We start from the raw sequence: 111,744 nt of genomic DNA, 5'->3' as shown, positions 1-111,744 counted from the left end.
CGGCGGCGAACGCGGCGCCGGGGAAGACCCGGTCCTCCTCGCCGGGCAGCGCGGCGGTGGTCGAGCCGACAAGGCGTTTTCCGCCGTGCTCGCGGAGCAGCCGCACGCCGTGCTCGTGCAGCACGCGGCCGATGCCGCGCCGCCGGTACGCCGGGTCGACTGTCAGTTCGACGGTCGCGTTCTCGGTGTTGTCGATCGTGTGCAGGTAGAGCCGCAGCCAGCCGACCGGCGACCCGCCGAGGCGGGCCACCAGCCAGCGCGTGTCGATGCCGGGCATCGGATGCGACAGCGGCGCCTCGAACCGCCGCCTGCAGGGGTCGGGCAGGTCCGGCTCGTCGACGGCCTGCGCGGCGCACGCGATCCGGTAGACCGCGTCGAGCGTCTGCCGGTCGGCCGGGTCCAGGGGCGTCACGGTGAGCGTCATGCCACCAAGGGTGTGCCGGACACAGCGAAGGGGCCAGCGATTTTCCGCCGGCCCCTTCGGACGTTGGTCGGGAGGGACGTCCGCACAACGCCTCCGGCGTTGGGTCGCAAGAACTTGAAAAGTCTCCGGCGGATGCCCTCCCGCACGAAGCATCTTGCGCCGTCCGGTTCCTGCCGTCAAGTCCTTGAGGGCGGTTTTCTGGCACTCACCGCACATCACCGGTTACCCACCGGTCTCACCCGATCCCCCACCCGGGCGAGCCCCACCTCCCCCACCCGGCCAGCCCACCCGGCCCGCCCGCCGCCACAGCGGTGATCAAGGAGTTTGCGTCCCGAGACGGCCCGGCCGGTGACACTTTCTCCTTGATCACCGCACCGGCGGCGGCGGGAGAGCGGGGCGGTCAGGCCAGGAGGCCGGCGTCGCGGGCGGCGCGGAGGCTGGGCTTGATGCGGTGGGTGGGACCGACCTGGGCGGCCACCGCGTCGAGCGTCTTCAGACCCTCGCCGGTGTTGAACACCACGGTCTCGGCGGCCGGGTCGAGCCGGCCCGACTCGACCAGCTTGCGCAGCACCGCGACCGTCACGCCGCCCGCCGTCTCGGCGAACACCCCGGTGGTACGGGCGAGCAGCCGGATGCCCGCCCGGATCTCGTCGTCGTCGGCGTAGTCCATCCAGCCGCCGGTACGGCGCACCGCCTCCAGCGCGTACAGCCCGGCCGCCGGGTCGCCGATGTTCAGCGACTTGGCGATGCCGGCCGGCTTGACCGGCACGATCGTGTCGGTGTCGCCGTGCAGCGCGGTGGCGATCGGGTTGCAGCCGGCCGACTGCGCGCCGAACACCTTCCAGCCGCCGGCCGGCGCCTCGACCAGCCCGATCTCGACCAGCTCGGCGAACGCCTTGTCGATCTTGGTGAGCAGCTCGCCGCTGGCCATCGGGATGACCACCTGGGCCGGGATCCGCCAGCCGAGCTGCTCGGCCACCTCGTAGCCGAGCGTCTTGGAGCCCTCCGCGTAGTAGGGCCGCACGTTCACGTTGACGAACGCGGTGTCCTCGAACTCGTCGGTCTCCACCAGCTCGCCGCAGAGCCGGTTCACGTCGTCGTACGAGCCGTCGATGGCGACCAGGTCGCCGCCGTAGACCGCGGTGGTGACGACCTTGCCCTGCTCCAGGTCGCCGGGGATGAAGACGATCGACGGCACGCCGGCCCGGGCCGCGTGCGCGGCGACGGAGTTGGCGAGGTTGCCGGTGGAGGCGCAGGCGTACCGGGCGAAGCCGAGCGCCCGGGCCGCGGTGAGCGCCACCGAGACGACCCGGTCCTTGAAGGAGTGGGTGGGGTTCGCGCTGTCGTCCTTGACCCAGAGCGGCGCGGTGAGCCCCAGCTCGGCCGCGAGGTGCGGGGCGGCGACGAGCGGGGTCAGCCCCGGGTCGAGCGTGACCCGGGTCGCCGGATCCTGGCCGGCCGGCAGCAGCGCCGCGTACCGCCAGATGTTGTCCGGACCGGCCTCGATCTGCTCGCGGGTGACGGTGGCCAGCGCAGCGGTGTCGTAGTCGACCTCCAGCGGCCCGAAACACTCGTAACAGGCGTGCTGCGCGGCGAGCGGGTACCGCGCCGAACAGGCACGGCAGACCAGGGCGCGGGCCGGGCTGAGGGTGGTGTCGATACCGGTGGCGACGGGAAGCGTCGACGTCATGTCGAGGATTTCCTCTCATCTTTCCCCGCATCGCCGGGTGCGGCGGGGACGGAATTGGCACCTGCCCGCTGTCGCTCGTCATCGAGCGTGCGGGTGGTTGCCGGGGCGTCGTCGGGCCGTATCCCTCAGCCCCTCTGGATGAGGTATTCAGTTGTGCCGCCGAGTCTAGGCGCTGCTCACGGCCACGCCACCTCGGGATCCCACGCTGTGGGCCGGATCAGCGTCCGACCACCGCGCGGCGGAGTGGCATGATCGCCGGATGCGGAGACCGGCGCGCCTGATCGGCGCCCTCACCGGCGTGACGCTGATGGCCGCCTGCGCCCCGGCGCAGGGGCCCGCGGACGGGAGGCTGCCCGACCGGCCACCCACGGGCATCGACCCGCTGACCACGGTTCCGCCGCGGCCCGGTGCCCCCACGGCCGACCCGGCACCCGCCGCCACCTGCTCCCCGGAGGGCATCGCGATCACCGAGCTGGGGGTGAGCGCCGCGATGGGGCTGCGGGCCATGGGCCTGGACCTGGTCAACTGCGGCGACCGGCCGTACGAGCTGCGCGGCTATCCGGCGGTCACGCTCCGGGACGCCGACGGCGACCCGATCGAGGTGCGGATCATCCCGGGCGCCGCGCCGATCACCTCCGGCTTCGACCACCCGCCCACCCGGATCGTGCTGGCCCCCGGCGAGCGGGCGGGCGCGGCGCTGATCTGGCGGAACCTGGTCACCGACGCGACAGTGGTGGCCACCGACGGCACAGAACTCGACGTCGCGCCGGTGGCCGGCCGGCCGGCGTACCCGGTCGCCCTGGACGGGCCGATCGACCTCGGCAACACCGGCCGGCTGGGCGTCAGTGCGTGGGAGCGCCGGAAGCCCGGCCCGGCCGGCACGCCCACGCCGGCCGCCCCACCGCCGCCCACGACTCCGCCGGTCAATCCGCTGTAGGACCAGAGCCCGGCACGGGAGCGCCCGACCGGGATCTGGTTCGGCGGCGAACGCTCAGACCGGGACGGAAGCCGGCGCGACGGCGGGCTCGGTCACGGTGGACCGGCGGCGGGACAGCAGCGCGTCGAGCGCCCAGTTTCCCGGGCCTAGCACCGCGACCAGCAGGAACGACCAGCAGAAGAGCGCGGCCAGTTCGCCGCCGTTCTGCAGCGGCATCAGGTGGTCCGGCTGGTGCACCACGAAGTACGCGTACGCCATCGAGCCGGAGGCGAGCAGCGCGGCCGGCCGGGTGAACAGGCCGACGAGCACCAGCGCGCCGCACACGAGCTGGATCAGCGCCGCCCACCAGCCGGGCCAGGTGGCGAACGGCACGGCCCCGCCGGTGACCGGATTGCCGCCGAAGACGCCGAAGATCGAGGCGGCACCATGGCAGAGGAAGAGCACGCCGGTGACGATGCGGAACAGGGACAGCACAGGGTCTTTCAGCTGAGCCGGGATCATAGGGAACCTCCTGGTACGGGTGCCGGACGCCGTCCAGGATGGGGGGACTATCGATCGATGTTAATCGATTTCTTTGCAGGCGGGACAATCCTGTGGGAACGCTCCCATGATATGGGCCGGACCACTCGCGTGGCGACCCCGTCCGGTCACCTCAGCTCGTGACGTCCTTGCGGGTGAAGCGCCAGAAGGCCAGACCCCAGAACAGCGTGGCGTAGACGACCGCCGAGAAGGCGCCCTTGACCACGTCGTCGGTCTGCATCGGTGTCGACAGCAACCCCAGCCAGGCGCTGCTGTAGTGGGTCGGCAGCAGGTTCCGCAGCCCGCCCAGCGCGGTGATCTGGTCCAGGATGCTGGACAGGATCCACAGCAGCACCGCCCCGCCGACCGCGCCGAGCGCGGCATCGGTGGTCACCGACAGCAGGAACGCCAGCCCGGCCACCACCAGCAGCACGACCGCGAGATAGCCGAGCACGCCGAGCAGCCGCAGCAACCCGTCGGCCGGGGCCAGTTCGGCCGAGACCTGGCTGCTCAGCGGCTTCCAGCCGTACCGGAGCGTGCCGGCGAGCAGCGCGGTGCCGGCCAGCAACAGCAGGGCCAGCCCGGAGTACGCGAGCGCGACGACCAGCTTCACCGCGAGCAGCCGGGCCCGGGGCACCGGCACGGCGAGCAGGTAGCGCAGGCTGCCCCAGCTCGCCTCGCTCGCCACCGTGTCGCCGCAGAACAGCGCCACCACCACGACCAGCAGGAACGACGCGGACACCAGGATCGAGAACAGGGTGAAGTTGAGCCCGCCCGAGGTGGCCAGGTCGGCCAGGCTGGAGAACTCGCCCCGCCCGCCGTCGTCGTCGTCCCCGGCGTCGAACTGGAACGCCACCAGGATGATCAGCGGCAGCAGCACCATGAACCCCAGCGCGAGCTGGGTACGCCTCCGCGACGCCTGCCGCCGGACCTCCGCGGCGAACGGGAGCGTGGCCGAGGGCCGGTAACCGGCCGCCGCCCCGCCCGCGCCCGGCGCCGCCGTGCCGGACGTGCCGCCACCAGGCGACGATGCCACCGACGAACCCGCCATCACCGGTCCCCGCTTCCCCGAGAGTTCTCGCCCACCAGGGCGAGGAACGCGTCCTCCAGGCGGCGCCGGGGCACCACCCGGTCCACCCCGATACCGGCGCGGACCAGTTCGGCCACCACCTCGCTGCGGGCGGTGCCGTTGGTGTCGACCACCAGCCCGCCGTCGCCGTCGGGCAGCACCCGTACGCCGCCGAGCCGGCCGAGCACCGTACGCGCCGCGTCCGGGTCGCTCACGTCGAACAGCACGCTCGGCGACTCGCCGACGATCTCCTCCACCGGGCCGGACGCCACGATCCGGCCCTTGTTCACCACCACCGCGTGCGTGCAGGTCTGCTCCACCTCGGCCAGCAGGTGGCTGGAGACCAGCACCGCCCGGCCGTCGGTGGCGTAGCGCTGGAGCACCCGGCGCATCTCGGCGATCTGCGGCGGGTCCAGCCCGTCCGTCGGCTCGTCCAGCACCAGCAGCTCGGGCAGGCCGAGCATGGCCTGGGCGATGGCCAGCCGCTGCCGCATGCCGTGGCTGTACTTCTTCGTCCGGCGGTGCACCGAGTCGCCCAGGCCGGCGATCTCCAGCGCCTCGTCGAAGTGCGCGTCCTCCCACGGCCGGCCGGTGGCACGCCAGTACGCCTTGAGGTTGTCCAGACCGGACAGGTGCGGCAGGAAGCCCGGCCCCTCGACCAGCGCGCCGATCCGGGACAGCACCGGCGAGCCCGGCACCAGCCGGTGACCGAAGACGTAGATCTCACCGGCGGTGGGCTGGGTCAGCCCCATCAGCACCCGCAGCGTGGTGGTCTTGCCCGCACCGTTCGGCCCGAGCAGGCCGACCACCTGACCGGGGTGCACCTCGAAGTCCACGTCGGAGACCGCGACGAAGCCGTCCGCGTACTCCTTGCGCAGGTTGCGCACGGCGAGCGGGACGCCCGCGTACTCCGGGTGCACGGAGTCGTCCTGGCGACGGTGCCGGCGGCGGGTGAGCAGCACGACCACGACGAGCCCGGCCACGATCGCGGCGAGCAGGCCGGCCAGCGCCCAGCGCCAGATCGTGGCGGTGGTCGGGATCGGCGTGGCATCGACGGTGGGCAGCGTCAGCGGCCCGTCCGCGAGCGCCACGGTGTGCACGGCCGGTTCCGCGGGCGAGGCGTACGCCTGGTCCGACGTCGCCACCACGAGCCGCAGCCGGTGCCCGGCCTCGACCCGCCGGACGATCCCCGGCAGCGTCACGGTGACCGGCGTCGCCGCGTCGACGGTGGCCGGCAGGCCGGTCAGGCGCACCGGCGCGACCAGGCCGGACGGCAGCGTGGCCGCACCCTGCGGGTCGACGTCGTAGAGCTTCACGAACAGCACCGCCTCGCCGGTCGGTGAGGCGGCCCGGATCCGCACGGTGGGCGCGCCCACCACGTCGACCGGCTCGTCCAGCGGCGCCGACTCGAAGCGGGCGTGCTGGCCGGGGATGTCACCGGCGACGCCGTCCAGCAGCGAGCCGAGCGCGCCCGCGAACGGCACCGAGGAGATCGCCGCCGGGTTGCCGTTCGGCGGTACGGCGACCGGCTGGGGCGGACCGGCGAGCTTCACCTCGCGGCGGTCCTGCCCGGTCAGCCCCGGATAGTCGGCGGTACGGAAGCCGGTCGCCACCAGGCCACGGTCGAGCGCGTCGAACCCGGCGATCCGGGAGAACGTGAACGTGTCGCCGGGGGCCGCCCCGTCCCCCTTGACGTAGTGGTCGAGCCACTGAGCGGTCAGGAACTTCACCCGGTCGGAGTCGGAGGTGGGTCCGGAGCCGCCGTCGTGGCCGCCGGTGAACCAGGCGACCCGTACCGGCGTGCCGGCCGCGGCGATACCGCGGGCGTTGGCGTCCGCCTCGGCCAGCGGGAAGAGCGTGTCCGCCTCGCCCTGCACCAGCAGCGTCGGCGACTTGATCCGGTCCAGCACGCCGGCCGGCGACGACCGGCGCAGCAGCTCGACCGCCGCCGCGTCGGCCCGGCCGGTGGTGGCGATGCGCAGGTACGCAGCGCAGACGTCGGCCGCGAAGCGCCCGCAGGACGGGTCGGCGGCGCCGGCCGGTGCGCGACCGGAACCGGTGCCCGGCCCGGCGCCCGGCTGCGGGCTCGGCGGGCCGGCGGACTCGGGTGCGCCCTCCGGCGCGGCGGCGGTGGCCCCGGAGAGACCGGCCGGACCGGATCCGGCGTTCCCGCCGCCACCGAAGAAGATGCCGGCCCAGCCCTTCTTGAACACGCCGTCGGCAGGCTGCCGGCCGCTGCTCTCCGGCAGGAAGGCCCGGGACAGGTCGTTCCAGGTGATCATCGGGACGATCGCGTCGATCCGCTGGTCCTGCGCGGCCAGCAGCAGGGCCAGGCCGCCGCCGTACGAGCCGCCGACCACACCGACCCGGGGATCACCGGCCGCGTCGAGGCGGATGTCCGGCCGCTGCGCGAGCCGGTCGAGCAGCCGCTGCGCGTCCCGCACCTCGTAGTCGGGGTCGTCCAGGTGGATCTGACCGCCGCTGCGCCCGAACCCGCGGGCGGTCCAGGTGAGCACCGCGTACCCGCGGGCGACCAGGTCCTCGGCGTCGGAGCGGACCGACTCCTTGGTCCCGCCGAAGCCGTGCGCCAGCAGCACCGCCGGCACCCGGTTGGACGAGGATGCGTCCTCCGGCAGGTAGAGCGTGGTGTCCAGGTCGACCGGCTCGTCGCCGGAGGGCCCGGAGCGCACCGTCACCAACGCCGGCTCGGTCCGGAAGCCCGCGCCCTGCGGCCGGGCCACCCAGACCAGCGCGGCGGCGACGAGGACGACCACCACCACTGCGGCGACGGTGCGGCGCGGACGGCCGGCCAGGGCGCGCCGGAGCCGCGCGGCGGTTGATCTCATGCGCCACACGGTACGGGCCGACGGCTGAGCATTCGCTGAGATCCGCCGTACGTCTGTCCGGTTGCACCGATCGTCGCGTAGCGTCCGTCATCCGCCAAAGGTCCAGAGCATCCCAGCGGGACGTATTCGGATCATGTGAATTCACATCTACGGGCGCAAACCATCGTCGATGTCATTTCTCGGCAACACGATCACACGCTACGTACCATTCGCCCTGACGCACGGTCACCCAAAATGGACTGACGTGAAGCCGACTCATCGGCCGAGGTCCCACCCGCGTCCGGTTCGGCTACTTTTCCGGTCCGGTGCACGGGACTGCGTACGGCGACCTCCCGGGGCACCGATCGCCCCGCCGTCGCCGGAGGAGACACACCATGACAGTCCCCGCGTCGCGGGTTCGCCGGCGGCCCGCCGTACCGGGCCGCACGCTCGCCCTGGTGCTGGCGCTGGCGCTGCTGGCCCCGCTCGGGCTGATCTTCGTCCAGGCCGAACGCGACTTCGCCGACGACCACGACCTGGCGAGCCGGGAACGGCTCGGCGTCCGCTACCTGCGCGCCCTCGGGCCGGTCACCGACGCGCTGGTGGAGGCCCAGGCCATCGCCGTCGCCGAAGGGGCCGTCTCCCGGGCCTCGCTCGCCGCCGCCATCGAGGGCGTCGCGGAGGTGGACAGCGCCGTCGGCGACGAGCTGCGCACCCACGAACGCTGGGCCGGGCTGCGGGCCAAGCTGGAGTCGCTGCCGGACCGCGCGATCGGTGACCCCGAGGCGGCGTACCGGGCCTACGGCGAGGCGTCCGACCTGCTCCTGGCCCTCTACCGCAAGGTACGGGAGAGCTCCGGGCTGATCCGCGACCCCCGCTCCGACTCGTTCTTCCTCCAGGACGGCATCGGCGGGGACCTGCCCACCGCGACGGTGCTGGCCGGGCGGCTCGTCGACCTGGCCCGGTTGTCCGCCAAGCGCCCCGCCGCCGAGCGCGCGCGGGCGGGCGCGGAGCTGGCCGAGCTGCGCGTCTCCGCGCTCGGTCCCGCCACCGACCTGGTCGCCGACCTGCGCTCGGCGGTCGACAGCTCGGAGAGCACCGACCTGGGCGCCAACGTGCTCACGCCGCTGGACACCTACCAGCGCTCACTGGAGACGTTCGCTGTCTACTCGGCGCCCGGCGGTGGCCGGTCCGCCCCGAGCACCGACCAGCTCACCCGCTCCGGGATCAGCGCGCAGAACGCCGCCAAGCAGCTCCGCACCGTCATCCTCGACCAGCTCGACGCGCTGCTGCGGGAACGGCTCGACGCCCTGGAGCGGGACCGGCTGCTGGGCCGGATCGCCGCCGGGGCGGCGGTGGCGCTGATCGCCGGCATCGTCGCGCTGCACGTCGCAGCGCTGCGCCGGGACCGGTCCCGGGCCACCCCGGCACGCCGGGAACCGGCCGAGGCCGCACCGGCGCCGGCTGTCCACCCGGACCCACCGCTCACCGCGCCCGGGGCCGACCGCCAGCCGGTCGCGGTGGGGCACGGTGACGACGCCGACCGGTGGAGGCCGTTCGATGCTGCTCGGTAGGTTACGTATCCGGGGCAAGCTCGCCCTGCTGGTGATCATTCCGCTGCTCAGCATGGTCGGGCTCGCCGTACCGGTCGTCATCGACCGGGTGACCGCCGCCCGGCAGGCCGCCGGCACCGCCGAGACCGTGCGCGTGGCCAGCCGGGTCGGCAGCCTGGTCCAGGATCTCCAGCAGGAACGCCTGCTCTCGGTCGGGCTGCTGCTCGGGCGGGTGAGCCGTACCGAGCTGATCCAGAAGTCGGCCACCGTCGACGACCGGGTCGCCGACCTGCGCGCCGAGCGGCTGCCGACGGCGGTCCGCGACAGCCTCGACGGGGTACGCCGGCTGGAGGACGTCCGCAACGCCACGCTCGCCGGCCGGGCCACTCCGCAGCAGATCCTGACCGTGTTCGGCGAGGTCGACACCGCCCTGATCGACGCGTTGCGGCTGCCCTTCCGGGTGGACACCGACACCGCCGCCGGACGGCAGGTGCTCGCCCTGGACGCGCTGCTGCGCGTCGACGAGGCCCTGAGCTCGTGCACCACCCAGATCGTGCTGGTCAAGGCGACGGGCGATCCGCAGGTGTCCCGGGCGTTCGTGGCGTGCATGGCGGCGCTCAACGTCGACAACCGGCGGTTCCGCAAGCTGATCACGCCCGAGCAGCTGAAGGTGGCCCAGCTGGACGACGCGGCGGTGGCCGCCCGGACCAGCCCGACGTTCCTGGTGGACAGCCTCCGCGACCCGGACGCGGCGATCGCGCCGGTGCCGCTGGACGTGCTGTTCCCCTCGGCCCGGTCGATGATCACGCTGGGCCAGTTCGTGGAGAAGAAGGTCGTCGCGGACGTCATCGCGGAGACCCGCGCCCGGGAACGGGAGGCCCTGACCGCGGCCTGGCTGGTCAGCCTGGCGGCGGCGGCGATCCTGCTCGTCGTGGTGCTGCTGAGCATGACGGTGGCGCGTACGGTGGCCCGGCCGCTGAGCCGGCTCACCCGCTCGGCCGAACGGGTCGCCCGGGTCACCGAGGCCGAGCTGACCCGCGTCGCCGACGACGAGTCCGAGACCGTCCCCCCGGTACGCCTCGACCCGGTGGAGATCAGTGCCCGGGACGAGATCGGCGATCTGGCCCGCGCGTTCGACCGGGTGCAGCACACCGCCGCCCGGCTCGTCGAGCGGCAGGTCGCCGGGCGGCGCAACGTGGCGCAGATGTTCGGCCACGTCGGCCGCCGTACGCAGAACCTCGTCGGCCGCCAGATCGCGCTCATCGACCGGCTGGAACGGCAGGAGACCGACCCGGGCCGCCTGGAGCACCTCTACCGGCTGGACCACATCTCCAGCCGGTTGCGCCGCAACGCGGGCAGCCTGGTGGTGCTCTCCGGCGCCACCGGCTCGGACGGTCACGTGGCGCCGGTCCCGCTGGCCGACGTGGTCCGGCTCGCGCTCGGTGAGATCGAGGACTACACCCGCGTCGACGTGGAGGTTCCGCCCGGCGTGGCGGCGTCCCCCGCCATCGCCGGCGACCTGGTGCTGACGCTCGCCGAGCTGATGGAGAACGCCACCTCGTTCTCGCCGCCGCACACCCGGGTGGTGGTGACCGGTGAGCTGACCGACGGCGGAGCCCGGCTGGTCGTGGTCGACCACGGCATCGGCCTGACCGAGGACCGGATGGTCGAGGAGAACGCCCGGTTCACCCGGCGGGAACGCCTCGACCTCGCCCCGACCGAGGTGCTCGGCCTGTTCGTGGTCGGCCGGCTGGCCCGCCGGCACGGCTGGAGCGTCCGGCTGAGCCACACCCCCGGTGGCGGCGTCACCGCCGCCCTGGAGATCCCGGGCGCCTCGCTCGTGATCCGCCGTCCCGAGCCGGTCGGCGTCAGCGCCGGCCGGGCCGCGGTGCCCGGCGCCCGTGAGCCGGAGCCACCGGCCGTCGAGGCGCCGGCCGGCTTCGACGCGGAGTTGCTGACCCGGGCCACGCGCAGCATGTCCAGCGGCGACCCGTGGAACGCCTTCGGCAGCCAGGCCGACACCACGGAGGCGGACGAGGACGCTGGTCCGGCCACCGGCGGTCCGCCGCCGGTCTGGCCGCCGTCGGCCGTACCGCCGGCGCGTCCCGGGCACGTCTCCCCGCCGACACCGGTCGTCGGCCCGGCCCCGGCCGCTCCCCCGGCCGCCGGGCCGGCGACCGGCCCGACCCTGACGCCGCCGACCACCCGCCCGGCCCCGGCGCCGCCGCCCGCCGGTCCGGCCACCGCCCCGCAGCACCGCCCGGCAGTGAAGCCACAACACAGTCCGGGGCTCACGCCGCAGCACGGGCCGGGGCTCGTGCCGCCGCCCGGTGGCACTCGCCCGCCGGCGCCGGCCGGGCCGCCCCCGGCCGTGCCCGCGCCGACCGGGCCGAACCCGGTCGGGCCGCCCGCCGGGCGGCCCGGTAGCCGGTCGCCGATCCGGCAGCGGGTGCCCGGCGCCAACCTGCCGGCCGCCCCACCGGCCGGCCCGGCCGGGCCGGCCACCGGCGGGCCGCTGATCGGCGTTCCGGCGGACCCGTCGAGCGTCCGGGCCCTGGTCGAGGCGTTCCAGGACGGGGTACGGCGGGCCGAGGGCGACGTCGACCACGCGCCCCCGGCTGCGGATCGGCCCCGGCTCAACCGCCGGGTGCCCGGCGCGAACCTGTCCGTCTCCCCGGCGCCGTCCGTGCCCCCCACCAGTTCCGACCCCGGCGACCCCGTCGAGGTCCGCAACCGGATCAGCGAGTTCGAGGCGGGCGTCGCCCGTGCTCTGCGCGAAGTCAGTACCGACCGCCGCTACGAAGAGGACCCATCACGGTGACCAGCCCCTTCCTCCACGAGAACGTCGAACAGAGCACCACCGGCGACCTCAGTGCCGAGGCACGCACCTTCAACTGGCTGCTCGACTCCTTCACCTCCAGCACCGCCGGGGTGATGGAGGCGATCGCGGTCTCCTCGGACGGGCTGCTGATGGCCATGTCCGCGATCAAGGACCGGTCCAACGCGGAACGGCTGGCCGCCGTGGTCTCCGGCATGACCAGTCTCGCCGGGGGCGCGGCGAGCTGGTACGCGCTCGGCGCGCTCAACCGGGTGATCGTCGACATGGCCGAGGGCTACCTGCTGATCAGCGCGATCAGCAGCGGCTCGGTGCTCGGCGTCGTCGCCGACCGCACGGCCAACCTGGGCACCGTGGCGTACGAGATGACGCTGTTCGCCGGACGAGCCGGCGGCGCCCTGAGCCCGCGCCTGATCGCCGAGCTGAAGAACGCCGTACAGCAATGATCCCAGGGGCCGCCGGCGCGGACCCGGAGCCGGAACCCGGCGTCCGGATCCGCCCCTTCCTGCACGCGTCCGCTCCGGTGCCGGAGCCGGACGCGGGCGACGGGGAGCCGACCGGCCCACGCCCCTTCGTGCTGACCTCCGGACGGGTGGACGGCGACCCGGCGATCGGCCTGGAGACCCAGGTCACCGCTCGTCCGGGCAGCACCTCGTGGGCGGTGACCGCCCGGTTGGCCCCGGAGCTGGCGGCGATCGTCGCGATCTGCGCCGAGCCCGTCTCGGTGGCCGAGATCTCCGCCCGGACCCGGATGCACTTCGGGGTGACCCGGGTGCTGGTCGGCGACCTCTGCGCCGCCGGCCATCTCGACGTGCACGTCGCGGACGTCGACGACGCCCTCGATCCCGACATCATCCTGCGAGTGATTGATGGACTTCGTGCGATCTCCTGAATGGCCGGCGGCCGCCACGGGCGGGCCGGCCGCCAACAGCGCCCCGAGCCGCTACGGCGGCCCGGCGCCACTGATCGGCCGGGCCACGCCGCCCCCGCCCACGCCGCCGCTGCCGTACCTGCCGCCGGGTGTGCCGCCGGCCGAACCGGCACCGATCGTCAGCCGGGTGCCGGCGCCCCGGCCGCCGATCCCGGTGAAGATCCTCATCGCCGGTGGGTTCGGTGTCGGCAAGACCACCACTGTCGGCGCGATCTCCGAGATCGCGCCGCTGACCACCGAGGCGGAGATGACCACCGCCGGCATCGGCATCGACGACCCGGGCGGGGTCGCCGGCAAGACCACCACCACTGTCGCCATGGACTTCGGCTGCGTGACAATCGACCGCAGCCTGAAGCTCTACCTCTTCGGTACGCCCGGACAGGCGCGCTTCGGGTTCATGTGGGACGACCTGGCCCGGGGCGCGCTCGGCGCGCTCGTGGTGGTGGACAGCGCCCGGCTCGACGACTGCTACCCGGCGATCGACTTCTTCGAGCGGTCCGGGCTGCCGTTCGCGGTGGGCGTCAACGCCTTCGACGGCCGGCTGGCCCTGGACCTGCCGTCGATCCGCTGGGCGCTGGCGATCGGGGAGCACGTGCCGCTGGTGCAGTTCGACGCCCGGGACCGCCTCTCGGTACGGGACGCCCTGCTCGTCGTCCTGGACCGCGCGCTGGACCGGGCCACCCGATTCCGGGCAGGCTGAACTGGCAGTCGTTTCGATCCGTTGTCTGGCGAAGGGGGTGGACGCCATGAGAGGTGATCTGGACGAGACACTGGCCCGGATGGCGCGGCGCGAGGAGGCGCTGCGCCGCCGGGCGCCGATGCCCGGCGAACCGGCCGGGACGCCCGAGCGGGACGTACCCGTGGAGACCGCGGGCGAGCCGGGCGACGGGCGGGCGGGGCACGGCGCGTACCGGCTGCGCGGTGGCGAGGCGCCGGTGCGGCGTGACCCGGTCGAGGAGGTCGCCGAGGCGGTCCGGCGGGTGGTGGCCGAGCACCCCGGGCTGGCCGTCACGCTGCGCGTGGAACTGGGCGAGCAGGCGTACCCGCTGCGGGTCTCCTGGTCCGGCACGGCGGTGACGGTGGGCCCGGCGACGCCGCCCGCGCCGCCGCCGGCGTGGCCCATGTCGGTGAAGACGGTGCCCGCGCCCGGCCACGACCCGCTGGAGTCCGACCCGGCGGCCCGGCTGGCCGAGATGATCCGGCGCGACCCCTCGCTGCTGGACGACCCGGGCCCGCGCTGACCCGGCACCCGATGATCGGTGCGGCTACTGTCGGCGAGTGGCCGAACCCGACCTGACCCTGACCGCGACGCTGCGGCCGGCCGCGCTCGACGCCCGCCGCGGCGTGGTGCGCCTGCATCCCGAGGTGCTCACCGCGCTGGCGCTGCGCCCCGGCGACCCGGTACGCCTGACCGGCCGCCGGGTCACCGCCGGCATCGCGGCCGCCGCCGAGCCGAGCACCAGCGGCGCCCTGCTGCACGCCGACGACCTGCTGCTGGGCAACCTCGGCCTGCGGGCCGGCGGCCAGGTCACGGTGAGCCCGCTGCCCGCGACCCCGGCACGCCGGCTCACCCTCTCCGGCCCGGCCGCGGTGGTCGCCGCGGTCCCTCCGGAGATGCTGCGGCTGGCGCTGCTGGGCAAGGTGGTCACCGCCGGGGACGACGTCTCGCTGCTGCCGCAGGACGTGTTGCCGGACGCCGCCGTGCGCGGCCTGATCGAGGCCGCGCGGCGCAGTCTGGCCAGTTCCGTCGGGTACGCCTGGACGAGCACGCTGCTCACCGTCGTGTCGGCCGAACCGGCGGTCGGCGCGCTCGTCACCATGGACACGGTCGTGGGCTGGGAGCACGGCGCCGCCACCCGCGGCTCCGGCCCGGCGTCCTCGGCCCCCACCGCGCGGGTCTCCGCCCCCGCCACCCCGGTCGGGACGGAAGCCGACGGGGACCTGCTCGGCCCGGAGGACGCGCCCGACGTGGACGAGCTGCCCGGTCTGCGCGCCCAGGCCGAGGAGCTGACCGAACTGCTGGACCTGGGTTTCCACCACCGCGAGGTGCTGGGCCGGCTCGGCACCACCGTCTCGCTCGGTGTGCTGGTGGAGGGTCCGGCCGGCTCGGGCAAGTCCGCGCTGGTACGTGCCGTCGCCGCCCGGGTCGGCGCGGGCGTCCGGCCGCTGTGGGCGCCCGAGCTGGCCGCGCTCAGCAATGACGCGGCGGCCCGCCGGCTGCGCGAGGCGGCCTCGGCGGTACGCGCCGGTGGTCCCGCCGTGCTGCTGGTCACCGACGTGGAGTCGATCGCCCCGGCCGACGAGCCGGGCCCGCTGGCTACCGTGTTCCGGCAGGTGGTGGCCGAGACGCTACGGGCCGGCGCCGCTGTGGTGTGCACCAGCGGACGCCCCGAGGCGGTCGACCCGGCGCTGCGCGGTCCGGATCTGCTCGCGCTGCGGATCACCGTGCCGCTGCCCGACGCGGCGCTGCGCCGGGAGCAGTTGACGGTGCTGACCCGTGAGGTGCCGCTGGCCGGTGACGTCCGGCTGGACGAGGTGGCCGCCCGTACCCCCGGATTCGTCGCGGCGGACCTGGCGGCGCTGGTACGCGAGGCCGGGGTACGCGCGGCGCTGCGGCAGAAGAAGGCGGAGACGCCGACCGTGGCGATGGCCGACTTCACCGCCGCGCTGGAGGTGGTCCGGCCGACCACGATGTCCGCGTCCACGCTGGAGCTGGCGTCGGTGACGCTCGACGACGTGGGCGGGCTGCACGAGGTCAAGCAGACGCTCACCGAGTCGGTGCTCTGGCCGCTCACCTATCCGGACACGTTCGCCCGGCTGGGCGTGACACCGCCGCGCGGGGTGCTGCTCTACGGTCCGCCCGGCTGCGGCAAGACCTATCTGGTGACCGCGCTGGCCGGTTCCGGGCGGGCGAACGTGCTGTCGGTGAAGGGCGCGGAGCTGCTCTCGAAGTGGGTGGGTGAGAGCGAGCGGGCGGTCCGGGAGCTGTTCCGCCGCGCCCGCCAGGCCGCGCCCACGCTCGTGTTCCTGGACGAGGTGGACGCGCTGGCCCCGGTACGCGGACAGGCCACCGACGGCGGTACCACCGACCGAGTGGTGGCGGCGCTGCTGACCGAACTGGACGGGGTGGAGGCGCTGCGCAACGTGGTGGTGGTCGGCGCGACCAACCGGCCCGAACTGGTCGACCCGGCGCTGCTGCGTCCCGGCCGGCTGGAACGGCTGGTCTACGTGCCGCCGCCGGACGGCCCGGCCCGTACGGAGATCCTCCGCGCGTCCGCCCGGGACGTCCCGCTCGCGCCGGACGTGGACCTCGACGCGCTCGGCGCCGAGCTGGACGGCTTCTCCGCCGCCGACTGCGCCGCGCTGATCCGGGAGGCGGCGCTCGCAGCCATGCGGGAGTCGCTGAACGCGAGCACCGTGACCGCCGCGCACGTCGAGGCGGCCCGGACCCGCGTCCGCCCCTCCCTGGACCCGGTGCAGCTCGCGCACCTGGAGTCGTACGCCGCCGGCCGGTCCTGACCGCTCAGCTCTCGCCGCGGCGGCCAGCCGGCGCCCAACCCGGCGGCCGGCCGGCGCTCGACCCGCCGGCCGCCGGTCCGGTCAGCTCTCGTCGCGGCGGCGGGCGGCCGGTCGGCGGGGACGCTCCGGCGCCGGCGCGACCGGCTCGTCGGCGTACTCGTCGTCGTCGAAGTCGTTGCCCTCGTCGTAGGCGGCGTACTCGTCATCGGCCGGCCCGGCGTCTCCCCGCTCCTCCCGGAGCGCGGTCTCGTGGTCCTTGACGACCTGGGAGTCCTCGATCTCGCCGCGCCAGCCCTCGACCGCGTCCGGGTCGAGCACGGTCCGGGTCATCACGTGCCGCACGAAGTGCTTCAGCTCCAGCCGGACCCGGCGGCCCTGGGCGCGCCACAGGTTGCCGGTGTGCTCGAAGAAGCCCTGCGGGTGGTACTCCAGCACGACCAGGATCCGGGTCAGCTCCGGGGCGACCTCGTGGAAGCTGACGGTGCCGTCGACCGAGCCCTTCTCGCCCTTCGACCGCCAGTGGATGAGCCGGTCCGGGATCTGCCGGACGATCGTCGACTCCCAGGTCCGGTGCGACCAGAGCACCTGTGCCTTCCAGGTCATCTTCTCGTCGGCGTCGCAGTCGGCCTGCTCGACCTTCTTCATGAAGCTGGGGAAGTCGCCGAACGTCGTCCACTGGTTGTAGGCGACCCGGACCGGCACGCCGACCTCGATGGTCTCGACGATGTTGGTGACCTTGAGCGTCTTGCCGCCGTCCCGGCCACCCTTGCGACCGAACGCCGCCATCAGCTTCTCCTTACCGCCGGCCACGCCGGCATGGAACATGGCCTTCACCGGGGAGGCTCCGCCGGCGAGCCGTTGCGCGCCGGTGGCGGCGGCGACCAGGCCCGGGCCGCCGCCCTGCTTCGCGTACTCGCTCAGCCGCCCGGTGGCGTCGGTGACCCGGTCGGTGACCACCTGCACGGCCCGCTCACCGAGCGCGGCGGCGAGGTTGCGCAGCTCGCCGCCGATCTGGTCGCGGGCCCGGTCGGCCAGGCTGCTCGTCGCCACGGCTCACCGCCCCCGATCGGCTCGGGCCGGCACCGGCGCGCCGGGCTGGTCGTCCAGCTCCTGCTCCTCGTCGGGCGCGGAACGTTCGGCGTCGGGCGCGGAACGCTCGGCGTCCGGCCGGCCCGCGCCGCTCTTGCGGCGCAACGCGCCGGCGCCCTCACGCAGCCGTCCGCCGATCGCGTCGATGCCGTTGCCGGCGGCGGCGGTCGCCGCCGCCCGCCCGGCCGCCACCAGCGGCGGGCCCAGCCCACCGAGGTTGCGCAGCTGCGGGTTCACGGCCATCAGGTCCGTGCCGAGCTGCTTCAGGCCGCCCGGGCGCCGGCTGGCCCGCCCGGCGGCGACCGCCGCGGCGAGCGTCAGCGCAATACGCAACTTCTTCCGGCGACCCAGCAGATAGCCGAAACCGACTGCCAACGCCACCCGTGATCCGTTCTTCAGCCGCTCCCCTTCGCGCTCCCCGGGAGGCGGACATCGCGTCCCCGGAGAGGCGGGCAGTACCCGTCACCCCATCGGCAAAACATTTCCGCAGGAGCGCGAAACCACCCACGAAGGCGGCATTGAGCAGGAGAAACGTAAATGGGGAGCGAGGCAGCTCAGCGGATCGGCAGGGCGGAATCCAGGCACATCCGGGCGTGCAGTATTCCGTCTTCCTCACGCAATTCCGCGCCGCACTTGCGCAGCACCGAGATCGCCCCCGCGTTGTCCGGCGTGGTGTTCGCGACCACCGTGTGCATTCCGGCCGCGGCGGCGGCGTTCAGCAACTGCCGCAGCGCCGCGGCGCCCAGGCCCCGGCCCCGCGCCGACCGGCCGAGCCACATGCCGGTCTCCACCGTTCCCGGCTCGTCCCGGCGGGTCATCCGCACCATGCCGACCACCTCACCGCCGGAGACGATCGCGTACATGGCCGTGCCGGTCGGGCCGTTCAGCCCGCCGAGGCTGGCGCGGTGGAACTCGCGGAACGCGTCGCGGCGGGCCAGCGACCAGCCCGCCGGGGCGTCCACCGGAGGCATGACGTCCTCCGGCTCCGCCTCAGCCGCCGCTACGGAGAGCAACGGTTCCAGGTTCCGTTCGTCCACCGGCTCCAGCCGTACAGCACCCGTCACGTCGCGCAGTCTGCCGCGCGTGGTCCGGGTCGTCCACCCCTTTGGGGAGGGATTGCCGCTATGGCCGACCGCCTCGTCCGGTCGTACCCCCGGGGTGTTCCCGCCTCACGCTGCGTTGTCATCCGACCGGTCCTTCCGGCGTGAGCGTGGTCACGCCGACGGGTCGAACTCGCAGAGGATCGCCGAGGCGTCGTCGGTGCGCTTGTGCCGCCGCAGCCGGTCCGGGTGGTCCCGCTCGGCCGCGCGGACCCGGTCGATCAGCCCCTCCGGGCCCTCCACCGCCAGCACCTCCAGCAGCCCGGCCCAGTCGAGCAGGCCGAACTGGTCGACCGCGCAGGAGGCGCCGTCGCTGAGCAGCGCGGCCCGGCGCAGCGCCCCCGGACCGCGCAGCGGAAGCGTCCCGGTCAGCGCGTGGTACGCCGCGTCCGGGTCGCTCGCCGCCGCCCAATAGCCGTGGGTACGGTTCATCCGGGCCCGCTGCACTGTCGTCGCGCGCCGGAACCGGGTCACCGGGTCGGTCTCGCCGTCCGGCAGCGCCGCGGCGCTGCGGCGCAGGTCCGCCACCGCGTCGGCCAGCCGGTCGTCGGTGACCACCTCGATCCCGCGGTCGGTGTCGAGCACCAGCGGGCTGTCGCAGAGCACCAGGTAGTCCACCCGGTCGCCGCTGTGCCGCAGCAGGCAGACGGTGGACGACGGGGTGCCGGGATGGTCGAGGTCGCACGTCCCGCCGTGGTCGGCCCGCACGGCGAGGATCGCCGCCGCGAGGCTGCTCATCAGCGTGGCGGCGGGGCGGGCCGCGATCGCCAGGCCGATCCGGGCGGCCAGGTGCCGGACGTACCAGGCGGGACCGTGCGCGCAGCCGGTGTCGAAGCCCTCGGGCACCGTCGCGCCGTCGAGGACGCCCACGAGCGGGCCGAACCGGAAGACCACGTCCTCGTTCTCCAGCCGCCCGGGCGCCGGGTCGGAGGCGGAGCGCACCCGCATCACCGGCGCCTCCGCGGCCGGGCGGGCCGGCCTGCTGCCGATCGCGTACCGGCGGTCTGGTGCCCCCATCGTCGGCCTCCGTTCGTCGTCGCCGGCCGCCTACCCGGACCGCGCCCGGTCATCCGCCGCCGGCCCGATCCAGGTAACCGTGCGTCATCCCCTCCGGGCTTTCGGTAGCGTCGGACGCGACCAGGTCGGTCCCGGTGACAGGGGGTTCGAGATGTTGGAGCGGTTGCACGAAAGCGGCATCCGGGCGGAGCACGCCTACCTCGCCGGGTTCGTCAGCATCGGCCTCTCGGCCACCAGCTGGTTCCTCTCCAAGCACATGGAGCGCGCCGGGGTGGCGCGTGCGGACCGCTGGGGCATCTTCATCGGCGAGTGGGCGCCGACGTTCTTCGCCATCGGCAACGGGCTGCGCACGTACGAGAAGTGACGCCGGTCAGCGGCGCCGGTTACGGGTACGCGACGAGCGCAGGCGGCGCAGCCGGCCGATCAGCACCGGCTCGGCGGCGAGCGCGGCCGGCTGGTCGAGCAGTGCGTTGAGCAGCTGGTAGTAGCGGGTCGCGGAGAGCCCGAACGTGTCACGGATGGCTTGCTCCTTGGCGCCGGCGTGCTTCCACCACTGCGCCTCGAACGCGAGGATCCGCCGCTCCCGCTCGGTGAGGCCGTCGCCCGCATCGGACGGCGCCGGCGCGGATGCCGTATCACCGGACGGTGCGGCGCCGTCGAGGGACGTGCCGTCGTCGGCGGGCGCGAACCGGTCCGGGGGCGTGGACTCGACCGGGGGCGTGGACTCGACGGGGGGCGCGGTGCGTGGCGGGGGGACGGCACCCGCGTGGCGCGTACCCGCTGTCGGCCCCGACGGGTCGGGCCGGTCGACGGCGGCCCACTGCGAGGCGTCGGCGGACATGGCGCTCCTCTCCGACGGCGGGTGACCGGCGCGCGGAACGCGCCGGCCGGGGGAGCCCCAGCGTAACCAGGGCCGCCCCCGGCCGCATCGGACGCGGGGTCCGCGCCGCCGGCCGGTGCCGGCGGCGCGGACGAGGTCAGGCGATGTCCCGCCGCCGCATCGTCCAGAACGCGGCCACGACCGCGCCCACCAGGGCCACGCCGAACACCACGGCCGACTGCTCCCAGGTGACCAGGTACGTGGCCGGCTCGCAGGCGCCCTGGGAGAACTGGCAGGTGTCGTAGTCGAACAGCTCCGTCTGCTTCAGGAACCACGACTGGGCGTACGTGGAGAGCACGTACCGGTCACCGAACTGGACGCCGAGCACGGCGACCGCGATCCGGATGCCGATCTCGCTCACCGCGAAGATCCCCACCGCCGCGCCCAGGGCCATCGCCGTGTGCCGGCCGAGCGAGGCCAGCGCGAACCCGATCGCCGCCACGAGGAGCGTCATCGCCAGCGCGCGCAGCCCGTCCAGCCCGATCGACTGCCACACTCCGGCGGTCATCTTCGCGGTGCTGCCGCGCCGGCTGGCGATCAGCCAGAACGCCGCCGTCCAGAGGGCGCCGAGCACCACGGTCAGGCCGAACACGGTGGTGAGCAGGGCGGCCAGCTTCGTGCCCAGCACGGTGAGCCGTTTCGGCCGCCAGAGCAGCAGGTTCATCATCCCGCCGGTGTTCCACTCGGCGCCCACGAAGGAGGCGCCGACGATGAAGCCGAACAGCGCCACGGAGGCGGCGAACACGGCGATGAACAGGGGGAACTCGGCCCGGAAGTCGAACTGGTACGGCAGGTACCACTTCGCCTCGAACATGTCGGGCTGCGGCTGGTAGTCCTTGCCGCAGTTCGGGCCGTACCGTTCCTCGGTGTTCTCGCCCCGGGCCGCGGCGGCCTCGCACTCGGAGACGCTGCGCTGCCAGTCCTTGACCGAGTTCTGGTAGTCGTTGTTCGCCTTGGCCTCGGCTGCGGCCACCGTGGCGGGCGACAGCTTCTCGCTGGAGAAGCTGAACGCGGTCGCGACCGTGGCCAGGCCGAGCACCAGCAGCACGAGCATCAGCCGGGTCACCCGGCGCTTGCCGAGCCGGCGCAGCTCGGTGACGAACAGGCTCATGCGCCCCAACCTCCTGCGGTGCCGGTCTGGTCGACCTTGGCGGACTGATCGACCTGACGGTGCTGGCCGGGGACCGGCGCGGTGGCGGTCAGTTCGAGGAAGACGCTCTCCAGGTCGACCGCGACCGGGGTGAGCTCACTGACGTAGAGGCCCTGCTCGGCGAGGAGCCGGCTGACGGTGGCCGGCTTGTCCACACCGGACAGCAGCAGGTGGTCCGGCTCGGTGGCGACGCGGACCCCGGCGCGGGTGAGCGCGTCGGCGGCCTGGGGCAGGTCGCTGACCGCCTCCAGGCGCACCCGCACGGAGCCCTGGGAGTGGGCCGCGAGCACCTGCTCGACCGGCCCGAACGCGACCCGGCGGCCGAGCGAGATGATGGTGACCGAGTCGCAGATGAGCTGGATCTCGCCCAGGATGTGGCTGGAGAGCACCACCGTCATGCCGCTCTCGGACAGCTCCCGCATCAGCCCGCGCATCTCCCGGATGCCGCCCGGGTCGAGGCCGTTCGCGGGCTCGTCGAGGATCAGCAGCTTGGGGTTCTTGAGCAGCGCGGAGGCGACCGCGAGGCGCTGCTTCATGCCGAGCGAGTAGGTCTTCACCCGCTCGCCGGCCCGGTCGCGCAGCCCGACCAACTCCAGCACCTCGTCCACGCGCTGCTTGGGCAGCTCACCGGCCTGGGCGAGCAGGCCCAGCGTGTCGCGGGCGGAGAAGTGGGGGAAGAACTGCGGGCTCTCCACGATGGCGCCGACCTGCCCGGCGACCGCCGGCAGCGCGTGCGGCAGTTCCTGGCCGAGAATGGCCATCCGGCCGCCGTTGGGCCGGATCAGGCCGAGCAGCGTACGCAGCGTGGTGGTCTTGCCCGAGCCGTTCGGGCCGAGGAAGCCGTGCACCTGGCCGGCCTCGACTCGCATGTCGAAGCCGTCGAGCGCGTGGCGGACCCCGCGTTTCCGGCTCCGGTACGTCTTGCGGAGACCTTCGATCTCCAGGACAGCCGACACAGCTGACCTCCCCCGATAAGTAGGCGTCAGCGACACCATACGCGGTATGCACCGGATGGCAATACCCGGTATGCAGTGTCGGCGTGTCGGGTGAGGTCAGGCGCAGACGACGTGCACGCCCGCGTCGCGGAACGCCTGCACGACGGCCGGGGACGCACCGGAGTCGGTCACGAGCGTCTCGATCCGGTCCACCGGGCAGATCCGGGCGAACGCGTGGCCGCCGAGCTTGGAGGAGTCGGCTATCACGACGACCCGCTTGGCCCGCGCGACCATGAGGCTGTTCATCGCCGCCTCGCCCTCGTGGTGCGCGGCGGCGCCGAGCTGCGGGTCGATCGCGTCCACGCCGAGCAGCGCCACATCCAGCGTGACCTCGCGCAGCAGCGCCCCGCCGAGCGGGCCGACCAGCTCGAACGACTTCGGCCGGACCACGCCGCCGGCCACCACCACCTTCATCCGCGAACGCACCAGCAGCTCGTTGGCGATGTTCAGCGCGTTGGTGACCACTGTGAGCTGGGCGCCCTCCGCGCTGGTGTTGAGATCAGGACGGACCGCCAGCGCTCGCGCCACCTCGGTGCTCGTGGTGCCGCCGTTGAGGCCGACGACGGTGCCCGGCGACACGAGCGCGGCTGCGGCCGCGCCGATCCGCTGCTTCTCGGCCGAGTGCTTCGCGGTCTTGTACCGCAGCGGCAGGTCGTAGGAGACACCGTTGGCGACCGCGCCACCCCGGGTCCGGGTGATCATCTGCTGCTGGGCGAGCTGGTCGAAGTCCCGCCGGATGGTGGCCTGGGAGACGTCGAGCCGCTCGGCCGCCTCCTCGACGCTGACCCGGCCGCTGTCGGTCAGCATCTCCAGCAGCGCGTTCCAGCGCGCGTAGCGGTCCACCGCGGGGCCCTCCCCAGACTGTGCGTGAACGGTGATCGGTTGCGTGCACACTAGTGCGCGAAACTGGGTCCGCGCAAAACCCTGCGCTGCGCGAACTGGGAGACGGTTGCCACGGCCGCCCCGCTTCGCGCAGAATGACGCGCGAAAGGCGGCCATATCGCGCCGTATTGCGCAAGGTCTCCCCCGGCGAGGAGTTGTCATGGCGTACGTGCACGCGGAGATCGCGAGCCAGCCCGACTGCTGGCGGGAGGCGGCGCGACTCGCCCCGACCGTCGCCGAGCACCTGCCGCGCCCCGGCGAGCGGGTCGCCGTGGTCGGTTGCGGCACGTCGTGGTTCATGGCCATGGCGTACGCCGGGCTGCGCGAGGCCGCCGGCCAGGGCGAGACCGACGCCTTCCAGGCCAGCGAGTTCCCGGCCGGCCGCCACTACGACCGGCTCATCGCGATCACCCGCTCCGGCACCACCACCGAGGTGCTCGACCTGCTCACCGCGCTGCGCGGGCGGATCCCCGCCACGGTCCTGGTCGGCGACCCGGACTCGGCCGCCGTCACGCTCGCCGGCGCCGCAGTCGCGCTGCCCTTCGCCGACGAGCGGTCGGTGGTGCAGACCCGCTTCGCCACCACCGCGCTCGCGCTGCTGCGTGCCCACCTCGGCGAGGACCTCGGCCGCCTGGCCGCCGACGCCGAGGTGGCCGTACGCGCCCCGCTGCCGATCGACCCGGCCGGGATCGAGCAGGTCACCTTCCTCGGTCGTGGCTGGACCGTCGGGCTGGCCCAGGAGGCCGCGCTGAAGTGCCGCGAGGCGGCCACGTTCTGGGCCGAGGCGTACCCGGCCATGGACTACCGGCACGGCCCGATCTCGGTCGCCGCGCCCGGCCGGCTGGTCTGGGCGCTCGGCGAGATCCCGGACGGCCTGCCCGAGGACGTGGCCGCGACCGGCGGCGCGTTCGTGCACAGCCGCACGCACGGCTGGCGCACGGTGCTGACGAGTTGGTCGGCCGGCCGCAACCCGGTCGACCCGATGGCCGACCTGATCCTGGCCCAGCGCTTCGCGGTCGCGCTCGCCACCAGCCGCGGCCTCGACCCGGACGCGCCCCGCCACCTCACCCGGTCCGTGGTCCTGGCATGAGCGAACGCACCGAGCGCAGCGAGGGCCGTGAGCGCATGCCCAACCGGCACAGCATGAGCGAACGCACCGAGCGCAGCGAGGGCCGTGAGCGCATGCGCGGCTGGCAGACGGCATGAGCGCAGGCGACGAGGTCGTCGTCGCGCTGGACGTGGGCGGCACCGGGATGAAGTGCGCCCTGGTCCGGCCGGACGGCACGACTGTGCACACCGAACGGCACGCCACCGACGCCCAGCGCGGCCCGGAGGCGGTGGTCGGCACGATCCTCGACGTGGCCGAAGGGCTGGCCGGCAAGGCCCGCGCCGACGGCCGTACGCCGGTGGCCTGCGGCATCGCCGTACCCGGTGTGGTCGACGAGGCGCGCGGCGTGGCGGTCTGGTCGGCGAACGTGGGCTTCCGGGACGTACCGTTGCGGGAGCTGGCCGGCACGCGGCTGGGACTGCCCGCGGCGCTCGGCCACGACGTGCGTGCCGGCGGCCTGGCCGAGGCCCGGCTCGGCGCCGGGCGGGACGCCGGCCATGTCCTGTTCGTCGCGATCGGCACCGGCATCGCCGCCGCCCACGTGGTCGACGGGTCGGCCGCCACCGGCGCGCACGGCGCCGCCGGGGAGATCGGCCACATCCTGGTACGCCCCGGCGGCCCGCGCTGCGGATGCGGGCGGGCCGGCTGCCTGGAGGCGGTGTCGTCGGCCTCCGCGATCGGACGCCGGTACGCCGAGCTGTCCGGCGTGCCCACCACCGCCGCTCAGGTGGCCGGCCGCGCGGCCGCCGGTGAACCGCTCGCCGTCGAGGTGTGGCAGGAGGCGGTCGAGGCGCTCGCCGACGGACTCGCCACCGGGCAGGCGCTCTACGATGTGTCGACAGTGGTGCTCGGCGGCGGGCTGGCCCAGGCCGGTCCCCGGCTGTTCGACCCGCTGCGGCTGGCGTTGCGCGAGCGGCTGACGTTCCACCGCGAGCCGCGCCTGGTCGCGGCCGGCCTCGGCGACGAGGCCGGCTGCCTGGGCGCCGCCCTGCTGGCCCTGGACACCCTGGCGAAGGAGAGTCGATGACCCGGCGCGTGACCGGCAAGGTGGTGACCCCGACCGGCGTCATCCGGCAGGGTTGCGTGGAGATCGCGGACGGGCGGATCACCGCTGTCGCCGAGTACCCGTCGGTGCGCGACGGCCACTGGATCGTGCCGGGCTTCGTGGACATGCACACCCATGGCGGCGGCGGGCACACGTTCACCACCGGCGACCCGGAGTCGGCGCGGCGGGCCGCCGCGTTCCACCTCGGGCACGGCACCACCACGCTGCTGGCCAGCCTGGTCAGTTCCCCGTTCGAGCTGATGCGCGACGCCACCGCCGCCTACCGCCCGCTGGTCGAGGCGGGCGTGCTCGCCGGCGTCCACTTCGAGGGCCCGTACCTGTCCGCCGACCGCTGCGGCGCGCAGAACCCGGAGTTCCTGCGCGACCCGTCCACCGCCGAGCTGGCCGAGCTGATCGAGCTGGGCGGAGGCGCCGTACGCATGGTCACGATCGCTCCCGAGCGGGACGGCGCCACCAAGGCGATCGAGCTGCTGGTGTCGCACGGCGTGGTCGCGGCGGTCGGGCACACCGACGCCACCTGGGAGCAGACCCGGGCGGCGGTGGCTGCGGGCGCGAGCGTGGGCACGCACCTGTTCAACGGGATGCGCCCGGTGCACCACCGCGAGCCCGGCCCGGTGGTGGCGCTGCTGGAGGCCCCGAACGTGGTCTGCGAGCTGGTCGCCGACGGCGTGCACCTGCACGACGGCATGCTCGGCTTCGCCACCTCGGTGGCCGGCCCGGAGCGGGCCGCGCTGATCACCGACGCGATGGCCGCCGCCGGCATGCCCGACGGCGAGTACGAGCTGGGCGGCCAGGGGGTCACCGTGGCCGGCGGGGTGGCCCGGCTCGCCCACAACGGCGCGATCGCCGGCAGCACGCTCACCATGGACGCGGCGCTGCGGCACGCGGTCGGCGCGGGCGTGGCCCTGCCCGACGCCTGCCGGATGGTCGCCACCACCCCGGCCCGCGCGATCGGCCTGGGCGACCGGGTGGGCGCGCTGATCGCCGGGCTGCGCGCCGACCTGGTGGTGCTGGACGACGACCTGAACGTGGTACGGGTGATGCGCGGCGGCGACTGGGTGGAGTGATCCGCCCCGGGCGTCAGACGGTGGGCACCTCGACGCCGAGCACCGCCTGCTCGTCCGGGCGGTGCACCAGCACGTCGGCCAGGTACGACTGCACCGCCTGGCGCATCCCGACGTCCCGCCCGGCCTGCTCGGAGAGCAGCCACTTGTGCTCGATGATCTGAGCGAACAGCTCCTGCGGCTCCAGCTTGCGGCGCAGGTGCCCGGGGACCGCCCGGACCACCGGCTCGAAGACCTCGGTCAGCCAGCGGTGCGCCGCCTGCTGCTCGTCGGTCAGGTCGCTCTCCAGCCGGTAGGCGTCCAGGTCGTTGAGGAGCTTGCGGGCCTGGTTCTCCTCCGCGTCCAGGCCGGTCAGGCGCAGCAGCCGCCGGGTGTGGTAGCCGGCGTCGACCACCTTCGGCCGGACCAGGTAGCGCCCGTTGTCGACAGTCGACATGGCCACCTCGGCCACGTCGAAGCCCAGCTCGTTGAGACGGCGGATGCGGCGCTCGATGTCGTGCCGGGCGGTGCGCTCGACCTGCTGCTCGTACGTGATCTCGTGCCAGAGCCGCTCGTAGCGCTGCACGACCTCCTCGCAGACCACCTCCGGGTCGATCGACTCGTGCAGCAGGCCGGCGGCCTGGAGGTCGAGCGCCTCACCGAAGATGTTGACCCGGGCGATCTCCAGGTCCTCGCCGCGCTGGCCGTTGGACAGCGACGGGTGCAGCGCCCCGGTCTCGGCGTCGACCAGGTAGGCGGCGAACGCCCCCGCGTCGCGCCGGAACAGGGTGTTCGACAGCGAGCAGTCGCCCCAGAAGAACCCGGTCAGGTGCATCCGCACGATCAGCGCGGCCAGCGCGTCCAGCAGCCGGTTCATCGTCTCCGGGCGCAGCGTGTTGGAGAACAGCGCCCGGTAGGGCAACGAGAACTGGAGGTGCCGGGTGATCAGCACCGGGTCCAGCGGCTCGCCGTCGTCGGTCTGCCGGTCGGCCACGATCGCGATGGCCTCGACCGACGGGAAGTCGATCCGCTCCAGCGCCCGCAGCAGGTCGTACTCGCGCTCGGCGACCCGCTCGCCGGTCTCCTTCACCGCGTAGACGTACCCGCCGAGCCGGACGAACCGCACGACGTGCCGGGAGATGCCCTGCGGCAGCGCCACCAGGTGCTCGGCAGGCCACTGCTCCAGCGGGGTCGACCAGGGGAGGTCGAGCAGCGCCGGGTCGACGAGAGCCGAGGTGATCCGCACGGCAACCAGTGTGACCGCTGACCCGCGCGCCGCGCTTCCCTTCGTGGCTGGGCACACAGCCGCCGATGCCCGCGCCGCTCGGCGGCCGCCGGCGGCCGGTAGCGTGGTCGCGTGCGTCAGACCTCGGGGGTACGCGGTGACCTGCGGCTGCGGCCGGTCCGGCCGGCCGGGTGGTGGTTCGACGGGCTGCTGCTCGCGGCAGTGGTGGCGCTGACCGTCGCGCTCGCCTCCGGTCACCTGTTCGGCCTCGACCGGGCGGTCGCCGACTGGTCCGGCGAGAACCGCCCGGCCGCCGCCCGCTGGGCGGCGATGACGCTGAACCTGCTCGGCCAGGGCACTCCGCTGACGCTGCTCGCGGCCGGGCTGGGTGTGCTGCTGGCGGTGCGGCTGCGTTCGGTACGGCCGCTGTTGCCGCCGGTGGCCGGGTTCGTGCTCACGTTCTTCACGGTCGGCCCGCTGAAGGTGTGGACGGCCCGCCCGGCACCGAGCGCCTCGGTCAAGGAGCCGTTCCTGGCGCCCGAGCAGACGCTGCCACTGTTCCAGCACGACCTGCCGGTGCGTTTCGCGCAGTCGTACCCGTCCGGGCACGTCGCCAACGCGATCGTCTGGTACGGCGTGCTGGCCCTGCTGCTGGCCCCGTTCGTGCGCACGCTCGGCCGTACCGTGCCGCCCCGGCTGGTCACCGCGGTCCGGGTGGTGCCCCCGGCGGTGGTCTTCTGCACCACCGTCTACCTGGGCTGGCACTGGCTCACCGACTCGGTCGCCGGGCTGCTGCTCGGCCTGCTGCTGGACCGCCTGCTGCGCCGGGTGCCGTGGGGCGACCTGCCGCTGCCCCGCCGGCTCGGTACCGGAGCCCGGCCTGTCGACCAGCTTCACTGATCCCCGTCTCTTGTCCCGGCGCATCGACACCGGTATACATCTAACATCCTTAACAGTTAAGTTTGTTAAATGTAGGAGGTGCACATGCTGGCGAGACGAATCAGCCGCTGGCTGTCGGCGGGCGCCGCCGGTCTGCTGGCCGCGGCCCTGGCCGTGGTCGCTGCCCCGGACGCACGCTCGGCCGTCGTCGACGACGAGGCCTGCCGCCCGGACGGGCTCTACCGCACGGCGGGGGTGGCCGTGCCCTACTGCACCGTCTACGACACGGCCGGCCGGGAGAAGATGGGCGCCGACCACCAGCGCCGCATCATCGGGTACTTCACCAGCTGGCGCACCGGCCGCAACGGCGCCCCTGCCTACCTGGTGAACCAGATCCCGTGGCAGAAGGTCACCCACATCAACTACGCGTTCGCGCACGTCGACGGAAACAACCGGATCTCCACGGGCAGCCCGACCGCCGCGGGCAATCCGGCCACGAACATGACCTGGCCCGGCGTGGCCGGCGCCGAGATGGATCCGAGCCTGCCCTACACCGGCCACTTCAACCTGCTCAACAAGTACAAGAAGCAGCACCCGAACGTCCGCACGCTGATCAGCGTCGGCGGCTGGGCCGAGACCGGTGGATTCATCGACGACAGCGGCAACCGGGTGGACTCCGGCGGTTTCTACCGGATGACCACCACCGGCACCAACACGGTCAACACCGCCGGCATCAACACGTTCGCCGACTCGGTGGTCACGTTCCTGCGCACCTACGGCTTCGACGGCGTGGACATCGACTACGAATACCCCACCTCGAACAACAAGGCCGGCAACCCGCTGGACTTCGCCCAGGCCGACGCCAAGCGGGCCGGGCTCAACGCCTCGTACCAGGAGCTGATGCGCACGCTCCGGGAGAAGCTCGACCGTGCCGCCGCCACCGACGGCAAGCACTACCTGCTCACCGTGGCCGCGCCCGCGTCCGGGTGGCTGCTACGCGGCATGGAGTCGTACCAGGCGTTGCAGTACCTCGACTACGTCAACGTGATGTCCTACGACCTGCACGGCGCGTGGAACCACTTCGTCGGGCCGAACGCCGCCCTCTACGACAACGGCGACGACGCCGAACTGGCCGCCGGTGGCGTCTACGGCGCGTACTCCGGCATCGGCTACCTCAACACCGACTGGGCCTACCACTACTTCCGTGGGGCGATGCCGAGCGGACGGGTGAACATCGGCGTGCCGTACTACACCCGGGGCTGGCAGGGCGTCACCGGCGGCACGAACGGGCTGTGGGGCCGGGCGGCGTTGCCCGACCAGACGAAGTGCCCGGCCGGCACCGGCGGCTCCATCGGCTCCACCACCCCCTGCGGCAACGGCGCGATCGGTATCGACAACCTCTGGCACGACCTCGACAGCGCCGGCAACGAGGTGCCCGGCGGCGCCAACCCCATGTGGCACGCGAAGAACCTCCAGCAGGGCATCACCGGCGACTACCTGGCCGGGTACGGGCTCACCCCGGCCACCGACCCGGCCGACCGGCTCAGCGGCAGCTACGCCCGGAACTACTCGTCCGCGCTTGTCGCGCCCTGGCTGTGGAACGCGGAGAAGAAGGTGTTCCTCTCCACCGAGGACGATCAGTCGATCGCGGCCAAGGCCGACTGGGTGGCCGCCAAGGGCGTCGGCGGCGTGATGATCTGGGAGCTCGCCGGTGACTACGCCTACGACTCCGCCAAGGGCCAGTACGGCATGGGCGACACGCTCACCACGCTGCTCTACGACAAGTTCAAGAACGCGCCCGCGTACGGCGCCCGCAAGGCCGGCATCACCATGCCGGCGAGCACGCTCGACGTGACGGTCGGCATGGGCGGTTTCGCACTCGGCGACAACAACTACCCGATCAACCCGGAGCTGCGGCTGACCAACAACACCGGCGCGCCGATCCCGGCCGGGGCGCAACTGGAGTTCGACTACCCGACCACCACCCCGGCCACGCTCAGCCAGCAGTCCGGCTGGGCGCTCACCACGGTCTCCACCGGTCACACCGGCAGCAACGTGGGCGGCCTCAAGGGCGACCACAACCGGGTACGTCTCACCGTGCCGGCCGCCATCGCGCCCGGCGCGTACGCCGAGGTGACGCTGAACTACCAGCTGCCGATCTCCGGCCCGGCGAACGTCACGCTCGCCTTCGGCGGCCAGACGTACGCGCTGGTCAGCGACTGGGCACGCGGCGGCACAGCGGTCACGCCGTCGCCCACCCCGAGCGGCTCCACCTCGCCCGGCGAGGGCACCTGCACCGCACCCGCGTGGTCGGCGGCCACCGCGTACTCCGGCGGCGCGACCGTCTCGTACAGCGGGCGCACGTGGAGCGCGAAGTGGTGGACCCAGGGCGAGACGCCGGGCAGCGCGGCGGTCTGGGCCGACCAGGGTGCCTGCTCCGGCTCCCCGACGCCGGGCCCGACCGGCTCGCCCACGCCGACGCCCACCGGCTCCCCGGCGCCGACGCCCACCGGCGGGGTCTGCACCGCGCCGGCCTGGGTCGCAGGTACCGCCTACTCCGGCGGCGCGGTGGTCTCCTACGGCGGGCACCGGTGGACCGCGCGGTGGTGGACCCAGGGCGACGTCCCCGGTGCCAACAGCCAGGGTGTCTGGACCGACAACGGGCTCTGCTGACCCGGACGCGGTGCCGCCGGCGCAATGCCGCCGGCGGCACCGCGACCTTCACCCCACGCCTGTCCGGTCACTCCTGCGGGCGGCGCGCGGCGGGCGGGCCGGTGGGCGGCGGCGGTGGCGCGGGCGTGGTCTCCCGGAGCAGCGCGGTCAGCCCGGCGCGCCGGGCCACCACCGTCAGCCGGTCACCGGCCTGGATCACCATGCGCGGATCGGCCGACCAGTCGGCCTTCTGGTTCGGGCGGGTGTGCGCGAGCAGGCGTACCTCGCCGGGCCGGGGCACCGCGCTCAGCGGGCTCCCGTCCAGCGGCGAACCGGCCACCACCGGCACCTCGGTGACCAGCAGCGCGTGCCGGTCGACCGGGATGGTGGCGACCACAGCGCGATCGAGCAGGGCCGCCGCGAACGCCGGCGCGGCCAGATAGGACACGCTGCGCGAGATGCCGATGCCGAACGCCTGCTGGATCCGCTCGGCGAAGTCGCCGTCGAACAGCCGCAGCACCACGCGCAGGTCCGGGTCGAGGGACCGGGCGATCAGCGCGGCCCGCAGGTTCGTCCCGTCGTCGGTGGAGACCACCACGAGTGCCTGGCAGGTGTCCACCGACGCGGACCGGAGCGTCTCCTCCCGGCCCGCGTCGCCCACGATCAGCGGCACGCCCAGCCGGCGCGCCAGCGCGGCGCCACGAGCGTCCGGGTTCTTGTCGATCGCCACCACCTCGACGCCGAAGTCGTGCAACTGCGCCATCACCCGGGTGCCGATGTTGCCCAGCCCGACCATCACCACGTGCCCGGCGCGGTCCGGCTGCACCCGGCCCGCGTGCAGCGCCAGCCGGGCGTTGACGACGCCGTCGACCACCGCGGCCGTGATCAGCGGGATCAGCGCCAGCCCGGCCAGGTTGAGCACCACCTGCATCACCTGGGCCGCGACCGGCTTGTCGACGTCCGGATCCTGGCCGGTGAGCGTGGTGACCAGCGTCAGGTAGACCGCCTCGCTCCAGCTCACGTCGGCGGCCCGGGCGTTGAGCCAGCCCAGCGCCGCGATCACCCCGAGCAGCACCAGCACCGCGATGCCGATCTTGCGGGTGGCGAAGTGGCGGACCGCGCGCAGCAGAACGGCGACCGGCTGCCGGCGCCGCCGCGCCCGCACCAGCCGCCGCGCGGCGACCTCGGTGCCCGCCGGCCGCCCGGTCGCCTCGGCCAGCACCACGTCGGCCGCCGCCTCGTCCGCGGGCAGCACCCGGACCAGGTCCGGATCGGTGGTGACGGCCAGCCCGCAGACCACGTCCTGCGGGCGTACGTCGTCGCGGCGGGCCACGTAGAGCGTGCGCCCGGCGTGCCGGAAGTGGGTCGGCGCCACCTCGCCCAGCGCGGCGGCGACGAAGGCGGGGGCGGCGATCGAGGCGTCGGAGAGCACCGCCGAGTCGGGGAAGAGCTGCCGCAGCCCGTCCGCCAGGTTGGTGTTGAACATCCGCACCACCAGGCGCAGCCGCGACTCGACCTCCTGGGCGCAGAGCGCGGCGTGCATGTTGCCCACGTCGTCCTGGTTCAGCAGGGCCAGCCCGGCCGCGCCGGCCAGCCCGGCCCGGCGGAAAGCGGCCTCGTCGAGCCGCTCCGCCGTGACCACCCGTACCCCCGGCACGTCCCGCCCGTCGGGGCCCTCGGACCGGCGGCGGCCCGGCACCACGAGCGTGACCCGCACCCGGCCGTCGGCGCTGTCGGTGGCGAGCAGCGACCGGACCACCCAGTACGCGAGCGGGTCGGAGCCGCAGATCACGTAGTGGGGGCGTTCGTCACCGTTCATCCGGAGCCGCCAGCCGGTCGCGCGGCGCGCGCGGTCGCGCAGTGGCTCGGCCATGTCCGGATCGTAGTCAGCCGCTCGCGATGTGCGCAGCCCCGGCGATCATGGACGCATGTCGGGGCCGGGTACGGGTAGAGCACCGGCATGCAGACGTTCCTGCCGTATCCGGACTTCCTGGCCAGCGCGCGCACGCTGGACCAGAAGCGGCTGGGCAAGCAGCGCGTGGAGGCGATCCAGGTGCTGCGCGGGCTGACCCGGCCGGACTACGGCTGGCGCAACCACCCCGCGGTGAAGATGTGGGCCGGGTACGAGGAGGCGCTGACCCGGTACGGGCTGGACATGTGCGCGGTCTGGTGCGAGCCGGGCCGGGCCGACACCTGCGCCGGCACGCTCGCCACCGATCTCGCGGCCGCCTGCGGCATCTCGGTGATCCGCACCCAGGACGAGCTGGCCGCGGCCGGTGAGCTGCCGCCCTGGCTGGGCCGCGACGACCTGCACCGCAGCCACCGGTCGTCGCTGCTGCGCAAGGATCCGGTCCACTATGCACAGCTGTTCACCGACGTCTCCCCGGACCTGGAGTACGTCTGGCCGCCGTCGGACCGCCCGCGCCGCTGCCTGCCGTGAAGGAAGGGCCCCTTGTTAACGCCTCCGGTAGAGGAAGGGCCCCTTGTTAACACGTGGCCCCGCCCACCCACGCGGCAGCACCCGGCGCGGGAGCGACGCGGCGTTAAGAAGGGGCCCCGCACATCCGTATGCGTTAAAAGGGGCCCCTTCCTTTCACCTCGGGCAGACTGTGAGCAGCGCCGACTGGAGGATGCCCCGTGGGTCTGTCGCAAGTGGTAGGTCGCCTGATCGGCGTACGCGAGCACGTGGTGGACCCGGGCGGCGGGGGCGCCGACCGCGTGCCGCGACCGGTCCCGGCGCTCGTGGTCGGCGGCGGCATCGCCGGCATGTCGGCGGCTGTGGTGCTGGCCGAGCGCGGCGTGGCGGTGACGGTGCTGGAGGCGGCGCCGCACCTCGGCGGACGGCTCGGCGCCTGGCCGGAGGAGCTGCCCGACGGCGTCCAGCGCAACGAGCACGGCTTCCACGCGTTCTTCCGGCAGTACTGGAACTGGCGGTCGATCCTGCGCCGGGCCGACCCGGCGCTGGGCTTCCTCAAGCCGATCCCGGGCTACCCGATCCTGTCCGGGCAGTGGCCCACCGAGGAGTTCGGCAAGCTGCCGCCCGCGCCGCCGGCCAACCTGCTGGCGCTGCTGCTGCGCAGCCCCAGCCTGCGCCTGGCCGACCTGCGCGCGATGGACCGGGACGCCGCGCTGCCGCTGCTCACCTACGACCCGGTACGCACCTACGAGGAGTTCGACCGGCGGACCGCCGACGAGCTGCTCACCTCGCTGCGGCTGCCGGACCGGGCGCGGGCCATGCTGTTCGAGGTCTTCTCGCACTCGTTCTTCAACCACGAGGCGGAGATGTCGGCCGCCGAGATGATCGCGCAGTTCCACTTCTACCTGCTCGGCAACCCCGAAGGGCTGGCCTTCGACTGCCCGGACCGGGACTACGGCACGGCGATCTGGGAGCCGCTGACCCGGTACGTGGAGAAACACGGCGGCCGGGTGCTGACCGGCGCGGCGGCGGCCCGGCTGGACCGTACTCCGGCGGGGTGGCGGGTGACCGGCGCCGACGGTGACGCCTGGGAGGCGCCGCACGTGGTGCTCGCGGTGGACCCGCCCGCGCTCGCCGCGCTGGTCGACGCCTCCCCCGGCCTGGCCGCGGCGGCGCCCGAGCTGGTGGCGCGGATGCCCGCGTTCGGCCGGCCCGGCCCGCCGTACGCGGTGGCGCGCTACTGGATGGACGGGGACGTCCGGGCCGACCGCGCGGTGTTCAGCGGCGTCTCCCGGCAGCCCACGCTGGACTCGGTGACGCTCTACCACCGGCTGGAGGACGAACCCCGCCGCTGGGCCGGGCGGACCGGCGGCTCGGTGGTGGAGCTGCACGCGTACGCCTGCGAGCCGGACGTGCCGGCCGACGAGCTGGCGGCCCGGATGCTGCGGGAGCTGACCGCGCTCTGGCCGGAGGTGGCCGGCCTGCGGGTACGCGAGCTGCGCGCCCGCGTCGAGGCGCAGGCGCCCGCGTTCACGCCGGGCAGCCACGCCTGGCGTCCCGGGGTACGCACCGACGCGCCGGGCCTCTACCTGGCCGGGGACGGCATCCGCACCGAGTTCCCGAGCGCGCTGATGGAACGGTCGGCGGCCACCGGGATCATCGCCGCGAACCACATCCTGCGTGCCGAGGGGGCGGCGGCCGAGCCGGTCCGCTCGATCCGTCCACGCGGCCTGCTCGCCGGGCGCACCCCTTCGAAGCTCCCTTCCGACTGATCCGGTGACACGGGCCCGCCGACGACGGATCGAAATGCGTTGCCCACGATTCCCGGATCGATCTACCGTGAGCGCGCAAGGTCAACCACCGCTCCGGGAGCCGTCCATGTCGCCACGATCCGCCACCACGACGACGTCGTGGCTGCTCGGTGACGGCTGCCGGGAACACGGTCCCTGGCCCGGAGGGCACGACTGACGCGCGCCGCGCGTCCCCGTCGTCGCCGCCCGGTCCCGTGGACCGGGCGGCTTTTTCGTCGCCGTACCGCCGATCGTGAAGGGAGAACCCGGTGGACGCCGTCCTCGTCGTCAACGCCGACCTCGGCCCGCTGCACCGGGTCACCGTCAAGCACGCGATCCGGATGCTCTGCCGCCGGGTCGCCGAGATCCACGAGGCCGAGCCCGACCGGGTGATCGGCGTCTTCCCGCTGCCGCGGGTGGTCCGCCTCGTCCGGTACGTGGTGACCCGCTGGCGGTTCAGCGCCGGCCCGGCCTGGTCCCGGGCCGGGGTGCTGGCGCGCGACCGGCGGCGGTGCGCCTACTGCGACGGCGCGGCGAGCACGATCGACCACATCCTGCCCCGCTCGCGCGGTGGCCGGAACATCTGGGGGAACACCACCGCCGCCTGCTACGCGTGCAACCAGCGCAAGGGCGACCGGACCCCGGCCGAGGCGGGCATGCCGCTGCGGCGGGAACCGGTGACGCCGCGCTGGCGCGGTGACGGACGGCCGGCGGGCACAGGGGGCGGTGCCGGGGTACGCCCCGGCGCCGCGCCCGCCGGCCCCACCATCTCCTAGGTGTCGAGACGCCGGGCCAGCCCGTCGAGCAGAAGGTCCAGCCCGCCGCCGAACTCGTCCTCCGGTCCGACCGTGCCGGCCTCGCGCGCGGTCTCGGCGAGCAGGGGGAACTCGTCGCGGGGCAGCGCCGCGATGACAGCCGTGCCGGGCCCGGCCAGCGCGCCGAGATGTTCCATCTGGATCGCGCCGACCATGTAGCCGAGCAGGGCGCGGAACGCGACCACCCGCCCGGTTCCGGTGAAGCCGGCCCGGGTCAGCACCGCGAGCACCGCCTCGCCCCAGCGCAGGATCGCCGGTGAGCGGTGCCGGTGCGTGGGCAGCAACGGGACGACGGCCGGGTGGGCGCCGACCGCGCGGCGTACCCGGTCGGCCAGCTCCCGGACGCCGTCCGGCCACGGGACGTCGAGCGGCGGGCGCGTGTCCACCCGGTCGAGGACGCGCTCGACGACGAGCGCCTCCAGTTCGTCGCGGTCGGCGACGTAGCGGTAGAGGCCCATCGTGCTGGTGCCGAGCTGCGCGCCGACCGCGCGCATGGTGAGGCCGGCGAGGCCGTCCCGGTCGAGCACCGCGAGTGCCGCGTCGGCGAGCTGGGCGGGGGTCAGGGAACGAGGACGGGGCATGGCCTTGACAGCGTACAAGATACGCCTACGGTTGTAGGAGTACGTCGTACGCCTACAACGGGAGCACGCATGGACGCCGTCACCCCTCGCCACCTGACCAGCGTGACCGGCACCGGGATCGCCCTGCCGGACCCGGACCGCCTGGTGCACCTCCAGTTCCGTCGCTTCGCCGGCTGCCCGGTCTGCAACCTCCACCTGCGCTCGATCGTCCGCCGGCACGCCGAGATCGAGGCCGCCGGCGTACGCGAGGTGGTGCTCTTCCACTCCCCTGCCGACGAACTGCGCGAGCACGTCGCCGACCTGCCGTTCGCCGTGGTGGCCGATCCGGACCGGCGGCTCTACCGGGAGTTCGGGGTGGAGTCGGCGCGGCGGTCGCTGCTCGACCCGCGCGCCTGGCTGCCGATCCTGCGTGCCGTGGTGACCGGCACCTGGCACGTCCTGCGCGGCCGGGAGCGGCTGCCGTCCCGCACGCCGCACGGCGGCCGGCTCGGGCTGCCGGCCGACTTCCTGATCGCCTCCGACGGGCGGGTGCTCGCCGCGAAGCACGGCGAACACGCCTCCGACCAGTGGTCGGTGGACGAGTTGCTGGCCCACGTCAGCGCGTACCGCGCCGCACGGTGACCGCGAACCGTGCGTTCGCGGCTGTCGGCCGTCCGGTCAGACGGCGGGCGGGGTCCAGCCGAAGCGCGGCGGGCGGCGCTCGTTGATCGCCGCCACCCCCTCGCGGGCCTCGCCGCTGTCCCGCACCTGGGCGTGCCACCAGGCGAGGCGGTCGGCGTCGGCACGCCCGTCGACGATCTCCTTGGCGGCGGTCACTGTGAGCCGGGACCGCTCGGCGATGGTGGCGGTCAGCGCCGACACCCGCCCGGTCAGCTCCCCGGCCGGCAGCACCTCGTCCACCAGGCCGATCCGCAGCGCCCGCTCGGCGTCGACCAGCTCGCTCGTGAACAGCAGGTGCTTCGCCGCGGACGGTCCGACCAGCGCGGCCAGCCGCCGGGTGGTCGGCGCCGGGTAGACCAGGCCGAGCCGGGCCGGGGGTACGCCGAACCGGGCATCAGCCGCGGCCAGGCGCAGGTCGCAGGCGACGGCGAGCTGGCAGCCGCCGCCCACGCAGGCACCCTCGATCGCGGCGACGGTGGGGCGGCCGAACGCGGCGAGCCGCTCCTCGGCGGCCACCGCGATGCTGCCGTCACCGGCTGCCAGCAGCTCGTCCAGGTCGCCCAGGTCGGCGCCGGCGCAGAACGTGCCGCCCGCGCCGGTGAGCACCAGCACCCGTACCGCCGGGTCGGCCTCCAGGCCGTCGAGCAGCACCGGGAGCTGCCGCCACATGGCCGGGGTCATGGCGTTGCGCCGGGCCGGGTTGTGGATGACGACAGTGGCCACCGGGCCGTCCAGGGTGACGGTCAGTTCCGCGTCGGACATGGTGCGACCGTAACGGGCGGGGCCCGGCGGCCACCCGCGGGGGGTGGCCGCCGGGCCCCGGGGTCGGGCGGTCAGGTCAGGAGACGTTGACAGCGGTGTCGTCGAGCACGAACGAGGTCTGCAGCGAGCTGTCCTCGGTGCCGGTGAACTTCAGCGTGACGGTCTGCCCGGCGTACGCCGCCAGGGAGAACGACTTCTGGCTGTAGCCGCTGGCCTTGTTCAGGTTCGAGTAGGTCGCCAGCGTGGCCAGCACCGAGCCGGACGAGTTGAGCAGCTGCACGTTCAGCTTGTCGTACTGGACGCTGCTGGTGGTCTCGGCCGAGTCGATGTGCAGCCAGAACGAGAAGGTGTACGCGGAGCAGCCGGTCGGCAGGCTCACCGACTGCGACAGCGTGTCGGTGCGGGTGGTGCCGTAGCCGTTCAGCCAGGCGTTCCAGGTGCCGGTGCGGGTCGGCTGGCCCTGCGAGCCGTACTGGCCGATCACGCCGGAGGTGGAGGCCCAGACGGTGTTGCCGGACTCGAAGCCCGGGTTGCCGAGCTTCTGGCCCGCGCCGGTGCAGCCGCCGCCGGTGCCGGTCACCGTCAGCGAGTACGTGGCGGACTTCACGCCGGACGCCGCGCTGCCGCTGACCGTCACCGAGTAGGTGCCGGTCGGCGTGCCGGAGCTGGTGGCGATGGTGAGCGTGGACGAGCCGCCCGAGGTCACCGAGGCGGGGCTGAACGACGCGGTGGCGCCGGTCGGCAGGCCGGACGCGGAGAACGTCACGGTCTGCGCGGTGCCGCTGGTGGTGGACGTGGCGACGGTGGCGGAGACCGAACCGCCGGCGGTCACCGACCCGGCGGTCGGCGAGAGCGAGACGGAGAAGTCGTTGCCGGTGGAGCTGCACGGCGCGTCGTTGCCGGCCACGTTCACAGCGGTCCACGCGGCCTGGACGGTCTTGTACTCGGTGGAGCAGTTGCCGTACAGGTCCGTCGCGGCCCGCAGGGTGTACGCGCGGGCGGTGTTGGCCGGGTTGCTGTTGTTGACGTACGAGGTGTTCGAGGTGAAGTACACGTCGAGCGCCCGGTACCAGATCTTCTCCGCCTTGGCGCGGCCGATGCCGGTCACCGCCGGGGCCGAGCCGCAGACCGGGGAGGTGCCGTACGCGGTGGCGCCGGTGCCCTCGGCGAGGTTGAAGAAGAAGTGGTTGCCCACGCCGGAGGAGTAGTGCACGTCCTTGTTCTTCGTGCTGGTGGACCAGCAGGAGTCGGACGAGCCGTCCAGCGACGGGTTGTACATGTAGCGCAGCGGCGTACCGTTGCCGTTGATGTTGATCTTCTCGCCGACCTGGTAGTCACCCGGGTCGCTCGGCGCGGCGGCGTAGAACTCCACCATGTTGCCGAAGATGTCGCTGGTGGCCTCGTTGAGGCCGCCGGACTCACCGGAGTAGACCAGCCCGGCCAGCGCCTCGGTGACGCCGTGGCTCATCTCGTGCCCGGCCACGTCCAGCGAGACCAGCGGGCGGGAGTTGCCCGAGCCGTCGCCGTAGGTCATCTGGGAACCGTCCCAGAACGCGTTGACGTAGTTGTTGCCGTAGTGCACACGGCTCGGCACGCCCTGGCCGTTGCCGAAGATGCCGTTACGGCCGTGCACGTTCTTGAAGTAGTCGAACGTCTTGGCGGCGCCGAAGTGGGCGTCCACCGCGGCCGACTGCCGGTTCGAGGTGGCGCCGTTGCCCCACGCGTTGTCCGCGTCGGTGAACGTGGTGCAGGTGGAGGTCCCGTTGTTCATGTCGCAGGTACGGCCGTTGCCGCGTACCGGGTCGATCATCTGGTACGTGCTGCCGGAGAGCGTGGTGTCGATGGTGACCGAGCCGGTGTAGATGCCCTGGCCGGTGCCGGCCACCGTCTCGATCTCGTCGTACGAGCCGATCACCTTGCCGGTGGTGGCGTCGGTGATGACGTGCAGCTTCGACGGCGTCTGCTTGTCCGCCTTCCAGCCCGTCGCGACGGTCTCCCAGGCGAGCCGGCCGGTGCCGCTGCTGGCGTCGACGAACAGCTCCGGCGCGCCGACCGAGGTGAGCGACCCGGAGAACGTCTTGCGGGCGCTGGCCTTGGCCGCGTCCGCGCCGACCTTCGCGGTGGTGCTCAGGGTCAGCGGGGCGTGGAGGCTGACCGACGCGCTGGTCATGGTGCCGTTCGGGGCGGTGTGGATGACGAAGTCCCCGCCGTACACGCGGAGACCCTGGTAGGTCCGGCTGTACCGGGTGTGCGCCGCCCCGGAGGGGTCGACCTTGGTGCGGACGGCCTGGTAGGCCTCACCACCGGCGCCCTGGACGGCGCCGGGGTTGGCGCGCAGCAGGCTCGCGGCCCGGGCTGCGGCCGAGGTCTCGGGGCTGGGGGCGCTGGGGGCTGCCGCTTGCGCCGAGGTGGTGACGCAGGCCAGCACGCCGCTGGTGAGCAGCGCTGCGCTGACGGCGGCGACGGATCTTTTCACGGGCCCTCCTGGAAGGCGAAGTTGTGACGGGGGTAGTCACTGATGTAGATATAGCGATACATCGAAGAACGTGAAAGAGGCCGGCGAGATCCCGCCGGAGACATTGACCGAACGGATGAGGAGGACCGGTGGGCCGGAACCGGGTGGTCCCGTCGCGCGTCCGAACCGGTATGAGAGCTGCCCCCGCCGTGGCGGCCGTCGCCGCCCTTCTCGTCCCGCTCGCCGGCTGCGCCCGCACCGACGCGCCACCCGCCACGCTCCCCCAGGTCACCGCGCTGCCCGCCACCGAGGTCGTGCTCGTGAAGTCGGGCGGCATCGCCGGGGTGAAGGACACCGTCACAGTGCGGCCGGACGGCCACTGGACGAAGACCGACCGGACCGGCGCCTCCCAGGAGGGCCGGCTCGCCGACGCGGACCTCGCCCGGCTGCGACAGCTCGCCACCGACCCCCGGCTGGCCACCGAGGCCACTGACACCAAGGGCCCGGACACCTGCGCGGACGGGTTCGCCTACCGGCTCACCGTCGGCCCGGCCGAGAGCGGGTACGTGGACTGCGGGCCCGCCGCCCCGCCGCCGGCCGTCACCGCCGAGGTGGTCGAGCTGCTCACCCGCGCCACCGGCTGACCCGGCTTTCAAACCCGCTGCCGCTGTGACGTCCGCCTATGGCCGGCGGACCGGCGAACGCGCCAGCATGGACGGCATGACTCGCGCACTCATCGCCCTGACCAGTCACTCCGAGCTGGGCCGCACCGGCCGCTCGACCGGCTACTACGTCGGCGAGGCCGCCGAGCCGTGGGAGGTGTTCCGGGCCGCCGGGTACGACGTCGACCTGGCGTCGGTGGCCGGCGGTGAACCGCCCGTCGACGGGCGGGACGAGAACGACACCACCCAGAACGACTTCCTCGCCACCGCCGGCGTCACCGACACCCCGAAGGCCGCCGACGTCGACCCGGAGCGGTACGACGTGATCCTCTTCGCCGGCGGCCACGGCACCATGTGGGACTTCCCCGACGACCCCGACCTGGCCCGGATCGCCCGCTCGGTCCACGAGCGCGGCGGCGTGGTGGCCGCCGTCTGCCACGGCCCGTCGGCGCTGGTGAACCTCACCCTCACCGACGGCTCACGGCTGATCACCGGCAAGCGGGTCGCCGGGTTCACCAACAGCGAGGAGGCGGCCGTCGGCCTCACCGACGAGGTGCCGTTCCTGCTCGCCGACAAGCTCACCGAGGCGGGCGCGCAGCACGTACCGGCGCCTGACTTCACCGAGCACGTGGTGGTCGACGGCCGCCTGGTGACCGGCCAGAACCCGCAGTCCGCCCGCGCCGTGGCCGACGCCGTGGTGAAGCTGATCGCCTGAGCGCCGGTCAGAACCGGTAGTCGTCGGGCAGGCCGGTGGCCCGCAGCTCGGGCGGCAGGTGGGCGACGTCGTTGAGCGCGACGAGCGTCGGCGGGCCGCCCGAGCTGTAGCGGATCACTGTGAGCCCGCAGTTCTGGTGGTTGAGCCCGATCCAGCGGTGCGGCGGCGCCTCCAGCGCGTTCAGCACCAGCCAGGCGACCAGGAAGTTGTGGGTGACGACCAGCTCGCGTACGTCACCCTGCGCGGGGACGGTGGCGAACCGGGCCACCGACTCCGCGGTCACGCGCGGCCCGTCGCGCCGCTCGCGCTCGCTGAACCCGGCCAGGAACTCGGCGTACCGCTCGGGCAGGTCGGCCGGGTCGGTGTCGTGCGGCACGTGGTCGCCGGCCCGATCGTCCTCGCGTACCGGGACACCCGGCAGCGACGCCGCGACCAGCGCGGCGGTCTCCGCGGCCCGGCGGGCCGGCCCGTGGTGTACGGCGGTGAGCCCGGCCCCGCGCAGTCGCTCGCCCAGCAGCGTCGCCTGCCGCCGGCCCCGCTCGGACAGTCCGGTGTCCGCCTCCTCCTCCGGCCGGTCCTGCTCGCCGTGACGGACCAGGTAGAGCAGGCGGCTGGGCATCGGCACCTCCAGGGTCGGGGACCGCGAGACTAGCCCGCCGCCGCGCCGTTCACCGGCCCTGGTGCATCTGGCCGATCCGGATGCGGTTGCCGAACGGGTCGCGGATGCCGAAGTCGATCCCGTACGGCCGGTCGGTCGGCTCGTCGGTCACCTCCACGCCCTTCGCGACCAGGTCCGCGTACGTCTTGTGCGCGTCATCGGTGGTGAAGAACAGGAACCCGCCCGCAGCGCCCTTGGTGAGCAGTTCCCGGACCTGCTCGGCCGTCTTCGGGTCCAGCGCCGGCGGTCCCGGCTTCTCCAGCAGGATCTCCCGGCCGGGGTCACCCGGCACGTTCACGGTGAGCCAGCGCATGAAACCGAGATCCTGGTCGAGGCTGACCTCCAGGCCGAGCTTGCCGACGTAGAAGTCGAGTGCCTCGTCCTGGTCGAGCACGTAGATCTGGGAGCGGGAAGTCGAAGTCATCGTCATGCCGACGACGCTAGAACAACGCCCCGACCTGCTGCTTATCCAAAAGTGCTCGGTCTGGTCCAGGACTTGGCGAAGCAGCTCGGCACCTCGGGCGCAGCGGCCCGGTGGCGCCGGTAGGCCGAGGGCGACTCGCCGACGATGCCGTGGAACGTCCGGCTGAACGTGCCGAGGCTGGAGAAGCCGACGGCGAGGCAGATGTCGGTGACGTCCCGGTCGGTCTCCAACAGCAGGGCCATGGCCCGCTCCACCCGGCGGCGCTGCAGGTAGCGGTGCGGCGTCTCGCCGAAGGTGGCCCGGAAGGTACGGATGAAGTGCGCCTCCGAGACGTGCGCGATGCGGGCCAGCGCGGCGATGTCCAGCGGCTGCGCGTACGCCCGGTCCATCGCGTCCCGGGCGCGCAGCATCGCCCGGTTGGACTCCTCGACCGCTCTGCTCACGCCGTCCCCCCGCCGGCCAGCCTACCGAGACGGGATCCGTGCACCGCCCTCGATGCCCGGGCCACCACTGGTGACCTGGGCTTACGCGCCAGTCGGCGTGCGGTTGCGGTGAAGCCGTGTCGGTTACCCGATGGCATCGTGGGACCACGCATTCGGACGGCAGATGCGAGCATCGATCCGTTCGCGGCGGATCGCCTGCCGCGAATCGAAAAACGGGGGTTCTTGATGCGCATCAGAAGACTCACCGCCCTGGCCGGACTGGTCGGCCTGGTCGCGGCACTGCCCGTCGCGGCGGTGCCTGCCTCGGCGGCCGCGCGGCCGTCGACCGCCTCGGTGGCCGACCGGCTCGTGCTGGAGCCGACCGAGCGCGGCTACCGCGGCTCGCTCACTGTCGACCTGACCTATCGGGGCGCCGAGCCCGGCCGGGCCAGGTACGTGATCACCGAGCCGATTCCCGGCTCCTACGAGAACGTGGAGTGGGGCATCAGCTGCTACAGCAGCGGAGACGTCCTCCCCGACGGGCGGACCCGGGTCGAGTGCGACGTGCCCGGAGGTGAACTGTCCCCTGGTGAACGGCGCAGCTTCACCATCGACTTCGTGGTCCTCACCCCGACCCGCCCCTACGCGATGAAGGCCGGGGCGGGCCGCCTCGCCGTCACCGTCGACGGCAGCACCGTTACCGACGAGACCTTCTCGACCCGCTTCCGCTCGACGACCGGCTCACTCGCCGATCCCCGGCCCTACGTGCGGGACCGGCAGCCGGACCTGCGCGTCACCGCCCCCGACGCCGTCACCCTGGTACGGCAGCCCGACGGCATGTTCGAGGGCCGGGTGCCGGTCACCCTGCGATACGTCGGCGACGCACCGCACGACTCCGTCTGGTACGCCGTGGAACGCGTGCCGGACGGCGTCTGGGAGCCGTGGACCGAGAGCTGCGGGATCAACTGCGTCGAGGGTGGCGCCTTCATGACCGGCGAGGAGCGTTCGCTCACACTGATCGTCAGCGCGCCCGCCGACACTCCGGTCGGGGAACTGGGCCCGGTCGACATCCAGTTCCACCTGTCCCGGGCAATCGCTCCGGACGTCGACCCGGCGGACAACCGCATCACGTTCACCGTCACCACGGTTGAGGCGCCCTGACCCGCACCACCCGTATCCGGCCGCCCCGCCCGGTGGGAAACCACCGGCCGCGGGGCGGCCCCGTGTGCGCGTCGCTGTCATCCGGCCAGATCGCCGTTCAGGGGTCACCGACGAAGCCCGCCTCCGTCGTGGCCGACTGGTTGCTGCTCGGTGGCCCGGCTGGTCGTCAGAACCCGGCCGCCTCTATACCCTGAAGGCCGGCAGGCTCAGCCAGGTCGAAGAGGGCAGGGGACGTGCCCAGCGGGGGAGAAGACATCGTGGAACGCGTGACAGGCATCGGCGGCGTCTTCTTCCGCGCCCACGACCCGGACCGGATCAACCGCTGGTACGCCACCCACCTCGGTGTCGACCTGGCACCGGAGTCCTACGACGTGCCCTCCTGGTGGCAGCAGCCCGGTCCTACCGTCCTGGCAGCCATGCCGGCGGACTCCGAACACTTCGGCGGCCCCCAGCACTCCTGGTCGCTCAACTTCCGCGTCAACGACCTGGGCGCGATGGTCGGCCAGCTGCGCGACGCGGGTATCGACGTCGAGGTGGACCCCGAGGAGTACCCGAACGGCAGGTTCGCGAGCCTCAGAGATCCAGAGGGCAACATGGTCCAGCTCTGGGAGCCCGCCGGGGCCGACGCCCGTGGGCCCGCCTGACCCCTCGCGGGGTACCGTCGTGGCGCTGCTGACAGAGCCGCGCGTCCCGCGGCGACATCGGCCCCGGAACGCCCTTGTGGAAATGGAGCCCCCGGCCGGGATCGAACCGGCGACATCTCGCTTACAAGCTCTGTGCGTCGCGTCCGCACGCGTCCGGCGACGGCTGGACGCTCGGAGTCTCTTCCATGCCAGCGCTCGTCAGGATGCCGTCGTTCGGTGGTGTTGCTGTCAGCGTTGCTGTCGACAGCCCTTCCGCCCGCGACCCAGGTCGCTCCCCTGAAAGTGAGGTGGGCGACTACGGTCAACCCGTGTTCGTTCCCGCGACTGTCTCCGACGACTCCGGTCCGCTGGAAGGCCCGCTCACAGACGAGGTTCTGTGGGCGGTGGAGGCGCAACTGGGACACCTGTTGCCCGCCGCGTACGTCAACCTATGCCGTAAACACAACGGCGGCTCACTCGCCCGAGGCGCCCACCCCGCACCAAGCCAACCTCGTAGGCCAAGGACCATGTGATCGGCTTAATTGCCTCCTAGTTGGTGCGCCGGCGTGGTGCCGGGGGGAGTACAAGCCCGGCACTACGCATAGGTGGGTGAAGGGCTACAGCCGGTCCCCGCCGGTACAACTCCGCAGCAGGCCCGCGTGGCCCCTTGCGCCTGGTGCCCGTCCGTTCGACGAATCCCGTCTCTAGCCTCGGTCTTTCGTTAGTCGGTGATCAAGACCGTAGTCAACTGAGTTGATCTTTCTGGGGCTCTCTGGAGTTCGTGGGCATGCTGATGGCCCGGCGCGGTAGCCGGGGTCCTCCAGACTGCTCGTCGGGACGCGGAGCGGGGTTCAGGTGACTGGTTGCGGTAGTGCGGTCAGCCGCGCGAACGCGTTGACCAGGTCGGTGGCCCAGGGCCAGCCCTCGGCGATACGCAGCCGGGTGCGTCGCGCGGTGCGGGTGATGCGGGCGGCGACGTGCAGGAGCCGGTAGCGCAGCTTCTTGGGCTCGGCGGCGGCCAGTTCGCCATCGAGCAGCAGGTGTTGGGTCCAGGCCAGTAGGTCGATGCCGGTCAGCGCGAGTTCGAGCCAGGCCTGGTTGATTGCGAACAGGCGGGAGGGGAAGCGGCCGAAGCCGGTGTCCTTGCCGCAGCGGATGCGGTCCTCCACGCGAGCGTGGGCGCGGTGGCGGGCTTCCAGGTATTGGATCGATCCGCCGCCGATGGGGGTGTCGGTCGCGGTGACCTGGTGGCGCATGCCTTCGAGGGTGTCGAACAGGGTCAGTTGGGCGCCGGGGTGCGGGCGTTCGCGCCGGACGATGAACCTCGTTGCTTCGGGGTAGCCGGCGCGCCAGTCGGCGGCCAGCAGGCCGGTGATCTCGCAGATCTCGGCTCCGTCGCGTGGGTCCCCGTCGGCGTCCAGCGCCGGGATCCAGCCGGTGGCGGCGCGGATCGCCTCGCGGACCGGTTCGGTGATCGCGACGCCGACGGAGAACCGGGTATCGATGCCGTGCTCACGCAGGCTGCGGATGTGGGCGAGGAACCCGTGCGTGCAGCCGGCCGAGTCCGAGCGCACGAGGATCTCGGTGCCGTACCGGTGGGCGTCGGGGATCTGTTCGAGGGCACGGTCGAGCACCGTGATGTGGTCGGCGGTGGTGTTCGACCCGGCCCGGCCCTCGCGCAGCAGCCCGGACAGCGCCTCCCTGCTGCCGTCGAGGAAGCAGAACAGCGGGTGGTAGCCGAACGTCTTCTTCCACGTGCGGGTCGCTGACTCCTTCTCGGAGTGGCAGACCACGATGGAGGCATCCACGTCCAGGACGATCCCTGGCACCGGCATCCCCGCCGCGGTCGAGGCGGGCAGGCATCCGCGGGTCTCGACCGTCTGCGCCCACGCCAGCTCCCGCGCGGCAGCGCGTGCCTGCCGCAGCCGCGCCAACGCAGCGGCGTCCATGCCGGACAGCACCCGCCACGCGGTCGGGTCCGAGGCGACAGCACCGAACAGGGCCGCCTGGTCACGCAGGACGGCCAAGTCGGCGATGGCCTCCCCGCCGTCGGCGAGCATCACCGCCAGATCCACCGCGATCCGGCCGGGGTCATGGCCTGCCTGCCGCTGCCGCAGCACAGCCAGGGCATCGCTGAACCTGCTGGTCAGCCCGGTGACATCAGCGACATCGGCGAGCAGGCGCGCACCGGCGTGCCCGACCACGCCCCGCCCGTCACCGCTGACAACGATCTTCGGGCGCGTTCCGGTAGCCTTCACCCAGCAAGTGCCTTCCGTGACGGGCGATCTGGACCTTAGACAAGTCAGATTCTCCCAGATCAGAAGGCACTTCTTCTTTCATGATCCACGATGCGGACGCCCGTCAGTGAAGGGCCAAGGCTAGCACTTTTCGGCGGAAGTTGCTCATATCTACCTGGGATCCCCAAACCGCTTCGTACACCTGGCATAGCTCCCGCAAAGTAAAAGTGGGGCCGCAAAAGTCAGCGGCGATGGTGGTGTGCTCAAGCAGTGTCCTGGCGCGCTCTAGGCCGTCGAGGAGGATACGTCCGTGGTCGAAGGCAAGCCGGCCGACGAGCGAAGACTCCACCTCCACCCAGTCGGCCCTGCGGGCGTCGGTCGCGGCGGCGGGAACGGGGAGGTTCGGGGCGATGGCCAAGAAGGCGGTTGAGATGACCCGGCGGGGCCGCGGATCACGAGTTGGGTCGGAGTAGGTGCCGAGCTGCTCGAAGGGCAACTTCGCCGCGTCAAACCCGGTTTCCTCTCCTAGCTCCCGCCACGCCGCATCCTCCAGCGCCTCGCCAGCGCGCATAAACCCGCCAGGCAGGGCCAGTTGTCCCTTGAACGGGTCTGTAGCTCGGGTAACTAGCAAGACGTGCAGGCGCTCCTCACGAACGGTCAAAACCACCAGGTCGGCGGTCATCTGCGTGACTAGGCGGGGCCTGCGGTGAAGGAGAGCGCCTTCCCGTATACGTCGCGCGAGCTGCCCGGCGCTTACCACCGCCTCGGCCGGCACGGGCACTGGCAGGTCCCGCGGTGGTGCCGAAAAGTAGACGGGGATGTCACGGTCACGGATGCTGCCGAGTTCATAACTCGTGGTACGTCCGATGTAGCCGTTGGGTGCCACCACATAGACAAAGTCGGACGAGAGAATTTTTTGCATCGTGTCCGACTGGATCTCGTGGTCTGCTGACTCGGGATTGTCCCCTCTGAAGCGAACGAACTCCGCCCCTGGGTTAACGATCGTAGAGACAGCCGGGGACGCGACGGTTATACCGGCCTCGCTGAAAATCGCCGCCGCCTCTAGCACTTCCGGATAATACTGGCGAAAGCTGCCCACGATAGACACGGCGAGAGGTCTCATCGCTGCGTGCTCCGTTCAAGCTTAGATCGCCCAGGCGGTCGAGGAGGGCCCTGCCTCAAGCGGCGCGCCAACTCTGCGGCTGCAAAGCCCGTGCCAGTAACGACCGCGGTTACCACCGCCGGGTCATAGCCCTGCAACAGCATTAGCACTGCAAGGCCGAAGGTGAGGACGATAGCCAGGATGATGACTCGGTCTTGGGGCCGAGTGGGCCCGCCGTGTTCAGTCATGACGCGATACTGGCATCACCGATCGTGCAATCTCACCTCGCCGTATGGTCACGCTGACCGGGTAACAGCCATTCGCGCAGCTCACGGCGTCGCGGCGGTTCATGGTCAAACCGACCCCGTTGAACCGGAGCACCCATGCCCGTTGGTCACACTCGCCCAAGCAACTTTGCTGTCTTGAAGCGTCGCCAACTTACCCAGCGAGGCTGCAGCCAGGCTGTCGGCACAACGACACTTCACACGCTCGAAGCCTCAACCAAAGTTCAGCCAGCGTTGACACCGACCCCCGTCGGAGGAAAAGTGACCTGACGTAGCAGCGAGTGTGATCAAGTGCCGTACCGCATGGTCAGACGTACCGGTCGTGCCGTCGAGAATGATCGAGCGTGGCCGCGTGGTAAGGCGTTCGCTGACGATCCGCTGACTGGAATCACGCGCTGCGGGCGCCCGAGGACGGCCGGAGGCCGCCCGCAGGGCAGTCCGCGAGCGCAGACCCACTGCTTGGACGGACTGCGTACCGACTCGTTGGTCAATCCCGGATCGTCATCCAGACGACAATCGCCACGAGGATCAGCACCGGAGCGGCATACCCTGCGGCAATCAGAACCCGCTCCCTCACTGGGCGCGGCTCAAGGTAATCGTCCGGTCCAAGGACGTTGGGCCAGCCGTTGCGGTACTCGACTCGGTGCCCGTCGGGCACCTCCACCTGAACGGTAGGCCGGGTGGTAGCGGAGATCAGGGCATGGATGCCGTAGATCGGCAGCCACCAGCCGAGCGTAAGCATCGACAGGAGGATGTGCGCGGCGTGCCAGGAGCGGCCAAGACTGCCCGCTTTGAGGGTGAGGATCTGCATGGGTCAGTGCCAGATGGTCTTGCAGGGCAGCGGCGAGCCCAGTTCGCTTGGTGCGGTCACCTGGGCAACCTAGCGCCACCACTGCGGAAGGCCTGGCAAGCGTCGGGTACCCGACGGAACACGGTCGCGCGCGCCTGCGTTGCTCGTCTTCCCCTCCGAGCGCGGTACGCCGATGGAGCCGACCAACCTCAGCCGCTCCTTCGCCCGCCTCCGGGAGTCCGCCGGCCTACCCGGCGTCCGGCTGCACGACCTGCGGCACACGGTCGTGTCGCTGCTGATGGAGTTGGGCGTGCCTCCGCACGTCGTCCAGGCCATCGCCCGGCACGCCGACGTGAAGGTGACGCTGAAGGTCTACGCCCACGCCAACCTCGACGCGATGCGTCAGGCGCTCGGCAAGCTCGACGGGCGGCTGTCGTGACCGTCGTTGCTGTCAGCGTTGCTGTCATCCGGCCGGATCGCGGCGGCTGCCGCCGCGAGATGCCTGATGGAATTGGAGCCCCCGGCCGGGATCGAACCGGCGACATCTCGCTTACAAGGCGAGTGCTCTGGCCAGCTGAGCTACAGGGGCGCGTGCGTCGGGCTCAGCATAGCGACTGCACCCCGGAAATCCCGCCTCGCAGGGCTCCCGAGCACGGAAAACGTCGGTATCCCGACCGGTGCGACCGATGGATCATCGCTCGGCCGCGCTCACGGCGGGGAGATTGATGCCTCGCAGTGCTCTCCTGACCGTTATGCGTATGCCGTCCATCCCAGCCCGAGCACCACGTCTTGGCACGATCGCGAAAGCCGTTTACCGTGCAGTGACACGGACGACACTCCGGCCGGCCTCGGCTGCCTGAGCGACGACCCCGTTGGCCGGTGCCTTGGGCGCCGGTCGCTCCTTCACTCGGATCGTCCGGCACGTTCCTGCCGGTGAAAGGAAGCGCTCCATCATGGCTACGGTCACCTACGCGAAGGCATCCCGGATCTATCCGGGCACCGAGCGCCCCGCCGTCAACCAGCTCGACCTCCAGATCGGTGACGGGGAGTTCCTCGTCCTGGTCGGCCCGTCCGGCTGCGGCAAGTCCACCAGCCTCCGGATGCTCGCCGGCCTGGAGGACGTCGACGACGGCGCGATCTACATCGACGACCGGGACGTCACCCACCTCCCGCCGAAGGCCCGCGACATCGCGATGGTCTTCCAGAACTACGCCCTCTACCCGCACATGACGGTGTACGAGAACATGGCGTTCGCGCTCAAGCTGCGCAAGACCTCGAAGTCGGAGATCGACCGGCGGGTCAAGGAGGCGGCCGGGCTGCTCCAGCTGGAGGAGTTCCTCAGCCGCAAGCCGAAGGCGCTCTCCGGCGGTCAGCGCCAGCGTGTCGCCATGGGCCGCGCGATCGTCCGCGAGCCGCAGGTCTTCCTCATGGACGAGCCGCTGTCGAACCTCGACGCCAAGCTGCGTGTGCAGACCCGTACCCAGATCGCCTCGCTCCAGGCGAAGCTGGGCGTCACCACCGTCTACGTCACCCACGACCAGGTCGAGGCCATGACCATGGGTCACCGGGTGGCGGTCATGCTCGACGGCGTGCTGCAGCAGGTGGACACCCCGCGGGCGCTCTACGACACCCCGGCCAACGTCTTCGTCGCCGGCTTCATGGGCTCCCCGGCCATGAACATCAAGACGGTGAAGCTGACCGACCAGGGCGGCGCGTTCGCCGAGATGATCGTGCCGCTGACCCGCGAGCAGGTCGAGGCGGCCCGCTCCGAGGGCGGCGACGGCAAGGTCACCGTCGGCTTCCGTCCGGAGGACTGCGACCTGGTCAGCCCGTCCGAGGGCGGCATGCCGGTCGTGGTCGAGCTGGTCGAGGACCTCGGCTCGGACGCCAACGTCTACGGCCACGCCGCGCTGGAGGGCCACAACGAGCGGTTCGTGGTCCGCACCGACCGGCGCAGCATGCCGAACATGGGTGACACCGTGTTCGTCAAGCCGCGTACCGGCCGCAGCCACGTCTTCCACGCCACCACCGGCCAGCGGATCTGACGTACGTACGCGAGAAGGGGCGGCCCGCCGTGGCGGACCGCCCCTTCTTCGTACTCTCGATCAGGCCTCGACGGACCGGCGGCGGGCGACCTCGGCGAGCGTGACCGCGGCGGCGACGCTGGCGTTGAGCGACTCCACGTCGGAGACCATCGGGATGCTGACGGTCAGGTCGCAGGTCTCCCCGACCAGGCGGGACAGCCCGCGACCCTCCGAGCCGACCACCACGACGAGCGGGCCGACGGCGGCCTCCAGGTCGTACAGGTCGGTCTGTCCGTCGGCGTCCAGGCCGACCACGACGAAGCCGGCGTCCTGGCACGCCTTGAGCGACCGGGTCAGGTTGGTGACCTGGGCGACCGGCACGCGCGCGGCCGCGCCGGCGCTGGTCCGCCAGGCGGTCGCGGTGATCCCGGCGGCACGCCGTTCGGGTACGAAGACACCCTGCGCGCCGAACGCCGCGGCCGACCGGATGACCGCGCCGAGGTTGCGCGGGTCGGTGACGCCGTCCAGCGCGACCAGCAGCGGAGCGGCCTGCTCCAGCGCGGCGGCGACCAGGTCGTCGAACGGCTCGTAGGCGAACGGCGGCACCTGGAGGCCGACGCCCTGGTGCAGCACCCCGCCGGTCATACGGTCCAGCTCGGCACGGCTGACCTCGAGGATCGCGATGCCGCGGTCGGCGGCGGTGCGGATGATCTCCTTGACCCGGTCGTCGACGTCGATGCCCTGCGCGGTGTAGAGCGCGGTCGCGGGCACCTGGGTGCGCAGCGACTCCAGCACCGGGTTGCGCCCGACCAGCAGTTCCGGGCTGTCCTTCGCCGGGTTGGCCTTGCGGCCCGGCGCGACCCGGGGACCACCCCGGCCGCCGGCCGGCTTGCCACCCCGGCCCTTGGTCGTGGGCGTGCCCCGGCCACCGCCCCTGCCCCAGGTGGTGTCCTTGGTGCCGGGCTGACCGATCTTGGGTGCGCGGCCCTCCTCGGCGGCGGCGCGGCGCTCCTTGTCCTGCTTCCAGGCGGTGCGCTGGGGCAGCTTCTCGGTGCCCGAGTACGCCTTGTGCCAGGGCCGCTCGTCGGCGGGCAGCGTGCGGCCCCGCCCGGCGAGCGAGTCCTTGTTCTTGCCACCGGTGCCCTTGGGGGCGCCCGCCTTCGGCGTCAGTCGCCGGCCACGGCGCTGCGAGTTGCCGGCCATCAGTCCTGCTCTCCAATAGTCCAACGCGGGCCCTGGGGGGTGTCCTCGACGACCACGCCGGCCTGCTTGAGCTGGTCGCGTACGGCGTCGGCGGCAGCCCAGTCCTTGCGGCTGCGGGCCTGCGCGCGCTGCTCCAGGGCCAGCGCGATCAGGGAGTCCACCACGCCGCGCAGGTCGTCCGTGCGGCCGCCGCCGGTCCAGGCCGGGTCCAGGGGGTCGACGCCGAGGATATCCAGCATCGCCCGGGTGGCGGCCAGCGTCGTGCGGACGGTCACATCGTCACCGGCGGTGAGCGCGGTGTTGCCGTCGCGGACCACCTCGTGCAGCGCCGCCAGCGCCGCCGACGTGTTGAGGTCGTCGTCCATCGCGGCCACGAAGCCGGCCGGCAGGTCGCCGGGCCGGCCCGGGCCGACCCGCTCGGCCGCCCGCTGGACGAAGCCCTCGATCCGTCGGTACGCGACGGCGGCCTCGCGCAGCGCGTCCTCGGAGTAGTCGATGCGGGACCGGTAGTGCGCGGCCACGTAGTAGTAGCGCAGCTCCACCGGGCGGACGCCGAGCGAGGCCACGTAGTCGAGGTCGAGCGTGTTGCCGAGCGACTTGCCCATCTTGGTGCCGCCGATGCCGAGCAGGCCGTGGTGCACCCAGTAGCGGGCGAACGGCAGGTCGGCGGCCTGCGACTGGGCGATCTCGTTCTCGTGGTGCGGGAACGTCAGGTCGAGCCCGCCGCCGTGGATGTCGAACTCGGGGCCCAGGTAGCGCCAGCACATGGCCGAGCACTCGATGTGCCAGCCGGGGCGTCCGCGGCCCCACGGCGACGGCCAGTAGGCGTCGGCCGGTTCGCCCGGTTTGGCGCCCTTCCAGAGCGCGAAGTCACGCGGATCCCGCTTGCCGCGGTCGGGGGCGTCACCGGCGGGCTGCATGTCCGCCGGGGACTGGCCGGACAGCGAGCCGTACGCGGGCCAGGAGGCCACGTCGAAGTAGACGTCGCCGGAGCCGTCGGTGGCCGGGTAGGCGTGGCCGGTCTCGATCAGCCGGGCGATCAGCTCGTGCATCTCCGGGATGTGCCCGGTGGCCCGCGGCTCGTACGTGGGCGGGAGCACGTTGAGCGCCAGGTAGGAGGCGGTGAGGATCTGCTCGTTCGCGTACGCGATCGACCAGAACGGCCGGCCCTGCTCCATCGCCTTGGCCAGGACCTTGTCGTCGATGTCGGTCAGGTTGCGGATGAACGTGACCTCGAAGCCCTTGCTCATCAGCCAGCGGCGCAGCACGTCGTAGTTGACGCCGGAGCGAAGGTGGCCGATGTGCGGCGGGGCCTGGAGCGTGAGGCCACACAGGTAGACCCCCACCTTGCCGGCTTCCCGCGGGACGAAGTCCCGCACCGATCGGGTGGCGGTGTCATACAGGCGTAGCGTCACCTCACAAGGGTAGCCGTCCGCACATTTCCGGGTTGGCCGGAGCCGGGTCGTACGCTGCGTGCTGTGGACACGGCGGCGCGCACGGGAGAGACGGCACAGACCCTGGACCGGGGCCTGCGGCTGCTGCACCTGGTCGCGGACGCGCCGGGCGGGCTCACGGTCACCGAGGCGGCGCACCGGCTGGGCATCGGCCGGGCCGCCGTCTACCGGCTGGTCGGCGCGCTGACCGGCCACGGGATGCTCCGGCGCGACGGCGAGGGCCGTCTGCGCATCGGCGTGGGCGTGCTGCATCTGGCCCGCCGCGCCCAGCCGCTGCTGGCCGAGGGGGCGCTGCCCGCGCTGCGCCGGCTCGCCGAGGGCACCGGGGCGACCGCCCACCTGACAGTCGTCGAGGGCGGCGAGGGGGTCGCGCTCGCGGTGGTCGAGCCGAGTTGGACGTCGTTCCACGTGGCGTACCGGACCGGCACCCGGCACCCGCTGGAGCGGGGGGCCGCCGGCCGGGCGGTGCTGGCCGGGCGGGCCGGCGATCCGGGGCCGGTGAGCACCAGCGGCGAACTTCAGTCAGGCGCGTACGGGGTGGCGGCGCCGGTGCTCGGCGTGCCGGGCCTGGAGGGCAGCGTCGGGGTGGTGTCGCTGACCCCGCTCGACGTGGCGGACGTCGGCGCCCAGGTCACCGCCGCCGCCGAGGCGGTCGCCGCCGCGCTCTCCTGACCCCGCATGCCCCCACGCCCCCACGCCGTCACGCCCTCGCGCCCTCGCGCCCTCGCGCCAGCTCGGGGAAGTGGCTGCATCAACGCGGCCCGGACACCGCCACCTCCCCGAGGTGGAGTCGATCAAGCCAGCTCAAGGCACCGGCGGCCACACGGCCCAGCCCACCCCGGAACCCTCACAACACCACGCCGAAGTGGCTGGAACCCGCCCTTCTCCACACATCCTCGCGCCAGCTCGGCGAAGTGGCTGCATCAACGCGGCCCGGATGCCGGCACCTCCCCGAAGTGGAGTGGATCATGCGCTGATCGAGGGCCATAGCACACGGACAGGGGCGGTCGGGGGTTGTCCACAGGGCGCGGCGGGTGGCACGGCTGCGGCTGTCCACAGGGGTACCGATCTCGACCCGTACGCCGCCACGCTCGTCACATGCCACCTCATCCTCATCGACCACCGGAGTTGGCCTGGCAGGTCTTCCGGGGCTCGGAAGCGATCCGGCGCGGGCTGCTGTCCCGGCATCATCTGCGGGGCGCGTCCTGGATCCGGCTCCGGCAGGACGTCTACGCCGACGCGCGGCTCGACCGCGACCACGCGCTGGCCTGCCGCGCGGCGCTGCTACGCATGCCACCCGGTGCGGCGATCGCCGGCCCTTCGGCGGCCTACCTGCACGGGGTCGAGCACGCCGCCGACTTCACCGACGACGTGCACGTCCTGCTGCCGGCCACGGTCCGGGCCGACTCCCAGCCGGGTGTCCGGGTGCACCACGCCCCGATGTCGAGCACCCGCAGCGGCCTCCTGGTCCCCGTCGGCGCCGCCGCGCGAACGAGCCCACCCGCAAGCACGAGGTCGCCCGTCGCGGCGTCGTCCGCGGCGGACCGCCCACCGGGCACACCGGGCCGGACCAGATCGCCGAATCCGGCCGACTCCCGCAGGGCGCCCGGACCGCACGGCCCGGCCACCCCGCCGGCTTCAACCGCCGCATTGAACCCGTTCGCGGGGTCGTACCCCGGCGCGGAAATGATCCTGGCCGGGCCGACGCCCCGCACCGAGCCGGCCGCCTGCGCGTGGGAGACAGCGGTCTGGGCCGATCCCGTGAAGGCGGTCGGCATCATCGACGGGCTGCTGCGTACCGGTTCGGTGAACCGGTCGGCACTGGCGAGCGAGGCGGCCCGGAACGCCTGCCGCCCCGGTGGGCGGCGGGCGGCGTGGGTGTTCGGCCTGACCGACGGGCTGGCCCAGTCCCCGCCCGAGTCCCACCTGCGGGTCCGTCTCGTCCTCGCCGGCCTGCCCCGCCCGGTGGCCCAGTATCCGGTGCGGGTGTCGACCGGCCTGATCCTGCACCCCGACCTGGCCTGGCCGGAGTTCCGGGTCGCCGTCGAGTACGACGGTCAGTGGCACTCCGACGCGGACCGGATGCATCTCGACCGGCGGCGGCTCGGCCAGCTCGTCGCGGCCGGCTGGCTGGTGCTGCACGTGACCGGCCGCCGTCTGCGCAAGGAGTTCCCCGCCCTGGTGCGGGAGATCCGTGCCGCACTGGTGGCCCGGGGATGGCGGCCGTGACACCCGCCGTCGTCTGGCACCCCGGAACGCCGAGGTGGCGGCGTCCGGGAACTCCGGACACCGCCACCTCGGGGAAACAGTCGTTACGGTCGTACGTTCGGCTTGACCGGGGTCTTCACCGCGGCGTAGGCATCGACGATGCCGTAGCCGTAGAAGCCGTTGAAGTTCAGCGAGCCCGCGCAGTACGCGTCGAACTCGGTGCTCCGGCCCTCGTTGGTGTAGCTCTGCAGCCGCGGCTCCGGGCAGGCGTGCTCGGCCGCCGTCCGGTAGAGGTGCTGCTCGACCAGGTTCGGCGCCATGCCGTAGCCGTCGCGGCCCTCCTTCTTGCCGTGCTTGCTCACGATCAGCGCCGCCACGCCCGAGACGTGCGGGGACGCCATCGAGGTGCCCTGGAGGTAGGTGTAGTAGCCACACTCACCCTTGGCGGTGCACTGCTTGAACACCGAGTTCTCGAAGCCGGCGACGATGTCGCCGTTCTCGTCGACCGCCCCCTCCTCCTGGAGCACCTTCTTCGGGTACGTGGAGAGGATCATGTTGGCGTCGGTGCGGAACGTGTCGGTGCCGAAGCCGTCCCGGAACCAGCCGCCCGGCGCCGCCACCGAGATCTGCTCGGTGCCGTAGTTCGAGTAGTCGGCCTTCTTGCCGGACGGGCCGACCGCCGACACGCCGATCACGTGCGGGCCCTCGACCGGCAGATCCCAGCAGGTCGCGTTGTCGATCGGGCGCGGGTACGGGTCGGCGCCGTAGTCCGGGCTGCTCACGTCGGTGCGCGGCGCGCCCAGGTCCTCGTGGTTGTTGCCGAGCGAGCCGACGAGCGTGACGCCCTTGCGGTGGGCGAAGTTCAGCGCCCGCTTCATCGCCTCGATGATGGTGCGCTGCTCGGCCTGCGCCTCCGGCGAGTCGGCCGGGTTGGCGGTGCAGTTGTAGAGCCACGGGTCGACGTAGAAGGACATGTTGACCACGTCCAGCCCGGAGCGGCCCGCGTGCACCAGGGCGTTCACCACCGGGTTGAGGAAGAAGTAGCCGCTGTCCTGGCCACCCTTCAGCTCGACCAGGGAGACGTTCGGGGCCACGCCGGAGAGGCCGAAGCCGTTCGCGGCGGCGCCGATGGTGCCGGCCACGTGCGTGCCGTGCCCGCCGTCGTCGGTGCCGACCGGGTCGAGGCAGCTCGCCACCTCGCACGGGCCGTCGACCTCGGGGATGTCCGGGGCGAAGTTGCGCGACAGCGCCCAGTTGAAGTTCGGCGCCAGGTCGGGCTGGCCCGCGTCGACGCCGGTGTCCAGGATGCCGACAGTGACCCGGCGGTCGCCCGGCTCGATCTTGCGGGCCTTGTCGGCCCGGATCATGTCCAGACCCCAGAGCTTGTCGTCCAGCGGGTCCATCTTCTTGCCGTTGTTCCTGGCGGCCTTGCCCTTGGTCGCCGCGGCGGCCAGCAGGTGCTCCTGCTCGACCCGGTCCAGCTTCGGCTTGCGGCCGATCGCCTTCTCCTCAGCCGCGCCGACCAGCGCGCCGGCCGCGGTGGCCCGGCTGGCGAAGTCCGCCCGGTCGCTGGTGACCTGGAACAGGCCGACGTCGTCGGTGCGGGCGACGACCTTGCCACCGGCCGCGGTGATCGCGGCGACCGCGGCGTCGCCGGAGACACCGCTCTCGGCCAGCACGGTGAAGGTCCGGGTCTCCGAGGGCGCGGCGTTCGCCGGAATGCTCAGACCGGTCACCGTGAGTGCCAGCGAGGCCGCAGCCGCGACCGCGCCGACGGTGAAGCGCTTGCTCACCACATCAGATCCTCTCGTTGAGGGACGTGGTGTCATCCCACATCACGGGAGCCGGTTCCGCCAGATCGGCGTCCGTTATCGGCCGCAACTAGGCATTCGCGGTTGTCAAGGTGGTGAGCACCGTGGACAGTCCGGCAAGTGTGGACACCTCGGCGTCCGGTTCGAGGCCGCGCGGGCGGGGCAGTCCGGCCCGGTTGAGCCAGACGGCACGCAGCCCGGCCCGCTGCGCGGCGACCACGTCGTGCTCCGGCGAGTCGCCCACGTGGACGATCCGCGCGGCGGGCAGTCCGGTCGCCGCCACCACCGCCGCGAAGAACTCCGGCGCCGGCTTCTTGGGCAGGCCGCCCTCGTGCGCGTACACCTCGAAGGCGAACTGCCCGGCGAGGCCGCAGCGTTCGGCGCGGCTGTTGCCGTTCGTGGCGAAGCCCAGCACGTGGTGCGGGCGCAGTGCCGCCAGCGCGGGCAGCACGTCCGGGAAGGGGCGGCTCAGCGCGTACCGGCGGTCGAAGAACAACGCCGCGAACTCGTCCAGGTCCGCCTCCAGCCCGGCCCGGGCCAGCGACCGGGTCAGGGCGGCCCGCCGGATCTCCTGCACCGGGGCGGCGCTGAGCGCGCCGAAGACCGCACCCCAGTCCCCCTCCAGGTCCGCGAGCACCACCCCGGCCGCCGCCGGGGTCCGCCGCCGCATCTCCTCGAGTACGGCGACGAGCGCGCCGGTGACCGCCGGGCGCAGGTCGACGAGTGTCTCGTCGGCGTCGAAGACGACGGCGCCGCGCGGCCCGCTCATCGCTCGCCGGCCAGCACCGGCTCGGCGGGCGCGGACGCCGCCGGTGTGCCCCGCAGTTCGTCCGCCCGGACCAGGGCGACGCCACCGAGGATGAGTACGCCGCCGGCCAGCTGGATCAGGCTGGGCAGCTCGTCGAGCACCAGCCAGGCGATCAGCACCGCGAACATCACCTCGGTCAGCCCCACGAAGGAGGACAGCCGCGCCCCGAGCAGCCGGGTGCCGGCGACACCGGCCAGGTACGCGACCACGGCGGCGATCAGCGACAGCCCGGCGATCGGCACCAGCCAGCTCACCCGGTGCCCGCCGAAGGTGACGTCGGCGGTGCCGGCGGCGAGCGGCAGCGCTCCGATGCCGCCGAGCAGCAGCAGCGCCAGCGCGCCGACGGCCATGCCGCCGCTGGCCATCACCACCGAGGGCAGGCCCGCGTCGATCCGGCCGGCGATGACGAAGTATCCGGCCAGCCCGACGCCCGCGCCGAGGCCCCAGAGCACGCCCACCGGGTCGAGCCGCCCGGCACCGGTGAGGTCGAGGACGAGCACCAGCCCGCACAGGGCGGTGACCGAGCCGGCCACTGTGAGCAGCCGGGGGCGCTGCCCGTGGACCAGCCACATCCATCCGACCACGAGCACGATGCCGAGGTATTCCAGCAGGAGCGCCACGCCGACCGGGAGGTAGCGGACCGCGTTGAAGAAGCACGCCTGCGCCGTGGCCACGCCGAGCAGCCCGAACAGCACGACGCTCACCGCGTTGCGGCGCAGCACCGCCCACCTGCCGCGCAGCGCCAGCAGGGCGGGGACGGCGAGCACCAGTGCGGCGATGCCGACCCGGGCGATCACCACCGCGACCGCCGACCACTCGCCGGTGATCAGCGGGCGGGCGAAGGTGCCCGAGGTGGCGAACGTGATCGCGGAGAGCAGTGCCAGACCGAGCCCGGCCCCGGACCGTTCACGCATCGGAGCTCCTGGTCATGAGTGAAGGGAGGTTATGCTGATGACGCTAGGCGGAGCCTCCGACAGGAGTCAAGTTGCTTTTCGCTCATGACACCGAATGCGCGCTGGTCGCCGCCGCCGCGCTGGTGAACACCGCCGGCGACGACCGGGACGGGCTGCCCGACGTGGCAGCCCTGGACGCCTTCTTCACCACCCACGGGTGGAGCGGCCGGCACGAGCACACCGACGCCGAACTGCGCCAGGTCCGCGCGCTGCGGCCCCGGCTGCGCCGCATCTGGTACGCCGACACCGACGAGGTGGTGGCGATCGTCAACGGGCTGCTGCGCGAGTCGCACGCGCTGCCGCAGCTCGTCCGGCACGACGACGAGCCGTACCACGTGCACGCCGTGCCGCGGGACGCGCCGCTGGCGACCCGGATGGCGGTCGAGGCCGCGATGGCGATGGCCGACCTGGTCCGGATGGGCGAGCTGAGCCGGCTGCGGCACTGCGACCACCCCGACTGCGACAACGTGCTGGTCGACCTGTCCCGGAACCGGTCCCGCCGGTTCTGCGACGCCGGGTGCGGGAACCGGGCCGCGGTGAGCGCCTACCGGGCCCGCAGGGCCGCCGCGTCCCACTCCTGACGGGTCGCGGGCCAGGCGTCGCGGCTCAGCTCGTACTCCACCTCGCCGTGCTCCGTACCCGGGATCGGGTCGTCGAAGGCCAGGTGGAACGTGCGGACGTAGCGCAACCCGGCGCGGGTCATGACCGCGCGGGAGCGGTCGTTGACCGCCATCGTCTGAGCCCACACCCGGCGGACGCCGACCGTGTCGAACGCGTGCCGCACCAGCGCCCGCGCGCCCTCGGTGGCCAGCCCGTGTCCCCACGTCGCGCGGCGCAGCCGGTAGCCCAGCTCCGCCTCGGCGCCGTCGTCGGACGGGTCGAGCGAGTGCCAGCCGAGGAACTCGCCGGTGAACCGGTCGAGCGTCGCCCAGCGGCCGAGCCCGGGGTGCCGGGCGTACTGCGCGAGCACCCGGGGCAGCACCTCGTCCCGGTACGTCCCGGCCGGGGTCGGCGCGCCGCCCGTCAGGAAGCGCATGACCGCCGGGTCGGCGTCCAGCGCCACCAGCCGGTCCACGTCGTCCATCGTGAACCGGCGCAGCGTCAGCCGCGCGGTCTCCAGCAACACGCCGCCGTCGTCACGCACGGTCGGATCATGCCGCGCCCACCGTGACGGGTCGAGGCAATTACCGGCGCCGGCTCAGGGGTGGGTCATCCGGAGCAGGTCCAGGGCCTCGTCCAGCTGGGTCTCGGTGAGCTTGCCCGAGTCGACGTGCCCCCGGGAGATCACCACCTCGCGGATGGACACCTGCTTGGCCAGCGCCTCCTTGGCGATCGAGGCGGCCTCGTCGTACCCGAGGTGGCGGTTGAGCGGGGTGACGATCGACGGCGAGCCCTCCGCGTACGCCAGACAGACCTCGGCGTCCGCGACCAGGCCGGCCACCAGCCGCTCGGCGAACAGCCGGCTGGACGCGGCGATCAGCTTGATCGACTCCAGCAGGTTGCGGCCCATCACCGGAAGCATCACGTTCAGCTCGAAGTCGCCCTGCGACCCGGCGAAGGCCACCGCCGCGTCGTTGCCGATCACCTGGGCGCAGACCTGCCGCATCGCCTCGGCCACCACCGGGTTCACCTTGCCCGGCATGATCGACGACCCCGGCTGGAGGTCGGGGATGCGCAGCTCACGCAGCCCGGCGCGCGGGCCGGAGCCCATCCAGCGCACGTCGTTGGCGATCTTGTAGAGGCCGACCGCGACGGTACGGAGCTGGCCGGACGTCTCCACCAGAGCGTCCCGGGCACCCTGCGCCTCGAAGTGGTTGCGCGCCTCGGTCAGCGGCAGCCCGGTCGACTCCCGCAGCTTGCCGATCACCCGGTCGGCGAAGCCCAGCGGCGTGTTGATGCCGGTGCCCACAGCGGTGCCGCCCAGCGGCAGCTCGGCCAGCCGGGGCAGCACCGACTCCAGCCGCTCGACGCCGTAGCGCACCTGGGCGGCGTAGCCGCCGAACTCCTGCCCGAGCGTGACCGGCGTGGCGTCCATCAGGTGGGTACGCCCGGCCTTGACCACCGTCTCGAACTCGGCCGCCTTCTCCTCCAGCGCGCCCGCGAGCTGCTTCAGCGACGGGATCAGATCCTCCACCACGAACTGGGTGGCGGCCAGGTGGATCGAGGTGGGGAACACGTCGTTGCTGGACTGCGACGCGTTGACGTGGTCGTTCGGGTGCACGTCGCGGCCCAGCCCCCGGCTCGCCAGCGTGGCGATCACCTCGTTGGTGTTCATGTTGGACGACGTGCCGGAGCCGGTCTGGAACACGTCCACCGGGAACTGGTCGTCGTAGCCGCCATCGGCCACGTGCGCGGCGGCGGTGGCGATCGCCTGCGCCACGTCCGCGTCGATCACTCCCAGCTCACCGTTGACCAGGGCGGCCGCACCCTTGATCTGCGCCAGGGCCTTGATCTGGGCCGGTTCCAGCCCGCGCCCGGAGATCGGGAAGTTCTGCACCGCGCGCTGGGTCTGCGCCCGCCACAGCGCCTCGGCGGGCACCTCCACCTCGCCCATCGAGTCGCGTTCGATCCGGTAGCCGGTCGCCTCTGGAGTCGTCACGCGTTCCATCCTGCCGCGCCGCCGGTCGGCGTGCAGGGAAAGTGGCGCGGCCCTCAGCCCAGCTCGGCGAGCAGCTTCTCGGTCTCCCGCCGGTCCGGCGAATCGACCTGGCGGAACAGCGCCAGCGCCCGCCCGGCGTACCGGCGGGCCTGGCCGGCGTCGGTGTGGCGCAGGCACCGGGCGAGGCCGTCCAGGGCCCGGGCCTGCTCGTAGCGCAGGCTCAGGCGCGTGGCGTCGCCGAGCACCCGGCGGTACAGGTCGATCGCGGCGTCGATGTCGCCCAGATCGTGCAGGGCACGGGCGAGGAGGTTACGGGAGGCGCACTGCCCGATCCGGTCCCCCGCGTCGGTCATCGCGAGCAGGGCGGCCCGGTGCTGGGCGGCGGCCTCGGCCGGGCGGCCCTCCTCACGTTCCATCATGCCGATCTCGTTGAGGATCTCCCCCTCACCGAACCGGTTCGCGGTGACACGCTTCAGGTGCAGTGCCGCCCGGAGCAGCCGGCGGGCCGGCCCCCGGTGACCCAGGCGGTGCCGGATCATGCCGAGGTGGCCGAGCGCGTTGGAGGTGTGCCGTGGATCGCCCGCCTCCCTCGCCAGGACGACGTGCCGGCGGGCCGCCCGGAGGGCCGGGTCGAACCGGCCGCGGAACAGCTCGGCGATCGACAGCATGTTGAACAGGCTGGACAGGGTCGCCGCGTCGTCCGGGTAGCGGCTGATCCGCAGCGCCTCGTCGACGTAGCGGACGCTACGCTCCGCGTCGTCGGCCCCGAAACACGCCGCCGCGAGGTTGCCGAGCGCCAGGACCTGCTCCCGGCGCAGGCCGAGCCGGCGGTACCTGTCGACGACCGCCTCCATCAACCGGATCGCCTCCGGAAAGTCCCCCAGCCGGAACTTCGCCGAGGCGAGGTAGTTCATGGTGATGGCCGCGGCCTCCTCGTCCCCCGACTCGACGGCGGCGCGCAGCGCCACGTCATGCGTCTCGACCAGTTCGTCGAGGTGGCCACCGACGAAGTTGGACCACCAGCACGCCCGGGTCAGCTTCCAGCAGTACGCCGAAAGGCCCTCCGACTCGGCCAGGTGCACCAGTCCGACGAGGGTCGCCCGGTTCTCGTCGAACCAGGACTGACCCGGCCGGTCCTGGACCGGCAGCAGATCGGGACGCCGCGGCGGCGGGAAGGCGACCTGTGTCAGCGCGCTCAGCTTCGGCTCGGCGACGATCGCCAGGCCGACCGCCACCTGAAGGTGATGGTCGAGCAGGTCGGCCGCTGCCGCCCGGCGCTCGTCCGGATGCCCGGTCTCGGCCAGCAACCGGCGGGCGTACTCCCGGAGCAGGTCGTGGAGGCGGAACCGGCCCGGCGCGGTCTCCTCGGCCAGGTGCACGTCCACCAGCTCGTCCAGCAGGTTCTGCGCCTCCGGCAGTGGCACGTCGGCGAGCGCCGCCGCCACCCGGTTGTCGAACCGTACGCCGGGGTGGAGTCCGAGCAACCGGAACAGTCGCCGGGCCGGTGCCGACACCTGCGCGTACGAGAGCGTGAAGGCATCGCCGACGGAGCGCTCGCCGACCGCCAGCTCGGCCAGTGAATCCTGCGCCTCGGCCAGCCGCCGCGCCAGGTCGGCGACCCGCCAGTGCGGGCGGTGCGCGAGCCGGGAACCGGCCAGCCGGATGGCGAGCGGCAGATGACCGCACCGCCGGGCCACCTCGGCGGCGGCCGCCGGTTCGGCACCGACCCGGTCGGCGCCGACGATCCGGCCGAGCAGCTCGACGGCCTCGTCCGGGTCCAGGACGGGCAGCGAGTGAGGACGCCCCTCGTCCAGGCCGGCCAGCCGGCGCCGGCTGGTCACCAGCACGAGATTGTCCGGACCGCTGGGCAGCAGCGCCGCGGCCTGGGCGGCGCTCGCCGCGTTGTCGAGCACCACCACGGCCCGCCGGTCGGCCAGCTCGGAGCGCCACATCGCCAGCCGGTCCTCCGCGTCGACCGGCACCCGTTCGGCGGGCACGCCGAGCTGTCGCAGCAGGGTGGCCGCGGCCGCCGCGGGGGTCAGTGGGCTGCGCTCGCTGTAGCCGTGCAGGTCGATGAAGAGTTCCGCGTCGGGGAACCGCTCGCGCAACGCGGTCGCGACCTGGACGGCGAGGGTCGTCTTGCCGCTGCCGGCCATCCCGTCGATCAGGTACAGCCGCGTCCCCTCCTCGACGATGTCCTTGACCAGCCGCGCCATGCTCTGCTGACGGCCGGTGAAGTCCCCGATGGCCCGGGGCAGCGTGCGTACGGGCGCCGCAGGGCGCGAGCCCGCCGCCTCGTCACCGGCCAGCACCCGCTGGTGCAGTTCCTGCAACGTTGCGCCGGGCTCGATGCCCAGCTCCTCGGCGTAGATCCGCCGGCCCTCCCGGTAGACGGCGAGCGCGTCCGCCTGCCGGCCGGCCGCCGAGAGGGCCAGCATCAGCTGTCCCCGCAGCCGTTCCCGCAGCGGGTGGTGTTCGACCGCCTCGGCGAGCTCGTCGACCAGCTCGGTCCCCCGGCGCAGCCGCAGCTCGACGTCGACGCAGTCCTCCAGCACGGCGAGCCGTTGCTCGTCGAGCGCCTGGGCCCGCAGTCGCACCAGCCGGGCCGGGATACCGGCGAGCGCCGGACCGCGCCACAGCGCCAGCGCGGCCCGGTAGTGGCGGCGGGCCTCGGCCGGCCGGCCGGCGGCGGCCTCGGCGCGGGCCGTCTCCACGGCACGGGCGAACATGTCGGCGTCGAGGTCGCCGGGCTCGATCCGGATGCCGTAGCCCGCCGGGTCGGTGACGATCGTGTCGGCCGGAAGCCCGAGCGCCGCGAACCGCTGCCGCAGCCGGGACACGCAGATCTGGAGCTGGGTCCGTGCCGTCGCCGGGGGACGTTCCTCCCAGACGGCGTCGACCAGATCCTCCACCGGCACCACCCGGCCGGGGCGCAGCAACAGCATGGCGAGCACGGTTCGGTCCCGGCCCGCGGTGACGGTGGCGTCGCCGCCGCCGACCCGCAAGGGCCCCAAGATCCCGAATCGCATCCGCGCCCCCGCCTGCCGCCATGCAACTTCCAGCAGCGTAGCCCGGCGGTCACCGAGCGGCGCGACGAGGCGATAGCGATCCGATAGCGACGGCACACAGACTCGTCACGGGTTGTCGGTGACGGCATCCGACGGGGGCGGTGCGCCTGTCCGGCCACTCGGCCGGGCAGGCGCACCGATGTCGATGCACGACGGACGCGCCGAGGGGCGCCCGGGACATTCCCGGGCGCCCCTCGCGTACGTCCGCCGTCAGCGCCGGCCGACGGTGAGCACCGGCTTGGTGACCTCGGCGAAGAAGTCGTTGCCCTTGTCGTCGACGACGATGAAGGCGGGGAAGTCCTCCACCTCGATCTTCCAGACCGCCTCCATGCCCAGCTCGGCGTATTCGAGCACCTCGACGTGCTTGATGCAGTCCTGCGCCAGGCGGGCGGCCGGGCCGCCGATCGAGCCGAGGTAGAAGCCGCCGTGGGCCTGGCAGGAGCGGGTGACCTGGGCGGACCGGTTGCCCTTCGCCAGCATCACCATCGAGCCGCCGGCCGCCTGGAACTTCTCCACGTACGCGTCCATCCGGCCGGCGGTGGTGGGGCCGAACGAGCCGGAGGCGTAGCCCTCGGGGGTCTTGGCCGGGCCGGCGTAGTAGACCGCGTGGTCGCGGAGGTACTGCGGCATCGGCTCGCCCGCGTCCAGCCGCTCGGCGATCTTCGCGTGCGCGATGTCCCGGGCGACGACGAGCGGGCCGCTCAGGGACAGCCGGGTCTTCACCGGGTACTTCGACAGCTCGGCCCGGATCTCGTCCATCGGCCGGTTCAGGTCGACGCGGACGACCTCCTCGGTCTCCAGCGTCTCGTCGGTCACGTCGGGCAGGAACCGCGCCGGGTCGGTTTCGAGTCGCTCCAGCCAGACGCCCGACGGGGTGATCTTCGCCACCGCCTGCCGGTCGGCCGAGCAGGAGACCGCGATCGCCACCGGGCAGGAGGCGCCGTGCCGGGGCAGCCGGACCACCCGTACGTCGTGGCAGAAGTAGCGCCCGCCGAACTGCGCGCCGATGCCGAAGTTGCGGGTCAGCTCCAGCACCTCGGCCTCCAGCTCCAGGTCACGGAAGCCGTGCGCGCTCATCGAGCCCTCGGTGGGCAGCGCGTCGAGGTACTTCGCGGAGGCGTACTTCGCGGTCTTCAGCGCGTACTCGGCGGAGGTGCCGCCGATGACGACGGCCAGGTGGTACGGCGGGCAGGCCGCGGTGCCGATGAGCCGCAGCTTCTCCTCCAGGAACTGCATCATCCGCGTCGGGTTCAGCAGCGCCTTGGTCTCCTGGTAGAGGTAGGACTTGTTGGCCGAGCCGCCGCCCTTGGCCATGAAGAGGAACTTGTACGCGTCGGCGTGGCCGTCCGGATCCTCGGCGTACAGCTCCACCTGGGCGGGCAGGTTGCTGCCGGTGTTCCGCTCGTCCCACATGGTCAGCGGGGCGAGCTGGGAGTAGCGCAGGTTCAGCCGGGTGTACGCCTGGTAGACGCCGCGCGAGATCGCCTCCGCGTCGGTGCCGTCGGTGAGCACGTGCCGGCCGCGCTTGCCCATCACGATCGCGGTGCCGGTGTCCTGGCACATCGGCAGCACGCCGCCGGCCGCGATGTTGGCGTTACGCAGCAGGTCGAGCGCGACGAAGCGGTCGTTCGGCGAGGCCGCCGGATCGTCGATGATCGACCGGAGCTGAGCCAGGTGGGCCGGGCGCAGGAAGTGGGCGATGTCGTGCATCGCCTCCGCCGTCAGCGCGGTCAGCGCGCCCGGATCCACGGTGAGGAACCGGCGGCCTCCCGGGCCGTTGACGACGTCCACGCCCTCGTCGGTGACCAGGCGGTATTCGGTCTGGTCGGGACCGGTCGGCAGCAGGGGTGCGTACGAGAAGGCGGCGGCACTGCTCATGACCGAAAAGCCTAGGGCAGAGCTGTCGATCGGTGGCACCCGCAGGTGGGTCGTGGGACGACGCTCTCACCGCTGTCACTTGCCGCCGGCGCAGAGTTCGTTCTTCGGCCCGCAACTTCCCTGGTCGTTGGGCTGGCGCCCGCTGCCTGCCGGGTCCGGCGCCACCGGCGCGCCGTCCTGGTCCGGCCCCGGCGCCTCGCCCGTGCCGGCGCCCCAGCGGACGTACCCGATCTCCCGGCCCTCGCCGATGATCATGCCGTTCGGGCCGACCGCCAGCGCGTTCGCCGAGGTACGCAGCTCGGCCAGCATCCGGCCCTCCCGCGGCTCGACAGCGATCAGCCGGGACGGCTTCTCCTCGCTGATCACCGCCGCGTACGGGGTGAGCGCCGCACCGCTCTTGCCGCCCGCCGGCCGGGTCCAGCGGGTCCGGTCGGCTGACAGTTCCCGCCCGAGCAGCGAGCCCTTGTCGGCGCTGCGCACCACCGCGTAGCGGTCGTCCACTGCGAGCAGCTTCTCGCCGTCCGCGCCGACCTGGAGCAGCCGGCCGTCGTACCCGTCGAGCACCGCCTCACGGCCGTCCGGGGCGACCCCGATGATCACGTTGCGCCCGCCCTGCGGATCCTCCCGCTGCACGCAACCGGCGTAGTCGGCGGTGCGCAGGTTGATCCCGGTACGCCGCCACACCTGCTGGCCGGTGGCCGGGTCCACGGCGGTCACCGCGTAGTAGCAGCTCCCGTCGCGGGAGGTGGCCGCGATCCGCAGCAGCCGGCCGCCGACCACTGCCAGCCGTTCCTCCCGGCCGGGCTGGACGTTCTGGAGCACCCGGCCGGTGGCGGTGTCCACCACGTGCACCCGGCCGTCGACCGGGAAGCCGAGCAGCGGCGGCACGGACTCCGGCCCGGCCACCCCGCCGTCGATCCGGGTGGCGCCGAGCCGCCGGGTGCCGAGGAGTTCCGGGTTGTCGGCGAGCACGCCGCTGTGCACGCCGGGCAGGAACGCGCTCCACAGCGGAGCGGTGCCGCGCGGCTCCCAGGCGCGCAGCGTGCAGTCGGTGGCCTGCACGCAGTACGCGTCCAGCAGCAGGTTCCGGTAGGTCCAGACGGCGATCGCGCGGTCGTCGCGGCGGCGGGTCACGCCGCTGACCGGGTCGAGCACCTCGTACCCCTTGTCGAGCAGCCGGCCCACGGCGACGACCGACTCCCGGCCGCTGCCCGCGACCGCCGACCAGTCGGCCTTGCGCTCCCACAGCCGGCCGCCGTCGGCGAGGTTGCGCGCCTCGATGCGGGTGCGCTGCTCGACGATCACGGTGTCGCCGGCGATGGTGACGCTGCGCGGCGTGCCGCCGACGCGCTGCTGCCAGACCACGTCCGGCTCGGAGATCGGCTTGCTGCGGTCGACCCAGTCCCACAGCGCCGGGAACGGGTTCCAGACGCCTGTCGCGGCGAGGACGACCACGGTGACGAGCCCGAGCAGCAACCAGCCGCGTACCCCTAGGCCCTTCACACCGCACACGGTAGCGACGATCACCGGTCCCCCGGGCCGCGTGCGGGGCGTGTCGCGGCGCTTCTTGGGCGGTCCGGGGTGTTAATAAGGGGCCCTTCCACCTCCGGAGGCGTTAATAGGGGGCCCTTCCTTACCCGCGGGCGGCGGAGCGGACGAGCGGCAGCGTCCGGTACGGGATCTGCTCGGCCAGCGCGATGATGGTGGAGGCGCGCCGGATGCCCTCCGAGGCGACGATCTGGTCGATGACCCGCTGGAGGTCGGTGTTCGACCGGGCGACGATCCGGCAGAGCAGGTCGCTGGAGCCGGTGATGGTGTGCGCCTCCAGCACCTCGGGGATCGCGGCCAGGTGCGCGGTGACCTGGTCGTGGCCGTGCCGCTGGCTGATCTCCAGGGTGACGAAGCTGGTCACCCCGAAGCCGATCGCGGCGGGGGTGATGTCCGGCCCGAACCCGGTGACCACACCCCGGCCGACGAGCTTGTCGAGGCGGGCCTGCACCGTGCCGCGGGCCACGCCGAGCCGCCGGGAGCACTCCAGCACGCCGATCCGGGGCTCCTCCGCCAGCAGTTCGATCAAGCGGGCGTCCAGCTCGTCGAGCTGTACATCCTGACCAGTGTTCATGGTGTCCGACGGTACCGAATGCACAACCTGACCAGGAATATCACCAACTGTTGCCCAACTCACCGTGGCCCGTAGATCCTCGCCGGAAGAGCACATCCACGGCGGCCCACGAGGCCGGCCGGTACGCGAGGGAGGCCACCATGACCCAGGCGATCGACCGACCCCAGTCGACCGAGGAGGTCGACGTCGACGCTCTCGTCGGCGCAGTCGACCACGACATCACCCGCGACCCGTTCCCGGTCAAGGGCATGGACCACGTCCACTTCCTGGTGGGCAACGCCAAGCAGGCCGCGCACTACTACTCCACCGCGTTCGGCATGACCTGCGTGGCGTACCGGGGGCCGGAGCAGGGCTACCGGGACCACGCGCAGTACGTGCTGACCAGCGGGTCGGCCCGCTTCGTGCTGACCGGCGCGGTCCGCCCGGACGCCGACGGCGCCGAGCACGTGACGAAGCACAGCGACGGCGTCTCCGACATCGCGCTGGAGGTGCCGGACGTGGACGCCGCGTACGCGCACGCCGTGGCGCAGGGCGCGACCGGCCTGGTCGAGCCGCACGACGTCAGCGACGAGCACGGCACCGTGCGGATGGCGTCCATCGCCGCGTACGGCGACACCCGGCACAGCCTGGTCGACCGGTCCCGCTACACCGGCCCGTTCCTGCCCGGCTTCGTGGCCCGCGGACCGATCGTGGACCGGCAGCCGATGATCGACGCCGGCATCCAGCCGAAGCGGTTCTTCCAGGCGGTCGACCACGTGGTCGGCAACGTGGAGCTGGGCCGGATGGACGAGTGGGTCGAGTTCTACAAGCGCGTCATGGGCTTCTCGAACATGGCCGAGTTCATCGGCGACGACATCGCCACCGACTACTCGGCGCTGATGAGCAAGGTCGTCGCCAACGGCACCCGCAAGGTGAAGTTCCCGCTCAACGAGCCGGCCGTGGCCCGCAAGAAGTCGCAGATCGACGAGTACCTGGAGTTCTACCAGGGCCCCGGCGCCCAGCACATCGCGGTGGCCACCAACGACATCCTGGCCAGCGTGGACGCCATGCGCGCGGCGGGCGTGGAGTTCCTGGACACCCCGGACTCGTACTACGAGGATCCGGAGCTGCGCGCCCGCATCGGCGAGGTCCGGGTGCCGATCGAGGAGCTTCAGTCCCGCAAGATCCTGGTCGACCGGGACGAGGACGGCTACCTGCTCCAGATCTTCACCAAGCCGGTCCAGGACCGTCCCACCGTCTTCTTCGAGCTGATCGAGCGCCACGGCTCGCTCGGCTTCGGCAAGGGCAACTTCAAGGCCCTGTTCGAGGCGATCGAGCGCGAGCAGGAGAAGCGCGGGAACCTGTAACACTGTCCGCGTGACCCAGCCTCCTCCGTACCCGACGCCGCCACCCGCCGGACATCCACCCGCGGGCGGCGGCTTCGCGCCGCCCGGCGGACCGGCGGTGCCCGCGCAGCACATTCCCCCGGGGTACGCCGGCCCGCCCGGCTACCCGCCGCCCGGTCACCTCCCACCCGGGTACGCCCCGGCGCCCGTCCCGCCCCCGGTGGCGCCGAACGGGCAGCCGCTGGCGGGCTTCGGCGACCGGCTGCTCGCCTACCTGATCGACACCGCCGTCGCCACGGCGGTGGCGATGGCGCTGTTCGTGCCGGTCTTCTTCCTCGTCTTCTTCCGGATGATCGACGAGATGGAGCAGGCCGGCCCGGAGGGACCGGACCCGGCGACGTTCTGGACGGATGTCTTCCTGCCGCTGCTCGCCGCGGAACTCGGCGTCCTGCTGCTGATGCTCGCCTTCTACTGGGTCTACCACGTCGAGTACGCCCGCCGGACCGGGCAGACGCTCGGCAAGAAGGTGATGAAGCTACGGATCGTGCCGGTGCAGCCGGACGCCCCGCTGACCCGGGGCATGCTCGGCAAGCGCTGGGTCGTCGAGTTCGCCGGCGGGATGTTCGTGCCGTTCCTCAGCTACCTCGACGGTTTCTGGCAACTCTGGGACAAGCCCTGGCAGCAGTGCCTCCACGACAAGTTCGCCGGGACGGTCGTCGTTAAGGTTGGCCCGTGAGCGCGAGGAGTGAGCCGGGTCTGCGAGCCCCGCAGTCGCGAGCAAGGACGGCATCGTGAGTTTGGAACCCGGCTGGTACGTCGACCCCGCCGACACGGAGACCCGCAGGTGGTGGGACGGCGAGGGCTGGATCGGCGCGCCGATCCCGGTCGACGTCACCCCGCCCGACGGCCCGCCGCCCGCCGAGCCCGAGCCCGCGCCGGCCACCGCGACGCCCGCCGCCGACCAGCCGGTCTCCGGTCCCGGCCGCCCCGACGCGACCCCGACGTCCGGCACGCCCGGCGGGCCGGGCCCGTGGCCGGGTCAGCCGGGTCAGCCCGGCCAGGCCGGCCCGTGGCCGGGACAGCCGGGTCAACCGAACCCCTGGCCGGGCCAGCCGGGCCAGCCCGGACAGGCCGGGCCGGGTATGCAGGGACCGCCGCCGGGCTGGCCGTACCCGCACTGGCCGGGCGCACAGCCGATCCCGCGCCCGCACGGACTGCCGCTGGCGTCGTACGGCGCCCGGCTGGTCGCGCGCCTGATCGACCTGGGCATCGTGTTCCTGCTCAACGCCGTGGTCAACGGCTGGTTCGTCTGGCGCTACGTCGAGGCCGTCTCCCCGTACCTGCGTGAATCGGTGCGCCGGGCGCTCAACGGCGACACGTCCACCGAGGGGCTGCCCCAGATCGACGACCAGGCCGGCGGCCTCCAGATCGCCATCCTGGTGATCGCCACCGCGCTCTGGTACGCGTACGAGGTGCCGTCGATGGCGGCGCGCGGTCAGACCTTCGGCAAGCGGCTGATGGGCGTACGCGCGCTGCCGGTCGAGGCGGACCAGCCGCTCGGCTTCGGCCGGGCCACCCGGCGCTGGAGCACGCTCGGCCTGCCGACCCTGCTCTGGTACTGCTGCGGACTGGGCCTGCTGCTCCAGCTCATCGACGCGATCTCGCCCCTGTTCGACCACCCGCTGCGCCAGGCCCTGCACGACAAGCGGGCGCAGACGGTGGTGGTCCAGCTCCCCCGCAAGCGTGACACCAGTACCGCCCCGCCCGAGAGCGCCGACACCCCGGGAGACACCCCATGACCGAGACCGGACGCCACCAGCCTGCGCTGCGGCTCACCCGCGCCGACCTGGACGCGCTGCCCAACTACGTGCCCGGCCGCAGCCCGGCCGACCTGGCCCGGGAGCTGGGCCTGGCCGAGGCGATCAAGCTGGCGAGCAACGAGGTGCCGTACGGCCCGCTGCCGGGCGTGGTGGAGGCGGTCGCCGAGGCGGTCGCCGGTTCGCACCGCTACCCGGACATAGGCGTGGTGGCGCTGCGTCAGGCGCTCGCCGAGCGGTACGGCGTGGACGCCGACCGGATCGCCACCGGCTGCGGTTCGGTGGCGCTGGCCGAGCACCTGGTACGCGCCACCTGCCTGCCCGGTGACGAGCTGCTCTACTCGTGGCGCTCCTTCGAGGCGTACCCGATCATCGCGGCGACCAGCGGCGCGACGAGCGTGCGGGTGCCGAACGACGCCGGCCACGGGCACGACCTTTCCGCGATGGCGGCGGCGGTGACCGACCGGACCCGGATGGTCCTGGTCTGCAACCCGAACAACCCCACCGGTACGGCGGTACGCCGGGCCGAGCTGGACCGCTTCCTCGACGCGATGCCGGACGACGTGCTCGTGGTGATCGACGAGGCGTACCGGGAGTTCGTCACCGACCCGGAGGTGCCGGACGGCCTGACCTACCTGGACCGGCCGAACGTGGCGGTGCTGCGCACGCTGTCCAAGGCGTGGGGCCTGGCCGGCCTGCGGATCGGCTGGCTGGTCGCGGCGCCGGAGGTGGCCGCCGCCGTGCGCAAGGTGGTCACCCCGTTCTCCACCAGCATGGCCGCCCAGGCCGGCGCGCTCGCCGCGCTGGCCCAGGCCGACGAGATGGAGCGGCGCTGCGCGCTGGTCGTGGCCGAGCGGGACCGGGTCACCGAGGCGCTGCGCAAGTTCGTGCCGGACGTGCCGGACAGCCAGGCCAACTTCGTCTGGCTGCCGCTGGGCGAGCGGGCGGTGGAGTTCGGCCGGGCGTGCGAGGCGCGCGGCGTGATCGTCCGGCCGTTCCCGGGCGACGGCGTCCGGGTCACCATCGGCACCCCGGCCGAGAACGACGCGTTCCTGGCCGCCGCCGAGGCCGCGCTGGCCTGACCGGGCACGCCCGGCGCCGGTCCGTCAACCCCCTACGGACCGGCGCCGGGCATCTTCGTCCGACCGATCAGACAAGAGAACTATAGGTGCTTTTGTCCTTTTTGTGACTTGACCCGCCGGATCAGGTCACGGCGAACAGCACCGGTTCCGCCATCAGGAAGTAGCCCTGGTCGTCGTCCTCCGGAGCGGCACTCTCCCGCAGCCGTTCCACCGCGACGTAGCCGTCCACCGCGTACGCCCGGCCCGGCCGCCAGCCGATCCCGTCCCGTCCCAGGTCGAGCACGAAACTGGACCGGGTCGTACCGGTGAGCGGGTCGACGGTGACCAGTTCCCGCCGATCGGTCAGCAGGTGCACCCGCCCCGGCTCGGTCGCGAGCACCCGGGCCGGATGGATGTCCGCCCGGCGCCACAGCTCCTCGCCGGTACGCGCCGAGCGCCCGACCACCACCGGGCCGGACGTGTCCACCGCCCGCTCGCCGTCCAGCACCGTGTCGGGGTGATCCAGGCCCGGCGCGGCGGCCGGCTCGCCCGGGTCGGTCACCAGCCAGCCCCGGCTTCCCGAGCCGTCCGGCCCGGCGGTACGCAGCCCGCGACAGCCGGAGTGCCCCTGCGGGCAGCCCACCGGCGTGACGACGAGCTGCTCCGGCGCGTCCGGCGGCCGCCAGCGGGTCCGCACCACACCGGTCGCCGCGTCCCGCAGCTCGACCGCGGCCGGACCGTCGCAGCGGTCCACGCCGACCAGCTCACCGCTGGCGGTCGTACCCACGTCGGTCCGGCAGTCCCGGCCCACGTCCGCGCGCCAGAGCCTTCGGCCGTCGGCGAGGTCGTACCCGCCGAGCCCGCCCGGACCCGCCGCGAGCAGCACGGTCCGCCCGTCGGCAGTGCGCGTCAGGTGCAGTCCGGCCGGATCCCAGACCGTGGCGGCGAAGGTGCGTCGCGGTTCCGGCACCGATCCCGGCTGCGGGCCGTCGGCCCGCCAGGCCACCCGGCCGGTACGCGCGTCGAGCGCCACCAGCTTCCCGTCGGACCAGCGGCTGACCACTGTGGTCCCCTCGGCGAGCACTCCGACCAGCGACGCCGGCCAGCGACGGAAGGACCAGAACGGGGTGACCCGGTGCCGCCCGGTGACCGGCTGGTCCGCGTACACCTGACGGGTGCCCGCGTAGACACGGAGCCGGCCGTCCACGACCAGCGGCGCCACCGGCAGCCGCGCGAGCACCCCGGCGGTCGGCGCGGGCGCCGCCGGGTACGGCTTCCGGGCTGCGGTGTCGACCTCGGCGGGCGCCAGCACCCGGACGACCACGGCGACCGACGCCGCGACGGCGAGCACCGCCACCAGCGCCACCACGGCCCGCCGCCTCGCGGCCTTCGCCATCCGTCACCTCCGCCCCGGCACCCTACCGGCCGCGTGCGGGCCGGGTACGGGGAGCGGCCGGGTCGGCTCAGGCGGCCTCGGTGGATCGGGCGGGACCGGCGGCCAGCGCCAGGTCGGCCAGGTCACGCCGGAGCGCGCCCTCGACCGCGCGGGCGGCCAGGCCGCCGAGGATCAGGGCCAGCACCCGCCCGTACGCCCGGGTCGGCACCGCCTCCTGCTCGACCGTGACCTCGGTGCAGCCGCGCCGCCGACGCTCGACCGTGCGCAGCGTCCAGGTGATCCGGTAGTCCGCGCCGGCGCCGCGCGACCCGAGCACCAGGCGGCCGGGCGCGACCGCCTCGATCACCTCGAACTCCTCCGGTTCGGTGCCGCCGTCCGGCCGGACGCGGGTCTCCCGCCACGCCGTGCCCGGTCCGAACCCGCCGGTGCCGAGAACCTCGACCGCGTCCACCGCCGAGAGCCAGTCGGCGCGGGCCGGGAGGTCGGTGAGCAGCCGCCACAGGTCGGCGTGCTGCGCTTCGATGAATGCGGAAACCGTCACCGTCGACATGGCACCTCCCGTGTCGTACACGGTACGGGCCGTGACCGGAAACGGGGAGCCTCCCGGTGACATTTCCATCACCGGTGCCCCGGCCGGGGCACCGGTGCGAGCGGTCAGCCTCCGAACGCGCCGCCCCGCAGCGCGGTGACGAACGCGGCCCAGCCCGGCGGGCTCACCGCGAGCGCCGGACCGTCCGGGTCCTTCGAGTCGCGTACGCCCACCACGCCGTGCGCGGCGACCACGTTCGTCGCCACCTCGACGCAGAGACCCTGATCGTTCGAGCGGCTGCTGGTGCGCCAGACGGCACCGGTCAACTCGGTCATGCTCGGTCCTTCCTGTTTCGGCTTCCGCGGGTACGCCCCCGAACCGGCACCACCGGCGGCTCCGGTTCGACCGGGAGCCGCCGTCCGGGGCGTACGTGATCCGGAGCGATCAACGCCGAAGGAAGCGGCCCCGGTCGCACATCGGGTGCGACCAGGGCCGGTTCGAGAAGGTCGGATGTCAGCGGGCCGGGAGGATCGTCCCGGTGACCTCGCCCAACGCGACACTGGTGCCGTCCGGGCCGGGTGCGGTGGCGGTGATCGTCACCGTGTCGCCGTCCTCCAGGAACGTCCGCTCGCTGCCGTCGGCGAACTTGACCGGCTCGGACCCGCCCCAGGTCAGCTCCAGGAACGAGCCGACCTGACCGCGCTCCGGGCCGGAGACGGTACCGGAGGCGTAGAGGTCGCCGGTACGCAGCGACGCGCCGTTGACGGTGAGGTGCGCGAGCTGCTGGGCCGGGGTCCAGTACATGCCGGCGAACGGCGGCTCGGTGACCCGCTCGCCGTTCCACTCGACCGACAGCCTCAGGTCCAGCCCGAGGTGCGGGGTGTCGCGCAGGTAGTCCTGCACCGGCGGGTCCTGGTCCGGCGCGGGCACGAACGCGCCGGCCAGCGCCTCCAGCGGAGTCACCCACGCCGAGACGGAGGTGGCGAACGACTTGCCGAGGAACGGTCCGAGCGGCTGGTACTCCCACGCCTGGATGTCCCGGGCCGACCAGTCGTTGACGAGCACCACGCCGAAGACGTGGTCGGCGAAGTCGGCCACCGGCACCCGCTCGCCGAGCCGGCTCGGCACGCCCACCACGAAGCCCACCTCGGCCTCGATGTCCAGCCGGACCGAGGCGCCGGTGGTCGGGCCCTGCGCGCTGGCCCGCTGCCCGGTCGGGCGGATCACCGGCGTGCCGGAGACGACCACGGTGCCGGCCCGGCCGTGGTAGCCGATCGGCACGTGCTTCCAGTTCGGCAGCAGCGGCGGCTGGCCGGGCCGGAAGATCTGCCCGACGTTCGAGGCGTGGTGCTCGGAGGAGTAGAAGTCGACGTAGTCGGCCACCTCGAACGGCAGCGCCATCTCGACCTCGCGCAGCGGCACCAGCAACGGCTCGACCGCCGCCCGGTGCTCCGGCTCGGTGAGCAGCTCGACGATCCGCTGGCGGACCGCCGTCCACTGCGGGCGGCCGAGCGCCATGAAGGCGTTGAGCGCCGGCTCACCCAGCGCGCCGCCGGCCAGCACCAGACCGGCGGCCTCCGCGCCGGCGAGGTCCAGCGCGAAGTCACCGATGCGGACGCCGACGCGCGGCTCGCCCTCGCCGTGCCGGAACACGCCGTACGGCAGGTTCGTCACCCCGTACGGCGACCCGGCCGCACCCGGTACCCAGGTCATGCCTCGTAGCCTCCGTTCACCAGCCCCAGCCGGATCAAATCAGTCAGTGGTTCGGAGATGCTGCACGAGCCGTACCCGATCCAGAGCGGGCGCTCGGCGTCGCGGTGCGCCCGGGCCGGCTCGACCACGCGTACCGGGTCGGTGGCGGCGAGCAGCTCGGCCACGGCGTCCACCTCGGCGCCCCCGACGGCGGCGATCGTGGCGCCCAGCACGTTGACGAACCCGTGGTGGTTGAAGCCGGTCTCCGGGTCGCGGTGCCGGATCGCGTGGTGCAGCCCGGCGGTGAGCTTGAACGGCAGCTTACGGTCCCGGCACGCGCAGATCACCGCGGCCAGCTCGACCGGGGTGGGGAACAGCTCGGCGGCGAGCCCGCCGGTACGGAACTTGGCCGCCACCGGCAGCCCGCCGGCGCGCGCCTCGGCGAGCGTGTCGAGCGCGCCCATCAGCCCGAAGGTCAGCGGGATCTCGGCGTACACGGCGGTGCCGTCGAGCCGGCCGGCGAACGTCATCAGCTCGGACAGGCCGGGTTGCGGATCCTCGCCGCGCTTGGCGACCGGCGCCTCGATCTGCCGGGCGGTCACCCCGTCCGGCGCGAGCGCGTCCAGCGCCTGGGGCAACTGGTCCAGGCCGGTGTCGCCGATCAGCCCGATCACCAGGCCCTCGGCCGGGTCCACCAGGCCGCTCAGCGACCCGCGCTGGATCTCCGAGGCGGGCAGCAGCAGCGGGCCGACCATGTCGGCGTACCAGGCGGCGCGGTGGGTGCGGTGCGCGGTCACCGCGTCGGGCAGCGCGGCGTTGCCGGGCGGGAAGACCGCGGCGTCGTCCACCAGGCCGGAGAGGAGGCGGGGCACCTGCGTTGACACGAGACAAGAATGTACGGGACGCTACGAGGAACGGACAACAGCGTCCGATTATCGGACGCCACCGGCCGGAGAACGGGACATATCGGGAGGCGAGATGCCGTACTACCGCAGCGTCGGCGACGTGCCGCGCAAGCGCCACACCCAGTTCCGCCAGCCCGACGGCACGCTCTACGCGGAGGAGCTGGTCGGCCAGGAGGGCTTCTCCTCCGACTCGTCGCTGCTCTACCACCGGCACGCGCCGACCGCGATCCTCGCCGCCGAGGAGTACGCCCCGCCCACCGTCACCCGCGTGCCGAACCTGCCGCTCAAGCCGCGCCACCTGCGCACGCACAAGCTCGACGGCACCGGCGCGGACCCGGTGCTCGGCCGGCAGTACCTGCTCGCCAACGACGACGTACGCATCGCGTACGTGCTCGCCGATCGGCCGTCGCCGCTGTTCCGCGACGCCACCGGCGACCACTGCCTCTACCTGGAGGCCGGGTCGATGCGGGTCGAGTCGCCGTTCGGCGTGCTCGACGCGGTGGCCGGCGACTACGTCGTCATCCCCACCTCGACCATCCACCGCCTGGTCCCCACCGGCGACGAGCCGACCCGGCTGCTCGCCGTCGAGGCCGCCGGCCACATCGGCCCGCCCAAGCGCTACCTCTCCGTACGCGGGCAGTTCCTGGAGCACGCGCCCTACTGCGAGCGCGACGTCCGGGGACCGGACACCCCGCTGCTGGTCGACGGCGAGGAGGTGGAGGTGCTGGTCAAGCACCGGCGCGGATGGACGAGGTACGTCTACGCCAACCACCCGTTCGACGTGGTCGGCTGGGACGGGCACATGTACCCGTGGGCGTTCTCCATCCACGACTTCGAGCCGATCACCGGGCGGATCCACCAGCCACCGCCGGTCCACCAGACGTTCCAGGGCCCGAACTTCGTGATCTGCTCGTTCGTGCCGCGCAAGGTGGACTACCACCCGGCCGCCATCCCGGTGCCGTACAACCACCACAACGTCGACTCCGACGAGATGCTGTTCTACACCGGCGGCAACTACGAGGCCCGGCGCGGCTCCGGCATCGAGCAGGGCTCGATCTCGCTGCACCCGTCCGGCTTCACCCACGGCCCGCAGCCGGGCGCGGCCGAGCGCTCGATCGGGGCGGAGTTCTTCGACGAGCTGGCCGTCATGGTGGACACGTTCCGCCCGCTCGACCTCTGCGACGCGGCCGCCGCCTGCGAGGACGACGGCTACGCCTGGACCTGGGCGCGCAAGCCCTGACGTACGCGAGAAAGGGCCGCGCCCGGCACGGACGCGGCCCCTTCGCACGCGGTCGTCAGAACGTGGACGCGTCGATGACGAAGCGGTAGCGCACGTCGGAGGCGAGCACCCGCTCGTACGCCTCGTTGATCTTCTCGGCCGGAATCACCTCGATCTCGGCGCCCAGCCCGTGCTCGGCGCAGAAGTCGAGCATCTCCTGGGTCTCCGCGATGCCACCGATGTTCGAGCCGGCGAACGACCGCCGGGCCGGGATCAGCGAGAACGCGTGCACCGACAGCGGCTTCTCCGGCGCGCCCACGTTGACGAGCGTCCCGTCCACCGCCAGCAGCCGCAAGTACGCGTCCATGTCGAGAGTCGCGCTCACCGTGTTGATGATCAGGTCGAACGAGCCGGCCAGCGTGGTGAACGTGTCCTCGTCGGAGGTCGCGTAGTAGTGGTCGGCGCCGAGCCGCAGCCCGTCCTCCCGCTTCTTCAGCGACTGGGACAGCACTGTCACCTCGGCGCCCATCGCGTGGGCCAGCTTCACGGCCATGTGGCCGAGACCGCCCATGCCGATTACCGCCACCCGGCGGCCCGGCCCGGCGTTCCAGTGCCGCAGCGGCGAGTACGTGGTGATGCCGGCGCAGAGCAGCGGCGCGGCGGCGTCCAGCTCGATGCCGTCCGGGATGCGCAGCACGAAGTCCTCGGTGACCACGATGGCCTGCGAGTAGCCGCCCTGGGTCGGCCGGCCGTCCCGGCCCACCCCGCCGTACGTGCCGGTGCTGCCCTTCAGGCAGTACTGCTCCAGCCCTCTGCGGCAGTTGTCGCACTCCCGGCAGGAGTCGACCAGGCAGCCGACGCCGACCCGGTCGCCGACGGCGAACTTCGTGACCGCGGAGCCGACCTCCCGCACCACGCCCGCGATCTCGTGACCCACCACGATCGGGTACCGGGTCGGGCCCCACTCGCTGCGCGCGGTGTGGATGTCGGAGTGGCAGATGCCGGAGAACTTGATGTCGATGAGAACGTCGTCCGGTCCGAGATCCCGCCGCTCGATCGTTGTCGGGGTGAGCGGTTCGGTCGCGGACGTCGCCGCGTAGGCGTTGACGGTGAGCACTGGTTCCCGCTTCCTTCAGCCGGTGTTTCCGGTCCTCCTACCCTCTCACCGGCGAGCGAACGCGGTGAATCCGGCCACCACCGACGCGGTGATCGCCCCGACCAGCGGCCACGGGCCGCCGACCAACGCGTACACGAGCAGCAGCACCACCGCGGCGGCGGCCGCGTAGACCGGCACGACCAGGCCGCGAGACATCGCCTCCCGCAGGCCGGGCCGCCACGTCGCCGGGCGCCGCAGCAGCACCGCCACCCCGGCCACCGCCAGCACCGCGAACAGCCGGGACGCGCCCGGCGAGGCCGGGGCCAGGGCGGCGACCAGCACGCTCGCGAACAGGGAGAATCCGGCCACCGACAGCAGGAGGCGCCGGACACCGGCGTCCACGGTCCGCGCCGGGTCGGGGCGCGCCACCGGCAGGTCGGCCATCGCGGTCAGGTGCTCCAGCGTCTCGGCGTACCGGCGTCGTTCCAGCCGGGCCACGCCCACGTCCTGCCCCGCCTCGCCCAGCTCCGGGTCCAGCCGCAGCGCCTCCCGGTAGGCCCGCTCGGCCAGGTCGAACAGTTGCAGCCGCACCGCGACCAGGCCGAGCACCAGGTGCGCCTCCGGCTCGTCCGGCGACAGCTCCACCCCGCGCCACGCCGCGTCCAGCGCCGCCTGCCCGTTGCGCGACGCGGAGAGCAGGGCGGCGGCACTGCGCTGCGCGTACGCGTCACCCGGCGCACGCGCCAGGATCTCGTCGGCGGTGGCGGCGGCGGCCTTCCAGCGTTCGAGGTCGAGCAGCGCGAACCCGCGCGCCACGAGCGCCGGTACGACCTCCCCGGCGGCGGGCGCCTCTTGGGCAGGCGTCTCGTCGGCAGCGGCCCCGGCAGCAGGCGGCACGGCGCCAGGCATGTCGCGGGTAGACGTCTCTGCGGCGGGCGGCTCAGAGGCGGCCGGCTCACGGGCGGACGTGCCACCGGCGGCGACCACCGCGGTATCGGCGGCGGCGAGCGCCTCGGCCGGGCGGTCGGCGGCCAGGTGCATCCGGGCCAGCATGGTCAACGCGGGTACGTGCCCGGGCTCGGCCGCGAGCAGCGCGGTGAGTTCGCCGATCCCCTCGTCGTAGCGCCCCAGCTCGGCGAGCAGGTGGGCGCGTTGCAGGTAGCCGTCGGCGGCGGACTGGTCGGGAGCGGCGTCACTCGGCATCCCGGCGAGCGTATCCGCCCGGCCCCACCGCGCGCCGAGGGTGCCCGGCGTCAGGCACTCCGGCAGGACGCGCCCGCCCGGCCGCCGCACGTCCCCAGACTGCACCACCGGCGCAGGCCGCTCTCGTCCAGGAACAACCACCCGCACCGCCGGTCCGGGCAGACCCGCACCGTGAACCGGGCCGGATCGGCGAGCAACTGCGCGCCGCTGAACGCGGCGGCGTGTACCGGCAGCCGCAGCCCGGCCGCCAGGTCCGGCCACCAGCGGCCGCGTCCGTCGGCCTCACGCCGGAAGACGAGCGTACGGGCGGCGGCCTCGGCGGCCCGCGCGACCGTCTCGAAGGCCGGGCCGTCGTCCGGGTCGACCAGGCCGGCGTAGAGCGCGGCGCGGAGCGTACGGGCCTCGCCGAGCACCGCCTCCGCCGCCGCCGGGTCACGGCGGGCGAGGTGCAGCAGGCGGTTCGTCGAGACCTCGTCCACCAGCCCGACGTGACCGGCCCAGACGGCAAGGGTCCGGTAGCCGCGCAGCCACTCGGCGCCGGGCAACGGAGGCTCGTGCCCCCAGCCGGCGAACGTGTTGCAGAAGTCCAGGGCCGGGTGGCCGCCCACGCTCCACGGCAGGCTCTCCTCGCCGACCCGGATCTCGTGCATCGGCCGGCCGGCCCGGTCCAGCCGGTCGTCGCCCGCGAACACCCGCCGCTGCACCTCCCGGAGCCGGGGCCCCGGCTCGACACCGAAGTCGGCCACGAGCAGTTCCCGGGTGGCGCGGTAGAGGCGCAGCGCGTCGGCCCGCCGGGCACCCCGGTACAGGGCGGTCATCAGGACCGCCACGAGGTGTTCCCGGGTCGGATGCCGGGCGGCCAGCGGCATCAGTTCGGCGATCGCCCGCGCGTGCTGCCCCAGCGCGAGCTGCGCCTCGGCCCGCAGTTCCACGGCGACCAGGCGCAGCTCCTCGACCGTGCCGTGCAGCCGGTCCCGCAACTCGTCGTCCGCCGCGTCGGCGAGCAACGGCCCGCGCCAGAGGGCGAGCCCTCGGTCGAGCGAGCGCACCCGCTCGGCGGGATCGGCGGCTCTCCCGGCCGCCCGGACCAGGTCGGCGAACTCGTCGACGTCGACCCGGTGCCCGTCCTCCTCGACCACGTAGCCCTCGCCCCGGGTGCTGATCCGCACCCCGTACGGGTTGAGCGAGCCCCGCAGCCGCCCGATGTACGTCTGCACCGCGCTCCGGGCCGTGGCCGGTGGCCGACCGTGCCAGAGCAGGTCGATGAGGCGGTCGGTCGGCACCACCCGGCCCACGTCGAGCAGCAGCACCCCGAGCAGGCAACGCTCCTGGCGCCGGCTGCCGACCTCGACCGGCCGGCCGTCGTGGCGGGCCTCGAACGGCCCGAGCAGGCGGAACTCCATACCGAACAGGACGATCCGGCCCCGGCCGGGGGTTGTCGCCCGGCGGTGATCGCGTGGTGAGGAGCCCGGCCGGCCGGGTCCGCCCGCTCGACGGCTGCCGCTCGGCGCGGTGAGCCGGTGGTGATCCGGCCCGGTGATGCTCGCCGTCCGGACCAGCGACGGATGGAGTGGAACATGCGGTTCAGGATGAGTATCGCGGTGGCGAGCGTCGTGGCGGCGGCGGTCGCGGCCCTGCCCGGCTCGGCCTCCGCCGCGCCGGAGCGGCATCCCGCCCCGGGCGCCTGGGAGCCGGCGCCGCAGGCGCCGTTCGAGATGCCCGCCGGTGCGCGATGCGAGTTCGCGGTACGGGTCGAGCCGATCGTGGACGAGGTGCGGAAGCTGACGATCGAGACCTACCCGGACGGCGCTCCGAAGCGGGAGTTGTTCACCGGCGCTCTGCTCAACCGGGTGACGAACCTGGAGACCGGTGCCACGTCCACGGCGGACGCGAGCGGCACCGCCCTCGTCGTCTACCGCACCGACGGCTCGATGACTTGGTACGTGACCGGGCCGGTGCTGCTCGGTTTCCGGGAGAACGCCGGCACGCTGCCGAAGGGGCTGTGGATCGTCGACGGTCAGTTCCGGGTGGAGTTCTCCCCCACCTTCGAGAAGACGATCACGATGCTCCACGGTACGACTCACGACGTCTGCACCGACGTCGACTGATCCGCCGGACGCGGTGACCGGCGTCCCCGGTCACCGCGTCAGCCGGCCGGCGCCTCGTAGACCAGGGCCACCGCGATACCGGCCAGTCCCTCACCGCGCCCGGTGAAGCCCAGGCCGTCGGTGGTGGCCGCGGAGACGGTCACCGGCGCGCCGACCGCCTCGGAGAGCACCCGCTGCGCCTCCTCCCGGCGCGGCCCGATCTTGGGGCGGTTGCCGACGACCTGCACCGACACGTTGCCGATCTGGAAGCCCGCCGCCCGTACCCGGCGCGCGCTCTCGGTCAGCAGCGCCACCCCGGACGCGCCCGCCCACTCGGGCTGGTCCACCCCGAAGTTCGCGCCCAGGTCACCGAGGCCGGCGGCGGAGAGCAGGGCGTTGCAGGCGGCGTGCGCCGCCACATCGGCGTCGGAATGACCGGCCAGGCCGTCCTGGTCCGGCCAGTGCAGGCCCGCGACCCAGCAGGGCCGCCCGGCCGCGAACGCGTGCACGTCGGTGCCGACAGCCACCCGAGGAACGATCATGACCAGAGGGTACGCGTCGCGCCTTGACGGCGGCCCGGGCTGTGGTTAGCTTTGGTTGTTGTACGCCCCAGTGTCGCCTCTGCCTCGTGCAAGCGCCTGGGGCTCTTTCTTTGCCGTCGGCGCGGCGGACGATCTCGCGCGCTCGTCACGCTTAGCATCCATCCCGTGACGCAGCACCCCCATGCTCGAACGGTGCACCACTGGATCTCGCCCGGCAGGTTCCACCCCTATCTGGCTGCCGCCGGTGGCGACGAAAGCAAAGCCTGCGAGTTGTACGAGTGGAGCGTCGCGCTGACAGGCGCGTCGTTCGAGGCGTTTCACTACGTCGAGGTCGTCACCCGCAACGCGATTGATCGGGAGATGAGAGCGCACCTCAACGAGCTGGACTGCGGCATCCCGTGGTTCCTCCTCGAGGTCAGCGGTAAGCGCCACGTGCAGGACGGGATCGACCGGAACGTCGCCGAGGTCCGCGCGCGCTTGCGTCGAGACCATTCCCGGAAAGAAACCCGCGACCAAATCATCGCGGGCTTGAGTTTCGGCTTCTGGGTCTCGATGTTGGGCTCGGAGCACGAGCAACTGTGGCGGGACGCCCTGCACCTTGCCTTCCCATACTCGTCCGGCAAGCGCCACGACGTCGCCAGCGCGATGAACGCTCTCCGGGTGTTCCGCAACCGGCTCGCCCATCATGATTCGCTCCTCGCCACCGACGTGCCGTTCCGCCTCAGTCAGATGATCGACGTCGTCGGGTGGGCCGACCCGGATGCCGCCCGCTGGCTCAGGAAGATCGAGCGGGTGACCGACGTACACCGACTGCGCCCAGCCGCCCGCAACGACACGGTCGTGGTCCCCGCCAAGAATGCATGGGGGCTCTACCAGTCGGCGCGCGCGTACGTCTGTCAGGCGGGCAGGTCATTTCAATCTGTGGATCATCTGGCCTTCTACTCGCAGCGCCAGATCCTTCCGGAGGTGCCCAAGATCCTCTTTCGGCTCGACAACGTCGATTGGACGGTCGGCGAGGTGAACCGGCTCCGAGCGACGGGCGAACGGCGCGACGCACTCCTCGCCGACATCATCGAGGTCAGCCGGAAGCACGGGTGGACCGAGGGGCGTTATCAGGTGTTCGGACTTACGGCGCCGGGATCGGCCGGCCACCTGACGCTGCCGACGCCGATCCCGCACCACGGCCGAGGCAGGGGTAGTGCCTTCACACAAGGCCAGCGGTATGTCGTCCGAGACCGCCTCCGCCGGGCCAGATCCACCGCCGACCTGTGAGGCGGCGCGTCAGGCGCCTGTGGTCAGGAGGTGTTCGGCGAGGGCCAGGTCGAACGGGCGGGTGATCTTCAGGGCCATCTCCGAGCCGGGTACGCAGGTCACCGCACCCCCCTGCTTCTCGACCAGCCCGGCGTCGTCGGTCAGCGCGTCACCCGCCGACCGGTGGGCGGCGACCAGCACCGACCGGCGGAAGCCCTGCGGCGTCTGCACCGCGCGCAGCGCTGACCTGTCGACGGTGCCGAGCACCCGCTCGGTCGCGTCGACCTCCTTGATCGTGTCGACCACCGGCAGCACCGGGATCACCGCGTCGTGCCCGTCGCGGACCGCCGCGGCCACCGACTCGACCAGGTGGGGCGGGGTGAGCGCGCGGGCCGCGTCGTGCACCAGGACGATCTCCGGGCCGGCTGGCACTGCCGCGAGAGCCGCCGCCACCGACTCCTGGCGTTCGGCGCCACCGGGCACCACGGTCACCGGGGCCACGGGGGCGAGCATCGCGCGTACCGCCTCGACCTCGGTCGCCGGCGCGGCCACCACGATCGTGTGCACGGAGGGGGCGGCGGCGATCCGGCGGACCGCGTGCACCAGCAGCGGCTCGCCGGCGAGCAACCGGAGTGCCTTCGGGGCGCCGGGTCCGAGGCGTACCCCGGCACCGGCCGCAGGAACGAGGACCGCGACGTCACCGCGCGGATTGAGCTGCGCGGTCACGTCGCGGTCCTCGGATTCGTTCGCTGCGGGGTGGGTAGAGGCAGAGGCGTGGATCAGGCCTCCGTCAGCACCTTGTCGAGCAGCGTCTCGGCCTCGTCCTTGGTGCTCTTCTCCGCCAGCGCGACCTCGCCGACGAGGATGTCACGAGCCTTGGCGAGCATCCGCTTCTCGCCCGCCGACAGGCCCCGCTCCCGCTCCCGGCGCCACAGGTCGCGGACGACCTCGGCCACCTTCAGCGGGTTACCGGAGGCCAGCTTCTCCAGATTCGCCTTGTAACGCCGCGACCAGTTGGTCGGCTCCTCGGTGTGCGGTGCACGGAGCACGTCGAAGACCTTGCCCAGGCCCTCTTCGCCGACCACTTCGCGCACACCCACGATCTCGGCGTTCTCGGCGGGCACCCGGACCGTCAGGTCACCCTGTGCGACCCTCAGGACGAGGTATTCCCTGGGCTCGCCCTTGATGACCCGAGTCTCGATTGCCTCGATGAGTGCGGCCCCGTGGTGGGGGTAAACAACGGTCTCGCCGACACTGAAAACCATAGGTTCGAAACCCCTTTCGCTGTGTCTAGGGTAACACGCTCAGGCACCGATGTCTCACCGCTGTCCTGACCGTTGGCGCAGCTCAGGGGCCCTGTGAGAGGTATTTCTTCGGCTTGACAGGCGGTCAAACCGATGCTTTCGACACGCTCCGTGAAGAACACGTGACAACCCGGTAAGGGGTGACGGGAGCGTCCAGATCTAGGGCTATGCGCTCCTTCCATGGTAGCTCCGCAAGTCCGTCCGCGCCCAGGTGTGGCGTTACGGCGGCCGGTGCGGGACGCTGGTGAGGGACGCGACGTCCGCTCACCGAGACGTTCCTGGGGGTCCGATGGGCGTGCCTGACGCTGACGGCCAGGGGCCGCCGGACGGGCTGCCCGGCCTGCCCCCGGAGTGGGGCCGGGTGGTCGTCCCGGACGACGCCTCGGCGCTCGCCGACGAGGCCCGGCAGGTCCGCCGGGAGCTGCGCCGCGTGCGGCCGGGCCCCGGCCGGCGTGCCGGTCCGGCCCGCCTCGGGCTGCCGGTGCTGATCCTGCTCGTGTCGGTGCTGGTCACGCTCGCCGGACTGGCCGCCGTCACCTGGCCGCGTACCACCCGGTCCGGCGTGCCGACGGTGCTCCCCCGCTCCACCACCGCGCCGCAACCGGTCGGGCCGCTGCCCGCGCTGGACCTGGTCGGCGCGGACGACACGCCGGTACCGCTGCGCAGCCTGCTGCCCGCCATGATCATCCTGGTCGACGCCTGTGCCTGCGCCGAACAGGTCGGCACGGCGGCGCGCGCCGCACCGCCCGGCGTCACGGTGGTCACCGTGACCGAGGGCCGCAGCGCCGGACCCGCGAGCGTCCCCGGGGTACGCCCGCTCGGCGACCCGGCCGGCGGCCTGCGCTCCTACCTGCACCTGTCGCCCCACCCCGGCACCGCCGTGGCGCTGCTCGTGGACCGGCAGGGCTCGCTGGTCCGGGTGGTGCCGGAACTGGGCCCGCTGTCGGACTACGGCGCCGACCTGGCCCGGCTGCGCGGCTGAGACCCTCGCCCGGCGGTGCCGGGCAGCGCGGCTGAGCCGCAGGCGGGGACAGCCCCGCAGCGGTCAGTAGAGCGCTTCGAGCCGGGCGTTCAGCTCGGCCCGGCCCCGTACGCCGGTGAACCGCACCAGCACCGGCACGCCGGTGCCGCCCAGCAAGGGCAGCTCCAGCCGCCCGCCGCACCGCAGCACCCGCTGCGCGTCGCCCGTCCCGGCGCCGGACAGCTGCACGGCGATCGACCCGTCGCCCGAACAGCTCACCGACAGCCGGTAGTCGTCGCCCCGCGAGGGACTCACCTGCCGTACGACAGGCGGCGCGCCCGGCGTCAGGTCGGACGTCTCCCGCCACACCACGTGCGACACCTGGAGCACACGCGCCGTGCCGTCCCGCTCCACCCGCATCATCACCGACCGGTCCGGCTCGGTGGCCGGCGCACGGCGCGCCCTGAGCGTCGGATCGCGCCCCGGGCCCGACGGCCAGGCGTCGCCGGTCGACGGGTCGACCCGCCAGGTGCGGGAGATCGGTTCGGCGCTCGGGAACGGCGCCGGGGCCGCCGTGGCCGCACCCGGCTGCGGTGCCGCCGACCGCCACCAGGCCGCGCCGGCCACCAGCGCCAGCACGGTCAGGACACTCAGCAGCACCCGCCCGTCCCGCTCCTCGGAGGCCATGACGGCAGCGTATCCGCGCGGCCCGGGCGGGGCGAGCCGTCAGCCCACCCGTTCCAGCAGCACCGCGTAGAGCGTCAGTCCCGGCCCGAACGCGAGCATCACCACCCAGCGCGGCGGCGACGGCTCCGTACGCCACAGCCGGTCCAGGATCAGCAGCACCGTCGGGGACGAGCAGTTGCCGTGCTCGGCGAGCGTTCCCCGGGACGCGGCGAGCCCGTCCGGCGGCAGCGCCAGCTCACGCTCCACCACGTTGAGGATCCGCGGCCCGCCCGGGTGCACCGCCCAGCCGTCCACGTCGGAGCGCTCGCACCCGTGCCGCGCCAGCAGCTCGTCGATCAGCGTCCGTACGTGCCGGGAGAGAACCTGCGGCACCTTCGGCGACAGCCCCATCCGGAAACCGGTGTCGGTGACGTCCCAGGTCATGTGGTCGGCAGTGGAGGTGTCGGTGACCGAGGTGACCTCGCGCAGCGCGTACCCCCGGCCGCCGGGGACGACCACGGCGGCGACCGCGGCGTCCGAGAACAGCGCGTGGGAGACGATCTGCTGGGTGTCCACCCGGGCACCCGGCGGCTGGATGTGCAGGCTGGTCAGCTCCGCGCAGAGCAGCAGCGCGGGCCGCCCGCGGGCGGTGACGAAGTCGCTCGCCGCGCCCAGCCCGGGCAGGGCCGCGTAGCAGCCCATGTGCCCGACGAACATGCGCTGGGTGCTCGGTGACATCCCCAGGTCCCGGGCGAGCAGGATGTCCAGCCCCGGGGTGGCGTACCCGGTGCACGAGCAGACGATGAACAGCCCGACGTCGGCCGCGTCCAGGCCGGCGGCGGTGAGTGCCCGGCTGACCGCCTCCTTGCCCAGCGGCAGCGCCTCGACCTGGTAACGGCGCATCCGGCGCTCGGTCGGCCACTCCGAGACGTCCTCCAGCAGCGGATTGACCGCCGCCTGCCGCCGGGTCACGCCCGAGTTCGCGAAGATCCGCTCGGCCAGCGCCCGGGTGTTCCCCTGGAAGTGCCCCGCGAAGAAGCCCGTCCACAGTTCGTCCTGCATCGCGGCCGGCGGTTGCGCCGTACCCAGACCCGCGATCACCGGTATGCCCACGTCCCCCACCCCTCGCCCTTCACTCGCACCTCGCGCTCACCGTGCCGCTTCTCGTTCGCGACTGCGGGGCTCGCAAAACCGGCTCACTCCTCGCGCTCACCACGCCGCCCTTCGTTCGCGACTGCGGGGCTCGCAAAACCGGCTCACTCCTCGCGCTCACCACGCCGCCCTTCGTTCGCGACTGCGGGGCTCGCAAAACCGGCTCACTCCTCGCGCTCACCAACGAGGGAGCGCGCTGTCCCGGTCCGGGTCGCCGCCGAGCGCGGCGATGCCGAGCCAGTCGGCGCACACGTCGGACGTGGCCGGATGCAGCGAGCCGCAGCGGGCGTCCCGGTAGAGCCGCTCCAGCGGATGCCCGCGGCGGGTCGCCGACGCGCCCGCGGCCTCCAGCATGGAGGCCGCCACCTCGGCGGCGGTCGTGCCCGCCAGCAGCTTGGCCCGCCACACCCAGCGGTTCGTCTCCGCGTCGCCGGGCGCCTCGTCGACCCGGCGGGCCGCCTCGGCGACCACCAGTTCGGCGGCGGCGGTGGCCGCGTCGGCCCGGCCCAGGCGGGCCCGTACCGCGGGCAGGCCGGCGAGGTTGCGGGCGTTGAGGTGCTCGGCCGCGGCGTCGATGGCGGCCCGGGCCACGCCGACGTAGACCGCCGCGTAGCTCGCCACCAGCCAGTGCGGCATGAGCTGGGCGACGACCAGGGCCAGTCCCTCGACGCCGCCGAGCAGCCGGTCGGCCGGGACCGTCACGTCCAGGTGCACGTCGTGCGAGGAGGTGGCCCGCATGCCGAGCGAGTCCCAGGTGGGCTCGACGGTGATCCCGTCCCCGGCCGGGACCAGGAACTGCGACACCACCGACTGGTCGGCGGCGCTGCGGGCGGCCACCAGGTAGCCGTCCGGATGTCCGGCGCCGGAGCAGAACGTCTTGCTGCCCTTGATGTGCCAGCCGCCCTCGACCGGCTCGTAGACGGTGCTGAGCTGGGACAGCCGGGCGCCGGCGCCGCGTTCGCTCATCGCGACCGCGTACCAGGCGCCGTCGGCCGCCGCGCGCAGCAGCCGGTCCCGCGCCGCGAGCGCCTCGTCCGGTACGCCGAGCGCCTCGGCCAGTTCCTCGGTGACCGCGCCCAGCGCCCCGGTGACCGAGGCGTGCATGTTGAACACCAGCGCTGTCGCGCCGTTGCCCCGGGCCAGTTCGGTGGCGACCGCGGCGTACTCGGCGAAGCTCGCACCCGTACCGCCCAGCTCGGGCGGCACCATCAGGCCGAACAACCCGGCCGCCCGCAGGTCCGCGAAGTCGTCCACGGGGAACGAGCCGTCCCGGTCGTGCTCGGCCGCGCGGGCGGCCAGTCGCGGCGCCAACCGGCGAGCCGCCTCCAGCGCGTGCACAGTCATGTCGCCCCCTTCTCGGCGTCCTTTACCCCGGGCGGCCCCGGCTACCCGCCCCGGCGCCCCCAGCCCTGGTACAGCACCGCTGTCGACCGGGTCGGCACGATGCGCGGTTCCGTCCTGCCCGGACGGTCGCCGCCGCGCACGCGGCGCAGCAGCCAGGCCAGCGTGCCGCCCAGCTCCGGGCGAACCCCGCGCACCGTCAGCGACACGCCGTGCCGGGCGCACTCGGCGACCAGCGCGCGGGCGTCGACGAACAACCGTGGGTCGTGGATGCCGCGCGGCACCGTGGGCAGCCGTTCGCCCAGCTCCACCGCGACCAGCCGGGCCAGCAGCGTGTCGTTGAGCGTGTCCAGCACCAGCAGGCCACCCGGGCGCAGCAGCCGGCACGCCTCGGCGACCGCCCGCCGCCAGTCCGGCACGTGCTCCAGCAGTTCCCCGGCGGAGACCACCGCCGCGCAGCCGTCGGCCAGCGGCACCGCCGTCGCGTCGGCCTGGACCACCGTCACGCCGTGCGCCGCGGCCTGGTCGAGCGCGGAGCGGGTCAGGTCCACTCCGACGTGGCGGTAGCCCTTGCCGGCCAGGTGCGGCGCCAGCAGCCCGGCGCCACAGCCCAGGTCGACGAGCAGGTCGTCCGGCGTGGACGCCGCCGGCACCAGCGCCGCCCGGGCCCGGGCCAGCCAGTGCAGCATCGCGAACGCGCCGTCCGGCCGCCACCACTCACCGGCCAGGTCGTCGTACTGCCGGGGGTCGTTCGGCGGCAGCACCCGGTACGGAGTGGACACCGGCGACGCGTCGGGCATGCGTCGAGCGTGGCACGACTGCCCGGTAACGACCAGACTTCCCTTATGTCGACACGGGTGTTAGGGCTGGTCAAGGCGAGCCATCCGGAGCCCGCGGCGGCGGTCACGGTGGTCGCCGCGCTGCTCGCCGCCGGTGTCGGGCACTCCGCGGCAGGCGTGGTGGCGGTGGCGCTGACGGTGCTGGCCAGCCAGCTCGCGGTGGGGTGGAGCAACGATCTCATCGACGCCGAGCGGGACGCGGCGGTGGGGCGTACCGACAAACCGGTGACCACCGGCGAGGTCACCCGGCCGACGCTGGCCCGGGCCACCGCGGTGGCCGCCGTCGCCGTGCCGGTGCTGGCGCTGGCCGGCGGCCCGGCCGCGGCGGCCTGCGCGACGCTGGGCCTGGTCTCCGCGCTGCTCTACAACCGGCCGCTGAAGTCGACGCCGGTGTCGGTGCTGCCCTACGCGGTCTCGTTCGGCGCGCTGCCCGCGTTCGTGGTGCTCGCGCTGCCCGGCTCGCCGGTGCCCCCGGCCTGGCTGGTGGCCGCCGCCGCGCTGCTCGGCGCCGGGGCGCACTTCGCCAACGTGCTGCCCGACCTGGCCGACGACGCCCGGACCGGGGTACGCGGCCTGCCGCACCGGTTCGGGCCGGTCGGCAGCCGGCTGGCCGCCGCCGGGCTGCTGCTCGCGGCCACCGTCGCGCTGGTCCTCGGCCCGCCCGGGCCGCCGTCGTGGACCGGCCTGTCGGCGGTCGCCGCCGCCGTCGCCGTGCCGGCGGCCGGCTGGTACGCGGGACGCGCGACCGCCGGACGCTCGGCGACCGCCTTCCGGGCGGTGCTGGTGGTGGCGCTCATCGATGTGGTGCTGCTGGTGACGAGCGGCCGGCTGGTCTGAGGAGTCCTCTCCGAGGTGGCATTGCCGGGTCCGCGTGCGGGCCTCGATCAGCTCCAACTACCCTGGAGCGCGGTCTGCGCGGGTATGGCCACCCCGTGCCCGGTGGTCGACCGGGCGGGGATCGTGACGAGGAGGACCGACGTGACGCGCTCGATCAGGGGTTCCCGGGGGCCGGCCCTGCTGCTGGCCGGCACGGCGGCGGCGGCGAGCCTGCTGCTGTCCGGGTGCGGCGCCGGGCAGATTTCCGAGACCGCCAACAAGATCCCGTCGGTGCAGGGCGTGAACGTCCAGACCTCCGACAACCTCTACAAGGTGCGCGGGCTCTACGTGCAGTTCCCGGGCCCGAAGGGCTACGAGGCCGGGTCGAACGCGCCGGTCAACGTGGTGATCTACAACGACAGCGAGAAGCCGGTGACCGTGACGGTCACCACCGACAGCGCGCGGGAGATCGTGCTCACCGGTTCCGGCGCGGGCGAGAGCGGCGCCGCCACCCCGACCGGCTCGCCCACCGAGCCGGCCACCTCCTCGCCGACCGCCACCGACCCGAGCGCGTCGCCGAGCCAGTCGCTGGAGGTGACCGGGTCGCCGTCGGCCAGCCCGTCGCCGAGCGAGAGCGAGTCCGCGCCCGCCGGCCAGCCGGCCCGGATCGAGATCCCGGCACTCAGCTACGCCCAGCTCAACGCCGGCAACCCGCGGTTCCTCCAGCTCGTCGGCCTGAACCAGAAGCTGCTCGTCGGCCAGCAGGTCAACCTGACCTTCGACTTCGGCGACGGCAAGGTCATCACGACCCCGGCGCCGATCGGCATCCCGCTGACCCCGGAGGCCACGCCGTCGAAGATCGTGAACCCGCGTGAGCACGCCGGTGAGGACGGCGGCGCCGAGGGCGGCCACTGACCTCCGTACTTCCTCCGTCGGCACCGCCGCCGTGGCCAGCGCCACGCCGGCGGTGCCGCCGTTTCGGGTGGGCTTTCGTCGTACGGGCCGGTTAGCGTCCGGTGGTGACCACGCCCCGATCGACCTCCTCCCGTGCCGGCGCCGGCCGCGGTCGCGCCGCTACCCGCGAACCCCGCCCGGCCTACGAGTGCGACGCCTGCGGCCACCAGCCCCCGAAGTGGGTGGGCCGGTGCCCCGAGTGCGGCGAGTGGGGTTCGGTGGTCGAGTGCACGGTCACCGGCCCGATGGTCTCCGGCCGGGTGGTCAGCTCACGGATGCCGGCCGAGCCGGCCCGGCCGATCGCCACGATCAGCGCCGCGCCCGCCCGGGCCCGCCCCACCGGCGTCAGCGAGCTCGACCGGGTGCTCGGCGGCGGGCTGGTCCCCGGCGCGGTGGTGCTGCTCGCCGGTGAGCCCGGTGTGGGCAAGTCGACGCTGCTGCTCGACGTGGCCCAGCAGTGGGCGGCCGGAGCCGGCAGCCCGTCGCTGGTGGTCAGCGGTGAGGAGTCGGTCAGCCAGGTGCGGCTGCGCGCCGAGCGGATGGGCACCCTGCACGACCAGCTCTACCTGGCCGCCGAGAGCGACCTGTCGGCGGTGCTCGGCCACCTCGACGCGGTCAAGCCGGGGTTGCTCGTGCTCGACTCGGTGCAGACCATCTCGACCACCGGCACCGAGGGCGTGCCCGGCGGTGTCACCCAGGTCCGTGCGGTCACCGCGGCCCTGGTCGCGGTGGCCAAGGAGCGCGGCATCGCCACCGTGCTGGTCGGGCACGTCACCAAGGACGGCCAGGTGGCCGGTCCCCGGGTGCTGGAGCACCTGGTCGACGTGGTGCTGCACTTCGAGGGCGACAAGCACTCCTCGCTGCGGATGGTGCGCGGCGTGAAGAACCGGTTCGGCGCGGCCGACGAGGTGGGCTGCTTCGAGATGCACGAGGGCGGCATCAGCAGCCTGGCCGACCCGTCCGGCCTGTTCCTGACCCGCTACTCCGAACCGGTGCCGGGCACCTGCGTGACGGTGGCGATGGAGGGGCGCCGGGCGCTGGTGACCGAGGTGCAGGCGCTGATCGGGGCCACCGTGGCCGGCTCGCCGCGGCGTACCGTCTCCGGCCTCGACAGCGCCCGGCTCGCCATGGTCCTCGCCGTGCTCCAGCGCCGCACCGAGCGGCTCACGCTGCACGACCGGGAGGTCTTCGCCGCCACCGTCGGCGGCATCCGGGTGGTGGAGCCGGCGGCCGACCTGGCCGTGGCGCTCGCGGTCGCCTCGGGCGGGCTCAACCTGGCGCTCAACCCGCATCTGGTGGCCATCGGCGAGGTCGGGCTCACCGGCGAGGTCCGCCGCGTCGGCGCGGTGCCCCGCCGGCTGGCCGAGGCCGCCCGGCTCGGCTTCCGGCTGGCCCTCGTGCCGCCCGGGTGCGGGCCCGAGAGCAGCGGCGCCGGGCCGGAGAACATGCGGGTGATCGAGGTCACTGACGTGCGGGCCGCCCTCCAGGCGGCCGCGCGCGCGTCGGCGGAGTGACACGGTGGCATCCGCGGGCGTTTCCGGGCAGGCCACGCAGCCCGCGCCGAGCCGCCCGAGCCGGGCATCGTGACACATCACAGTAACCACGGGAGCACCCACCGCATGGCAGTCCGTAGACTGTGCCCGTGCCGATCGACCGCGATGCCACCAAGCCCGCAACGGCGACGCCGCACGCCCGTACCGGCGCCGTGAGCGGCAACCCCGCTCGTGCCATCAGCGTGAGCGTCAACGGAAGCGTCGGCGGCGGGGCCGGCGCCGACCCGCTGCGCGCCAACCTCGCCCTGATGGCTCCGGGCACCGCGCTGCGGGACGGCCTGGAGCGGATCCTGCGCGGCCGCACCGGCGCGCTGATCGTGCTCGGCTACGACAAGGTGGTCGAGCAGATCTGCACCGGCGGCTTCCCGATGGACGTGGAGTTCTCCGCCACCCGGGTCCGTGAGCTGTGCAAGATGGACGGCGCTGTGGTGCTCTCCAGCGACGGCACCCGGATCGTGCAGGCCGGCGTGCACCTGATGCCCGACCCGTCCATCCCCACCGAGGAGTCCGGCACCCGGCACCGCACCGCCGAGCGGGTGGCCCGGCAGACCGGCTACCCGGTCATCTCGGTCAGCCAGTCGATGCGGATCATCAGCCTCTACGTCAACGGCCAGCGGCACGTCCTCGACGACTCGGCGGCCATCCTGTCCCGCGCCAACCAGGCGCTCGCCACGCTGGAGCGCTACAAGCTCCGGCTCGACGAGGTCTCCGGCACGCTCTCCGCGCTGGAGATCGAGGATCTGGTCACCGTCCGCGACGCGGTGGCGGTGGTGCAGCGGCTGGAGATGGTCCGGCGGATCGCCGACGAGATCGCCGGCTACGTGGTGGAACTGGGCACCGACGGTCGCCTGCTGGCCCTTCAGCTCGACGAGCTGATGGCCGGCGTGGACGCCGACCGCACCCTGGTCATCCGCGACTACCTGCCGACCGGCCGCAAGTCGCGCACGCTCGACGAGGCGCTCGTCGAACTCGACCTGCTCAGCGCCACCGAACTCATCGACCTCGTGGCGGTGGCGAAGGCGATCGGCTACCCGTCCGCCTCCGACGCGCTCGACGCGGCGGTCAGCCCGCGCGGGTTCCGCCTGCTGGCGAAGGTGCCCCGGCTGCCGGTCGCCGTGGTCGACCGGCTGGTGGTGCACTTCGGCAGCCTTCAGCGGCTGCTCGGCGCGACCGTGGAAGACCTCCAGGCGGTCGAGGGCGTGGGCGACGCCCGCGCCCGCGGCGTCCGCGAGGGCCTGTCCCGGCTCGCCGAGGCGAGCATCCTCGAACGGTACGTCTGACCGACCGCTCAGCCGGTGATCGTCAGCTTCACCGGCTGACTGATCTTGGTGCCGACGCGGGCGAACACCTGGTACGCGCCGATCGCCGCGAAGTCGCCGTTCGCCAGCCCGCTCGCGCACCGGTTGTCCAGCCGGCCGTTCCAGCCCAGCTCGTAGGAGCGCTCGAAGTTCGGCGTGAACGACTGGACGTCCGAGCCCTTGCCGGTGCCGCAGGTGTCCGACGACCAGATCTTCTCCGCGCCCGACTTGACGTACAGCTCCTGGAGGTCGGCGCCGACGTCCCGGCTGCACGTACGGTTCGACACGTTCTTGACCTTGAGGCGCAGTGTGACCACAGTGCCCCGCTGGGCGGTGGGCGGCACCGCCACCGGCGTCACCAGCAGCTCGGAGTCGGTGCAGGTGCCGTCGTCGGAGACCGGCTGACCGGTGGCGCCGCCGTTGCCGGTGCCGTTGTTCGCGCCCCCGCCGGTGTTCCCGCCGTCGCCGGTGTTCCCGCCGCCGTTGTTCGCGCCACCGCCGCCGGCGTCGCCCGCCGTCGGTGACGGGCTGCCCGACTGCGGGGTCAGCACCGAGCCGGACGGGTCGGGCTGAGCCCCGGCGGAGCCGCTCGGGGACGGATCAGTGCCCGGCGCGCCGGTGTTGCGGTCCGTACCGGTGCAGGAATACAGCAGGACAATCAGGAAGAGCAGCCCTGCTCCGAGCACGACGGCACGACGCCGCCAGTACACGGCAGGGGGCAGGGGGCCGACCGTCAGACGCATGATGCGCCTACCGTAGCCGCGCGGCGCACGGCTCGCCGGTCCGACGCGCCGGGAACCCGCCACCGTGCGGCCACGGCCGTCCACACTGGATTCCGCCGGCCACCGTCAGAGATAGACCTTGCGCTGGTAGATCGCGTGCGCGCCGGCCACCCGGTCGAGGAAGAGCAGCCCGGCGCAGTGGTCGATCTCGTGCTGGAGCGCACGCGCCTCGAAGCCGTCGGTCACCAGCCGGACCGGCTCGCCGCTGCCGGGAAGCGCGCCCTCGACCACCAGCCGGCTGGCCCGCTTCACGTCGCCGGTCAGGTCCGGCACCGACATGCAGCCCTCCCGCCCGGCCTTCCACCGGGACGCCTCCACCACGCGCGCGTTGCAGAGCACGAACGTGCCGTGCACGGTGACCGCCTTCGGATGCCCCGTGACGTCCACCGCGAACACCTGCGCGCTCACCCCGACCTGCGGCGCCGCCAGGCCCACGCAACCGGGCGAGACGCGCATCGTCGCCACCAGGTCGGCGGCGAGCTGCACCACCTCCGCCGACGTCGGGTCGACCTCCGGGCCGGGCCGGCTCAGCACCGGCTCCGGCGCGGTGACCACCGGGCGTACCGCGCCGGGGACGCCGAGCTTCTCCGGGGTCCAGCCGCCCAGGCCCGCGTACTCCGGCCCGGTCACAGCAGATCCGTGTCCGCCGGGCGGAGGCTGACCCCCACGCCCAGCTCCGCGGCCACGCGCGTGAGCCGGCCGGCCACCTCGTCCGACACGCCGGGCGGCAACTCGACCTCGGCGACCACCACGTAGAGCGAACCGGTCAGCCGGGTGCTCAGGTCGGTCACGTTCCCGCCCGCGTCGGTCAGCACCCGGGTCATCGCCGCGACGATGCCCATCCGGTCGGCGCCGTGCACCGCCAGCACGTACGGCTCGCCGGTGGGCTCGCTGCCGCCGTCGGGCGTGACAGCGCGTACGGTCGCCAGCAGGTGCCCGTCGGCGGCGAGCGGGGCCAGCGCGGCCTCGACGTCGGCGGCGGCCGGGCCCACGCAGATCAGTGTCATCGCGAAGTGTCCACGCAGCCGGGTCATCGTCGAGTCGGTGAGGTTCGCGCCGAGCCGGGCGAGGACCTCCGCGACGTCGGCCACGATGCCCGGCCGGTCCCGGCCGATGACGGTGATCGCGAGCTCGTTCATTCGGACATTCTGCCCCGTCGCCCGTGATCGATCGCGCCCGGCCACCCGGCCCGCCCAACCTGCGGGAAAGACCGCCGTGACATGATCGGCGACGCGATGTCCGATCCCACATTCGCCACCCTGGTCAGCGGGTGGTACGAGCGCAACGCCCGCGACCTGCCCTGGCGCAAGCCCGGCATCGGCGGCTGGGCGATCCTCGTCAGCGAGGTCATGCTCCAGCAGACCCCTGTGGTCCGGGTGGTGCCCGCCTTCCAGGCGTGGCTGGCCCGCTGGCCCGAGCCGCGCGCGCTCGCCGAGGACACCCCGGCCGAGGCGATCCGGATGTGGGGGCGGCTCGGCTACCCCCGCCGGGCGGTACGCCTGCGCGAGTGCGCGGTGGCGATCGTGGAGTGGCACGGCGGCGTGGTGCCCGACCGGCTCGACCAGTTGCTGGCGCTGCCGGGGGTCGGCACGTACACGGCCCGCGCGGTCGCCGCGTTCGCGTACGGGCAGCGGCACCCGGTGGTGGACACGAACGTGCGGCGGGTGGTGTGCCGGGCGATCGCCGGTGAACCCGACGCCGGCCCCACCACCCGCCCGGCCGACCTGGTCGCCACCGAGGAACTGCTGCCGATCGAACCGGCCGCCGCCGCGCTTGCCAGTGCCGCGTTCATGGAACTCGGCGCTGTCGTCTGTACCGCCCGCGCGCCGCGCTGCGCGATCTGCCCGGTCGAGTCGAGCTGCGCCTGGCGGGCCTCCGGACAGGCCGCGCCCACGGGACCGACCCGCCGGCCGCAGCGCTACGCCGGCACCGACCGGCAGGTACGCGGACTGCTGCTCGCGGTGCTGCGGGAGTCCACCGGCCCGGTGCCGCACCAGCGGCTGGACCAGGTGTGGCACGACGACGTCCAGCGGGCCCGCGCCCTGGCCGGCCTGGTCACGGACGGCCTGGTGGAACCGGTGGGCGAGGAGTCGTTCCGCCTGGCCGGCGACGGCCCCGCCGTCCCCCTCCCCTGACGCCCCCCACCCCCACCCCCGCGCCCCCGCCCCCGCCCCCGCCCCGCCCGGGATCCGCCCGGGATCCGCCCGGGATCCGCCCGGGATCCGCCCGGGATCCGCCCGGGATCCGCCCCGTTGATCATGAAGTTAGCGGCGACAAATCGGACGCCAAGTGCGGTCAACTTCATGATCAACGGGGCAAGGGCGGGCGTGAGAGCGGGACGGGAGGGCGGGCGGCACCGGGGGCGGGGTGCGGTGGGCGTGGGAAAGGCGACGGCCCCGGTGGCTTTCGCCTACCGGGGCCGTCGCCCTCGAACTGTGCGGACTTATGCGGCGTCGTCGGCGCCGGTGGCGGCGGTGCCGCCGAGGTCCGCCGGGACCGCGTCCGGCACGGCGTCCGGCCGGTCCGCGCCCCGGAAGACGAGCTTGGACTTGTCGATGTCCTCCGGGTCGCCCTCGCAGTCCACGACCACGATCTGACCCGGGGTCAGCTCGTTGAACAGGATCCGCTCGGACAGGTTGTCCTCGATGTCGCGCTGGATCGTGCGACGCAGCGGCCGCGCGCCCAGCACCGGGTCGAAGCCCTTCTTCGCGAGGTACTTCTTCGCGTTGTCGGTCAGCTCCAGACCCATGTCCTTGTTCCTCAGCTGGGTCTCGATGCGGGCGATCATGATGTCGACGATCGACAGGATCTCGTTCTGACGCAGCTGGTGGAAGACGATGGTGTCGTCGATCCGGTTCAGGAACTCGGGCCGGAAGTGCTGCTTGAGCTCGTCGTTGACCTTCTGCTTCATCCGGTCGTAGTTCGACTCGGAGTCCTCAGAGGCCTGGAAGCCCAGCGAGACCGCCTTGGCGACGTCGCGCGTACCGAGGTTGGTGGTCAGGATGATGACCGTGTTCTTGAAGTCCACGATCCGGCCCTGGCCGTCGGTGAGGCGCCCGTCCTCCAGAATCTGGAGGAGCGTGTTGAACACGTCCGGGTGGGCCTTCTCGATCTCGTCGAAGAGGACCACCGAGAACGGCCGGCGACGCACCTTCTCGGTCAGCTGCCCGCCCTCGTCGTAGCCGACGTAGCCGGGAGGGGCACCGACGAGCCGGGACACCGTGTACCGGTCGTGGAACTCCGACATGTCGAGCTGGATGAGGGCGTCCTCGCTGCCGAACAGGAACTCGGCGAGCGCCTTGGACAGCTCGGTCTTACCGACGCCGGACGGGCCGGCGAAGATGAACGAGCCGGAGGGGCGCTTCGGGTCCTTCAGGCCGGCCCGGGTACGCCGGATCGCCTTCGAGACCGCCTTGACCGCGTCCTCCTGGCCGATGACGCGCTTGTGCAGCTCGTCCTCCATGCGCAGCAGGCGCGAGGTCTCCTCCTCGGTCAGCTTGTAGACCGGGATGCCGGTCCAGTTGCCGAGCACCTCGGCGATCTGCTCGTCGTCGACCTCGCTGACGACGTCCAGGTCACCGGCCTTCCACTCCTTCTCGCGCTGCGCCTTCTGACCCAGCAGCTGCTTCTCGGTGTCGCGCAGCTGGGCGGCCCGCTCGAAGTCCTGCGCGTCGATCGCGGACTCCTTGTCGCGGCGCACCTGGGCGATGCGCTCGTCGAAGTCGCGCAGGTCTGGCGGCGCGGTCATCCGGCGGATCCGCATCCGGGCGCCGGCCTCGTCGATCAGGTCGATCGCCTTGTCCGGCAGGAACCGGTCGGAGATGTACCGGTCGGCGAGCGTCGCGGCGGCGACCAGTGCGGCGTCGGTGATGGAGACGCGGTGGTGCGCCTCGTAGCGGTCCCGCAGGCCCTTGAGGATCTCGATGGTGTGGGCCAGCGACGGCTCACCCACCTGGATCGGCTGGAAACGGCGCTCCAGAGCGGCGTCCTTCTCCAGGTGCTTGCGGTACTCGTCGAGCGTGGTGGCGCCGATGGTCTGCAGCTCGCCACGGGCCAGCATCGGCTTGAGGATGCTGGCGGCGTCGATCGCGCCCTCGGCCGCGCCCGCGCCGACGAGGGTGTGGATCTCGTCGATGAACAGGATGATGTCGCCGCGGGTGCGGATCTCCTTGAGCACCTTCTTCAGGCGCTCCTCGAAGTCACCGCGGTAGCGGGAACCGGCGACCAGGGCACCGAGGTCGAGCGTGTAGAGCTGCTTGTCCTTCAGCGTCTCGGGCACCTCGCCCTTGATGATCTTCTGGGACAGGCCCTCCACCACGGCGGTCTTGCCGACGCCGGGCTCGCCGATCAGCACCGGGTTGTTCTTGGTGCGGCGGGACAGCACCTGCATGACCCGCTCGATCTCCTTCTCGCGCCCGATGACCGGGTCGAGCTTGCCCTCGCGGGCGGCCTGGGTCAGGTTGCGGCCGAACTGGTCCAGCACGAGGCTGGTCGACGGCGCGGCCTCACCCGGCGCGGCACCGGCCGCGGCCGGCTCCTTGCCCTGGTAGCCGGAGAGCAGCTGGATGACCTGCTGGCGCACCCGGTTCAGGTCGGCGCCCAGCTTCACCAGGACCTGGGCGGCGACGCCCTCGCCCTCGCGGATCAGGCCGAGCAGGATGTGCTCGGTGCCGATGTAGTTGTGGCCGAGCTGCAGCGCCTCACGCAGCGACAGCTCCAGCACCTTCTTGGCCCGCGGCGTGAACGGGATGTGCCCGCTCGGCGCCTGCTGGCCCTGGCCGATGATCTCCTCGACCTGCTGGCGCACGCCCTCGAGGGAGATGCCGAGGCTCTCCAGGGCCTTTGCCGCGACACCCTCACCCTCGTGGATGAGGCCCAGCAGGATGTGTTCCGTACCGATGTAGTTGTGGTTGAGCATCCGGGCCTCTTCTTGGGCCAGGACGACAACCCGTCGCGCTCGGTCGGTGAACCGCTCGAACATGCCCTCGTGCTCCTCACGTGCCGTGCGCCTTGATGGTCAGATCTCGGCGGGGCCGGTGCGCGGACGTCCGGGACGGGCGTCCGTGCCTCCTTACTCTATCGCCGCGGACCGTCTCCGCTGAGGTCGTGTGCCCCCGCGAATGACCGTTCCGACGTCGTTTCTGACAACCGTCCACGCTCAGGAGGTGTTCCGGGGCCCCTGCCTGTACGCGCAGAGCGAAATTCGACCGGCGTCCGAACTGCCGGTCGAGTGGACCGGAGGCGGCACCGATGCGTCCGCCGGGTCGTCCACAGCCTGTGGATGAAGTCTCCACCGCCTGTGGACAACCGCCCCGGGCGGGGATTTCTTCCCGACGGACGCCGCCCCCGCGCCGGGTGGGCCGGACCGGACATCCGGCACCGCCGGGGACGGCGGGGCGCGACAGTGACCCCGGCGCGGAAACGGCGACGCCGGCCCGGAGTGGCACTCCGGTCCGGCGTCGCGTCGCCCGTGACGAGGGTGGGGTCAGTGCCCCGCCTTCGCGTGGTACTCGTCCACGATCTCCTGCGGGATCCGGCCCCGGTCGGAGATGTCCTTGCCGGCCTTCTTGGCCCACTCGCGGATGGCCCGGTTCTGCTCGCGGTCGGCGGTCGCGCCGCCCCGGCCACGAGCGGCCCGGCCACCCACGACCACACCCCCGCGACCGACCTTCGTCCCGTTCGCGATGTACGGCGCGAATACGTCGCGCAATTTCCCGGCGTTGGAAGCGGAGAGGTCGATCTCGTACTGCACGCCGTCGAGCGCGAACTTGACGGTCTCGTCAGCGTCCCCGCCGTCCAGGTCATCGACCAGCTTGTGAATGATCTGCTTGGCCACGTCCCACATTCCTTTCGAGCAGGGTTGTACTCCTGCAATACACCGAGCACAATAACCCGTCCGGCGCTTGTTCCGTCAATAGGACGGGGTAACGAGCCGGAGAAGGCTTGCGGGGAGCGCCTACTCGGGCCGGACCAACGGGAACAGGATCGTTTCCCGAATTCCGAGGCCCGTCAGTGCCATCAGCAGCCGGTCGATTCCCATTCCCATGCCGCCGGACGGCGGCATTCCATACTCCATCGCTCGGAGAAAGTCCTCGTCCAGTCGCATCGCCTCGTCGTCCCCACGCGCCGCGAGCTGCGCCTGGGCCACCAGCCGCTCCCGCTGCACGACCGGGTCGACCAGCTCCGAGTACGCGGTGCCCAGCTCGAATCCGAGCACGTAGAGGTCCCACTTCTCGGCCAGGCCCGGCTCGCTGCGGTGGGCCCGGGTCAGAGGGCTGGTCTCCTCCGGGTAGTCCATGACGAACGTCGGCGCCTGAAGCGACGGCACGACCAGTTCCTCGAACAACTCCTCGGCCAGCTTGCCCGGTCCCCACTTCGGGTCGACGGAGAGACCGACCTTGTCCGCGTACTCGACCAGGCGCGCCCTCTCGGTGCGGACGGTGACCTCCTCACCGAGCGCTTCGGAAAGAACACCGAACAGCGTCACCGACCGCCACTCGCCGCCCAGATCGAACTCGCGCCCGTCGGCGTGGGTCACCACCGTCGAGCCGGAGACCGCCACCGCGGCCTGCTGTACGAGATTTCGGGTCAGCTCCGCCATCGTGTGGTAGTCGCCGTACGCCTGGTACGCCTCCAGCATCGCGAACTCCGGCGAGTGCGAAGAGTCGATGCCCTCATTACGGAAGTTACGGTTGATCTCGAAGACGCGGTCCACGCCACCGACCACCGCGCGCTTGAGAAACAGTTCCGGCGCGATTCGCAGATACAGATCCGTGTCGAGCGCATTGCTGTGGGTCACGAATGGGCGTGCCGCGGCGCCGCCGTGCAGCAGTTGCAGCATCGGGGTCTCGACCTCGATGAAGTCCTGCCCGTGCAGGGTGTCGCGCAGGCTGCGTACGGCGGTGGCCCGGGTGCGCACCATCTGCCGGGCCTGCGGGCGGACCACCAGGTCGACGTAGCGCTGGCGGACCCGGGACTCCTCGCTGAGCGGCTTGTGCGCCACCGGCAGCGGGCGCAGCGCCTTGGCGGTGACCGCCCACTCCTCGGCGAGAACGGACAGCTCGCCGCGCCGGCTGGTGATCACCTCGCCGGTCACGCCGACGTGGTCACCGAGGTCGACCAGGCGCTTCCAGTCGGCCAGCCGCTCCGCGCCGACCCGGTCCAGCGAGAGCATCGCCTGGACCTCGGTGCCGTCACCGTCCCGCAGCGTCGCGAAGCAGAGCTTGCCGGTGTTGCGAATGAAGATCACCCGGCCGGTGACCGAGACCCGGTCGCCGGTGGCGGTGTCGGTGGGCAGGTCGGCGTAGCGCTCCCGCAGCCGCGCGAGCGTGGTGGTCCGCGGGAAACCCACCGGGTACGGCTCGACGCCCTCGGCGAGCATCCGGTCCCGCTTCTCCCGGCGGACCTTCATCTGCTCGGGAAGGTCGTCGGCGGGGTCTATCGGCAGGGCGTTCTGCTCGGTCACGGCACGCTTCCTCAGGCCTTGGGGACATCGGCGGGGTCAGCACATGAGCGTACTCAAGCGCCGTGGCGGCCGTTACGGGATAACCTGCCCGCCATGACCGACCCCACTGCGGCGCTCTCGTTCGGCGCGGCCGCGGCCGAGTACGACCGGTTCCGTCCCCGCTATCCGGAGGCGGCGCTGCGCTGGGCACTGGACGGGCTGCACGCCGCGCGGGTGGTGGACCTCGGCGCCGGCACCGGCATCCTCACCCGGGGACTGCTGGCGCTGACCGGGCCGGTGGCTCACGTCGTACCCGTGGAACCGGATCCGGGGATGCGGGCGCAACTGGCCGCCGCCACGCCCGGCACGACGGCGCTCGCCGGCAGCGCGGAGGCGGTGCCGCTGCCGGACGGGTCGGCGGACGCGTTGCTGGTCGGGCAGGCCTACCACTGGTTCGACCGGGAGCGGGCGCACGCCGAGGTGGCCCGCGTGCTGCGCCCGGGCGGCACGTTCGCGCCGGTCTGGAACATCCGGGACGAGCGGGTCGGCTGGGTGGCGGAGCTGACCCGGATCGCGCACCTGGGCGACAACGCGGGCGACGTGACCCAGCGGTACGCGGACTTCGGCGCCGCCTTCACCGACGTCGAGGTGGGCGAGTTCCCGCACGCCACCACGCTCACGCCGGACGAGGTGGCGGGCATGCTGCACACCCGCTCGTACTGGCTGACGGCCGACGCGGACGAACGGCGACGGGTCGACGCGGAGCTGGCGGAGCTGTTCGCCTCCCACCCCGACCTGGCCGGCCGGGAGACGGTCGAGCTGCCCTACCGCACGTTCGTGCTGCGCGCTCGCCGCCGCTGACCTCAGACGTTGCGGTCGTAGACCATCCGCAGGCCGATCAGCGTGATCATCGGCTCGTGGTGGGTGATGGTGTGGCACTCGCCGAGCACCAGCGACGCCAGGCCGCCGGTGGCGATGACCGCCTTCACGCCGCCCAGTTCCTCGGACATCCGCTCGACGATCCGGTCCACCTGGCCGGCGAAGCCGAAGTAGAGCCCGGCCTGGAGGCACTCGACGGTGTTCTTGCCGATCACCGAACGCGGGCGGGTCGCCTCCACCTTGCGCAGCTGGGCCGCGCGGGCGGCGAGCGCGTCGAAGGAGATCTCGATGCCGGGGGCGAACGCCCCGCCGAGGAACTCCCCCCGGCTGCTGACCAGGTCGAAGTTGGTGGTGGTGCCGAAGTCCACGACGATCGACGGCCCGCCGTAGAGCGTGTACGCGGCGAGCGTGTTGACCACGCGGTCCGCGCCCACCTCCTTCGGGTTGTCGATGGCGAGCTGCACGCCGGTCCGCACACCCGGCTCGACGATCACGCTGGGCAGGTCGGCGTAGTACCTGTCGAGCATGGTGCGCAGCGAGCGCAGCGCGGCCGGCACGGTCGAGCAGGCGGCCACGCCGGTGATCTCCACGGCGTCCCCGGCGAGCAGTCCGCGGAACATCAGGCCCAGCTCGTCCGCCGTGGAACGGGCGTCGGTCTTGATCCGCCACGAATGCACCAGCTTGTCGCCGTCGAAGGTCGCCAGCACGGTGTTCGTGTTTCCGATGTCGATGCAGAGCAGCACAGCGGCAGCCTAGACGTCGCGCAGGTCGAGGGCGATGTCCAGGATCGGCGAGGAGTGGGTGAGCGCGCCCACCGAGAGGAAATCGACGCCGGTCGCGCCGTACTCGGCGGCCATCGGCAGCGTCAGCCCGCCGGTGGCCTCCAGTTCCGCCCGGTCGCCCACCGACGCCACCACCTCGCGCAGCTGCGCCGGGGTCATGTTGTCCAGCAGCAGGAACCGGGCCCCCGCCTCGACCGCCTCCACCGCCTCGGCCGGCGTGTCCACCTCGACCTGCACCGCGACGTCGGGGAACGCCTCCCGGACCCGGCGGAACGCGGCAGCGATCCCGCCCGCCGCGACCTTGTGGTTGTCCTTGATCATGGCGACGTCGTACAGGCCCATCCGCTTGTTGGTGCCGCCACCGGCCCGGACCGCGTACTTCTCCAGCGCCCGCAGGCCCGGCGTGGTCTTGCGGGTGTCCAGCACCATCGCCTTCGTGCCGGCCAGCGCGTCGGCCCAGGCCCGGGTGTGCGTCGCCACCCCGGACATGCGGGACAGCAGGTTCAGCGCCGTCCGCTCGGCGGTCAGCAGCAGCCGGGTCGGCCCGGTCACGGTGGCCAGCACGTCGCCGCGCGCCACCCGCTGCCCGTCGTGCGCAACCAACGAGACCTCGACCGTACGCCCCGCGCCGGTCACCTCGCCGACCAGCTCGAACACGGCGGCGGCGACGGGCAGTCCGGCCACCACGCCGTCGGCGCGCGCCACCAGATCGGCCGTGTCGTGCTGCTCGTCCGGGATGGTGGCCACGCTCGTGACGTCGAGGAAGCCGGGCCCCAGATCCTCGTGCAGCGTGTCGACGACGACGCGCCGGACCCGCTCCGGGTCCAGGCCGCCGTCCCGCAGCGCCCGCTCCGTCGACTCCCTCATAGGTTTTTCCCCTCCCAGCGCTCGGCCACCATGCCGTCCGTACCCACCTCGGCCACCAGGTGGCCGAGCCACCGCTCGTCGGCCGTCGGGAAGTCCTCCCGCCAGTGGCAGCCGCGCGTCTCCTGGCGCGCGTACGCGGCCGCGACCAGCGTCGACGCCACTGTCAGCAGGTTCGTCGCCTCCCAGTCGGCGGTACGCGGGACGCCCCGGCCCGCGCCCAGCTCGGTGAGCGTGGTGGCGGTGGCTTCCAGCGTCCGCGCCGACCGGAGCACGCCCGCGCCCCGGGTCATCGCCCGCTGCAGCTCCGCCGTGCCGGCCGCCGGCACCAGCGCGCCCGGCCCGCCCACCCAGGCGCCGGTCTCCGCCGGGCGGGCCTGCTCGGGCAGCCCGGCCGCGATGTCCTCGGCGATCCGGCGGGAGAAGACCAGGCCCTCCAGCAGCGAGTTGCTGGCGAGCCGGTTGGCGCCGTGCACGCCGGTGCAGGCGACCTCGCCGCAGGCGTACAGGCCGGGGATGGAGGTACGGCCGCGCAGGTCCGTCCGCACGCCGCCGGAGGCGTAGTGCGCGGCCGGCGCGACCGGGATCAGGTCGGTCGCCGGGTCCACGCCGATGGCCAGGCAGGACGCCACGATGGTGGGGAACCGCCGGGCCAGGAAGTCGCCGCCCAGGTGCCGGGCGTCCAGGAAGACGTGGTCGGCACCGGACGCGAGCAGCACGCGGTGGATGCCCTTCGCGACCACGTCCCGGGGCGCCAGCTCGGCCAGCTCGTGCTGACCGACCATGAACCGCTTGCCGTCGCCGTCGACCAGGTGCGCGCCCTCGCCGCGCAGCGCCTCGGAGACCAGCGGCTGCTGCGCCAGCCCCGCGCCCGGCCCGCCGGCCGGCACGATCAGCGCGGTCGGGTGGAACTGGACGAACTCCACGTCGGTGACCGCCGCGCCCGCGCGCAACGCCAGCGCCACCCCGTCCCCGGTGGACACAGCCGGGTTGGTGGTGGCGGCGAAGACCTGCCCCATCCCGCCGGTGGCCAGCACCACCGCGCGGCCGAGGATCGCGCCGACGCCGTCCTCGCTGCCCTCGCCGAGCACGTGCAGCGTGATGCCGCAGGCCGGGCCGAGCCCGCCCGGCCCGTCGCCGGGAGCGCGCAGCAGGTCCAGCACCAGGGCGTGCTCGACCAGCCGGATCCACGGGTCGCGGCGGACCGCGTCGTGCAGCGCCCGCTGCACCTCCGCGCCGGTGGCGTCGCCGCCGGCGTGCACGATCCGGTCGGCGCGGTGGCCGCCCTCCCGCGTCAGCATCAGCGAGCCGTCCGGGTTGCGGTCGAACTCCGCCCCGATCCGCATCAGCTCGCGCAGCCGGGTCGGGCCCTCGGCCACGAGCGCGCGGACCGCCGCCGGGTCGCAGAGGCCGACGCCGGCCACCTCCGTGTCGTACGCGTGCGCGTCCGGGGTGTCCGCCGGGTCCAGTACGGCGGCGATCCCGCCCTGCGCCCAGCGGGTCGAGCCCTCGTCCATGTCGACCTTGGTGACCACCGTGACGTGCAGCCCGGCCTCACGCAGGTGCAGCGCGGCGGTCAGCCCGGCCACGCCGGAGCCGACCACGATCACGTCTGTCGTCTCCACCCAGCCGGGGGCGGGCGCGGCGAGCAGCCGGGGCAGCGCCGGCAGGTCGACGGTGGGTACGTCCATGAGCACAGTCAACCCGAAGCGAACTCGGCTCGGGCGCGGGGGGCGTGACGAGTGCGCTCGGCTACCTCGTCCGGCGCGGCAGGGCGGCCGGTCCGGCGCCCTTCAGGGAGGTGGTCACCGTACGGTCGCTGAGCCACAGGTAGCAGCGCACGCCCCGGTCCCCGACCGCCCAGCGACCGGCTGCGGGCGGGCGGACGACCACGTCGCTGCGGTAACGCAGGAACGCGTCGGCGGGCACCCCGGCGTACCGGGCGATCACGCCGAAGCAGCCGTCGTAGAGCGGCACCCAGTCCTCCGGCTTCTTCGGGTACGGGCGGTCCGGCGCCGCCCACACGCCGACGAACTCGGCGTCGTGCGCGACGGTGCAGTCGACCGGGGTGAGCCGCTGCACCCGGCCCGTCTCCCGGATGGTGCGCTGGCAGCCCAGCCGCAGCGGGGAGGGCGTCTTGAGCGCGTCGCGCAGGCTGCCGGTACGGGTGACCACGGTGGCCGCCGCCTCGACCGTGGTCAGCTCGGTCAGGTCGCACCGGTACCAGCGGGAGCCGGCCGTCCAGCCGAAGGCTGTCGGCACCGCCACCGCCAGCCGGAGCCGCCCGGCACGCCAGTCGTCACCCACGTACCCGGCGGCCCGCTTGTCGCAGTCGGCGAACGCGGTACGCAGCTCGGGTGAGGTGAGCGGCGGCGGGTCGGGCCGGTCGGCGGTGAACGCACCGACGTGCACCGTCTCCACCCGGTGCGGCAGCTCGCAGCCGACCGGCGCGTACGCGGCCAGGCCGACGCTCGCTGTGAAGTCGGCGACCTGGCAGACCCCCGCGGCTGGGGTGAACGGCCCGGGTGCGGCCATCGGGGCCCAGTCGTCGGTGAGGTCGGCGTCCAGCCCGCCCGCGCCCGCGCAGCCGGTCAGGGCGGCGCTCGCGACCATCGCGGCGACCAGGAAGCTCATCGCACGGCGCATCGCGGCCTCCCCCAGCCGACGACCGTCGATCCCCGACGGTCCGCCCAGGGTAGCCGAAAATGACCTTCCGGTGACAGACCGCGTCCCCCGCCGCGCCCCCGCCCCCACCTCGTCGATCTTGCACCTACTGCCCCGACAAACCGGATACAACAGGCCGCCAAGGGGCCGCAACTGCAAGATCAGCGGCGCGGGAGAAGGGGCCGCGGGGGTCAGCGGCGTGGGAAGGGGCCGCGGGGGTCAGCGGCGCGCGGCGGCGAGGGGGTTGGGGATGGGAGCGCCTGCGGTGCCGGGGGCGGCGGTCGTGGGGTCCGTCGAGAGGTCGACGACCTTGTTGTCCGCGTCCACGTGCACCACCTTCGGGCGGTACGCGCGGGCCTCGGCGTCGTCCATCTGGCCGTACGAGATCAGGATGACCAGGTCACCGGGGTGCACCAGGTGCGCGGCGGCGCCGTTGATGCCGATCACGCCGCTGCCCCGCCGGCCCGGGATCACGTACGTCTCCAGCCGGGCGCCGTTGGTGATGTCCACGATCGCGACCTGCTCACCGGGGAGCAGGTCCGCGGCGTCGAGCAGATCCTCGTCCACGGTCACCGAGCCGACGTAGTGCAGGTCGGCCTGGGTCACGGTGGCCCGATGGATCTTCGACTTGAGCATGGTCCGCAGCATCGGGGTGCCTTTCCGCATTCGTGGTGGGGTTCAGGGACGCGGCGCGAGGTGGATCGCCGTGTTGTCGATCAGGCGGGTGGCGCCGACCCAGGCCGCGATCAGCAGCCGGGCCGGGCCGGCGACCGGGCCGGGTTCCAGCTCGGTGTCGGTGAGCACCAGGTAGTCCAGGCGTGCGTCCGGCGCGTCGAAGGCCCGGTGCGCGGCGGCCAGCACCGCGCCCGCGTCCTCGCCCCGCTCGGCCGCCGCCGCGCCGGCCCGCAACGCGGCGGCCAGGCTCAGCGCGGTCTGCCGCTGCTCCGCCGAGAGGTACCGGTTGCGGCTGGACATGGCCAGCCCGTCCGGTTCCCGTACGGTCGGCACGCCGACGATCTCGGCCGGCACGTCGAGGTCGCGGACCATCCGGCGGACCAGGGTGAGCTGCTGGTAGTCCTTCTCGCCGAAGAAGGCCAGGTCGGGGCGGGTGAGCTGGAGCAGCTTCAGGACCACTGTGAGCACGCCGTGGAAGAAGCCCGGCCGGCTCAGGCCCTCCAGATCCTCGCCGAGCGGGCCCGGGTCGAGCCGCACGGTGGGCCGGCCCTCCGGGTACATCTCGCTCACCGA

General features: G+C 73.1%; 103 protein-coding genes, 1 tRNA gene, 1 pseudogene and 1 riboswitch (2 of these 106 only partly in view). Of the genes and pseudogenes, 42 read left to right on the top strand and 63 right to left on the bottom strand.

Going from position 1 to position 111,744, the window contains the following annotated elements; all coding sequences use genetic code 11:
• On the bottom strand, positions 1 to 424 hold the start of the coding sequence (locus ABIH81_RS10495) for a GNAT family N-acetyltransferase (protein WP_349880106.1). It extends 596 nt beyond the left edge of the window; only the first 424 of its 1,020 coding nucleotides appear in the window; its start codon is at positions 422 to 424; its stop codon lies off the left edge, out of view.
• A gap of 400 nt (positions 425 to 824) precedes the next feature.
• Positions 825 to 2,114: a threonine synthase gene (thrC, locus tag ABIH81_RS10490; RefSeq protein ID WP_349880105.1), complete on the bottom strand. Its 1,290-nt coding sequence runs from the start codon at positions 2,112 to 2,114 to the stop codon at positions 825 to 827.
• A 12-nt stretch (positions 2,115 to 2,126) separates the two neighbouring features.
• Positions 2,127 to 2,259, bottom strand: a riboswitch (SAM riboswitch).
• Between the two features lie 114 nt (positions 2,260 to 2,373).
• Between thrC and ABIH81_RS10485 the strand changes: the two genes are divergently transcribed.
• Complete coding sequence (locus tag ABIH81_RS10485) at positions 2,374 to 3,051, top strand: DUF4232 domain-containing protein (RefSeq protein ID WP_349880104.1); 678 nt, start codon at positions 2,374 to 2,376, stop codon at positions 3,049 to 3,051.
• A 54-nt stretch (positions 3,052 to 3,105) separates the two neighbouring features.
• Here ABIH81_RS10485 and ABIH81_RS10480 read toward each other — a convergent pair whose 3' ends face one another.
• The 3 genes from ABIH81_RS10480 to ABIH81_RS10470 all read right to left on the bottom strand — a co-directional run bounded on the left by ABIH81_RS10480 (position 3,106) and on the right by ABIH81_RS10470 (position 7,485).
• Positions 3,106 to 3,552 carry a DoxX family protein gene (locus ABIH81_RS10480; protein WP_349880103.1) on the bottom strand — a complete coding sequence of 149 codons (447 nt, stop codon included), beginning with the start codon at positions 3,550 to 3,552 and terminating at the stop codon, positions 3,106 to 3,108.
• A gap of 151 nt (positions 3,553 to 3,703) precedes the next feature.
• Positions 3,704 to 4,621 (bottom strand): ABC transporter permease subunit, encoded by a 918-nt coding sequence (locus ABIH81_RS10475; RefSeq protein ID WP_349880102.1) that lies wholly within the window; start codon positions 4,619 to 4,621, stop codon positions 3,704 to 3,706.
• Positions 4,621 to 7,485, bottom strand: coding sequence for an alpha/beta fold hydrolase (locus ABIH81_RS10470; protein WP_349880101.1), 2,865 nt, complete (start codon positions 7,483 to 7,485; stop codon positions 4,621 to 4,623). Before ABIH81_RS10470 ends, ABIH81_RS10475 begins: the two co-directional genes overlap by 1 nt.
• 374 nt (positions 7,486 to 7,859) lie before the next feature.
• Between ABIH81_RS10470 and ABIH81_RS10465 the strand changes: the two genes are divergently transcribed.
• Genes ABIH81_RS10465 through ABIH81_RS10435 form a run of 7 tightly spaced genes read left to right on the top strand, consistent with a single transcriptional unit; the run spans position 7,860 to position 16,303 of the window.
• Positions 7,860 to 9,038 carry a hypothetical protein gene (locus ABIH81_RS10465; protein ID WP_349880100.1) on the top strand — a complete coding sequence of 393 codons (1,179 nt, stop codon included), beginning with the start codon at positions 7,860 to 7,862 and terminating at the stop codon, positions 9,036 to 9,038.
• Positions 9,025 to 11,838: a nitrate- and nitrite sensing domain-containing protein gene (locus ABIH81_RS10460; protein WP_349880099.1), complete on the top strand. Its 2,814-nt coding sequence runs from the start codon at positions 9,025 to 9,027 to the stop codon at positions 11,836 to 11,838. Before ABIH81_RS10465 ends, ABIH81_RS10460 begins: the two co-directional genes overlap by 14 nt.
• The gene (locus ABIH81_RS10455; protein WP_349880098.1) at positions 11,835 to 12,299 is read left to right on the top strand and encodes a roadblock/LC7 domain-containing protein; all 465 of its coding nucleotides are present in this window, start codon (positions 11,835 to 11,837) and stop codon (positions 12,297 to 12,299) included. The genes ABIH81_RS10460 and ABIH81_RS10455 overlap by 4 nt, the downstream gene beginning before the upstream one ends.
• A complete protein-coding gene (locus tag ABIH81_RS10450) occupies positions 12,296 to 12,745 on the top strand; it encodes a DUF742 domain-containing protein (protein ID WP_349880097.1) in 450 nt (149 codons plus the stop codon). The genes ABIH81_RS10455 and ABIH81_RS10450 overlap by 4 nt, the downstream gene beginning before the upstream one ends.
• Entirely contained in the window at positions 12,723 to 13,484 is a 762-nt protein-coding gene (locus ABIH81_RS10445; protein WP_349880096.1) for an ATP/GTP-binding protein, read from the top strand. Before ABIH81_RS10450 ends, ABIH81_RS10445 begins: the two co-directional genes overlap by 23 nt.
• 46 nt (positions 13,485 to 13,530) lie before the next feature.
• Positions 13,531 to 14,025 carry a hypothetical protein gene (locus ABIH81_RS10440; protein WP_349880095.1) on the top strand — a complete coding sequence of 165 codons (495 nt, stop codon included), beginning with the start codon at positions 13,531 to 13,533 and terminating at the stop codon, positions 14,023 to 14,025.
• Positions 14,026 to 14,062: 37 nt separating this feature from the next.
• Entirely contained in the window at positions 14,063 to 16,303 is a 2,241-nt protein-coding gene (locus ABIH81_RS10435; RefSeq protein ID WP_349880094.1) for an AAA family ATPase, read from the top strand.
• An 81-nt stretch (positions 16,304 to 16,384) separates the two neighbouring features.
• Here ABIH81_RS10435 and ABIH81_RS10430 read toward each other — a convergent pair whose 3' ends face one another.
• The 4 genes from ABIH81_RS10430 to ABIH81_RS10415 form a co-directional block, all read right to left on the bottom strand.
• Positions 16,385 to 17,353 carry an SRPBCC family protein gene (locus ABIH81_RS10430; protein ID WP_349880093.1) on the bottom strand — a complete coding sequence of 323 codons (969 nt, stop codon included), beginning with the start codon at positions 17,351 to 17,353 and terminating at the stop codon, positions 16,385 to 16,387.
• A 3-nt stretch (positions 17,354 to 17,356) separates the two neighbouring features.
• A complete protein-coding gene (locus ABIH81_RS10425; protein WP_349880092.1) occupies positions 17,357 to 17,773 on the bottom strand; it encodes a hypothetical protein in 417 nt (138 codons plus the stop codon).
• A gap of 173 nt (positions 17,774 to 17,946) precedes the next feature.
• A complete protein-coding gene (locus ABIH81_RS10420; protein WP_349880091.1) occupies positions 17,947 to 18,456 on the bottom strand; it encodes a GNAT family N-acetyltransferase in 510 nt (169 codons plus the stop codon).
• Positions 18,457 to 18,606: 150 nt separating this feature from the next.
• A complete protein-coding gene (locus ABIH81_RS10415) occupies positions 18,607 to 19,509 on the bottom strand; it encodes a hypothetical protein (protein ID WP_349880090.1) in 903 nt (300 codons plus the stop codon).
• Positions 19,510 to 19,660: 151 nt separating this feature from the next.
• Here ABIH81_RS10415 and ABIH81_RS10410 point away from each other — a divergent pair, with 151 nt between their 5' ends.
• Positions 19,661 to 19,873, top strand: a complete 213-nt coding sequence (locus ABIH81_RS10410; RefSeq protein ID WP_349880089.1) for a hypothetical protein — start codon at positions 19,661 to 19,663, stop codon at positions 19,871 to 19,873.
• 6 nt (positions 19,874 to 19,879) lie between these two features.
• Here the strand turns inward: ABIH81_RS10410 and ABIH81_RS10405 are convergent, their stop codons facing one another.
• From ABIH81_RS10405 to ABIH81_RS10390, 4 genes are all read right to left on the bottom strand, one after another.
• A complete protein-coding gene (locus ABIH81_RS10405) occupies positions 19,880 to 20,350 on the bottom strand; it encodes a DUF3263 domain-containing protein (RefSeq protein ID WP_349880088.1) in 471 nt (156 codons plus the stop codon).
• 136 nt (positions 20,351 to 20,486) lie between these two features.
• A complete protein-coding gene (locus tag ABIH81_RS10400) occupies positions 20,487 to 21,500 on the bottom strand; it encodes an ABC transporter permease subunit (protein ID WP_349880087.1) in 1,014 nt (337 codons plus the stop codon).
• Complete coding sequence (locus tag ABIH81_RS10395) at positions 21,497 to 22,408, bottom strand: ATP-binding cassette domain-containing protein (RefSeq protein ID WP_349881062.1); 912 nt, start codon at positions 22,406 to 22,408, stop codon at positions 21,497 to 21,499. The genes ABIH81_RS10400 and ABIH81_RS10395 overlap by 4 nt, the downstream gene beginning before the upstream one ends.
• Before the next feature lie 183 nt (positions 22,409 to 22,591).
• Positions 22,592 to 23,377 carry a DeoR/GlpR family DNA-binding transcription regulator gene (locus ABIH81_RS10390; protein ID WP_091322195.1) on the bottom strand — a complete coding sequence of 262 codons (786 nt, stop codon included), beginning with the start codon at positions 23,375 to 23,377 and terminating at the stop codon, positions 22,592 to 22,594.
• Between the two features lie 199 nt (positions 23,378 to 23,576).
• Here ABIH81_RS10390 and ABIH81_RS10385 point away from each other — a divergent pair, with 199 nt between their 5' ends.
• From ABIH81_RS10385 to nagA, 3 genes are all read left to right on the top strand, one after another.
• A complete protein-coding gene (locus tag ABIH81_RS10385) occupies positions 23,577 to 24,506 on the top strand; it encodes a sugar isomerase (protein WP_349880086.1) in 930 nt (309 codons plus the stop codon).
• A gap of 112 nt (positions 24,507 to 24,618) precedes the next feature.
• Positions 24,619 to 25,551, top strand: coding sequence for an ROK family protein (locus ABIH81_RS10380; RefSeq protein ID WP_349880085.1), 933 nt, complete (start codon positions 24,619 to 24,621; stop codon positions 25,549 to 25,551).
• Complete coding sequence (nagA, locus tag ABIH81_RS10375) at positions 25,548 to 26,657, top strand: N-acetylglucosamine-6-phosphate deacetylase (RefSeq protein ID WP_349880084.1); 1,110 nt, start codon at positions 25,548 to 25,550, stop codon at positions 26,655 to 26,657. Before ABIH81_RS10380 ends, nagA begins: the two co-directional genes overlap by 4 nt.
• 13 nt (positions 26,658 to 26,670) lie before the next feature.
• Here the strand turns inward: nagA and ABIH81_RS10370 are convergent, their stop codons facing one another.
• Positions 26,671 to 27,879 (bottom strand): DUF4032 domain-containing protein, encoded by a 1,209-nt coding sequence (locus ABIH81_RS10370; protein WP_349880083.1) that lies wholly within the window; start codon positions 27,877 to 27,879, stop codon positions 26,671 to 26,673.
• 111 nt (positions 27,880 to 27,990) lie between these two features.
• On the opposite strand from ABIH81_RS10370, the gene ABIH81_RS10365 reads away from it, so the two are divergent.
• Both ABIH81_RS10365 and ABIH81_RS10360 read left to right on the top strand, forming a co-directional pair.
• The gene (locus tag ABIH81_RS10365) at positions 27,991 to 28,758 is read left to right on the top strand and encodes a phosphatase PAP2 family protein (protein WP_349880082.1); all 768 of its coding nucleotides are present in this window, start codon (positions 27,991 to 27,993) and stop codon (positions 28,756 to 28,758) included.
• An 84-nt stretch (positions 28,759 to 28,842) separates the two neighbouring features.
• Positions 28,843 to 31,410, top strand: coding sequence for a glycosyl hydrolase family 18 protein (locus tag ABIH81_RS10360; RefSeq protein ID WP_349880081.1), 2,568 nt, complete (start codon positions 28,843 to 28,845; stop codon positions 31,408 to 31,410).
• Between the two features lie 67 nt (positions 31,411 to 31,477).
• Here ABIH81_RS10360 and ABIH81_RS10355 read toward each other — a convergent pair whose 3' ends face one another.
• The gene (locus tag ABIH81_RS10355) at positions 31,478 to 33,262 is read right to left on the bottom strand and encodes an NAD-binding protein (RefSeq protein WP_349880080.1); all 1,785 of its coding nucleotides are present in this window, start codon (positions 33,260 to 33,262) and stop codon (positions 31,478 to 31,480) included.
• Positions 33,263 to 33,349: 87 nt separating this feature from the next.
• Between ABIH81_RS10355 and ABIH81_RS10350 the strand changes: the two genes are divergently transcribed.
• The 3 genes from ABIH81_RS10350 to ABIH81_RS10340 all read left to right on the top strand — a co-directional run bounded on the left by ABIH81_RS10350 (position 33,350) and on the right by ABIH81_RS10340 (position 36,371).
• The gene (locus ABIH81_RS10350; RefSeq protein WP_349880079.1) at positions 33,350 to 33,829 is read left to right on the top strand and encodes an MSMEG_6728 family protein; all 480 of its coding nucleotides are present in this window, start codon (positions 33,350 to 33,352) and stop codon (positions 33,827 to 33,829) included.
• A 197-nt stretch (positions 33,830 to 34,026) separates the two neighbouring features.
• Positions 34,027 to 35,577 carry an FAD-dependent oxidoreductase gene (locus ABIH81_RS10345; protein WP_349880078.1) on the top strand — a complete coding sequence of 517 codons (1,551 nt, stop codon included), beginning with the start codon at positions 34,027 to 34,029 and terminating at the stop codon, positions 35,575 to 35,577.
• A 287-nt stretch (positions 35,578 to 35,864) separates the two neighbouring features.
• Complete coding sequence (locus tag ABIH81_RS10340; protein WP_349880077.1) at positions 35,865 to 36,371, top strand: HNH endonuclease; 507 nt, start codon at positions 35,865 to 35,867, stop codon at positions 36,369 to 36,371.
• Here ABIH81_RS10340 and ABIH81_RS10335 read toward each other — a convergent pair.
• Positions 36,368 to 36,991, bottom strand: coding sequence for a TetR/AcrR family transcriptional regulator C-terminal domain-containing protein (locus ABIH81_RS10335; RefSeq protein ID WP_349880076.1), 624 nt, complete (start codon positions 36,989 to 36,991; stop codon positions 36,368 to 36,370). The genes ABIH81_RS10340 and ABIH81_RS10335 overlap by 4 nt on opposite strands.
• 69 nt (positions 36,992 to 37,060) lie before the next feature.
• On the opposite strand from ABIH81_RS10335, the gene ABIH81_RS10330 reads away from it, so the two are divergent.
• The gene (locus ABIH81_RS10330) at positions 37,061 to 37,612 is read left to right on the top strand and encodes a peroxiredoxin-like family protein (protein WP_349880075.1); all 552 of its coding nucleotides are present in this window, start codon (positions 37,061 to 37,063) and stop codon (positions 37,610 to 37,612) included.
• A 36-nt stretch (positions 37,613 to 37,648) separates the two neighbouring features.
• On the opposite strand, the gene ABIH81_RS10325 is transcribed toward ABIH81_RS10330, so the two are convergent.
• Both ABIH81_RS10325 and ABIH81_RS10320 read right to left on the bottom strand, forming a co-directional pair.
• Positions 37,649 to 38,413 carry an enoyl-CoA hydratase/isomerase family protein gene (locus tag ABIH81_RS10325; RefSeq protein WP_349880074.1) on the bottom strand — a complete coding sequence of 255 codons (765 nt, stop codon included), beginning with the start codon at positions 38,411 to 38,413 and terminating at the stop codon, positions 37,649 to 37,651.
• A gap of 76 nt (positions 38,414 to 38,489) precedes the next feature.
• Positions 38,490 to 40,889 carry a M4 family metallopeptidase gene (locus tag ABIH81_RS10320; RefSeq protein WP_349880073.1) on the bottom strand — a complete coding sequence of 800 codons (2,400 nt, stop codon included), beginning with the start codon at positions 40,887 to 40,889 and terminating at the stop codon, positions 38,490 to 38,492.
• Positions 40,890 to 41,059: 170 nt separating this feature from the next.
• On the opposite strand from ABIH81_RS10320, the gene ABIH81_RS10315 reads away from it, so the two are divergent.
• Both ABIH81_RS10315 and ABIH81_RS10310 read left to right on the top strand, forming a co-directional pair.
• The gene (locus ABIH81_RS10315; RefSeq protein WP_349880072.1) at positions 41,060 to 41,512 is read left to right on the top strand and encodes a hypothetical protein; all 453 of its coding nucleotides are present in this window, start codon (positions 41,060 to 41,062) and stop codon (positions 41,510 to 41,512) included.
• A gap of 76 nt (positions 41,513 to 41,588) precedes the next feature.
• On the top strand, positions 41,589 to 42,245 hold the full coding sequence (locus tag ABIH81_RS10310; protein WP_349880071.1) for a type 1 glutamine amidotransferase domain-containing protein: 657 nt from the start codon (positions 41,589 to 41,591) through the stop codon (positions 42,243 to 42,245).
• Between the two features lie 7 nt (positions 42,246 to 42,252).
• Here the strand turns inward: ABIH81_RS10310 and ABIH81_RS10305 are convergent, their stop codons facing one another.
• The 3 genes from ABIH81_RS10305 to ABIH81_RS10295 are packed head-to-tail and all read right to left on the bottom strand — an operon-like array spanning position 42,253 to position 43,770.
• Complete coding sequence (locus ABIH81_RS10305; protein ID WP_349880070.1) at positions 42,253 to 42,864, bottom strand: histidine phosphatase family protein; 612 nt, start codon at positions 42,862 to 42,864, stop codon at positions 42,253 to 42,255.
• Positions 42,865 to 42,913: 49 nt separating this feature from the next.
• Complete coding sequence (locus ABIH81_RS10300) at positions 42,914 to 43,333, bottom strand: VOC family protein (RefSeq protein WP_334461296.1); 420 nt, start codon at positions 43,331 to 43,333, stop codon at positions 42,914 to 42,916.
• Positions 43,334 to 43,368: 35 nt separating this feature from the next.
• Positions 43,369 to 43,770, bottom strand: a complete 402-nt coding sequence (locus ABIH81_RS10295) for an AraC family transcriptional regulator (RefSeq protein ID WP_349880069.1) — start codon at positions 43,768 to 43,770, stop codon at positions 43,369 to 43,371.
• Positions 43,771 to 43,995: 225 nt separating this feature from the next.
• Between ABIH81_RS10295 and ABIH81_RS10290 the strand changes: the two genes are divergently transcribed.
• From ABIH81_RS10290 to ABIH81_RS10280, 3 genes and pseudogenes are all read left to right on the top strand, one after another.
• The gene (locus tag ABIH81_RS10290) at positions 43,996 to 44,910 is read left to right on the top strand and encodes a hypothetical protein (RefSeq protein ID WP_349880068.1); all 915 of its coding nucleotides are present in this window, start codon (positions 43,996 to 43,998) and stop codon (positions 44,908 to 44,910) included.
• Positions 44,911 to 45,167: 257 nt separating this feature from the next.
• Positions 45,168 to 45,554 carry a VOC family protein gene (locus ABIH81_RS10285; RefSeq protein WP_349880067.1) on the top strand — a complete coding sequence of 129 codons (387 nt, stop codon included), beginning with the start codon at positions 45,168 to 45,170 and terminating at the stop codon, positions 45,552 to 45,554.
• 308 nt (positions 45,555 to 45,862) lie between these two features.
• Positions 45,863 to 46,047 (top strand): annotated as a pseudogene (locus ABIH81_RS10280) (SMI1/KNR4 family protein); the annotation flags it as partial.
• Positions 46,048 to 46,384: 337 nt separating this feature from the next.
• On the opposite strand, the gene ABIH81_RS10275 reads toward ABIH81_RS10280, so the two are convergent.
• The 3 genes from ABIH81_RS10275 to ABIH81_RS10265 form a co-directional block, all read right to left on the bottom strand.
• Complete coding sequence (locus tag ABIH81_RS10275) at positions 46,385 to 47,839, bottom strand: IS1380 family transposase (protein WP_349881061.1); 1,455 nt, start codon at positions 47,837 to 47,839, stop codon at positions 46,385 to 46,387.
• 55 nt (positions 47,840 to 47,894) lie between these two features.
• On the bottom strand, positions 47,895 to 48,893 hold the full coding sequence (locus tag ABIH81_RS10270) for an NUDIX domain-containing protein (RefSeq protein ID WP_349880066.1): 999 nt from the start codon (positions 48,891 to 48,893) through the stop codon (positions 47,895 to 47,897).
• A gap of 750 nt (positions 48,894 to 49,643) precedes the next feature.
• Positions 49,644 to 49,967: a hypothetical protein gene (locus tag ABIH81_RS10265; protein ID WP_349880065.1), complete on the bottom strand. Its 324-nt coding sequence runs from the start codon at positions 49,965 to 49,967 to the stop codon at positions 49,644 to 49,646.
• 172 nt (positions 49,968 to 50,139) lie between these two features.
• On the opposite strand from ABIH81_RS10265, the gene ABIH81_RS10260 reads away from it, so the two are divergent.
• Entirely contained in the window at positions 50,140 to 50,385 is a 246-nt protein-coding gene (locus ABIH81_RS10260; protein WP_349880064.1) for a tyrosine-type recombinase/integrase, read from the top strand.
• Positions 50,386 to 50,458: 73 nt separating this feature from the next.
• Here ABIH81_RS10260 and ABIH81_RS10255 read toward each other — a convergent pair.
• A tRNA-Thr gene (locus ABIH81_RS10255) sits at positions 50,459 to 50,535 on the bottom strand.
• A gap of 364 nt (positions 50,536 to 50,899) precedes the next feature.
• On the opposite strand from ABIH81_RS10255, the gene ugpC reads away from it, so the two are divergent.
• A complete protein-coding gene (gene ugpC, locus ABIH81_RS10250; protein ID WP_120572844.1) occupies positions 50,900 to 51,991 on the top strand; it encodes a sn-glycerol-3-phosphate ABC transporter ATP-binding protein UgpC in 1,092 nt (363 codons plus the stop codon).
• A 60-nt stretch (positions 51,992 to 52,051) separates the two neighbouring features.
• On the opposite strand, the gene rlmB is transcribed toward ugpC, so the two are convergent.
• Positions 52,052 to 53,173: a 23S rRNA (guanosine(2251)-2'-O)-methyltransferase RlmB gene (gene rlmB / locus ABIH81_RS10245; RefSeq protein ID WP_349880063.1), complete on the bottom strand. Its 1,122-nt coding sequence runs from the start codon at positions 53,171 to 53,173 to the stop codon at positions 52,052 to 52,054.
• Positions 53,173 to 54,588 (bottom strand): cysteine--tRNA ligase, encoded by a 1,416-nt coding sequence (gene cysS / locus ABIH81_RS10240; protein ID WP_349880062.1) that lies wholly within the window; start codon positions 54,586 to 54,588, stop codon positions 53,173 to 53,175. Before cysS ends, rlmB begins: the two co-directional genes overlap by 1 nt.
• 63 nt (positions 54,589 to 54,651) lie before the next feature.
• On the opposite strand from cysS, the gene ABIH81_RS10235 reads away from it, so the two are divergent.
• Positions 54,652 to 55,299: a helix-turn-helix domain-containing protein gene (locus tag ABIH81_RS10235; RefSeq protein WP_047891141.1), complete on the top strand. Its 648-nt coding sequence runs from the start codon at positions 54,652 to 54,654 to the stop codon at positions 55,297 to 55,299.
• 426 nt (positions 55,300 to 55,725) lie between these two features.
• A complete protein-coding gene (locus tag ABIH81_RS10230; protein WP_349880061.1) occupies positions 55,726 to 56,856 on the top strand; it encodes a hypothetical protein in 1,131 nt (376 codons plus the stop codon).
• Between the two features lie 83 nt (positions 56,857 to 56,939).
• Here the strand turns inward: ABIH81_RS10230 and ABIH81_RS10225 are convergent, their stop codons facing one another.
• The 3 genes from ABIH81_RS10225 to ABIH81_RS10215 form a co-directional block, all read right to left on the bottom strand.
• Positions 56,940 to 58,628: a S8 family serine peptidase gene (locus ABIH81_RS10225; protein ID WP_349880060.1), complete on the bottom strand. Its 1,689-nt coding sequence runs from the start codon at positions 58,626 to 58,628 to the stop codon at positions 56,940 to 56,942.
• Between the two features lie 88 nt (positions 58,629 to 58,716).
• A complete protein-coding gene (locus ABIH81_RS10220) occupies positions 58,717 to 59,415 on the bottom strand; it encodes an HAD family hydrolase (RefSeq protein WP_349880059.1) in 699 nt (232 codons plus the stop codon).
• On the bottom strand, positions 59,412 to 60,368 hold the full coding sequence (locus tag ABIH81_RS10215; protein WP_349880058.1) for an EamA family transporter: 957 nt from the start codon (positions 60,366 to 60,368) through the stop codon (positions 59,412 to 59,414). The genes ABIH81_RS10220 and ABIH81_RS10215 overlap by 4 nt, the downstream gene beginning before the upstream one ends.
• A gap of 71 nt (positions 60,369 to 60,439) precedes the next feature.
• On the opposite strand from ABIH81_RS10215, the gene ABIH81_RS10210 reads away from it, so the two are divergent.
• Entirely contained in the window at positions 60,440 to 60,988 is a 549-nt protein-coding gene (locus ABIH81_RS10210) for a CGNR zinc finger domain-containing protein (protein WP_349880057.1), read from the top strand.
• On the opposite strand, the gene ABIH81_RS10205 is transcribed toward ABIH81_RS10210, so the two are convergent.
• The 6 genes from ABIH81_RS10205 to ABIH81_RS10180 form a co-directional block, all read right to left on the bottom strand.
• A complete protein-coding gene (locus ABIH81_RS10205; RefSeq protein WP_349880056.1) occupies positions 60,952 to 61,551 on the bottom strand; it encodes a GNAT family N-acetyltransferase in 600 nt (199 codons plus the stop codon). The two genes, ABIH81_RS10210 and ABIH81_RS10205, sit on opposite strands and share 37 nt — an antisense overlap.
• 54 nt (positions 61,552 to 61,605) lie before the next feature.
• The gene (locus ABIH81_RS10200; protein ID WP_349880055.1) at positions 61,606 to 63,015 is read right to left on the bottom strand and encodes a class II fumarate hydratase; all 1,410 of its coding nucleotides are present in this window, start codon (positions 63,013 to 63,015) and stop codon (positions 61,606 to 61,608) included.
• Between the two features lie 44 nt (positions 63,016 to 63,059).
• Positions 63,060 to 66,035, bottom strand: coding sequence for a BTAD domain-containing putative transcriptional regulator (locus ABIH81_RS10195; RefSeq protein WP_349880054.1), 2,976 nt, complete (start codon positions 66,033 to 66,035; stop codon positions 63,060 to 63,062).
• Positions 66,036 to 66,284: 249 nt separating this feature from the next.
• Entirely contained in the window at positions 66,285 to 67,952 is a 1,668-nt protein-coding gene (locus ABIH81_RS10190) for a fumarate hydratase (protein WP_349880053.1), read from the bottom strand.
• Between the two features lie 75 nt (positions 67,953 to 68,027).
• Positions 68,028 to 69,464 (bottom strand): PQQ-binding-like beta-propeller repeat protein, encoded by a 1,437-nt coding sequence (locus ABIH81_RS10185; RefSeq protein ID WP_349880052.1) that lies wholly within the window; start codon positions 69,462 to 69,464, stop codon positions 68,028 to 68,030.
• A gap of 121 nt (positions 69,465 to 69,585) precedes the next feature.
• Positions 69,586 to 70,074, bottom strand: coding sequence for an Lrp/AsnC family transcriptional regulator (locus ABIH81_RS10180; protein ID WP_013288920.1), 489 nt, complete (start codon positions 70,072 to 70,074; stop codon positions 69,586 to 69,588).
• Between the two features lie 140 nt (positions 70,075 to 70,214).
• On the opposite strand from ABIH81_RS10180, the gene hppD reads away from it, so the two are divergent.
• Genes hppD through hisC form a run of 4 tightly spaced genes read left to right on the top strand, consistent with a single transcriptional unit; the run spans position 70,215 to position 74,298 of the window.
• A complete protein-coding gene (gene hppD / locus ABIH81_RS10175; protein ID WP_349880051.1) occupies positions 70,215 to 71,420 on the top strand; it encodes a 4-hydroxyphenylpyruvate dioxygenase in 1,206 nt (401 codons plus the stop codon).
• 10 nt (positions 71,421 to 71,430) lie between these two features.
• Positions 71,431 to 72,135 (top strand): RDD family protein, encoded by a 705-nt coding sequence (locus ABIH81_RS10170; protein ID WP_349880050.1) that lies wholly within the window; start codon positions 71,431 to 71,433, stop codon positions 72,133 to 72,135.
• Between the two features lie 55 nt (positions 72,136 to 72,190).
• The gene (locus ABIH81_RS10165) at positions 72,191 to 73,198 is read left to right on the top strand and encodes an RDD family protein (RefSeq protein WP_349880049.1); all 1,008 of its coding nucleotides are present in this window, start codon (positions 72,191 to 72,193) and stop codon (positions 73,196 to 73,198) included.
• Positions 73,195 to 74,298, top strand: coding sequence for a histidinol-phosphate transaminase (gene hisC / locus ABIH81_RS10160; RefSeq protein WP_349880048.1), 1,104 nt, complete (start codon positions 73,195 to 73,197; stop codon positions 74,296 to 74,298). Before ABIH81_RS10165 ends, hisC begins: the two co-directional genes overlap by 4 nt.
• A 121-nt stretch (positions 74,299 to 74,419) precedes the next feature.
• On the opposite strand, the gene ABIH81_RS10155 is transcribed toward hisC, so the two are convergent.
• The 5 genes from ABIH81_RS10155 to ABIH81_RS10135 all read right to left on the bottom strand — a co-directional run bounded on the left by ABIH81_RS10155 (position 74,420) and on the right by ABIH81_RS10135 (position 78,778).
• Positions 74,420 to 75,673: a PQQ-binding-like beta-propeller repeat protein gene (locus ABIH81_RS10155; RefSeq protein WP_349880047.1), complete on the bottom strand. Its 1,254-nt coding sequence runs from the start codon at positions 75,671 to 75,673 to the stop codon at positions 74,420 to 74,422.
• A 67-nt stretch (positions 75,674 to 75,740) separates the two neighbouring features.
• Positions 75,741 to 76,223 carry an SRPBCC family protein gene (locus tag ABIH81_RS10150; RefSeq protein WP_349880046.1) on the bottom strand — a complete coding sequence of 161 codons (483 nt, stop codon included), beginning with the start codon at positions 76,221 to 76,223 and terminating at the stop codon, positions 75,741 to 75,743.
• A gap of 104 nt (positions 76,224 to 76,327) precedes the next feature.
• Entirely contained in the window at positions 76,328 to 76,537 is a 210-nt protein-coding gene (locus ABIH81_RS10145) for a DUF397 domain-containing protein (protein ID WP_128137238.1), read from the bottom strand.
• A gap of 178 nt (positions 76,538 to 76,715) precedes the next feature.
• Positions 76,716 to 77,915 (bottom strand): fumarylacetoacetase, encoded by a 1,200-nt coding sequence (fahA, locus tag ABIH81_RS10140; RefSeq protein ID WP_349880045.1) that lies wholly within the window; start codon positions 77,913 to 77,915, stop codon positions 76,716 to 76,718.
• Entirely contained in the window at positions 77,912 to 78,778 is an 867-nt protein-coding gene (locus tag ABIH81_RS10135) for a hypothetical protein (RefSeq protein ID WP_349880044.1), read from the bottom strand. Before ABIH81_RS10135 ends, fahA begins: the two co-directional genes overlap by 4 nt.
• 94 nt (positions 78,779 to 78,872) lie before the next feature.
• On the opposite strand from ABIH81_RS10135, the gene ABIH81_RS10130 reads away from it, so the two are divergent.
• Positions 78,873 to 80,039, top strand: a complete 1,167-nt coding sequence (locus tag ABIH81_RS10130) for a homogentisate 1,2-dioxygenase domain-containing protein (protein ID WP_349880043.1) — start codon at positions 78,873 to 78,875, stop codon at positions 80,037 to 80,039.
• Between the two features lie 55 nt (positions 80,040 to 80,094).
• On the opposite strand, the gene ABIH81_RS10125 is transcribed toward ABIH81_RS10130, so the two are convergent.
• The 3 genes from ABIH81_RS10125 to ABIH81_RS10115 are packed head-to-tail and all read right to left on the bottom strand — an operon-like array spanning position 80,095 to position 83,720.
• The gene (locus ABIH81_RS10125; protein ID WP_349880042.1) at positions 80,095 to 81,135 is read right to left on the bottom strand and encodes an NAD(P)-dependent alcohol dehydrogenase; all 1,041 of its coding nucleotides are present in this window, start codon (positions 81,133 to 81,135) and stop codon (positions 80,095 to 80,097) included.
• A gap of 45 nt (positions 81,136 to 81,180) precedes the next feature.
• Positions 81,181 to 82,317, bottom strand: coding sequence for a tetratricopeptide repeat protein (locus ABIH81_RS10120; RefSeq protein WP_349880041.1), 1,137 nt, complete (start codon positions 82,315 to 82,317; stop codon positions 81,181 to 81,183).
• Positions 82,318 to 82,367: 50 nt separating this feature from the next.
• Positions 82,368 to 83,720 (bottom strand): BTAD domain-containing putative transcriptional regulator, encoded by a 1,353-nt coding sequence (locus ABIH81_RS10115; RefSeq protein WP_349880040.1) that lies wholly within the window; start codon positions 83,718 to 83,720, stop codon positions 82,368 to 82,370.
• A gap of 174 nt (positions 83,721 to 83,894) precedes the next feature.
• Here ABIH81_RS10115 and ABIH81_RS10110 point away from each other — a divergent pair, with 174 nt between their 5' ends.
• A complete protein-coding gene (locus tag ABIH81_RS10110; protein WP_349880039.1) occupies positions 83,895 to 84,425 on the top strand; it encodes a hypothetical protein in 531 nt (176 codons plus the stop codon).
• 38 nt (positions 84,426 to 84,463) lie between these two features.
• Here ABIH81_RS10110 and ispF read toward each other — a convergent pair whose 3' ends face one another.
• Complete coding sequence (ispF, locus tag ABIH81_RS10105) at positions 84,464 to 84,946, bottom strand: 2-C-methyl-D-erythritol 2,4-cyclodiphosphate synthase (RefSeq protein WP_104114853.1); 483 nt, start codon at positions 84,944 to 84,946, stop codon at positions 84,464 to 84,466.
• A 165-nt stretch (positions 84,947 to 85,111) separates the two neighbouring features.
• Here ispF and ABIH81_RS10100 point away from each other — a divergent pair, with 165 nt between their 5' ends.
• Positions 85,112 to 86,218: a hypothetical protein gene (locus ABIH81_RS10100; protein ID WP_349880038.1), complete on the top strand. Its 1,107-nt coding sequence runs from the start codon at positions 85,112 to 85,114 to the stop codon at positions 86,216 to 86,218.
• A 9-nt stretch (positions 86,219 to 86,227) separates the two neighbouring features.
• Here the strand turns inward: ABIH81_RS10100 and ispD are convergent, their stop codons facing one another.
• Together ispD and ABIH81_RS10090 are read right to left on the bottom strand one after the other, a co-directional pair.
• Positions 86,228 to 86,923 carry a 2-C-methyl-D-erythritol 4-phosphate cytidylyltransferase gene (gene ispD / locus ABIH81_RS10095; RefSeq protein ID WP_349880037.1) on the bottom strand — a complete coding sequence of 232 codons (696 nt, stop codon included), beginning with the start codon at positions 86,921 to 86,923 and terminating at the stop codon, positions 86,228 to 86,230.
• Between the two features lie 53 nt (positions 86,924 to 86,976).
• Positions 86,977 to 87,462: a CarD family transcriptional regulator gene (locus ABIH81_RS10090; RefSeq protein ID WP_013288937.1), complete on the bottom strand. Its 486-nt coding sequence runs from the start codon at positions 87,460 to 87,462 to the stop codon at positions 86,977 to 86,979.
• A 328-nt stretch (positions 87,463 to 87,790) separates the two neighbouring features.
• On the opposite strand from ABIH81_RS10090, the gene ABIH81_RS10085 reads away from it, so the two are divergent.
• Positions 87,791 to 88,483, top strand: a complete 693-nt coding sequence (locus ABIH81_RS10085; RefSeq protein ID WP_349880036.1) for a hypothetical protein — start codon at positions 87,791 to 87,793, stop codon at positions 88,481 to 88,483.
• Between the two features lie 63 nt (positions 88,484 to 88,546).
• On the opposite strand, the gene ABIH81_RS10080 is transcribed toward ABIH81_RS10085, so the two are convergent.
• The 4 genes from ABIH81_RS10080 to ABIH81_RS10065 form a co-directional block, all read right to left on the bottom strand.
• A complete protein-coding gene (locus ABIH81_RS10080; RefSeq protein ID WP_349880035.1) occupies positions 88,547 to 89,149 on the bottom strand; it encodes a hypothetical protein in 603 nt (200 codons plus the stop codon).
• Between the two features lie 39 nt (positions 89,150 to 89,188).
• Complete coding sequence (locus tag ABIH81_RS10075) at positions 89,189 to 90,250, bottom strand: type III polyketide synthase (RefSeq protein WP_349880034.1); 1,062 nt, start codon at positions 90,248 to 90,250, stop codon at positions 89,189 to 89,191.
• 207 nt (positions 90,251 to 90,457) lie between these two features.
• Positions 90,458 to 91,624, bottom strand: a complete 1,167-nt coding sequence (locus ABIH81_RS10070; RefSeq protein ID WP_349880033.1) for an acyl-CoA dehydrogenase family protein — start codon at positions 91,622 to 91,624, stop codon at positions 90,458 to 90,460.
• Between the two features lie 41 nt (positions 91,625 to 91,665).
• On the bottom strand, positions 91,666 to 92,421 hold the full coding sequence (locus tag ABIH81_RS10065; protein ID WP_349880032.1) for a methyltransferase domain-containing protein: 756 nt from the start codon (positions 92,419 to 92,421) through the stop codon (positions 91,666 to 91,668).
• Between the two features lie 45 nt (positions 92,422 to 92,466).
• Here ABIH81_RS10065 and ABIH81_RS10060 point away from each other — a divergent pair, with 45 nt between their 5' ends.
• The 4 genes from ABIH81_RS10060 to disA all read left to right on the top strand — a co-directional run bounded on the left by ABIH81_RS10060 (position 92,467) and on the right by disA (position 97,063).
• Entirely contained in the window at positions 92,467 to 93,297 is an 831-nt protein-coding gene (locus tag ABIH81_RS10060) for a UbiA family prenyltransferase (RefSeq protein WP_349880031.1), read from the top strand.
• Between the two features lie 141 nt (positions 93,298 to 93,438).
• Positions 93,439 to 94,191 carry a hypothetical protein gene (locus ABIH81_RS10055; protein ID WP_349880030.1) on the top strand — a complete coding sequence of 251 codons (753 nt, stop codon included), beginning with the start codon at positions 93,439 to 93,441 and terminating at the stop codon, positions 94,189 to 94,191.
• Positions 94,192 to 94,295: 104 nt separating this feature from the next.
• Positions 94,296 to 95,744, top strand: coding sequence for a DNA repair protein RadA (radA, locus tag ABIH81_RS10050; RefSeq protein WP_349880029.1), 1,449 nt, complete (start codon positions 94,296 to 94,298; stop codon positions 95,742 to 95,744).
• Between the two features lie 128 nt (positions 95,745 to 95,872).
• On the top strand, positions 95,873 to 97,063 hold the full coding sequence (disA, locus tag ABIH81_RS10045; RefSeq protein WP_349880028.1) for a DNA integrity scanning diadenylate cyclase DisA: 1,191 nt from the start codon (positions 95,873 to 95,875) through the stop codon (positions 97,061 to 97,063).
• Positions 97,064 to 97,071: 8 nt separating this feature from the next.
• Here disA and ABIH81_RS10040 read toward each other — a convergent pair whose 3' ends face one another.
• The 3 genes from ABIH81_RS10040 to ABIH81_RS10030 form a co-directional block, all read right to left on the bottom strand.
• Complete coding sequence (locus ABIH81_RS10040; RefSeq protein ID WP_349880027.1) at positions 97,072 to 97,824, bottom strand: hypothetical protein; 753 nt, start codon at positions 97,822 to 97,824, stop codon at positions 97,072 to 97,074.
• 105 nt (positions 97,825 to 97,929) lie between these two features.
• A complete protein-coding gene (locus ABIH81_RS10035) occupies positions 97,930 to 98,493 on the bottom strand; it encodes a peptide deformylase (RefSeq protein ID WP_349880026.1) in 564 nt (187 codons plus the stop codon).
• Positions 98,490 to 99,002 carry an ACT domain-containing protein gene (locus ABIH81_RS10030; RefSeq protein ID WP_013288949.1) on the bottom strand — a complete coding sequence of 171 codons (513 nt, stop codon included), beginning with the start codon at positions 99,000 to 99,002 and terminating at the stop codon, positions 98,490 to 98,492. Before ABIH81_RS10030 ends, ABIH81_RS10035 begins: the two co-directional genes overlap by 4 nt.
• Before the next feature lie 96 nt (positions 99,003 to 99,098).
• On the opposite strand from ABIH81_RS10030, the gene ABIH81_RS10025 reads away from it, so the two are divergent.
• A complete protein-coding gene (locus ABIH81_RS10025) occupies positions 99,099 to 99,998 on the top strand; it encodes an A/G-specific adenine glycosylase (RefSeq protein WP_349880025.1) in 900 nt (299 codons plus the stop codon).
• Positions 99,999 to 100,306: 308 nt separating this feature from the next.
• Here the strand turns inward: ABIH81_RS10025 and ABIH81_RS10020 are convergent, their stop codons facing one another.
• From ABIH81_RS10020 to lysS, 3 genes are all read right to left on the bottom strand, one after another.
• The gene (locus ABIH81_RS10020) at positions 100,307 to 102,844 is read right to left on the bottom strand and encodes an ATP-dependent Clp protease ATP-binding subunit (RefSeq protein ID WP_124779086.1); all 2,538 of its coding nucleotides are present in this window, start codon (positions 102,842 to 102,844) and stop codon (positions 100,307 to 100,309) included.
• 504 nt (positions 102,845 to 103,348) lie between these two features.
• Positions 103,349 to 103,699: an Lsr2 family protein gene (locus ABIH81_RS10015; protein WP_013288952.1), complete on the bottom strand. Its 351-nt coding sequence runs from the start codon at positions 103,697 to 103,699 to the stop codon at positions 103,349 to 103,351.
• 120 nt (positions 103,700 to 103,819) lie between these two features.
• Positions 103,820 to 105,328, bottom strand: a complete 1,509-nt coding sequence (gene lysS, locus ABIH81_RS10010; RefSeq protein ID WP_349880024.1) for a lysine--tRNA ligase — start codon at positions 105,326 to 105,328, stop codon at positions 103,820 to 103,822.
• Positions 105,329 to 105,421: 93 nt separating this feature from the next.
• On the opposite strand from lysS, the gene ABIH81_RS10005 reads away from it, so the two are divergent.
• Positions 105,422 to 106,168: a class I SAM-dependent methyltransferase gene (locus ABIH81_RS10005; protein WP_349880023.1), complete on the top strand. Its 747-nt coding sequence runs from the start codon at positions 105,422 to 105,424 to the stop codon at positions 106,166 to 106,168.
• A 2-nt stretch (positions 106,169 to 106,170) separates the two neighbouring features.
• Here the strand turns inward: ABIH81_RS10005 and ABIH81_RS10000 are convergent, their stop codons facing one another.
• The 6 genes from ABIH81_RS10000 to panC all read right to left on the bottom strand — a co-directional run.
• Entirely contained in the window at positions 106,171 to 106,929 is a 759-nt protein-coding gene (locus tag ABIH81_RS10000; protein ID WP_013288955.1) for a type III pantothenate kinase, read from the bottom strand.
• A gap of 9 nt (positions 106,930 to 106,938) precedes the next feature.
• Positions 106,939 to 107,835 (bottom strand): carboxylating nicotinate-nucleotide diphosphorylase, encoded by an 897-nt coding sequence (gene nadC / locus ABIH81_RS09995; protein ID WP_349880022.1) that lies wholly within the window; start codon positions 107,833 to 107,835, stop codon positions 106,939 to 106,941.
• The gene (locus ABIH81_RS09990; RefSeq protein WP_349880021.1) at positions 107,832 to 109,523 is read right to left on the bottom strand and encodes an L-aspartate oxidase; all 1,692 of its coding nucleotides are present in this window, start codon (positions 109,521 to 109,523) and stop codon (positions 107,832 to 107,834) included. The genes nadC and ABIH81_RS09990 overlap by 4 nt, the downstream gene beginning before the upstream one ends.
• A gap of 61 nt (positions 109,524 to 109,584) precedes the next feature.
• Positions 109,585 to 110,478: a septum formation family protein gene (locus tag ABIH81_RS09985; RefSeq protein ID WP_349880020.1), complete on the bottom strand. Its 894-nt coding sequence runs from the start codon at positions 110,476 to 110,478 to the stop codon at positions 109,585 to 109,587.
• A gap of 237 nt (positions 110,479 to 110,715) precedes the next feature.
• Positions 110,716 to 111,144, bottom strand: a complete 429-nt coding sequence (panD, locus tag ABIH81_RS09980) for an aspartate 1-decarboxylase (protein ID WP_349880019.1) — start codon at positions 111,142 to 111,144, stop codon at positions 110,716 to 110,718.
• Positions 111,145 to 111,174: 30 nt separating this feature from the next.
• Positions 111,175 to 111,744, bottom strand: partial view of a pantoate--beta-alanine ligase gene (gene panC, locus ABIH81_RS09975; protein WP_349880018.1) — the 3' portion only. Its footprint extends 273 nt past the window's final position; the window shows 570 of its 843 coding nt (coding positions 274-843); the start codon falls outside the window, past its right edge; its stop codon occupies positions 111,175 to 111,177.

It is taken from the genome of Micromonospora sp. HUAS YX12 (assembly GCF_040215685.1).
Classification (GTDB): domain Bacteria; phylum Actinomycetota; class Actinomycetes; order Mycobacteriales; family Micromonosporaceae; genus Micromonospora; species Micromonospora tulbaghiae.
This window is presented reverse-complemented; position numbering and strand designations above follow the sequence as displayed.

What these genes read in the sequence shown, in the direction of transcription:
- ugpC (WP_120572844.1), top strand. Translation starts at nt 50,900, where the DNA reads ATGGCTACGGTCACCTACGCGAAGGCATCCCGGATCTATCCGGGCACC.
- hppD (WP_349880051.1), top strand. Translation starts at nt 70,215, where the DNA reads ATGACCCAGGCGATCGACCGACCCCAGTCGACCGAGGAGGTCGACGTC.
- ABIH81_RS10090 (WP_013288937.1), bottom strand. Translation starts at nt 87,462, where the DNA reads ATGGTTTTCAGTGTCGGCGAGACCGTTGTTTACCCCCACCACGGGGCC.
- ABIH81_RS10350 (WP_349880079.1), top strand. Translation starts at nt 33,350, where the DNA reads ATGCAGACGTTCCTGCCGTATCCGGACTTCCTGGCCAGCGCGCGCACG.
- ABIH81_RS10385 (WP_349880086.1), top strand. Translation starts at nt 23,577, where the DNA reads ATGGCGTACGTGCACGCGGAGATCGCGAGCCAGCCCGACTGCTGGCGG.
- ABIH81_RS10030 (WP_013288949.1), bottom strand. Translation starts at nt 99,002, where the DNA reads ATGAACGAGCTCGCGATCACCGTCATCGGCCGGGACCGGCCGGGCATC.
- ABIH81_RS10085 (WP_349880036.1), top strand. Translation starts at nt 87,791, where the DNA reads ATGGGCGTGCCTGACGCTGACGGCCAGGGGCCGCCGGACGGGCTGCCC.
- ABIH81_RS10230 (WP_349880061.1), top strand. Translation starts at nt 55,726, where the DNA reads ATGCCACCTCATCCTCATCGACCACCGGAGTTGGCCTGGCAGGTCTTC.
- ABIH81_RS10315 (WP_349880072.1), top strand. Translation starts at nt 41,060, where the DNA reads ATGAGAGCTGCCCCCGCCGTGGCGGCCGTCGCCGCCCTTCTCGTCCCG.
- ABIH81_RS10310 (WP_349880071.1), top strand. Translation starts at nt 41,589, where the DNA reads ATGACTCGCGCACTCATCGCCCTGACCAGTCACTCCGAGCTGGGCCGC.
- hisC (WP_349880048.1), top strand. Translation starts at nt 73,195, where the DNA reads ATGACCGAGACCGGACGCCACCAGCCTGCGCTGCGGCTCACCCGCGCC.
- ABIH81_RS10355 (WP_349880080.1), bottom strand. Translation starts at nt 33,262, where the DNA reads ATGGCCGAGCCACTGCGCGACCGCGCGCGCCGCGCGACCGGCTGGCGG.
- ABIH81_RS10215 (WP_349880058.1), bottom strand. Translation starts at nt 60,368, where the DNA reads ATGCGTGAACGGTCCGGGGCCGGGCTCGGTCTGGCACTGCTCTCCGCG.
- ABIH81_RS10330 (WP_349880075.1), top strand. Translation starts at nt 37,061, where the DNA reads ATGGACGCCGTCACCCCTCGCCACCTGACCAGCGTGACCGGCACCGGG.
- ABIH81_RS10325 (WP_349880074.1), bottom strand. Translation starts at nt 38,413, where the DNA reads ATGTCCGACGCGGAACTGACCGTCACCCTGGACGGCCCGGTGGCCACT.
- fahA (WP_349880045.1), bottom strand. Translation starts at nt 77,915, where the DNA reads ATGACCTGGGTACCGGGTGCGGCCGGGTCGCCGTACGGGGTGACGAAC.
- ABIH81_RS10460 (WP_349880099.1), top strand. Translation starts at nt 9,025, where the DNA reads ATGCTGCTCGGTAGGTTACGTATCCGGGGCAAGCTCGCCCTGCTGGTG.
- ABIH81_RS10440 (WP_349880095.1), top strand. Translation starts at nt 13,531, where the DNA reads ATGAGAGGTGATCTGGACGAGACACTGGCCCGGATGGCGCGGCGCGAG.
- nagA (WP_349880084.1), top strand. Translation starts at nt 25,548, where the DNA reads ATGACCCGGCGCGTGACCGGCAAGGTGGTGACCCCGACCGGCGTCATC.
- ABIH81_RS10405 (WP_349880088.1), bottom strand. Translation starts at nt 20,350, where the DNA reads ATGTCCGCCGACGCCTCGCAGTGGGCCGCCGTCGACCGGCCCGACCCG.
- ABIH81_RS10290 (WP_349880068.1), top strand. Translation starts at nt 43,996, where the DNA reads ATGCGCATCAGAAGACTCACCGCCCTGGCCGGACTGGTCGGCCTGGTC.
- ABIH81_RS10155 (WP_349880047.1), bottom strand. Translation starts at nt 75,673, where the DNA reads ATGGCGAAGGCCGCGAGGCGGCGGGCCGTGGTGGCGCTGGTGGCGGTG.
- ABIH81_RS10300 (WP_334461296.1), bottom strand. Translation starts at nt 43,333, where the DNA reads ATGACGATGACTTCGACTTCCCGCTCCCAGATCTACGTGCTCGACCAG.
- rlmB (WP_349880063.1), bottom strand. Translation starts at nt 53,173, where the DNA reads ATGGCCGGCAACTCGCAGCGCCGTGGCCGGCGACTGACGCCGAAGGCG.
- ABIH81_RS09990 (WP_349880021.1), bottom strand. Translation starts at nt 109,523, where the DNA reads ATGGACGTACCCACCGTCGACCTGCCGGCGCTGCCCCGGCTGCTCGCC.
- ABIH81_RS10080 (WP_349880035.1), bottom strand. Translation starts at nt 89,149, where the DNA reads ATGGCCTCCGAGGAGCGGGACGGGCGGGTGCTGCTGAGTGTCCTGACC.
- ABIH81_RS10450 (WP_349880097.1), top strand. Translation starts at nt 12,296, where the DNA reads ATGATCCCAGGGGCCGCCGGCGCGGACCCGGAGCCGGAACCCGGCGTC.
- ABIH81_RS10270 (WP_349880066.1), bottom strand. Translation starts at nt 48,893, where the DNA reads ATGAGACCTCTCGCCGTGTCTATCGTGGGCAGCTTTCGCCAGTATTAT.
- ABIH81_RS10020 (WP_124779086.1), bottom strand. Translation starts at nt 102,844, where the DNA reads ATGTTCGAGCGGTTCACCGACCGAGCGCGACGGGTTGTCGTCCTGGCC.
- ABIH81_RS10005 (WP_349880023.1), top strand. Translation starts at nt 105,422, where the DNA reads ATGACCGACCCCACTGCGGCGCTCTCGTTCGGCGCGGCCGCGGCCGAG.
- ABIH81_RS10445 (WP_349880096.1), top strand. Translation starts at nt 12,723, where the DNA reads ATGGACTTCGTGCGATCTCCTGAATGGCCGGCGGCCGCCACGGGCGGG.
- ABIH81_RS10120 (WP_349880041.1), bottom strand. Translation starts at nt 82,317, where the DNA reads ATGCCGAGTGACGCCGCTCCCGACCAGTCCGCCGCCGACGGCTACCTG.
- ABIH81_RS10065 (WP_349880032.1), bottom strand. Translation starts at nt 92,421, where the DNA reads ATGCCCGACGCGTCGCCGGTGTCCACTCCGTACCGGGTGCTGCCGCCG.
- ABIH81_RS10190 (WP_349880053.1), bottom strand. Translation starts at nt 67,952, where the DNA reads ATGAGCAGTGCCGCCGCCTTCTCGTACGCACCCCTGCTGCCGACCGGT.
- ABIH81_RS10470 (WP_349880101.1), bottom strand. Translation starts at nt 7,485, where the DNA reads ATGAGATCAACCGCCGCGCGGCTCCGGCGCGCCCTGGCCGGCCGTCCG.
- ABIH81_RS10260 (WP_349880064.1), top strand. Translation starts at nt 50,140, where the DNA reads ATGGAGCCGACCAACCTCAGCCGCTCCTTCGCCCGCCTCCGGGAGTCC.
- ABIH81_RS10410 (WP_349880089.1), top strand. Translation starts at nt 19,661, where the DNA reads ATGTTGGAGCGGTTGCACGAAAGCGGCATCCGGGCGGAGCACGCCTAC.
- ABIH81_RS10475 (WP_349880102.1), bottom strand. Translation starts at nt 4,621, where the DNA reads ATGGCGGGTTCGTCGGTGGCATCGTCGCCTGGTGGCGGCACGTCCGGC.
- ABIH81_RS10380 (WP_349880085.1), top strand. Translation starts at nt 24,619, where the DNA reads ATGAGCGCAGGCGACGAGGTCGTCGTCGCGCTGGACGTGGGCGGCACC.
- ABIH81_RS10110 (WP_349880039.1), top strand. Translation starts at nt 83,895, where the DNA reads ATGCGGTTCAGGATGAGTATCGCGGTGGCGAGCGTCGTGGCGGCGGCG.
- ABIH81_RS10025 (WP_349880025.1), top strand. Translation starts at nt 99,099, where the DNA reads ATGTCCGATCCCACATTCGCCACCCTGGTCAGCGGGTGGTACGAGCGC.
- ABIH81_RS10195 (WP_349880054.1), bottom strand. Translation starts at nt 66,035, where the DNA reads ATGCGATTCGGGATCTTGGGGCCCTTGCGGGTCGGCGGCGGCGACGCC.
- ABIH81_RS10415 (WP_349880090.1), bottom strand. Translation starts at nt 19,509, where the DNA reads ATGGGGGCACCAGACCGCCGGTACGCGATCGGCAGCAGGCCGGCCCGC.
- ABIH81_RS10360 (WP_349880081.1), top strand. Translation starts at nt 28,843, where the DNA reads ATGCTGGCGAGACGAATCAGCCGCTGGCTGTCGGCGGGCGCCGCCGGT.
- ABIH81_RS09985 (WP_349880020.1), bottom strand. Translation starts at nt 110,478, where the DNA reads ATGCGCCGTGCGATGAGCTTCCTGGTCGCCGCGATGGTCGCGAGCGCC.
- ABIH81_RS10145 (WP_128137238.1), bottom strand. Translation starts at nt 76,537, where the DNA reads ATGACCGAGTTGACCGGTGCCGTCTGGCGCACCAGCAGCCGCTCGAAC.
- ABIH81_RS10220 (WP_349880059.1), bottom strand. Translation starts at nt 59,415, where the DNA reads ATGAGCGGGCCGCGCGGCGCCGTCGTCTTCGACGCCGACGAGACACTC.
- ABIH81_RS10485 (WP_349880104.1), top strand. Translation starts at nt 2,374, where the DNA reads ATGCGGAGACCGGCGCGCCTGATCGGCGCCCTCACCGGCGTGACGCTG.
- ABIH81_RS10070 (WP_349880033.1), bottom strand. Translation starts at nt 91,624, where the DNA reads ATGACTGTGCACGCGCTGGAGGCGGCTCGCCGGTTGGCGCCGCGACTG.
- ABIH81_RS10335 (WP_349880076.1), bottom strand. Translation starts at nt 36,991, where the DNA reads ATGCCCCGTCCTCGTTCCCTGACCCCCGCCCAGCTCGCCGACGCGGCA.
- ABIH81_RS10130 (WP_349880043.1), top strand. Translation starts at nt 78,873, where the DNA reads ATGCCGTACTACCGCAGCGTCGGCGACGTGCCGCGCAAGCGCCACACC.
- ABIH81_RS10060 (WP_349880031.1), top strand. Translation starts at nt 92,467, where the DNA reads ATGTCGACACGGGTGTTAGGGCTGGTCAAGGCGAGCCATCCGGAGCCC.
- ABIH81_RS10115 (WP_349880040.1), bottom strand. Translation starts at nt 83,720, where the DNA reads ATGGAGTTCCGCCTGCTCGGGCCGTTCGAGGCCCGCCACGACGGCCGG.
- ABIH81_RS10395 (WP_349881062.1), bottom strand. Translation starts at nt 22,408, where the DNA reads ATGCGAGTCGAGGCCGGCCAGGTGCACGGCTTCCTCGGCCCGAACGGC.
- ABIH81_RS10465 (WP_349880100.1), top strand. Translation starts at nt 7,860, where the DNA reads ATGACAGTCCCCGCGTCGCGGGTTCGCCGGCGGCCCGCCGTACCGGGC.
- ABIH81_RS10180 (WP_013288920.1), bottom strand. Translation starts at nt 70,074, where the DNA reads ATGAACACTGGTCAGGATGTACAGCTCGACGAGCTGGACGCCCGCTTG.
- ABIH81_RS10265 (WP_349880065.1), bottom strand. Translation starts at nt 49,967, where the DNA reads ATGCAGATCCTCACCCTCAAAGCGGGCAGTCTTGGCCGCTCCTGGCAC.
- ABIH81_RS10040 (WP_349880027.1), bottom strand. Translation starts at nt 97,824, where the DNA reads ATGCGTCTGACGGTCGGCCCCCTGCCCCCTGCCGTGTACTGGCGGCGT.
- thrC (WP_349880105.1), bottom strand. Translation starts at nt 2,114, where the DNA reads ATGACGTCGACGCTTCCCGTCGCCACCGGTATCGACACCACCCTCAGC.
- ABIH81_RS10480 (WP_349880103.1), bottom strand. Translation starts at nt 3,552, where the DNA reads ATGATCCCGGCTCAGCTGAAAGACCCTGTGCTGTCCCTGTTCCGCATC.
- ispF (WP_104114853.1), bottom strand. Translation starts at nt 84,946, where the DNA reads ATGATCGTTCCTCGGGTGGCTGTCGGCACCGACGTGCACGCGTTCGCG.
- ABIH81_RS10400 (WP_349880087.1), bottom strand. Translation starts at nt 21,500, where the DNA reads ATGAGCCTGTTCGTCACCGAGCTGCGCCGGCTCGGCAAGCGCCGGGTG.
- ABIH81_RS10150 (WP_349880046.1), bottom strand. Translation starts at nt 76,223, where the DNA reads ATGTCGACGGTGACGGTTTCCGCATTCATCGAAGCGCAGCACGCCGAC.
- ABIH81_RS10305 (WP_349880070.1), bottom strand. Translation starts at nt 42,864, where the DNA reads ATGCCCAGCCGCCTGCTCTACCTGGTCCGTCACGGCGAGCAGGACCGG.
- ABIH81_RS10200 (WP_349880055.1), bottom strand. Translation starts at nt 63,015, where the DNA reads ATGGAACGCGTGACGACTCCAGAGGCGACCGGCTACCGGATCGAACGC.
- nadC (WP_349880022.1), bottom strand. Translation starts at nt 107,835, where the DNA reads ATGAGGGAGTCGACGGAGCGGGCGCTGCGGGACGGCGGCCTGGACCCG.
- panD (WP_349880019.1), bottom strand. Translation starts at nt 111,144, where the DNA reads ATGCTGCGGACCATGCTCAAGTCGAAGATCCATCGGGCCACCGTGACC.